The sequence below is a fragment of the Variovorax sp. GW823-FHT02B07 genome, from assembly GCF_058797695.1.
In genome coordinates this window covers 667,724-780,310 of sequence record NZ_JBXAJX010000002.1, presented here as the reverse complement: position 1 = coordinate 780,310, position 112,587 = coordinate 667,724, and the positions used below count along the sequence as shown (strand labels likewise).

Here is a 112,587-nt window from a genome sequence, read left to right as displayed (position 1 = left end):
CGTCGGAAAAGCCGTTGGCGCGGGTTCTGGAGGAATGGCTGCGCGACGGGACGGTCGCGACCGTGTTCGAGGCGCCCTCAGCCTAGACACAAGACCTGGGCGCAGGCGGCGGCAGGCCGTTTTCCCCCTGCGCCATCAACAACAACGAAGGAGACATTCATGCACAACCGCGGGCGTAAGCTTTTTCTTCCCATCTCACTTGCATCGCTGTTCATCGGGCCTTCGAGCTGGGCGCAGTCTTCTGTGACGCTCTTCGGCGTCATCGACATCTCGGTGAGCCACTACCAGACCAAGAGCGTGCTGTCCGCAGGCCTGCCTTGGTGGTCGCTGGCAGCGCCGGCATCCATCTCGCAAGCCGCCACGAAGCTCGCGTCGGGCGCGCACACCCCTTCTCTCCTGGGCATTCGCGGACAGGAGGATCTGGGCGGCGGGCTTGCTGCAGGCTTCTGGCTGGAATCCACACTCACACCGGACGACGGAGCCCAGGGGCTTGGCGTTTTCGACCGCCGCTCGACGGTCAGCCTGTCGGGGCCGTTCGGCGAAGTGCGCCTGGGCCGGGACTATGTGCCGACCTATTGGAATCTGACGGTCTTCGATCCCTTCGGCACGGTCGGGGTTGGCGCGAACCTATGGAATCCGATCGGCACGGGGCTCACCACCAGCCGCGGAAAGTCGCCCGCGAACCTGATGCCCTTTGACAACTACGTTCGCGCCTCCAACAGCGTCGGCTATTTCCTGCCGGGCCATCTTGGCGGGTTCTACGGCCAGGTCATGTACTCGCTGCATGAGAACCTGAAGCAGAGTGGCGTGAGCCACAGTCCGAGCAAGGGCGGGCGAAACGTCGGGGGGCGGTTCGGCTATCAACGTGGCCCGCTCAACCTGGCCATCGCCTACCAGGAAGACACCAAGGACGATCTCAGCGGATTCGACAAGGACCGTTTGAAGATCCTCAACGCTGGGGTCTCCTACGATTTCGATGTCGTCAAATTGTTCGGCCAGTTGTCGCAGATCAGGGATGAGCGCAGCAAGATGAACGTAGCCAATATCGGCGGCATTCCGCATCCCTTCAGGAACGAGAGCAATGGGAAGTACACCGGCGGCTTGGTCGGCATCACGGCCCCGGTCGGGCCTGGGCTGATCCGTGCGTCCTATTCGCGCGTGAACTATGCATCTCCTCATGCGGTGAATGCCTTGAATCCCGTTGCATGGGTGCAAGACAACGATGCCAGGATCGAGAAGTTCGCCGTCGGCTATGTGTACAACCTGTCAAAGCGCACCGCGCTCTATGCCACTGTTGCGCGAACCAAGATGAAGTGGAACGGGTCCGTGAATGCGGCGATGGCCATCAGTCCCGGAGGCGGGGTGAGGTTTGCGAACGGCATCGCCGGGATCAGCGCACCTTATGTCCCCTCGAGCACCACCGGCTACGACATGGGCATTCGGCACGCCTTCTGAGCGCACTGACTCGCGCTGCGGACCTTCCAGGTGGTCGGCCCTGAACTCCCGCGTGCTGCAGCGCTGCGCGCTTGCCGGGCAAAGGGAAGGCCCGCACAGGGGCCGTCTCTTCCGCCCCGGAAGGGCAACGCTCTTTGACTCACAAGGCGCATGCGGTGCAACGGCAAGGATCCAGGAAGAGCGATGCATCACTGTCTAGCGTGCTCGATTGCGCATCGCATACAACAGCACGAGCGTCGCGATGATTTCCAGCCCCGCGACCGCATAGAGGCCCGCGGCCACGCTTCCCGTCGACGTCTTCAGCCACCCCATCGTGAAGGGCGCAGCGAACCCCGCCAGGTTGCCGACCGAGTTGATGAAAGCGATGCCACCCGCCGCAGCGGTGCCCGTGAGAAAGGAAGCGGGGATCGACCAAAACACGGGAAAGGCGGCGAGGATGCCGATGGTCGCGAAGCTCAACGCGACCATGGCGAACACAGGTTGCTCGATCAACACGCCGGTGGCCACGAGCCCGACGCCGGCGATCAGCGTCGCATAGGCGCAGTGCCGCCGCCGCTCACCGGTGGCATCCGAATGCATGCCGTTGAGCACCATCGCGACCGTTCCCAGAATGAACGGAATGGCCGACAGCAGGCCGATGTTCAGCGTGCCCTTCACGCCCAGCTCCTTGACGATCGAGGGCGTCCAGAACGCAATGGTGGCGTTGCCGCTCACGATGCAGAAATAGGCGGCGGTGCACAGCCACAGCATGGGGTTGCGCAACGCCCGGCCGAAGCTCGATTGCTTGGGGACGTCGGCGTTCTCCTTCTGCAGTTCGGCGGCCAGCGCGTGCTTCTCGGCCTCGGTCAGCCAGCGTGCGGATTGGGGTCGGTCCGGCAGCCAGGCCAGCACCGCGAAGCCGGCAAGCACCGAAGGAATGCCTTCGAGCAAGAAGAGCCATTGCCAGTTTCGAAACGGCGCGACGCCTTCCATGCCGCTCATGATCAGTCCCGCGAGCGGCCCGCCGACGACGCCCGCGATGGCAAACGAGGTCATGAAGAGCCCGTTGATCTTGCCGCGGCGATGCGCCGGCACCCAGTACGTCAGGTACAGCATCACGCCCGGGAAAAAGCCGGCCTCGAATGCGCCGAGCAGGAAGCGCAGCACATAGAAGGACGTGGGCGTTTCCACGTAGATCATCGCCATCGACGTGAGGCCCCAGAGGATCGTGATGCGCGCGAGCGTCTTGCGCGCGCCGATCTTCTGCAGCAGCAGGTTGCTCGGCACCTCGAACAGGAAGTAGCCGATGAAGAAGATGCCGGCGCCCAGCCCGTAGACCGCCTCGCTGAATTGCAGGTCCTGCAGCATCTGCAGCTTGGCGAAGCCCACGTTGACGCGGTCGATCCACGCCAGCAGGAACAGGAACACCAGGAACGGCACCAACCGCCATGCGATCTTGCGGTGCATGCGGTCGTGGTCCGAGGGAACATGGGCGCCGGCCGAAGGCCGCGCGAGGGATGAGACAGAGGTAGCGTCCACAGCAGTTTCCTTTTTCTTCAATGACAGAACTCCAGGAATGCGTCGCCCTTCATGGTGTACGCATAATGTTTATAAATATATTTATAGACATTCCATCGCACATTGGTAGTTACCCTCCGTGGGATCTGTCTCCGCCGGTTTCATCGTTCGCGAATCGAGAAAGGACCTTTGCCGCCGGCACGGTTTCCGCGCGACTTCGTTCCTCCTAAGGTCAGCACCTGGCACCGCGCAGTGCGTGCCAAGCCAACCAAGCAACCGAACGAAATGGAGCAGTTTTCAATGTCGCAATGGATACGCAGGATCGGCGCCGCGGCGTCTCTATGGGGCGCAATGAGCGTCACCCTCGCCTTCGCAGCCCCCGTCGTTGGCAAGAGCCCGTGGGGCCCGAACGACGAACTCGGCCGACTCAACCTCATGACCGCGAGCACCAAGGCCCAGGTGCTTTCCCGCGCGGACGGTGCGCGTGTGTACGACCTGTCGGTCGAGTACTTCGTCGGCATGCCGAGCTGGCACGGCATCGGCGATCCGCGCTACCAGATCTGGATGACGCACACGCCGCACGGCACCGTGGTCGATGACCCGATGGGCGTCGGCCACACGCAGAACAAGCACGTGAGCTACACCGGCGCGGCCATCTCGATGTACACCCACATGGGCACGCACATCGATGCGCTCAACCATTTCGGCCTCGACGGCAAGATCTGGAACGGCTTCGAGGCGCGCGAACACCTGGGCGACCGCGGCTGGAAGAAGACCGGCGCCGAGACCATCCCGCCGATCGTGGCCCGCGGGGTCCTGATCGACGTTGCCGCCGCCAAGGGCGTCGAGATGCTGGCGCCCGGCTACCGCGTCACCCGGGCCGATCTGCAGGAGACGCTCGACAAGCAGCGCGTGAAGCTGGAGACAGGCGACGTGGTCCTGATCCGCACCGGCCGCATGAAGCTCTACGACAAAGCCGACGCCTACATGGATTCGCCGCCGGGCATGAGCGTGGATGCCGCGCGCTTTCTCGTGGAGTCGGGTGGCGCGATGGTCGTGGGTGCCGACAACCTGAGCTTTGAAACCTTCCCGCCCGACGCCGACGACAACTACGTGCCGGTGCACACCTACCTGCTCGCGCAGCAGGGCGCGCCGATCATCGAGCTGGTCAACCTGGAAGCGCTCGCCAAGGACCGCGTCTACGAGTTCGCGTTCATCGGTGCGTCGCTCAAGCTGCGTGGCGGCGACGCCGCACCAATGCGTCCCATCGCCATCCCGCTGCGGCGCTGAGACGCTCGCGCGTGCTGCGTTGGCCTCGTCGGCTGGTACGCTCGGCGCCATGGATCGCTACGCTGCCATGCAGTACTTTTGCCGCGTCGTCGAGCAGGGCAGCCTGGCCGCCGGCGCCCGCGCGCTGAACCTCTCGAACTCGGTCGTCACGAAGGCCATCCAGTCGCTGGAAGCCTGGACCGATTGCCGCCTGCTCGCGCGAACCACGCGCAGCATGCAGCTCACCGAAGCCGGCGAGCGCTTCTACAGCTTCTGCCAGCGGACACTGGCAGACACCGAGCGCACGCTGACCGATGTCCGTTCGGTGAGCCGCGGGTTGACCGGGCGGCTGGTGGTGGCGGCGCCGGTGTCGCTCACGCTGTCGCATCTGCACGTGCATCTGCATGCGTTCCAGGCGCAACACCCGGGCATCGAACTCGAGATGCGGCTGAACGACCGGCCGGTCGATCTGGTGCGTGAAGGCATCGACGTCGCGCTGCGCGGCCAGGCGCGGCTGGAAGACTCGAGCCTGGTGGCCATGCCGCTGATGGACCTGGCCCGCGTGGTGTGCGCCGCGCCCGCCTACTGGGAGCGCCACGGCCGGCCCGCGACACCCGCCGACCTGTCGGGCCACAACTGCCTGCAGTACCTGCTGGGCGATGACCGCGATGAATGGGTGTTCGACGGACCGGACGGACGCGCGCGTGTGCGGGTGAGCGGCACGTTCCGCGCCGACAACAGCCTGCTGCTGATCGACGCGATGCGCCGGGGCGTCGGGCTGGGCCTGGTGCCGTCGGTGATGGTGAAGGATGCACTGGCCGATGGCTCGTTGCAGACCGCGCTCGACGCCTACGTGGCGCCGCCTCGGCGCCTCTTTGCGGTCTACCCGACGCGCGACCACCTGATGCTGAAGGTGCACGCGCTGGTCACCTTCCTGAAGCAGCAGTTGCCGCCGCTCACCCCATCAGTTCCTTCGGCAGCGCCGCCATGAACGACGCGAAGTTGGTCGAGCCCTGGCCGGGGCTCATGTGCTCGACCATCAGTTCGGCCGCCGCCCTGGCATCGCGCCGCTGAATCGCGTCGAGCAGCTTGGAATGCTGCTCCCATGACGACTTGAGGCGACCGAACGCGGCAAAGGCGTGGCGCCTGTAGGCGCCGGTCTGCGAACGCATCCGCAGGATTTCCTGGCGCAGGTAGGGGTTCCGCGCCCCCTGGTAGAGCGCCTCGTGGAAGCGCCGGTTGTGCTCCTGCCAAGCCTTGACGTCTTCTTTCTTGACCGCGGCGGCGGCGCGCTCGTGCGACTTGGCGAGGTCGAGCCGCTCTTCGGGCGTCATGCGCTCGCAGGCCAGCCGCACGCACAGGCCCTCGAGCTCGGCCAGCAGCTCCCACATGGCCAGCAGCTGGGTCATGTCCATCTTCGCGACGACCATGCCGCCACGCGGCAGGCTTTCCACCAGGCCCTGGGCCTGCAGTTGCAGCAGCGCCTCGCGCACCGGCGTGCGCGAAACCTCGTAGGCCGTCATCAGCGCCTGTTCGTCCACCGTGTCTCCAGGCAGGAGCGTGCCGTCGCGGATGGACTCCTCGACCGCAAGGCGGATGCGTTCAGCGGTTTTCATGGGGCGAGCTCCCGTAAAACAACGATTGAATAAAACATTTTTGTGAGTTATAAATATATTTATAGACCTCATCCATCTTTTAATTTTACCTGCTCCAGAGAGAGCGCACGGTGCCAGGAGACCGCTTTGACCGACCCCACCCTCGAGCCATGGAAGACATGGGTCACGCTGAGCCTGCAGTTGCATGGCATCCATGCCGCACCCGGGCTTCAGGTCCGCGCGGCGCGCACGTTGGCACGGCTGGCGCCCATGGCGAGCCGTCTGGCCGCCGGCACCACACCGCCGTTCGATATCCGCCCCGTGGAGCTCGCGCATGAGTGATGCGGGCACGCCCTCCATCGCCGCGCTGCGCCGGTCGATTGCCACGGGCGCCAGCGCGGCCGATGAAGCGCTGGCCTTGCAGCGCGAGTCCTTCGAGCGTGGCGCTGCGGTCCATCGCTGCGTGGTCGAGCGCGCGACGGACAGCCGGCCGATCACGGATGCCCCGCTCTCCGGCATTGCAATGGCGCACAAGGATGTGTTCGGCACAGGGCTGCGCGCCGCAGGGCAAGGACGACCGGAAGGCGCTGCGGCCGATGCGGTGACCAGCCCTCCTTCCGCCCCGTTGCGACGCCTCTCCGAGCGTGGCGCGACCTACCTCGGCGCCCTTGTGATGGCGGAGTACGCTTGCGGCGCGACCGCGGAGAACCCGCACTTTCCCGCACCGCTGAATCCGCTGGACCCGGCGGCGGCGGTCGGCGGGTCATCCAGCGGCTCGGCCGTGGCGGTGGCTGCCGGCTTGTGCCGGGCCTCGCTGGGGACGGACACCGCGGGGTCGGTGCGCATTCCCGCATCCACCTGCGGCGTGGTCGGATTCAAGCCCGGCGCCGGCGTGATCGACGCGGGTGGCGTGTCGCAGCTCGCGCCGTCGCTGGACACCGTCGGCGTGGTAGCGCGCTCAGTGTCCGATGCGGCCCATGTGTTCGCGGCGCTGCTGCCCGACGAAGCGCCGATGGCGCAGCGTCTGCTCAGCCTGGAAGGCATCGAGGAAGACCTGTCGCGCCACCGCCGCTGGCGCGTGGCGTCGGCACTGGACCAGCCCGACCTGCGCGACGATGTTGCAAGCCGGCTCGGGGCCTTCGAATCTCGCGCCACCTCGCACGCGGTGGCATGGCGTCGCGCGTCCTTGCACGGGCTCGACGAACTGTCGTGTCTTGCCCAGATCGTGCTGCACGTCGAGGCCGCGGCCACGCATGCGCACAGCGTGCGCCACGCACTGGGCTCGCTGGCGCCGATCACGCAAGCAATCCTCCTGCCCGGCTGGGCCGTCCCGGCCGCCTGGTACCGACACGCCTGCGAAGCCCGCGCGGGCTGGCGAGACGCCTTCGTCACCAGGCACCTTGCGCAAGCCGACGTGCTGCTGTTGCCTTCGCTGCCGCGCGGCGTGCCCGACGCGCAAGCGGTGACCACCACCTCCGACCGCTTCGACCCGCGCGAACTGGTCGCGCTTCACCGCTACCACGCCTTCGTGAACTACCTGGGACTCCCGTCGTTGTCGTTCCCGATCGGCACCGACGCGCGCGGCCGGCCCGTTTGCATCCAGGCCATCGGTGCGCCGGGCACCGAGGCCGAGCTGCTGGCCTTCGGACACCAGTTCGCCGCGCCGACAGGCGCTCCTTCCGTTCCCGCGGCGCGCAACGTCCGTCGCGCCAGCGCCCTGCTTCATTGACTTCCCACGGAGAAACCATGCCCAAGATCAACGCCTCCCCTGCCCTCGCACGCTTTCGCGTGCTCGACCTGTCCCGCGTTCGCGCCGGCCCCACATGCGTGCGCATCCTTGCGGATTTCGGCGCCGACGTGATCCGCATCGAGCCCCCGGCGGGTGTCGACCCGAACGAGGCGATGTTCGCAGCCGACCGCTGGGGCGGCGACTTCCAGAATCTCAACCGCAACAAGCGATCGATGACGCTGAACCTCAAGAAGCCGGAAGGGCTCGAGGCGTTCATGCGGCTGGTGGAAACAGCCGACGTGGTGGTGGAAAACTGGCGCCCCGACGTCAAGGCGCGACTGGGCATCGACTACGAGGCGCTGCGCGCGGTCAATCCGCGGATCATCCTCGCGAGCATCTCGGGCTTCGGCCAGGACGGTCCCTATGCCTGGCGCCCGGGCTTCGACCAGATCATCCAGGGCATGGGCGGGTTGATGTCGGTCACGGGCTTCCCGGCACAGGGCCCCGTGCGCGCCGGCCTCGCGGTGGCCGATTCGGGCACCGGCGTCTATGCAGCAGCGGGCATCCTGATCGCGCTGCTGGAGCGCGAGCGTTCCGGGCAGGGGCAATGGGTGCACGGCTCGCTGCTGCACACGCAGGTGGCGCTGATGGACTTCCAGGCCGCGCGCTACCTCAACGACGGCGACGTGCCCGCCCAGGCAGGCAACGACCACCCGACGAGCAGCCCGATGGGCCTCTTCCAGGCCAGCGACGGCGTGTTCAATCTCGGCGCGTCCGGCGAAGGCAACTGGGTGCGGTTGTGCGAATGCCTGCAGGCTCCGCAGCTGAGAGCGGTGCCCGAATTCGCCACCGAGAAGCTGCGTGTCGAACACCGGCTGGCACTCAACGAGGCCCTGGCCGAGGTCTTCAAGAGCCAGACGGTTGCGCACTGGGTCGAACTGCTGAACCGCGCCGGCGTGCCCGCGGGCCCTGTCTATTCGATTCCGCAGGTCTTCGAGGACGCCCAGGTGAACCACCTGGGCATCGCGCAGGATGTGGAGGCGGGCAATGGCCGGCGCTACCGGCTGGTGTCGCAGCCCATCACGCTGGCGCGCACGCCAGCGCGCATCGCGCACGCCGCCCCGGCCTGGGGCGAGCACACCACCGAGATGCTGACCGAGATCGGCTACACGCCTTCCGACATCGAACAGCTGCAAGCGAAGGCCGCGGTATGAGCGAAGGACACATCCGGACCGAGACCGCAGCGGGGGTCGGAACCCTGGTGATCAGCCATGCGCGCAAACACAACGCGATGACGCTGGCCATGTGGCAGCAGCTCGCCGAAGCCGTACAGGCGCTGGCCGACGACCGCGCCGTGCGCGTGATTGTCGTCACCGGTGAAGGCGACGCCGCTTTCGTCTCGGGCGCCGACATCAGCGAGTTTGCGCAACAGCGCAGCGGCACCGACGCCGTGGCCGCCTACGACCACGCGGTGGCGACCGCCCAGCGCGTGCTGGCCGAATGCGCCAAGCCGACAGTGGCACGCATCCAGGGCATCTGCATGGGCGGCGGCATGGGCATCGCCCTCGCCTGCGACCTTCGCTTCGCCGCGTCGAACGCGCGCTTTCGCATGCCAGCCGCGCGCATCGGCCTGGGCTACGCGTTCGAGAGCATGCAGCGGCTGGTGAGATTGCTGGGCGCACCGGCCACCTTCGACCTGTTCTACACGGCGCGCAGCCTCCACGCCCCCGAGGCGATGCGCTTGGGCCTGGTCAACGACTGCATCGACACCGAAGTCTTCGACGCCGAAGTGGCGTCACGCGCGGCGCTGATCGCCCAGAACGCGCCGCTGGCCTTGCGGGCCGCAAAGGCCGCGATTCTCGCTACGCTGGAGCCCCCGACAGCGCAGGCCCGGGAAGCGATCGACGCGATGGTGCGCCAGTGCTTCGCCAGCCAGGACTACGCCGAGGGCCAGGCTGCATTTGCCGAGCGGCGCGCGCCGCATTTCGAAGGGAGCTGAACCGATGACCGCCACCCTGCAAGAGAACCCCTCATGAGCAATCCACGCGTCCCCTTTCAACTCTCGTCCGAGCGCCCGCCGTTGATGCCGCTGGACGGCGGCCACATCCTCGCGCACATCGTCGTGAACGTGGAGCACTGGCCTTTCGACCGCCCCATGCCGCGCACGCTGCTGACGCCGCCGCACGGCAAGGAGACGGTGCCCGACGTGCCGAACTTCAGCTGGGCCGAGTACGGCCTGCGCTGCGGGCTGCCACGCATGATCGAGGCGCTGCGCAGTCGCGGCTTGCGCGCATCCGCCAGCCTCAACGCCTCCGTGATCGATTCGCACCCGAGCGCCGCGCAGGCCATCCTGGGGGCCGGCTGGGAATTCATCGGCCACGGGGTGCAGCAGCAGTCGCTGGCGCAACTCGACGGGCACGCCCAGGCGGAAGCCATCGTGAAGTCGCTCGACCGCATCGCCGCCTTCACCGGCGTCCGTCCGCGCGGCTGGCTCTCGCCCGGGCTGCGCGAAGCGGCGGACACACCCGACATCCTCGCCGCCGCCAGCATCGACCATGTGTTCGACTGGTGCCTGGACGACTTGCCGTGCTGGATGCAAACCGAGCACCGTCCGCTGATGGCCCTGCCCTACATGCTGGAGGTCAACGATTCGGTGATCTATGCGGTCGAGAAGCACTCCTCGCCCGAAATGAAGCTGCGGCTCGAACGCACCCTGGAGGTCTTTGCGCGCGAAGTCGCCCGCCTGGGCCAGCCCCGGGTGCTGGCCATCGGGCTGCATCCGCACCTGATGGGCGTGCCCCACCGCTTCGGCGATTTCGAAGCCATGCTGGACCTGCTGCTCGCGCACCCGATGGTGCGGGTGGTGACGGGCTCATCCCTCCATGACTGGTACGCCGCGCAGGTCCCCGCGCCGGCGCCGCTCGTTGCCCGGTCCGGCGACGTCCCCTTTGTCCCGATGCCTCAATGAACGCCATCGACACCCTCATCGCCCACGTGCGCTCGCGCGATTTCGACTCCCTGCCACCCGAAGCGGTGGAAGCGGCGCGGATGTTCATCTACGACACCATCGGCGTCGGCATCTCCGGCTCGCGCCATCCGCGCATGCCGGCGCTCAAGCAGGCAGCGCAGTCCCTGGGCGACGGCGACGCTGTCACGGTCTGGGGCAGCGGCGAGAAGCTGCCCTTTCCGTCGGCCGTGATGCTCAACGCCTACCAGGTGTTCAACCAGGAGTTCGATGCGGTGCACGACGTCGCCGTGGTCCACGCCTTCGCCTGCATCGTGCCGGCTGCACTCGGCTATGCCCAACGCGAAGGCGGCGTCTCGGGCAAGGCGTTGATCACGGCCGTGACCCTGGGACTCGACGTGGCCATCTATGTCGCGCTGGCGCAGCGTGCGCCGATGCGCTTCTTCCGCCCTGCCATGTGCGGCGGCCTCGGTGCCACGGCCGCACTGTGCAAGCTCGCCGGCATGGACGCCGACACGATGCACAACGCACTCGGACTCATGTACAGCCACCTCTCCGGCACCATGCAGCCCCATGTCGAGGGCTCGCCCGCGGTCGGCCTGCAGGTGGGCCTGAACGCACGCGCAGCCGTCACCGCCTTCGAACTGGCGCGTGCCGGCTTCCCGGGACCGCGAGACATCCTGGAGGGCCCGTTCGGCTACTTCGCGCTCTATGACTTCGGCCAGTCGCGCTGGGCCGACGTGGCGAACGACGTCGGCCAGGTCTTCCAGATCGCGCGCATGAGCCACAAGCCCTACCCCACCGGCCGCGCGACCCATGCGGGCGTCGATGCGGTCGTCGATCTCATGGCCACGCACGGCTTCGGTGCGGACGACGTGGAAACCGTGCGCGTGCATGCCTCGGCGCTGATCGCGCGACTCGTGGGGCGGCCGGCGCAGCCTGGCATGGACTCGGCCAGCGCCAAGCTCAGCATGGGCTACGTGGTGGCAACGGCACTGCGCAAGGGTCGGGTGGGCATCGAGGCCTTCGACCCGCCCGCGTTGAACGACGCACGCACCTTCGAGCTGGCACGCCGGGTCGAGGTGCTGGACGACGGCAATCCCAACCCGAACGCCCTGGGCCCGCAAGTGGTCGAGGTGGTGCTCAAACGGGGCGACACGCTGCGGCTGGCCGTGCCGCACTTTCTCGGCAGCCCCGGCCGGCCGCTGCCCGCACCCGATCAGCAGGCCAAGTTCATGGCCTGCTGCGCCTCGATCAAGCCGCGGCTGCCGCCGTCACAGGCCGAAACACTGGATTCGGCACTGCGCCGGCTCGAAGAACTGCCTGACGTGCGCGAACTCATCCCACTGATGACGGCGCCCGCCTGACACCCCGGGGCCGCCCGGCCCCTTCGCTTCTTTCCGCTCCCTGCATCGGTCGTTCATTGCGCCCTCGTGGCCGCAAGGGATGCGCGCGCTCGCGCGGCCAATGCCCCACTCACCCTGCCATCGAGATACACCATGAACCGTTCTTCCGACAACTACCAGGACATCCGTGACGCCGTACGCGCGCTGTGCGCCGAGTTTCCCGACGAATACCACCGCAAGATCGACGAGCAACGCGCTTACCCCGAAGCCTTTGTCGATGCACTGACTGCCGCGGGCTGGCTGGCAGCACTGATCCCGCAGTCCTACGGCGGCTCCGGCCTCGGGCTCGCGGAAGCCTCGGTGATCATGGAGGAGATCAACCGCTGCGGCGGCAACTCCGGCGCCTGCCACGGCCAGATGTACAACATGGGCACGCTGCTGCGCCACGGCAGCGAGGCACAGAAGAGCCGCTACCTGCCGAGGATCGCCAGCGGCGAGCTGCGGCTTCAGTCGATGGGCGTGACCGAGCCCACCACCGGCACCGACACCACGAAGATCAAGACCACGGCCGTGCGCAAGGGCGACACCTATGTCGTCAACGGGCAGAAGGTATGGATCTCGCGCGTGCAGCACTCCGACCTGATGATCCTCTTGGCGCGCACCACGCCGCTGGCCGAAGTGAAGAAGAAATCCGAAGGCATGTCGATCTTTCTGGTCGACCTGCACCAGGCCATCGGCAACGGCCTGACCGTACAGCCGATCGCGAACATGGTGAACCACGAGACCAATGAGCTGTTCATCGAAAACCTGGAGATTCCGGCGGACCACCTGATCGGCGAGGAAGGCCAGGGCTTCCGCTACATCCTCGACGGGCTTAACGCAGAGCGCACGCTGATTGCCGCGGAATGCATCGGCGACGGCAAGTGGTTCATTGACCGCGTGACCGGGTACGTGAAAGACCGTGTCGTCTTCGGCCGCCCGATCGGTCAGAACCAGGGCGTGCAGTTCCCGATTGCCGAGAGCCACATCGAAGTGGAAGCCGCCGACCTCATGCGCTGGCGTGCCTGCGAGCTTTTCGACGCCCGGCAGCCTTGCGGCGCGGAAGCGAACATGGCGAAGTACCTGGCCGCCAAGGCCAGCTGGGAGGCCGCCAATGCGTGCCTGCAGTTCCATGGCGGTTTCGGCTTTGCCAACGAGTACGACGTCGAACGCAAATTCCGGGAGACCCGGCTCTACCAGGTGGCGCCGATCTCGACCAACCTGATCCTCGCGTATGTCGCGGAACATCTGCTCGGTCTGCCGCGCTCGTTCTGAAGAAGCCAGGCTGGGGCTGCAACACAAGTGGAAGCGGACACTCAGGTGGGCCACGTTGAGTGTCGGCAACCCGTCTGGAGCCGCCGTACGCGAAGGACTGCCATGCAACGAATGCCCACGTCGGACTTGCAGCCACCGACGTCAAGCTCGAGAGCCTGATTGCTACTGGGGGCACCGCGCCGTCAGTCCCACGTCCGATTCCCTCCTCGCTGAAATTGCCGCCGGTACGCAGAAGGCGTCGCCCCCACGATCTGCCCGAAACGGCGCGCGAACTGCGTCGGCTCTCCGAAACCGGTGCTTTCACCGATCTCCGCCGCAGAGGCGCCGGTAAAGACCAGCAGCGTCTTGGCGCGCTCGATCCGGCGTTCGGTCACCAGCTCCAGGAAGGTCTTGCCCGTTTCGCTCTTCAGCAGGTGGGCCAGATGCGTGGGCGACACATGGCTCGCATGCGCCGCGTCGCCCAACGTCAGCTCCTGCGCGAGGTTGCGGCTGATGTAGCGGATGCAGCGCAGCACCGCCGGCCGGTACGACTGCAGGGCCATCCCCTGCGCCTCGCAGTTGCGAAACTCCTCGCCGTAGCGCCGCCACACCATGCCGATCAGGTGAAGCAGATGGCTGCGAATCAGCAGGTGGCTGGCGGTGTCTTCGCCCGGCGGCCGCTGCGCTTCCTGCGCCATGTGTTCGCACAGCGCTTGGAGCTGGCGGGTCTCGGTTTCGTCGAAGCGGAAATCCAGGCAATGCTGGAACCGGAAAGGCGCGAGCTCGGGCGCGCGTGACAACGGCACCTCCGACAGCTCGAACACGTCGAGGTCAAGTGACGGCAGCAGGTAGTCCTTGCTGATGTTGATCACATGGAACACGCCGTCGGCCGCGTTCGGGATGTAGTGCACCAGAAACGGCAGCACGAAGCTCACCGTGCCGGCGCCGATGGCGCGCTGGTTGCCGCCGATGTAGTGCGTGGTCTCGCCCCGCGTGTTGACGTAGATCTGGAAGTACTCATGCCGGTGAGGCACCGGATTCGGCAGGCAGTTGCTCTGGTCGTGAATGCCGAAATAGGCGCGCTGTGCCCGCGCCGCCATCGTGTAGTTGCTGATGGCGGCACGCGCGGCACCGGCGCGGGGCGGCGGCACGAATTCGTCGGGGGAAGGCGTGGGTGGCATGAAGAGCTGATCTCAAGATCGCAAGGATTGCATATCTTTGCGCAAGCCTGCGCGTTGAGGTGAGAAGGCCTCGTTCCTAGACTCTAGCCACTCCTTTCCGAACCTTCCAGAGAGACAAACCCATGTCCCCCCACCCGACGGCCGAGCGCGCGACCGAAACCCGTACCGACGCCCTTCAAGTCCAGCCCATCTCCATCGACATCGTGGACAGCGACCAGCGTTTTCCCGTGCGCCGCGTCTACTGCGTGGGCCGCAACTACCTGGCCCACATCCGGGAGATGAAGGAAGGCGACGAGCGCGATCCGCCGTTCTTCTTCCAGAAGCCGTCCGACTCGGTGGTGACCGACGGGCGCGTGCCCTACCCCACGCTGACGGACGATTTCCAGTTCGAGTTCGAACTCGTCGTGGCCATCGGCACTCATGCGTCGAACGTGACGCCCGAGGACGCGCTGGACCACGTCTTTGGCTACGCTGCGGGCCTGGACATGACCCGGCGTGACCGCCAGCGCGAATGCAACAAGCGCGGCCTGCCGTGGGAACAGGGCAAGTCTTTCGATCACTCGGCGCCCTGCGGCCCGATCCATCCAGTGGCGAAGGTCGGGCACATCCGATCGGGAGCACTCAACCTCTCGGTGAACGGCGCGGTGCGGCAAGACTCGGTGCTCGAAAAGATGATCTGGAATGTCCACGAGATCGTCAGCGAGCTGTCCAAGCAATACCGCCTGCTGCCCGGCGACCTGATCTTCACCGGCACGCCGGAAGGGGTCGGCCCGGTGCAGCGCGGCGACAAGCTCACCGGCCGCATCGACGGGCTCGCGCCCCTGCAGGTCGAGATCGTCTGAGCCCGCAACAGCACACGGAGACACCATGAAACCACTCGAACGCATCTCGTACTCGTCCATCGCGGATCGCCCCGCACTGAAGTTGCCCGGCGGCAAACGACTGGCCGTCTGGGTGATCGTCAACGTCGAGGAATGGAACATCGACGAGACCATGCCCCGCACCGTGCTGACACCACCGGCCGGTGGTTCGCCGATGCCCGACATCCCGAACTGGGCCTGGCACGAGTACGGCAACCGCGTCGGCTTCTGGCGCATGCTCGAAGTGATCGATGCACTCGGCATCAACGCCACGCTCGCCATCAACGGTTCGGCCATCGGCGCCTACGAGCCCATCGCCAAGGCGGCGAAGGAACGCCAGTGGGAGTTCATCGGCCACGGCTTCGGGCAGCGCAACATGCAAAAGGTCCCCGACGAGGTCGAGGACATCGCCAAGACCACCGAGGCCATTCGCGCCTACACCGGCAAGCGCCCGCGCGGCTGGCTCGGCCCGGGGCTCACCGAGACCTGGCACACGCCCGACATCCTGGCCGAGCAGGGCTACGAGTACGTGTGCGACTGGGTGCTCGACGACCAGCCGGTGCGGCTGAAGACACGCGACGGCGGCACGATCGTGAACGTGCCCTACACGCAGGAATGCAACGACGTGGCAATGATGCTGATCCAGCACCACAAGGCCAGCGAGTACCGCGACCGCGCCATCGACCAGTTCGAACAGCTCTACGCAGACGCGAAAGACTCGGCCCGCGTCATGGCGCTGGTGGTGCACCCCTACATCATGGGCGCGCCGCACCGCCTGCGCTACTTCCGAGAAGCGCTGGTGCACATCCGGCAGCATGAGGACGTGGCCTTCCTGACCGGCGAGCAGATCCTCGACTGGTACGGCACGGCAAGCCCCGCTGCGTGAACCCTCGCCGGCACAGCGCCGGCGATCCCGTGCAACGAACGAACAACAAACAGATTTCTCGCTCGGCGAGAAGGAGACAACACGTGCATTCCTCTACCTCCGTCATTTCACCGGCGGTCGGTGGCGCGCGCCGCGAGGCGCCCATCACCGCGCTGGAGATCGGCATGTTCCTGGTGCTGCTCGCCTCGTACGCGCTCAACGCGATGGACCGACAGATCTTTCCACTCATCGCCGCGGACGTGCGCAAGGAGTTCGGCTTCAGCCTGGCAGACACCGGTTTGCTGTCCACCATCTTCACGCTGGGCATGGCCGTGGCCGGCGTCCCGACGGGCTACCTGCTGGCGCGGCTGTCGCGCAAGACGGTGCTGCAGATCGGCATTGCGATCTTCTCGCTGGGCACGCTGCTGGCGGCCTACTCGTACGGCTTCGCCGACATGATCGTCTACCGGGCCGTCACCGGCATCGGCGAAGCGATGCAACTGACGGTGGTGATCGCCATTGCCGCGAGCTACTTCGCGCGCTACCGGGCCACCGCCGTAGGCGCCATCAACTTCTCTTTCGGCATCGGCGCGATCCTGGGGCCGCTGCTCGGCGGCCACCTGATCGGCGTCGAGCGCGATTGGCGCCTGCCGCTCATCGTGTTCGGCGTCGCGGGCTTCGCGGCCATGGCGGTGATCGCGCTCACCGTGAGCAAGCGCATGACCGAGAACGTGGCGGCCACCGGCGGGCGCACCGACCAGCGCGGCGCCACCACCCTGTGGAACCGCAACACAGCCCTGCTGACCGGCATGAGCGTCATCGGTGGGCTCTGCATCTACGGCTACCTGGGCATGTACCCGACCTTCCTGCGCGAGCACCTGCACTACACGCCGTCGGACACCGGCCGCGTGATGAGCATCTTCGGTTTCGGTGTGTTCGCGTCGATCTTCGGCGGCTGGCTCGGCGACCGCTTCCATCCCAAGCTCGTGCTCTCGGCGAGCTTCATGGGCACCGGCCTGCTGGGCTTCCTGATGTTCTCGGGCCCCACCGACATGGTGGTGCAGTCGGCGCTGTCCTTCGCGTGGGGCTTCGTGGTGAGCGGCGTGCTGTACGTGAACCTGGCGGGGTATCACATCAAGGCGGTACATGCCTCGCTCACGAGCCGCGCCACGGGCGTGTTCGTCACCACGCTGTACGGCGCGGGTGCAGTCGCGGGCTTCGTCATCGGCGGCATCGCCTCGCGCTTCGGCTGGAGCACGGCCGGGCTGGTGCAGATCACGCTGCTGGCGGCTGTCGGCGTGCTGCTCACGCTGCTGCTGCACACCGACCGCATGTCGCTGCCGGCACGCAAGCCGTGATGCTGCTCGACTGGGCGCTGCTCGGCGCAGCCGCGGCCCTGGCCGGCGCACTCAATGCCGTGGCGGGCGGCGGCAGCTTCCTGACGCTGCCGGCACTGGCGATGGTCGGCGTGCCGCTGGTGTCGGCCAACGCCACCGGGACCGCCGCGTTGCTGCCGGGCTACCTAGCCGGTGCCTGGGCATTGCGCAAGGAGCTGTCGGGCCCGATGTCGCCTTCGCTCCTGCGGTTGGGCGTGCTGTCGGTGCTCGGCGGCGCGGGCGGTGCGGCGTTGCTGCTGTCGACGTCGAACCATGCCTTTGCCCGCATCGTGCCGTGGCTTCTGCTGGCCGCGACGCTGCTCTTCGCGATCGGGCCCGGCCTGGTGCGCCGAAGGCTCGCCGCCGCCGACAACAACCACAAGCCGCGAGGCCGTTGGATCGCCGACTTGGGCATCGCCGCGGTCGCCGTCTATGGCGGCTACTTCAACGGCGGCCTCGGCATCCTGCTGCTCGCCGTGCTTGGTGCACTGGGGCACACGGACATGGGCCGCATGAACGGCATCAAGAACTTCGTCTCCGCGATCCTGACGCTGATCGCCGTCGCCATCTACGCGGCCAGCGGCGCGATCGTCTGGACGCACGCGCTGTGGATGGCCCTCGGTGCCACGGTGGGTGGTTATGCCGGCGGCATGCTCGCACGGCGACTGAAGCCCGAGGTGGTGCGCGGCTTCGTCGTGCTGACGGGGCTGGCGATGACCGCGGCGTTTCTTCTCAAGGCGTACTGAGCGGGGCTTTCGCCTCCTCTTTCCATCACTTCAATCACTGGCAACTATTGGGTCTGGACATGCAAACAACCAAAAGAGACTTCACCCGTTTTGCAGGCGCCCTGATGGTCGCCGCCACCGGTGCGCCGGCGCTCGTCGGCTCGGCGTCGGTGTCGGCCCGCACAGCGCGTGCGCCCGCGTCGCCCGGCCTTCGACGCGGCAATTACCTGATCCGCAACGGCGCGGTCATCACGGTCGACCGCGCCAAGGGCGTGCTGCCGCGCGCCGACGTATGGGTCCGCAACGGCGTGATCGAGAAGATCGGGCGCGGCCTGAGCGCACCGGCTGGCACGGAGATCATCGATGCGACCGACATGATCGTCATGCCGGGCTTCGTCAACTCGCACTATCACATGTGGAGCGCCATCGGCCGCAGCTTCACTGCGCGCGACGGCGGCTTCTCGTACTACCCCGCCAAGAACGCGACCTCGACCCTGTACACGCCTGACGACTTCTACAACAGCGTGATGCTGGGCTGCGCCGAGCTGGCGAACGGCGGCACCACCACCGTGCACAACTGGTCGCACAACACGCGCTCCCCGGCCCATGCCGATGCCGAGCTGCGTGCGCACCAGCACGCGCTGCTGCGCGCCCGCTACGCCTACGGCCACGTCGACAAGATGCCCGCTGACGAACTCAACCGCTACGACGACCTGGCGCGTGTGCGGCGCGAGTGGTTCGGCGAGCGCTCGCCGTTCGACGGGCTGGTGCACCTGGGGCTGAACCTGCGCGGCCCGCAGCAGAGCACCGACGCCGTGTTCCACGAAGAGATGAAGTCCGCCAAGGCCAGCGGATTGCCCATTGCGATCCACGCACCGCAGGAGGCACCGAACAACGTCGATGCCGTCGACTACGAACGACGCGGCTACCTGGGCCCGGATTTCATGCTCGCCCACTACGTGCCCGCCAGCACGGCCGACCTGGCGGCCATGGCGCGCACGAAAACGCCGCTGTCCTTTGCCACGCACTCCGAGCTGCGGCTCAGCAGCACCGGCGATGCGCGCGCCGCGCTCTTCGCGATGCGCAACGCGGGCCTGACCATTTCGTTGTCGAGCGACGCGACCTCCATCGCGCCGCCCGACATGTTCGAGGCGATGCGCTTCACCTGGAACCTGGGCGTGCCATGGGCCGGCACGCCCAGCGCGCAGTCGAAGGCGGTCGGCGTGCCCGAGGCGATCGAGATGGCGACCCTCAACGGCGCCATCGCCATGGGGCTGGGCGACGTCACCGGCTCGATCACCGAAGGCAAGCGCGCCGACATCATCCTGGTGCGCACGCAGGACCTGAACATGGGCCCGGTCGGCAACGTCGAGACCGCCATCGTGCAAAGCGGCAGTGCTGCCAACGTCGACACCGTGATGGTCGACGGGCGGATCGTGAAGCGCAACGGGCGGTTGCTGGCCTACGACACGCGCGACATCATGCGGCGCGCGCGGCAATCGGCGGACCGGATTCGCGCTGCGGCGAGCGAAGCCCTGAAGGCCTGAAGCTCTTGCGGCCATTCGCACGCGGCGTACACGTCGGCGGTCGATCGGTTGGCGGGCCGACACCGGGAAAACCGAGTCAGAGGGTCACAAAGGCCTGCAGCAGACGGCGACGCGCCCGCCGCAGGAACTCAATGCCCGGCGCCGAGCCTCAGCACCTGCCCGGTCAGAAACTGCGCGCGCGGGCCGGCCACGTAGTCGAGCAGCGGCAGGCAGGCCTGCGGCACCAGGCCGTGCGTCAGCTCCAGCGCGTTGATACGCAACCCTTGCGCGCCCCATTCGGCGGCCGCGGAAGGATTTGCGCATCAGGAAACGCGCCTCCACTGGATGCATAAAGAAAAAGCCGCCGCTCAAGTGAGCAGCGGCTTGATGTGTGTTTCTGTTGGCGCCACTCCGATTCGCCGAGCGAGCGCCGGGCCATTAGCCTAGCCCCAGTGGCCGGTCCATTTCCTTGGGAAACGTCTTCGCGCTCTGGCGGCCGTGCTGACCTCTCGGCGAGGTCGAAGCGTCACGATTGAGGAGACCTCTAGGTGCATGGGCAGCAGAAATGACGAAGGGGTTAGCAACTACTACGCTGCTAACCCCTGTCAATTTTGGTCGGTGTGAAAGGATTCGAACCTTCGACCCCTTGCACCCCATGCAAGTGCGCTACCAGGCTGCGCCACACACCGAAGCTCTCGATTATAGCGGGCTAAATTCAGTGTCCGACAGTCAGAAGCTCACGAATTTCAAAGAGTTCGCGGCGAAGGTGCAACAACTGCGACAGATCGACGGTCTGCGCGGCCGCCGAGGGCCTCGGTTCCTCGTGCACGGCGGCGTCGAATTCCTCCTGGCCGATCTCGATGGCCTCGAGGCCTTCGAGCGGTACTTCGCCCGCCTTGCGACGGTCGCGCTCGCCCTGCGTGAGTTCCTGCAGCTTGTTGCGCGCACCGCTGATGGTGAAGCCCTGGTCGTAGAGCAGGTCGCGGATGCGGCGGATCATCAGCACTTCGTGGTGCTGGTAGTAGCGGCGGTTACCGCGCCGCTTCATCGGGCGCAGCTGCGTGAACTCCTGCTCCCAATAGCGCAGCACGTGCGGCTTCACGCCGCAGAGCTCGCCGACCTCACCGATGGTGAAGTAGCGTTTGACGGGAATCGGCGGGAGCGTTTTCTCCATTGAAATCAAGACTGTGCGCGGGAAACCTCATAGATTACTCTACGCGGCCGCACAGCACCAAGCACTATTCCGCGCCCAGGCTCCACTCGACTTCGGAAGTGCCGCCCTGCGGCTCGACGCTGCCCTGGATCTGCTCCTTGAGCTTGGCGCTGGCATGGAAGGTGGCCACGCGGCGCTCGCCGATCGGAATGGCTTCGCCGGTGCGCGGGTTGCGCCCGGGACGCGGCGCCTTCACGCGGATCTGGAAGTTGCCGAAGCCCGAGATCTTCACGTCCGTGCCTTCGATCAGGCTGCTGGCGACGAGCTCGAAGAACGCCTCGACCATGTCCTTCGATTCACGCTTGTTCAGGCCAATCTGCTCGAACAGCAGGTCGGCCAGGTGCGCCTTGGTGAGCGCCGGCGTTTCGAGGGCTTCGAGCGTGAATTCGGCGGCGTTCATCTTCATCCTCTCAAGCGGCCGCCCAGGGTGGCGCCCAGTTGTTCGACGATTGCACGGACAGCGGGTTCGACCTGCTCGTCCGTCAGCGTGGCGGCATCGCTCTGGAAGGTCAGGCGCACGGCCATGCTCTTCTCGCCCGGTGCCAGCGCACCCGGCGCCGCCACGGCGCCTTCGCGCAACGGCTGCGGACGGTAGATGTCGAACAGCGTCGCATCGCGCAGCAGGCCCGAGGCGGACGCGCCCGCGCGGATGGCCTGCATCAGCGCGTCGTGCGACACCGCTTCGGCCACGACCACCGCGATGTCACGTTCGACGGCCTGGTGCTTGGGCACCGGCTGCGCCACGGGCACGGGCCGCGCCGTGACGGCGTCGAGGTCGAGTTCGAACAGCACGGGCGCCTGGGTGAAGTCCCACTTCTGGCGCCAGCGCGGATGCAGTTCGCCGATGAAGCCGATGGCCTGGCCGTCGAGCAGCACGCGGGCCGAACGGCCGGGGTGCAGCGCGGGGTGCTCGGCCGCTTCGAAGGTCGGCACGCGCGGCGCGAGCAGCGCTTCGACATCACCCTTGACGTCGTAGAAATCGACACGCTGCGGCTTGCCGTCCCAGCGCGATGCCTCGGCATCGCCCCAGGCCAGGCCGGCCACGCGCATGGGCTGGTTCACGCCGCGCACGGTGCTGTCGGTGGTGACGACGCTGTCGTCGCGCAGGAACACGCGGCCCAGCTCGAACACGCGCACGCGCGGTGCCTTGCGGTCGAGGTTGAACTTGAGCACCTGCAGCAGCGAGCCGAGCAGCGACGAGCGCATCACGCTCATCTGGCTGGCGATGGGGTTCAACAGCTTGACCGGGTTGGTGTTGCCCGCCAGGTCCTGCTCCCAGTGCGCTTCGACAAAGCTGAAGTTGATGGTTTCCTGGTAACCCAGCGCTGCAACGCTGCGGCGCACCGCGAAGCGGCTGCGCTGCGCTTCGGGCCGCACGCGGGCGGTGATGGGCGCGAGCGGCGCGGTGGTCGGCAGGTTGTTGAAGCCGATCAGGCGCGCCACTTCTTCGATGAGGTCTTCCTCGATCAGCAGGTCGAAGCGGTGCGGCGGCGGCGTGACGGTCAGCGTGCCTTCGCCTTCGGTGATTTCGAAACCGAGGCGGTGGAGTGCGTCGGCGCATTGCGCCTGCGTCAGCGGCATGCCGATGACGCGCGCGGCACGGGCCACGCGCAGCGTGACGGGCGCGGCTTCGGGCAGGCGCAGCGTCTGGTCGTCCATCTTGCCGGCTTCGCCGCCGCAGATCTCGACGATCAGTTGCGTGATGCGCTCGATGATCTGCACCGTGCGGCTCGGGTCAACACCGCGCTCGTAGCGGTGGCCGGCGTCGGTCGAGAAGTTGAAGCGACGCGAACGACCCTGCACAGCCTCAGGCCACCAGAACGCGGCCTCGACGTAGATGTTGCGCGTGTCGTCGGTCACCGAGGTGGCGTCGCCGCCCATGATGCCGGCGAGCGACTCGACCTCGCGGTCGTCGGCGATCACGCCGACCTTCTCGTCGACGGTGATCGTCGTGCCGTTGAGCAGCTTGAGCTGTTCGCCCGCCTTGCCCCAACGCACCGTGAGGCCGCCGTGGATCTTGTCGAGGTCGAAGATGTGGCTGGGCTGGCCATACTCGAACATCACGTAGTTCGAGATGTCGACCAGCGGCGTCACGCTGCGCTGGCCGCAGCGCGCGAGGCGCTCGACCATCCACGCGGGCGTGGCGACCTTGGTGTTCACGCCGCGCACGATGCGGCCCGAGAAGCGGCCGCACAGGTCGGGCGCCTCGACCTTGACGGGCAGCACATCGGAGAACGACGTGGCCACGGCCGCGATGGCCGGCGTCTTCAGCGGTGCGCCGGTGAGTGCGGCGAGTTCGCGCGCCACGCCGTACACGCTGAGGCCGTGCGCCAGGTTCGGCGTGAGCTTGAGCGTGAGCAGCGCGTCGTCGAGCTTGAGCACGTCGCGCACGTCGGCGCCGATGGGCGCATCGGCGTCGAGTTCGAGCAGGCCGCCGTGGTCTTCGCTCAGCTTCAGTTCGCGCGCCGAGCACAACATGCCCTGGCTCTCGACGCCGCGCAGCTTGCCCAGCTTGATGAGGAAGGGCTTGCCGTCTTCACCCGGCGGCAGTTCGGCGCCGACGAGGGCGCACGGCACCTTGATGCCGACGCGCGCATTGGGCGCGCCGCACACGATGTTCAGCAAGGCGCCCTGCCCCACGTCGACCTGGCACACGCGCAGGCGATCGGCATTCGGGTGCTGCTCGGCTTCCTTGATTTCGCCGACCACGATGCGCGTGAAAGGCGGCGCCACCGGACGGCGCTCTTCGACCTCGAAGCCGCCCATGGTGAGCGTTTCGGCCAGTGCGGCGCTGTCGAGGGGCGGGTTGCAGAACTCGCGCAGCCAGGATTCCGGGAATTGCATCTCTTCGATCTCGATCTGGTTTTTCTATCTGTGGAAAGGACGTGCTTACTGGAACTGCGAGAGAAAACGCAGGTCGCCGTCGAAGAACAGGCGCAGGTCGTTCACGCCGTAGCGCAGCATGGTGAGCCGATCGGGGCCCATGCCGAAAGCGAAGCCGATGTAGCGCTCAGGGTCGAGGCCCATGTTGCGCACGACGTTCGGGTGCACCTGGCCGGAGCCGGCGACTTCGAGCCAGCGGCCGGCCAGCGGGCCGCTCGCGAACTGGATGTCGATCTCGGCGCTCGGCTCGGTGAACGGAAAGAAGCTCGGGCGGAAGCGCAGCACGAGGTCGTCGCGCTCGAAGAAGGTGCGACAGAAGTCGGTGAAGACGACCTTCAGGTCCTTGAAGCTGACGTTCTCGCCGAGCCACAGGCCTTCGCACTGGTGGAACATGGGCGAGTGGGTGGCATCGCTGTCGACACGGTAGGTGCGCCCGGGCGCGATCACGCGAATCTCGGGCGCCTTCACGGTGCCGGTGGTGTCGGCGGCAGCCGCGGCGAACTCGGCCGCGTACTTCTTGGTGTGCTGGTGGGCGTAGCGCACCTGCATCGGGCTGGTGTGCGGACGCAGGTTGTAGGGAATGCCGTCGTCGCCCTTGAGGTCGACGTAGAAGGTGTCCTGCATCGAACGCGCCGGGTGGTTCGGCGGGTTGTTGAGCGAGGTGAAGCTGTACCAGTCGCTCTCGATCTCGGGGCCGTCGGCCACGTCGAAACCCATGCTCGAGAAGATCTCCTCGATGCGCTCCAGCGTGCGGCTCACGGGGTGCAGTCCGCCGCCGGCGCGGCGGCGGCCGGGCAGGCTCACGTCGAGCGCTTCGGCGCGCAGCTGCAGCGAGAGTTCTTCATCGGCGAGTTGCTGGCGGCGATCGGTCAGTGCGGCCTCGATGGCCTGCTTGCCGACGTTGATCGCGGCGCCGCGGGACTTCTTCTCTTCGACACTCAGCGCGGCCATGCCCTTCATCAGCTCGGTGATGCGGCCCGACTTGCCAAGGAACTGGGCCTTGGCGTTTTCGAGCTCTGCGGGCGTTTTCGCTTCGGCGAAGGCGGCGCGTGCGGTGTCGACCAGGGAGTCCAACTCGTTCATAGCAACAAAAATCTTCGAGGGGAAATAAAAAAGAGCTGGAGCCTTTTCAAGCGCCAGCCCTTGAGCCGTGGGCGCAAGAAGCCGTCCGGAGACGGCGACCTGCTGTGCAAAATCAAGCAGCCAGCTTGGCCTTGACCTGCTCCACGATGCCGGCAAAAGCGGCCTTGTCGTGCACGGCGATGTCCGCAAGCATCTTGCGGTCGATCTCGATACCGGCCTTGCGGATGCCGTTGGCGAACTGGCTGTAGGTCAGGCCCAGTTCACGCGAGGCGGCGTTGATACGCGCGATCCACAGCTGACGGAACACGCGCTTCTTGGTACGGCGGTCACGGTAGGCGTATTGCCCAGCCTTCATCACCGCCTGTTTGGCGACGCGGAAGACATTACCGCGGCGACCGCGAAAACCCTTGGCGAGTGCGAGAACTTTTTTGTGGCGGGCGCGAGCCGTTACACCACGTTTGACGCGAGGCATGTGTTTACTCCTTGTTCGTCTGAATTAAATGCCACGGCCGGGCAGCATGGCGGCGACAGAAACCATGTTGGTTTCATGCACTGCAACTGCACCACGCAGGTGACGCTTGTTCTTGGTGGTCTTCTTCGTCAAGATGTGACGCTTGAAGGCTTGACCGCGCTTGACGGTGCCACCGGGACGAACGCGGAAACGTTTTTTCGCGCTGCTCTTGGTCTTCATTTTGGGCATGTAAATGCTCCTTTAGTTTGTGCTCGTGAGGCGCCGCGGATACTCCACGGACTTGTTGGCCCCGAGACACTTCTTTATCTCGCCCCCGCCTGCACTTCTTTCGAAATGCGGGCCAGGGCGAAATCCCTTCAAAACCCGTCTACTGCAAATGCCTCAGGCGGTTGCCGTGGGCGCTGCTGCCGGCGCAGCATCTGCTGCCGGCTTCGGCGCCGCGCCGCCAACCTTCTTGCGGCCCGGAGCGATCATCATGATCATCTGACGGCCTTCCAGCTTCGGGAACTGCTCGACCATGATCGTGTCGCCCAGTTCGTCGCGAATGCGCTGCAAGAGTGCCAGACCGAGCTCCTGGTGCGTGATCTCGCGGCCGCGGAAGCGCAGCGTGATCTTGCATTTGTCGCCCTCTTCAAGAAAGCGCCTGATGTTGCGCATCTTGATGTTGTAGTCGCCATCGTCGGTACCGGGCCGGAACTTGATTTCCTTGACCTCGATGACCTTCTGCTTCGACTTCGCCTCGGCTGCCTTCTTCTGCTCGTGGTACTTGAACTTTCCGTACTCGATCAGGCGGCACACGGGCGGATTGGCCGCAGCAACGACCTCCACCAGATCCACGTCAGCCTCACCCGCAAGGCGCAAGGCTTCGGAAAGGCTCATGACACCCAATGGCTCGTTTTCCGGGCCGACCAGGCGGACTTCCGGGGCCATGATTTCCCGGTTCAGGCGGTGTTGGCGTTCCTCGCGGTGGCGGCGGTCGCGAAATGCAGTAGCGATGGTCAGAATCCTTCAAAGTTTGCTACAAAATCTGTAGCGATCGCCGCTCAGTCTTCGCGGACAGGCGGCACGAGATGGCAGAGAAACATATGGGGTGTTTCAGAGACAAATCAACGCTTGTCAGCAACGTCCTGGACGAGCCGTTGCGTGAACGATTCGAGGGACATTGCACCGAGGTCTTGATTGCCCCGGGCGCGCACTGCGACGGCACCTGCTTCCTTTTCCTTGTCACCCACGACGAGGATGTAAGGGAGCTTTTGCAACGAATGCTTCCGTATTTTATACGTAATCTTTTCGTTGTGCAGATCCAGCTGAACTCTAAGCCCTTGATTTTGCAGCGTTTTCGCAACTTGCGCAGCGTAGTCGGCCTGTCCTTCGCTGATATTGAGCACCGCCACCTGCACCGGAGCGAGCCATGCGGGCATGGCGCCGGAGTGGTGTTCGATCAGCATGCCGATGAAGCGCTCGAGGCTGCCGACGATGGCGCGGTGCAGCATCACCGGGTGGGCGCGGCCACTCGATTCCGTGACGTACTCCCCGCCCAGGCGCTCGGCCGTGTTGAAGTCGACCTGCATCGTGCCGCACTGCCAGTGGCGGCCAATGGCGTCGCGCAGCGTGTACTCGATCTTCGGGCCGTAGAAGGCGCCGTCGCCGGGCGAGATGACGAAGTCCACGCCCGAGCGGCGCAGCGATTCCATCACCGCGTGCTCGGCCTTGTCCCACAGTTCGTCGGAGCCGACGCGATTCTCGGGCCGCGTCGCGACCTTGTAGAGAATGTCCGTGAAGCCGAAGTCGGCATAGACCTTCTGCAGCTGCGCCGTATAGGCGATGCATTCGTCGAGGATCTGGTCTTCCGTGCAGAAGATGTGGCCGTCGTCCTGCGTGAAGCCGCGCACGCGCATGATGCCGTGCAGCGCGCCGCTGGGTTCATTGCGGTGGCACTGGCCGAACTCGCCGTAGCGCAACGGCAGGTCGCGGTAGCTGCGCAGGTCGCTCTTGAAGATCAGCACGTGGCCCGGGCAGTTCATCGGTTTGAGCGCGTATTCGCGCTTCTCCGACTCCGTCGTGAACATGTTGTCGCGGTAGTTCTGCCAGTGGCCCGTCTTCTCCCACAGGCTCTTGTCCAGGATCTGCGGGCCCTTCACTTCCCAGTAGCCCGTGTCGCGGTAGATGCCACGCATGTACTGCTCGACCTGCTGCCAGACCGCCCAGCCCTTCGGGTGCCAGAACACCACGCCCGGCGCCACTTCGTCGATGTGGAACAGGTCGAGTTCCTTGCCCAGCTTGCGGTGGTCGCGCTTCTCGGCTTCCTCGATGCGCTGGATGTACTGGTCCAGCTGCTTCTTGTCGGCCCAGGCCGTGCCGTAAATGCGCTGCAGTTGCTCGTTCTTGGCGTCGCCACGCCAGTAGGCGCCGGCCAGCTTCGTGAGCTTGAAGACCTTCAGGAAGCGCGTGTTCGGCACGTGCGGGCCGCGGCACATGTCGACGTATTCCTGGTGGTAGTACAGGCCCATGGCCTGCTCGTCGGGCATGTCCTCGACCAGGCGCAGCTTGTAGTCCTCGCCGCGCGACTTGAAGACCTCGATGACTTCCGCGCGCGGCGTCATCTTCTTGATCACGTCGTAGTCCTGCGCGATCAGCTCGCGCATGCGCGCCTCGATGGCGGCCATGTCCTCGGGCGTGAACGGGCGCTCGAACGAGATGTCGTAGTAGAAGCCTTCGTCGATCACCGGCCCGATGACCATCTTGGCCGTCGGGTACAGCTGCTTCACCGCATGGCCGACCAGGTGGGCCGTCGAGTGGCGGATGATCTCCAGGCCCTCGTCGTCCTTGGGCGTGATGATCTGCAGCCTGGCGTCGCGGTCGATGACGTCGCTGGCATCGACGAGCTTGCCGTCGATCTTGCCGGCCACCGTCATCTTGGCGAGGCCGGGACCGATGGACTGGGCCACTTCGGCCACCGAAACCGGGCCGGGGAACTCGCGGCGCGAGTTGTCGGGGAGCGTGATCTGGATCATGTGAAAACCTCGGGGAGAAAAACAAAAAAGCGCGGTGGATGCCGCGCTTTGCTTGGTTGGTGCGCTGGAAAAACCAGCGAGCGCGGGGCTACCGGCCCTTTCCTTCGAAGAAGAAAAAGCCGCTGAATCCTTGCGGGGTAGTTCGCGGTGTCATAACCAAGGTGCCTTTCTCGCTCTTGTTGAGTGCAGAGTGGGCGATTCTAGCCGCTGCCCGCTTCAGCCGCGCGCCTCGAACAGGAGGCTGGAAACGCACTGCCCGACCAGCCCGTCGCGGTCGTGCAGTTGCCCGACGGCATAGCCCGTGCCCATCGGGCCCGCAAGCGTGAGGGCGTCGACCAGCATCCAGTCGCCGCGCGGCGCCCGCCGCAGGTTGATCGTCAGGTCGGCATTGACGAAACCCAGCCGCGCCGGATGCGCCCACTGCGAGATGCCCGCCACGAGATCGGCCGCCGAGGCCACCTGGGCCAGCGGCGATGCGGCCTCAGCGTCGACCAGCGGCCGGCCCAGGCGCAGCCACGCGGCAGCCGGGCCGGGCTCGAGGATCTGCCCGCGCGCCATGCGCACGTCCACGCCGGCAAAGAACGGGCTCATGCGGGACGCCACCGCGGGAATGGGCGCGCCCTCTTCCGGCGGCGCGAGCGTCGCGGAGGCGAAGGCGTCGGCGGCCGGCAGCGCGGGCGTCTGCCCGCTGCGCAGCAGCAAGGCGGTGCATCGCAGCACGGACTTGCCGTCCTGGACCATGTCGAACGCCACCGTGCGCGCCTTGGCGCCGTCGCGCAGCAGGGTGAATTCGAGCGTGATCGGCGCCCGGCTCGCAGGGCGCCAGAAATCGAAGCTCAACCGCGCCACCTCGCGGCCGCGGCTTGCCTCGTGCGCCTGGAGCGCGCGCACGAGCAAGGCGGCGGTCGCGCTGCCCTGCAGAGCATCGGCGGACCACGGGCCGATGGCCGCCTCGGTGGGCACGAAGCGTTCGCCGTCGCTGACGAACACCGGATCGCCAACGGGCGTCGCCATGAACTGCGTCTGCACGCTCACGACGCCGCGGCCGCCACGTTCTTGAGGCCCAGCACTTCGATCGGCTCGATCGAGGGCGGCGCGGCGAACAGCTCGGGCGCCTGCGCCATCAGAGCCTGGGCGATCGGGCCGGTCAGGTGAGCCTGGCGGCCGGCTTCGTCTTCGAACGCATCGAACACACCGAAGGTGCTGGGCGACAGCCGCAGCGCAAACCAGATCGGCGTGGTCTTTTCCTCGCGCGCCATGGCCAGGCCGGCCTCGAGGAATTGCTGGACGGCGGCTTCCTTGCCGGGCTTGGCTTCAAGGCGGGCGAACAGTGCGAACTTGATCATGGGACATCTCCCTGGGGTGGACAACAACGGCGCACGGAATTGCGCGGCGCTGGCATGGACTCTAGGCAAGCCCCGCCCTCTGGACCATTGGCTTTTTTGACATCTTTGATATCGTTATTGCCATGAAACTCGATGTCCTCGCTCTCGACGGCGTGTTCGACTCCGGCCTGGCCACGGTGCTCGATGTCTTCACCACCGCAAACGAACTCGCCGCCATGCTGCAACTTGACGTGGCGCCTTTCGACGTCACCATCGTCGGCGCCCGCAAACGCGTGCGCACCGCCCAGGGTTTCACCGTGCCGGTGACGTACACGCTGGCCGACACCGGCGCCGCCACCGACTGGCTGGTCGTCCCGGCGCTCGGCTGCAAGATGCCCGAGACGTTGGAGCCCGCCCTGCAACGCGCTGACGTCCGCGATGCCTGCGCGGCACTGCGCGCGCGCGCCGAAGACGGCGGCTGCATCGCCGCCGCGTGCATCGGCACCTTCGTGCTGGCGGAAGCCGGCGTGCTCGCGGGCCACAAGGCGACCACCACCTGGTGGCTGGCCACCCTCTTCCGGCAGCGCTACCCGGCGGTGCTGCTCGACGATTCGCGCATGCTGGTCAGCTCGGGGGCGCTCGTCACGGCGGGCGCGGCGCTGAGCCACGTCGACATGGCGCTGTGGCTGGTGCGCCAGGCCAGCCCCGAACTCGCGGCGCTGGTCGCGCGCTATCTGATCGTGGACTCGCGCCCCTCGCAGTCGGCCTACGTGATCTCCGACCACCTCTCGCACGCCGACCCGCTGGTGGAGCGCTTCGAACGCTGGGCGCGCGGCCGGCTGGCCGAGGGTTTCTCGCTCGACGAAGCGGCGCAGGCCGCGGGCACCAGCAAGCGCACGCTGGCCCGGCGCATGCAGCAGGTGCTGGGCAAGAGCCCGCTGTCGTACGTGCAGGACCTGCGCGTCGAACGCGCCGTGCACCTGCTCAAGACCAGCAACAAGAGCCTCGAGCAGATCGCGGGCATGGTCGGCTACGCAGACGGCGTCACCTTGCGCACGCTGCTGCGCCAGCGGCTGGGGCGCGGCGTGCGCGAGGTGCGGCTCGAAGCCTGAGCCCCCGCCCATCGAGCGCCCACGAAAAAGCCCGGCACGGGGCCGGGCTTTGGGGGCGACAGCGCAACGCGCCGTCACTCAGCGATCAGCGAAGGCAGCTCAGTGGAACTGTTCTTCTTCGGTCGAACCGGTCAGCGCCTTCACGCTGGACGAGCCGCCCTGGATCACGGTGGTCACGTCGTCGAAGTAGCCGGCGCCGACTTCCTGCTGGTGCGACACGAAGGTGTAGCCCTTGTCGCGTGCGGCGAACTCGGGTTCCTGCACCATGTTCACGTAGTGCTTCATGCCTTCGCCGTTGGCATACGCGTGGGCGAACTGGAAGGTGTTGAACCAGTTGATGTGAATGCCGGCCAGCGTGATGAACTGGTACTTGTAGCCCAGCGCCGAGAGGTCTTCCTGGAACGAGGCGATCTGCTTGTCGTCCAGGTTCTTCTTCCAGTTGAACGACGGCGAGCAGTTGTACGACAGCAGCTTGCCGGGGCAGGCGGCGTGCACGGCTTGCGCGAATTCACGGGCGAAGCCGATGTCCGGCACGCCGGTTTCGCACCACACCAGGTCGGCGTACGGGGCGTAGGCAACGCCGCGGCTGATGGCTTGCTCCAGGCCGTTCTTGACGCGGTAGAAGCCTTCTTGCGTGCGCTCGCCGGTCAGGAAAGGCTTGTCGTTGGCGTCGTGATCGGACGTGATCAGGTTTGCGGCTTCCGCATCGGTGCGGGCCAGGACGATGGTCGACACGCCCATGACGTCGGCGGCGAAACGCGCCGAGATCAGCTTCTCGCAGGCTTCCTGCGTCGGCACGAGCACCTTGCCGCCCATGTGGCCGCACTTCTTGACGGCAGCCAGCTGGTCTTCGAAGTGCACGCCGGCAGCGCCCGACGCGATCATGTTCTTCATCAGTTCGAAGGCGTTCAGCACGCCGCCGAAGCCGGCTTCAGCGTCCGCGACGATCGGCAGGAAGTAGTCGATGAATTCCTTGTCGCCCGGGTTGATGCCACGGCCCCACTGGATTTCGTCGGCGCGCTTGAAGGTGTTGTTGATGCGACGGACCATCGTCGGCACCGAGTCGTAGGCGTACAGCGACTGGTCGGGGTACATCGTTTCAGACGTGTTGCCGTCGGCGGCGACCTGCCAGCCCGACAGGTACACGGCTTCCAGGCCGGCCTTGGCCTGCTGCATCGCCTGGCCGGCGGAGATCGCGCCGAAGGCGTTCACGTAACCCTTCTTGGCACCGCCGTTGATCTTGGCCCAGAGCTTCTCGGCGCCGCGCTTGGCCAGCGTGTGCTCGATGGGGAGCGAACCGCGCAGGCGAACCACGTCGGCTGCGCTGTAGCCGCGCTTCACGCCCTTCCAGCGCGGGTTGGTGGCCCAGTCCTTTTCGAGGGCGGCAATTTGCTGTTCGCGGCTCAGTTGTTCGTTCAGGGTCTGGGGCATGGTCACTCCGTGAGGTTGATTGAAGGTTGGCGTTGCGGCCGTGGGGTTACTGTAATCCGATTGCAGACTCTTATGTCTTATAGAAGACATATTTTTAAACCAATAAAATCAACAACTTACGAAGATATTTCTCAATGAGAAATTATTTTTCTCATATCGAGAAAAAATATTGCGGCGCAGCAGTTCGAATTTTCGCGATGCGGAATCACTCTTTCGGTTGTGAAAACCACGCCTATCCCGCGGCGCCCGCCGCATGCGCGATCCAGTCGCCGCTGTCGATCACATGGCGGCCCGCGATGCGCGTCGGATGGATCTCGTAGACCAGGCAGTCGATCGATTGCCCGCCCACCGCCACACGCACGCGGCGCCGGATGTACTCGCCCGAATCGTCGTCGGCCACTTCCTCGAGCCGGTCGAGTTCGCGCTCGACCTGCGGCGCGATGCGATAGACCTCGCCCCTCACGCGGCCCGCGCCGCCAAGCACCACGCCCGGGTACGCGCCCAGGTCATACAGCGTGCCCGCGATGACGGCCTCGCCGACGAACACCGGCGCCGGCCGGTAGCGCGCGATGTCGTTGCGCCCGCCGCGCCGCAGCGTGCCGTAGACAAGAACGTGGGGCATCATCGAATCCATCCGATCAACAACCAGCGCCCAGTCTATTGAACCCCGCCGCATCCACCTCCGGCCGCCTCGTGGCCTACGGCTGCCTGGCCTTGAGCATGTCGCTCGTCGGCATCTACGTCGCCCTCTCCAAGCCGCTGGTGGCAGCCTTCCCGGTGCTGCTGCTGGCCTGGCTGCGCTTCGGCATCGCGGCGCTCGCCATGCCGCATTGGCTCCAACCCACGCCCGACGAGCCGCCCATGAGCGCACGCACGCGCGGGCTCGTGTTTCTCGAGTCCTTCCTCGGCAACTTCCTGTTCTCGATCTGCATGCTGTTCGGCGTGAGCCTCACCAGCGCGGTGTCGGCGGGCGTGATCATGGCGTCGATCCCCGCGGTGGTCGCGGTGGCCAGCTGGCTCTTCCTGCGCGAGCGCATCACGGTGCGCATCGGCTTGGCCATTGCCTGCGCGGCACTGGGCATCGGCCTGCTCGCGTTCACGCCGGCGCATGCACCAACCTCCACCAGCAGCACGGCCGGTGCGCCGTCGATGCCCTGGCTGGGCAACCTGCTCGTGTTCTGCGCGGTGCTCTGCGAGGCCGCCTATGCGGTGATCGGCAAGTCGCTCACCGGCAAGCTGGGGCCCAAGCGCATCGCGTCGCTCATCAACCTGTGGGGCTTCGTGCTGTCGATGCCCTTCGGCATCTGGTTCGCGCTGCAGTTCGACTTCACCGCCGTGCGCTTCGGCACCTGGGCGCTGCTGGTCGCCTACGCACTGGCCGCCAGCATCTGGACCGTGTGGCTGTGGATGACCGGACTTCGCCACGTACCAGCGGCACAAGCGGGTGTCTTCACCGTGCTGCTGCCCGTCAGCGCGGCCCTCGTGGGCGTGCTCGTGCTCGAGGAAAACCTCACTTCGCCGCAGCTGCTTGCGTTCGCGATCGCCCTCGTGGGCGTGGTGCTGGCGACGTGGCCGGGGCGACGAACGTGAACAACGTCCCTTCTCCCCTCTGAAAAAACAACAGCTCCCAATGAAAAAAGCGCTTTTTCCCTTGGAAACGCGTTTTTTCTCATTTAGCATCCGCATTGCCACTGGAGACGCAAGTTTTTCATTGGTGAACGTTCAACCAAAAAAGGAAATCAACCATGGCAACTGCAAAGAAGGCTCCGGCCAAGAAAGCTCCGGCAAAGAAGGCCGCTCCCGCAAAGAAGGCTGCGGCTCCTGCAAAGAAGGCCGCTCCGGCCAAGAAGGCAGCGGCGCCCGCCAAGAAGGCTGCGGCTCCTGCAAAGAAGGCTGCACCGGCGAAGAAGGCTGCTCCTGCAAAGAAGGCTGCTCCCGCCAAGAAGCGCACTCCCAACGCTGCGTTCATGAAGGCCCTGACCCCCAGCCCGGCTCTGGCCGCTGTGGTCGGTTCGACGCCTCTGCCGCGCACCGCTGTGGTGAGCAAGCTGTGGGACTACATCAAGAAGAACAACCTGCAAGACAAGGCCAACAAGCGCAACATCAACGCCGACGCCAAGCTGAAGGAAATCTTCGGCAAGGCCCAGGTTTCGATGTTCGAACTGGCTGCGCTGATTGGCAAGCACGTCAAGTAAGCGTTCGGGGGCCTCGTGCTCCTGAGTCAAAAAGCCCGCGTCATGCGGGCTTTTTTTTCGCCTGCAGCAAGCCGCCACCCGCTTCGAAGAAACGCGCAGGCGTGCAGCCGAAGTGCTTGCGGAAGGCCTCGATGAAGGCGCTCACCGAGCTGTAGCCCACCGTCAGCGCCACCGCCGTCACCGGCTCGCGCAGGCTCAGCAACTCCACGGCCTTCAGCAAACGCGCCTGCTGGCGCCATTGCGTGAAGCTCAGCCCGGTCTCGACAGCGAAGCGACGCGTGAGCGTGCGACGGGCCATGCCGATGCGATCCGCCCAGTCGTCGATGCCGTCGGCCAGCGCCGGATCGTCTGCCAGCGCACGCGCCATCGCCACCAACCGCGGGTCCTGCGGCATGGGCAGGTGCAGCGACTCGCGCCCACCGGCCGCCAGTTCGTCGACCAGCACGCCTACCAATCGCGCGCGGCGGGGCTCCTGCAGTGCGTCGGATGGGTCCAGCGACATCAGCCGCGTCACCAGCTCCCGCACCAGCGGCGTGGCGGCAAAGACATGCGGCCCCTCCGGCAAGGCCTGCGCAACCGACGCATCGATGTGCAGGTGCCATCCCGCCGTGGCACCAAAGCTCTGCGCGGCATGGGCGCAGCGCGGCGCGATCCAGCCAATCCATCCCGGCGGCTGCACCCAGCGCCCTGCGGGCGTCTCGATGACCTGCAGGCCCTCACGCAGCGCGAACAGCTGGCCAGTCTCGTGCGCGTGATAGCCCGTGACGCGCGGTGCTTCGTGCGCGTAGCGCCAGAGCGTCGCGGGCGACTCAACCGCCATGACTGGCCCGCGGGCGGTATCGATTGGCCCCGCGCCGCAAGCCGAGCAGCGCTCCGCCGCCTAGCATTGGACGCATCTCCACCAAGGAACAGCCATGAAAGCGCAAGACATCATTCCCGACGGACAGGACTTCACCTTCATCGACGGCCACACCGTGCGCAAGGGCTCGGTCGGCGCCTTCCTCGCCAATGCGCGCGTGCTCGAAGACCCGAACGCCACGGCCGACGAACGCCGCGTCGCCCGCGACGACCTCGCGGCGCTGATTCCCACGCTCGACGCGCTCGGCCTGTTCGACGTCTTCGAACTGCGCTCGCCCGCGCTGCGCGACGAGGTGGCCCGCCATCGCGTGACGCTCAGCCCTGCGCCTGCTGCTTCGCCGCGCGCGTGATCGACGCCAGCGTGCCGCGCGTGGTGATCACTTCGGGGTCGAGCGGGATCTCGATCAGCGTGCCCGTGTCGGCCGCCAGCGCACGCAGCAGCGCGGCCTCGAACTGCGCCGTCTCGGTGACGCGCTCGGCCGCGTAGCCGTAGGCGCGCGCCAGGGCGCAGAAGTCGGGGCTGCGCAGCGCGGTGCCGCTGGTGCGCTCGGGGTACTCGCGCTCCTGGTGCATGCGGATCGTGCCGAACATGCCGTTGTTGAGCAGCACGACGATGCTCTTGCCGCCGTGCTGCGAGGCCGTGGCCAGCTCCTGCCCGTTCATCAGGAAGTCGCCGTCGCCCGCGATGGTGAAGGCCACGCGCCCGGTGGCGATGCTCGCGGCAATGCCCGCCGGCACGCCGTAGCCCATCGCCCCGCTGGTGGGCGCCAGCTGCGTCTTGGCGCCCTTGGCGAGGCCGTGGTAGCGGAAGTAGCGATGCACCCAGCTCGCGAAGTTGCCGGCGCCGTTGGTGATGGCCGCATCCGCCGGCAGGTGCTCCTGCAGCAGCGCCACCACGGCGGCCATGTCGACCGCGCCGCGCGGCGTCTCGGCCGGCATGCCGGCGAGCGCCTGCGGCTGCAGCCAGGCTTCGTAGTCGGCGTGCAGCTGCTGCGTCCAGGCTTCCCACGGCAGCGAGGGCGGCGCGCTCAGCACCTCGAGGCTGCGCGCCGCGGCGCTCATGCCGGCGTTGATCGCCAGGTCGGCCTGGTAGACGCGGTTCAGCTCCTCGGCGCTCGCATGGATGTGCACCAGCGTCTGCTTCGCCTTCGGCGCTTCGAGCAGCGTGTAGCCGCCCGTCGTCATCTCGCCCAGGCGCGGGCCGATGGCCAGCACCAGGTCGGCATCCTTCACGTGCTGCGCGAGCTTCGGGTTGATGGCGATGCCCACGTCGCCCGCGTACTGCGGGTGGTGGTTGTCGAAGGTGTCCTGGAAGCGGAAGGCGTTCGCGACCGGCAGGCGCCAGTTCTCGGCGAAGCGCTGCAGCGCCTGCGCGGCCTGCGGCGTCCAGCCGCCGCCGCCGGCGATCAGCAGCGGGCGCTGCGACTTCAGCAGCAGCTCGCGCAGCGTGCGCAGCGCGCCCGGGTCGCTCCACGGCTGGACCGCCTCCACGCGCGCCAGCGGCCGCGCCGCCGTCTCGGTGCGCAGCATGTCCTCGGGCAGCACCAGCACGACCGGGCCCGGCCGGCCGTTCATCGCGGTGGCGAAGGCGCGTGCGATGTACTCGGGAATGCGGTCGGCGTCGTCGATGCGCTCCACGCGCTTGGCAAAGCCCTTGGTGCTCGGCCCGAAGAAGCTGGCGTAGTCCACCTCCTGGAAGGCCTCGCGATCGCGGAAGTCGCTGCCGACGTCGCCCACGAACAGCACCATCGGCGTCGAATCCTGGAACGCGTTGTGCACGCCGATCGAGGCGTTGGTCGCGCCCGGCCCGCGCGTCACGAAGCACACGCCCGGGCGCCCGGTGAGCTTGCCGTGCGCCTCGGCCATGAAGGCTGCGCCGCCCTCCTGCCGGTTCACCACGAAGCGTGCGCGGTCGCGGTAGGCATGGAAGCCGTCGAGCACCGCCAGGAAGCTCTCGCCCGGCACGCCGAAGGCGAGTTGCATGCCCTGTTCGACCAGGCACTCGACGATCAGGTGGCCCGCGGGTTGTGATGTACTCATGGAAAGTTCGAACCTCAGTTGCAAATGTCTCCGGCGATTATGTGTGCCTGCCTTCCACGCCTTGTCTTAATTCCCCAATTGGTTAAATTCGCGTCATGAAGGCCCCCAAGGACTCTTTGCCCGAAACGCTCGAGCCGCGCTCGCGCGACGCCGACCGCTCGCAACTGGCCATCCTCGCGTCGGCGCGCGACGAGTTCGCCGCACGCGGCCTGGCCGGTGCGCGCATGGACAGCATTGCCGAGCGCGCGGGCCTGAACAAGCGCCTCATCTACTACTACTTCGGCAGCAAGGACGACCTGTTCCTGGCCGTGCTGGAGCGCGTGTACGCCGACATCCGCGCCGCCGAGCAGCGCCTGCACCTGGACGAGATCGAGCCCGTCGAGGCGATCCGCCAGCTGGTGTCCTTCACCTGGCACTACTACCTGGAGCATCCCGAGTTCATCACGCTGCTCAACAGCGAGAACCTGCACGGCGCGGCGCACCTGAAGCGCTCCGAGCGCATCCAGGAGATGAACTCGCCGCTGGTGCAGCTGCTCGACACCGTGCTGGAGCGCGGCAAGAAGGACAACCTCTTTCGCGCCGGCGTCGACCCCGTGCAGCTGTACATCTCGATCGCCTCGCTGTGCTACTTCTACCTCTCGAACAACCACACGCTGTCGGCCATCTTCGGGCGTGACCTGCGTGCCCCCAAGGCGATGGCGCAACGCCTCTCGCACATGACCGACCTGGTCCTGGGCTACGTCCTGCACTGAGCCTTCGGCGCTCCAGGCGCCCTTTTCCACACCTCCGGGTTTTCACCAAGCAGCGTCGGTTGACGCTGCGGCGCAGCCGTTCCTACAATTCATTAATTCACTCAATGGTGAATTGATGACTCAAGAACTGCGGCCCGACCGCGCGGAGACAACCTTGAAGCAACTTGCACGCACCACCCTCCTGGCCTCGCTGACCTGCCTGGCCGCCCTGCTGCCAGGCCTGGCGACCGCGCAGAACGGCTACCCCACCAAGCCGATCCGCGTGATCGTTCCGTTCGCCGCCGGCAGCACGACGGACATCATTGCCCGCGCCATCGCCGACAAGATGGGCACCAGCATGGGCCAGGCGCTGATCATCGAGAACCGCGGCGGCGCCAGCGGCACCATCGGCCAGCAGGCGGTAGCCACCGCCGCGCCCGATGGCTACACGGTGATGATCCATTCGTCGTCGCACACGGTGAGCCCGTCGACCTTCGCCAAGCTGCCCTTCGACACGGTGCACGACTTCGCGGGCGTCACGCCGATCTCGTCGCTGCCCAACGCGCTCGTCATCTCGCCCAGCAAGAACATCAAGACCCTGCCGCAGCTGCTGGCCGCCGCGCGCGCCAAGCCCGGCAGCATGAACTTCGCTTCGGCCGGCCAGGGCAGCGCCACGCACCTGAACGCCGAGAAGTTCAAGATGGCCGCGAAGATCGATGCGACCAACATTCCCTTCAAGGGATCGGGCGAGGCCGTCACCGAAGTGCTGTCGGGCCGCGTCGACTACTACTTCTCGCCCATCGCACCCGTCATCGGCCAGATCAAGGAAGGCCAGCTGCTGGCGCTGGCCGTGGGCTCGCCCAAGCGCGCCGCCGCCCTGCCCGACGTGCCCACCACCACCGAGGCCGGCGTGCCCGGCTCCGAGTTCAACTTCTGGATCGGCATGATGGCGCCCGCCAAGACGCCGCGCGACATCGTCAACCGCCTGCACGACGAAGTGGTCAAGGCCCTGGCCACGCCCGAGGTGAAGGAGCGCTTCCTCAAGCTGGGCGCCGACGCCTGGACGCTCAAGCCCGAGCAGTTCGACGCCTACATCAAGGACGAGATCACCAGCAACGCGCAGCTCGTGAAGGCCGCCGGCCTCGCGGTCCAGCAGTAACAGCAGACACGCCGAGGTCTCGCGCCGCGTCGTGCACGCGGGGCAGCCCGGCCTGCCCCGGCGTTGCCACGCGCCACGCCGATCGAAGACCCTTCCTCTTTTTCCCCCGTATCTCCCCAAGGAACCCACGATGGCCATCCAACGTCTCGGAATCATCATGCACGGCGTCACCGGACGCATGGGCATGAACCAGCACCTGATCCGCTCCATCTGCGCCATCCGCGCCCAGGGCGGCGTGACGCTGTCGAACGGCGACAAGGTCATGCCCGACCCGATCCTCATCGGCCGCAACGCCGAGAAGATGGAAGCACTCGCCAAGGCCCACAACATCCCGCGCTGGGGCACCGACCTCGACAAGGCGCTCGCGAACAAGGACGACACCGTCTTCTTCGACGCCGGCACCACGCAGATGCGCCCCACGCTGCTGGCCAAGGCCATCCGCGCCGGCAAGCACGTGTACTGCGAGAAGCCGATCGCCACCAACCTCAACGAGGCCGTCGAGATCGCCCGCCTGGCCGACGAAGCCGGCAAGGCCACGGGCCTCAAGCACGGCGCGGTGCAGGACAAGCTCTTCCTGCCCGGCCTGCGCAAGCTCGACATGCTGCGCCGCGCGGGCTTCTTCGGCCGCATGCTCAGCGTTCGCCTGGAGTTCGGCTACTGGGTGTTCGAGGGCGACCTGCAGCCCATCCAGCGCCCGAGCTGGAACTACCGCAAGGAAGACGGCGGCGGCATGATCCTGGACATGATGTGCCACTGGCGCTACGTGCTGGACAACCTGTTCGGCGAGGTGAAGTCGGTGTCGTGCATCGGCGCCACCCACATCCCCACGCGCTGGGACGAAGCCGGCAAGCCCTACGAGGCCACCGCCGACGACGCGGCCTACGCCACCTGCGAACTCACGGGCCACAACGGCGAGCCGGTGATCGCGCAGCTCAACATGAGCTGGGCCACGCGCGTGCGCCGCGACGATCTCGTGACCTTCCACGTCGACGGCACCGACGGCTCGGCCGTGGCGGGCCTGTCGAGCTGCCGCGCCCAGTCGCGCGTGGCCACGCCGCGCCCCGTGTGGAACCCCGACGAGAAGCAGACCATGAACTTCTTCGACCAGTGGCAGGAGATTCCTGACTCGCAGGTCTACGACAACGGCTTCAAGATCCAGTGGGAACACTTCATCCGCCACGTGGTGGAAGACGCGCCCTACAAGTGGACGCTGCCCGAAGGCGCCAAGGGCGTGCAGCTGGTCGAGGCCGCGCTCGCCTCGTGGCAGGAGCGCCGCTGGATCGACGTGCCGCAGCTGAAGGTCTGAGGAAGAAGACAAAGCCATGGCCCTGTCGCTGACCCTTCCCACCGCGAGCGGCGCGCTCGCGCCCTACGCCCTGCGCGGCACCGCGCCGGTGAAGCCCGACGCGGGCGTCAAGTTCAACCGCATCGCCTACTCGGCCGCCCACGTCGTGGCCGACCCGCTCGCGGCCGTCGACCCGTGGCTGCAATGCGCGGTCGACTGGGACACCACCATCGCCTACCGCCGCCACTTGTTCTCGCTGGGCCTGGGCGTGGCCGAGGCGATGGACACCGCGCAGCGCGGCATGGGCCTCGATTGGCCCACCTCGCTCGAACTGATCCGCCGCTCGCTCGATGCCGCGAAGGACGTGCCCGGCGCACTCGTCGCCTCGGGCTGCGGCACCGACCACCTGAACATCGACGACGTGAAGAGCGTCGACGACGTGATCCGTGGCTACGAAGAACAGATGGCCGCCATCGAGGCGCTCGGCGGCAAGCTGATCGTGATGGCCAGCCGCGCACTGGCCCGCGTGGCCAGGAGCCCCGCCGACTACGAGCGCGTGTACGACCGCATCCTGAGCCAGGCGAAGCAGCCCGTGGTGCTGCACTGGCTGGGCGACATGTTCGACCCGGCACTCGCAGGCTACTGGGGCACGAAGGATGTCGATGCGGCGATGGACACCGCCGTGGGCATCATCGCGGCGCACCCGGACAAGGTCGACGGCATCAAGATCTCGCTGCTCGACAAGGACAAGGAAATCGCGATGCGCCGCCGCCTGCCCAAGGGCGTGCGCATGTACACAGGCGACGACTTCAACTACGCCGAGCTGATCGCCGGCGACGGCTTCGGCAGCGAGCCGACGCACGGCAAGAGCGATGCGCTGCTGGGCATCTTCGACGCCATCGCGCCCGCCGCGAGTGCCGCGCTGGGCGCACTGGCCCAGGGCAACAGCGAGAAGTTCCACGCGATCCTCGGCCCCACGGTGCCGCTGTCGCGCCACATCTTCGCGGCGCCCACGCGCTTCTACAAGACGGGCGTGGTGTTCATGGCCTGGCTCAACGGCCACCAGAAGCACTTCACGATGGTGGGCGGGCAGCAGAGCACGCGCTCGCTGCAGCACTTCGCTGAACTCTTCCGTCTCGCGGATGCAGCCAACCTGCTGGAGCAACCGGAGCTCGCGGTGCGGCGCATGAAGACGCTGCTGGCGCTGCACGGCGTGGAAGGCTGATGGCGACCATGCGCGATTTCTCGCAGAACCACGACTGGCTGTCGATCAACACGGCGACCATCCGCAAGCAGTCGGGCGCCGAGGTGCCGCTGGACCGCCTCATCGACCAGTGCGCCGAACGCGGCATCCGCGCTATCAGCCCATGGCGCGACCAGGTTGCGGCCGTCGGGCTCGACAAGGTGGCCAGGCAGTTGAAGGCACACGGCATCGGCCTCTCGGGCTACTGCCGCGGCGGCTTCTTTCCCGCGCCCGATGCGGCCGGCCTGAAGGCCGCGCTCGACGACAACCGCCGCGCCATCGACGAGGCAAAGACGCTCGATGCGCCCTGCCTCGTGCTGGTCGTCGGTGCCCTGCCCGGCGCGCTCGACGGCAAGGCGGCGTACAAGGACATCAGCCGCGCGCGCAATGAAGTGCGCGACGGCATCGCCGCCTCGCTCGAGTACGCGCGCGAGGTCGGCATGCCGCTGGCCATCGAGCCCCTGCACCCGATGCAGGCGGCCGACCGCGCGTGCATCAACACGCTCGAACACGCGCTCGACCTGTGCGACGAACTCGATGCGGGCAAGACCGGCATGCTCGGCGTGGCGCTCGACATCTACCACGTGTGGTGGGACCCGAAGCTGCAGCAACAGATCGCTCGTGCCGGCCGCGAACGGCTGCTGGCGTACCACGTCTGCGACTGGCTCACGCCGACGCGCGACCTGCTCTCCGATCGCGGGATGATGGGTGACGGGGTTGTCGAATTGAAGAAGATTCGCGGGTGGGTCGAGGACGCGGGGTTTGCGGGGTTCAGCGAGGTCGAGATCTTTTCAAACCTGGACTGGTGGCAACGGACTGGGGCGGAGACGCTCGACGTCTGCATCGAACGACACCGCAGCGCGGTCTGATCGATCCGGCCGAAGCGAAAGGCAGCCGCTTGTGCTGCAATCCGCCCCATGGCTGACCCCACCCTCGACGACCTGCGCCGCTACGCCGTCGCGCGCACCCTCTTCACGCCGACGACGCTGCCCGCCGCCATCCGCAAGCTCGGCTTCGTGCAGGCCGACCCGATCCGTGCGCCGGCGCGGGCGCAAGACCTCACGCTGCGCCATCGCGTGAAGGACTACCGCGCGGGCGATCTCGAAAGCCGCTACGCGCGGCTCGCGATCGAGGAAGACTGCCTCGTCAACTACGGCTTCCTGCCACGCGAACATCTGGCGCTGATGCATCCGCGCGAGGCCAGGAAAGCCTGGGACGCCGACACGCGCCGCAAGGCCGCCGACGTGCTGGCCTATGTGCGCGAGCACGGTCCGGTGCATCCGCGCCAGGTCGAGCAGCACTTCGCGCACGGCCGCATCCAGAACTACTGGGGCGGCTCCAGCAATGCGACCACGCACCTGCTCGACGGCATGCACTACCGCGGCCTGCTGCGCGTGGTGCGGCGCGACAGCGGCACACGGGTGTACGAGGCCGTGAGCCACCCGCCCGCCGACGACAGCCCCGCCGGGCGCGCGCAGCGTGCGGCGGCGCTCATCGAACTGGTGATGCGCAAGTACGCGCCGCTGCCGGCCACGAGCCTGACGTACCTCGTGCGCCTGCTCGGCTACGGCGCGCCGCACCTGGCCGCGCAGACCCAGGCGGCGCTGCGGCTGGCGCGCGAGGAGCTGGCCAGTTGCCGCATCGACGGCACGACGTGGTACTGGCCCGCCGACGAGAACCCCGCCTCGCGCCGCCATGCGCCCGACGATGCGGTGCGACTGCTCGCGCCCTTCGACCCGGTGGTGTGGGACCGCCGCCGCTTCGAGCTGCTGTGGGGCTGGACGTACAAGTTCGAGGCCTACACACCCGCGCCGAAGCGGCAGTTCGGCTACTACGCGCTGCCGATGCTGTGGCACGACCGCGTGATCGGCTGGGCCAACGTGAGTGCGCCCGAAGGCCGCCTGCAGCCGGCCTTCGGTTATGCCGACGCGAAGAAGCCGCACGGCGCGGCCTTCCGCACGGGCCTCGACGAAGAACTGCACCGCATGACGCAGTTCCTCGCAGGCCGCTGACGCGGCCTTTTATAATCGCCCGCCTCAGCCAGCCGCCCGCGCCCGCCGCGAGCCCGCCAGCCGTCTTCGAAGGAACGAAGACGCAGCAGCCCGAGCGACGACACATCCCGTCGTCGCCCCCGGCCACTGCCCCCACGACGCCGTAGACACACAACACCAGCCGGATGCGCTTTCCTTTTGGAATGCGCCACGGCACGCGCTCGTTCGTTTCCGTTTTTTTCGATCGCACCCGAGAAGCCATGGCGCGCCTGACCGCGCCGCAGCCACTCCCCCGCCCTAGACACGTCCGACGCAGGACACAGGAGAAGCTGCACATGACACTCAAGAATCGCCGCCCCGGAACGCCGCGCACGCGGCGGGGCTATGCCACGCTCGCGGTCACCGCCGTGGCGCTCGCCGCCAGCGCACACGCCCACGCGCAAGAAGCCGCTGCTGCCGAAACGCGGCAGGCCCTTCCCACCGTCACCGTCTCGGGCGATGCCGGCGAGACCGCCACCGGCCCCGTGACGGGCTTCGTCGCCAGGCGCGGCAGCACGGCCACCAAGACCGACACGCCGCTGATCGAGACGCCACAGGCCATCTCGGTCGTCACGCGCGACCAGATCGAAGCCCAGGGCGCGCTCACCCTGCGCGAGACCACCAACTACACGGCCGGCGTGGTGTCGAGCTACTTCGACAGCCGCGTGGATTCGTTCAAGGCCCGCGGCGGCGACGCCGTGCAGTACCTCGACGGCCTGCAACGCACCTACGGCACCTACAACGCCAGCCGGCCCGACCCGTACATGCTGGAGCGCGTGGAGCTGCTGCGCGGCCCGTCGTCGGTGCTCTACGGCCAGGGCGGCATCGGCGGCGTGCTCAACCTCGTGTCGAAGCGCCCGCAGGCCGAGACGCAGCGCGAAGTGCAGCTGCAACTGGGCAACAACGCGCGCAAGCAGATCGCCGCCGATTTCACCGGCTCGCTCGACCCCGAGAGCAAGTGGATGTACCGCCTCGTGGCCGTGAACCGCGACAGCGGCACGCAGGTCGACCACGTGTCGGACGACCGCATCGCGATCGCGCCCTCGCTCACCTGGCGTCCGAACGCCGACACCTCGCTCACGCTGCAGGCGTCCTACCAGAAGGACAAGAGCGGCTCGCTGATCGGCTTCTTCCCGTGGCAGGGCACGCTGCTGCCGTCGCTGTACGGCCGCATCCCGACCTCGACCTTCACCGGCGAGCCGGGCTTCGACCGCTTCGACACGCGCAGCACTTCGCTGGGCTACCTGTTCAGCCACCGCATCAACGACACCTGGACGGTGCGCCAGAACCTGCGCTCGACCGAGAGCAAGGTCTGGTACAACACCTCGTACACCAGCTTCACGGCCAACCGCCTCACGGGCCGTCCGGCGCGTCCGGTGTTCAACGCCGACCAACGCACCATCGAGCGCGACCTGAGCAGCGACATCAACGGCGGCAAGATGCTGCTGCTCGACAACCAGGCCGAGGCGCACTTCAGGACCGGCGAGGTCGAGCACACGCTGCTGCTGGGCGCCGACTTCCAGCGCAACACCACCTCCAAGCTCTCGGGCCGCGGCCGTGCGGGCGCGCTCGACGTGTACGCGCCGGTGTACGGCAACTACACGGCCCCCACCAGCTACACGCGCGCGCCCGAAGTGGTGCAGAAGCAGGCGGGCCTGTACGTGCAGGACCAGGTCAAGTACGGCCGCTGGATCGGCCTGCTGGGCCTGCGCCACGACAAGGCCACCACCGACACCGAAGGCCGCCCCGCCGCGGCGGCCGACGACAAGGCCACCACCAAGCGCGCCGGCCTGGTCTACCTGGCCGACGGCGGCTGGGCACCGTACCTGAGCTATGCCGAATCGTTCCTGCCGCTGGGCGGCGTCGACACGTCGAACAACCCCTTCAAGCCGCAGCGCGGCAAGCAGTGGGAAGCCGGCGTGAAGTGGGAACCCGCGGGCCAGCGCACCTCGTTCATGGCGGCCGTGTACGACCTGCGCGACACCAACCGCAAGACCACCGACCCGACCAACCCGCTCAACAGCGTGCAGCTCGGCGAAGTGCACGTGAAGGGCCTGGAGCTCGAGTACAAGGGCAGCATCGCGCGCGACTGGGACTGGATCGCCTCGTACGCCTACACCGACGCGCGCGTGTCCAGGAGCAACGGCTCCGACCTGGGCAAGCGCATCTCGGGCGTGCCCAAGCACACGGCCTCGGCCTGGGTGACCAAGCGCTTCTCGATCGGCGGCCTGCACGGCTTCTCGGCCGGCGGCGGCGTGCGCTACCTGGGCAAGTCGTTCGACGGCATGGACAGCAACCCCGCGCCCGCGGTCACGCTGTTCGACGCGATGTTCGCGTGGGACAACGGCCCGCTGCGCCTGGCGCTCAACGTGGCCAACCTGACCGACAAGGTGCAGATCACCACCTGCCTGGCGCGCGGCGACTGCTTCTACGGCCAGCGCCGTACCCTGACCGCGAGCGCGACGTACCGCTTCTGAAGCAAATCCCCGCGCGCTCGAAGGTCTGGCGCGCGGGCGACAACCGGCCCGGCGGTGTGCTTCTAGAATCGCGCCGTCGTCCGGTTCGCCGGACGGCAAGCGTTCTCAGGGCGGGGTGCAATTCCCCACCGGCGGTGATGGCAACGAAAGTTGCACAAGCCCGCGAGCGCCTCGGACCTGCCACAGGTTCGAGGGTCAGCAGATTTCGGTGCGATTCCGAAGCCGACGGTCACAGTCCGGATGAAAGAGAGCGCGAAATGCGGGCATGCCCGCGCGCCTTGCTTTGCTTTTTTTTGGCAGACCGGCGCGCGAGCGGGCCTGTGGTTTCGTGCGCCCTGATTCAGGAAACCTGCTTTCAAGAGGCACACCATGAGTCAGATCAACGACCTTCCCCTTTCTGCCGTCACCGCGTCGGGTTCGCCGCGCGGCCAGCGCATCGCATTCGTCGAGGCGCAATGGCATTCCGACATCGTCCACCAGGCACGCGACGCCTTTCTCGAAGAGATGGCGCGGCTCGGCGTGGCGCGCGAGCTCATCGACATCTTCGATGTGCCCGGCGCCTTCGAGATTCCGCTGCACGCCAAGCGCCTGGCCAACTCGGGCAAGTACGCGGCCATCATCGGCTGCGCGCTGGTGGTGGACGGCGGCATCTACCGCCACGAGTTCGTCGCCAACACCGTCGTCAGCACGCTGATGTCGCTGCAGCTGGAAACCGACGTGCCGATCTTCTCGGCCGTGCTCACGCCGCACCACTTCCACGAGCACGTGGAGCACCGCAAGTACTTCCACCGCCACTTCGCAATCAAGGGCACGGAAGTGGCCGAGGCCTGCTTCAAGACGCTCGAGGCGCTGGACAAGGTCGACGCGCTGCTGGCGGCCTGAGCGGGTTGGCAAGAGGCGCAAGCCTGCAGTAACCTGCGCGGATGGCCTCTCCATCCGCCCCGGCGGTCGCAGCAGCAGCCGCCGACCGCTACACCCTCTATGGGGCGCCCGGCTCGGGCGCCACGCCCATCCACGCCGCGCTGACGCTGATCGGCGCGCAGGTCGACACGGTCGACATCGCCCCCTGGGAGGGCGATTCCGAACGCGAGCGGCTGACCGGCGTCAACCCGATGCAGCAGGTGCCCGCGCTCGTGCTGCCTTCGGGCGAAGTCATGACCGAGAGCGCCGCCATCCTCATCTGGCTGGGCGACCGCTACCCCGAGGCCGGGCTCTGCCCCGCGCCCGGCGATCCGCGCCGCGCGCAGTACCTGCGCTGGATGGTCTACCTGCCGGCCTCGATCTATTCGATGTTCTGGGTGCGCGACGAGCCGTCGCGCCTCGCGGCCGATGCCGCCGCGCAGGCCGTGGTGCTCGAGCGCACGGCCGCGCGCATCGCGCACTGCTGGCACCTCATGGACACGCAGATCGACGAACCGTCGCCCTACCTGCTCGGCGACAAGCTCAGCATGCTCGACCTGTACGTGACCGTGGTGTCGCGCTGGACGCCGACCCGCCGGCGCTTCTACCGCGTGGCGCCGCGCATGGCGCGCGTGGTGCGGCGCGTGGACGCCGACCCGCGGCTGGCGGCGTTCTGGTCGGCGCGCTTTCCGTTCTCGATGGATGCGGACGAAGAGACAAGCTGAGGCCTGTTCTTCTCTTCTCATAATCGACGCCATGACCGCACGCACACCGACCACCGCCTACCCGATGACGATCTACCACAAGCCCAACTGCAGCACGTCGCGCAACGTGCTGGGCTTGATCCGCGAAAGCGGCGTGGAGCCCGAGATCGTCCTGTACCTGGAAACGCCGCCCTCGAAGAAGAAGCTGCGCGAGCTGGCGAAGGCCATGGGCCTGACGGCGCGCGACCTGCTGCGCACCAAGGAAGCGCCCTACGAAGAACTGAAGCTGGCGGACGAGAAACTGACGGACGACCAGCTGTTCGACGCGATCGTGGAGCACCCGATCCTGCTGCAACGCCCGATCGTGGTGTCGCCGCGCGGCACGCTCATGTGCCGACCCTGGGAACGCGTGCGCGAGATCCTGCCCGCTTAAGTCGGTGGATCTTCGGGCTGCTGCGCCAGCCCCCAAGCGACATGCTCGCGCACCAGTTCGCTCGGATGTTCGGCGCGCGTGGCCAGCGCTTCCTTCGCGCCGCCCTCGCCTGATCGCACCGCATTGCCCAGCGCCACCGCGATGTTGCGCAGCCAGCGCTCGTGGCCGATGCGGCGGATCGGGCTGCCTTCGGTGCGGCGCAGGAAGTCTTCCTCGCTCCACGCGAACAGCTCGGCCAGCGTACGGCCCGTGAGCCCCTCGCGCGCATCGAAGTCGGGCAGCGTGCTCTTCTTCGCGAACTTGTTCCAGGGGCAGATCAGCTGGCAGTCGTCGCAGCCGTAGATGCGGTTGGCCATGAGCGGGCGCAGTTCCAACGGAATGGCGCCGGCGTGCTCGATCGTCAGGTACGAGATGCAGCGGCGCGCATCGAGCCGCTGCGGCGCGACGATGGCGCGCGTCGGGCACACGTCGATGCAGGCGCTGCAGCTGCCGCAGTGCGCGCTGACGGGCTCGCTCGGCGGCAGCGCCATGTCGACGTAGATTTCGCCCAGGAAGAACATCGAGCCCGCGTCGCGGTCGAGCACCAGCGTGTGCTTGCCGCGCCAGCCCTGGCCGCTGCGCGAGGCCAGCTCGGCCTCGAGCACCGGCGCCGAATCGGTGAAGGCGCGGTGGCCGAAGGGGCCGACCTCTTCGGCGATCTTCTCGGCCAGTTTGGCCAGGCGGTTGCGCAGCACCTTGTGATAGTCGCGGCCCCGCGCGTACAGCGACACGATGGCCTCGCCGGGCCGGCGCAGCCGGTCGAACTCGATGGCCTGCCACTCGGCGTCGGTGTCGCGCGGCAGGTAGTCCATGCGCGCGGTGATCACGCTCACCGTGCCCGGCACCAGCTCCGCGGGCCGCGCGCGGCGCGTGCCGTGCGTTGCCATGTATTGCATTTCTCCATGGAACCCATGGGCCAGCCATTGCATCAGACCGTCTTCGGCGCTCGACAGATCGACGCCCGCGATTCCGATTTGGGAGAATCCGAGTTCCCGGGCCAAGGCCTGAATACGAGCAACGAGTGGATGGCTGACGATCACTTGCCGATTGTAGAAACGCGCACCCTGCGCTGGCAGGGCGAAGACGACACCGACGCGCTGGCGCGCGCGCTCGCCGCATCGCCCGCGTTGCGCGACGCTTTCATCGCGCTGCAGGGCGACCTGGGCGCCGGCAAGACCACCTTCGTGCGTCACCTGCTGCGCGCGCTCGGCATCACCGGGCGCATCAAGAGCCCCACCTACGCGGTGGTCGAGCCGCACGAGGCGCCCGACGGGCTGGCCATCTACCACTTCGATTTCTACCGTTTCGCCGACCCGCGCGAATGGGACGACGCGGGCTTCCGCGACATCTTCGCGGGCCCGGGCCTCAAGCTGGCCGAGTGGCCGGAGAACGCCGCGGGGCGCACCCCACCTGCCGACCTAGCTATTAAAATAGAAGCAATGACCGACGACACCCGCAGCGTGACCCTCCTGGCGAACACCCCTCGCGGCAGCGATCTGCTGGCGTGCCTGGCCGCATGAAGGCGACCGGCCTGAAACGGCGCGTGCTGCTGCAGGGCGGCAGCATCGCGCTGATGCTGGGCGTGCACCAGATCGCGCGCGGCGCCAGCATCCTCGCCGTGCGCGTGTGGCCCGCCGCCGACTACACCCGCGTGACCATCGAGTCCGACGCCCGCCTCAACTCGCAGCAGCTCGTGGTCGGCAGCCCGCCCCGGCTGGCCGTGGACATTGAGGGCATCGACCTGAACACCGAGCTGCGCGACCTGGTCGGCAAGATCAAGCCGGGCGACCCGTACATCAACGGCCTGCGCATCGGGCAGAACGCACCGAAGGTGGTGCGCATCGTGTTCGACCTGAAGCAGACCGTGCGCCCGCAGGTGTTCTCGCTGGCGCCCGTGGCCGCCTACAAGCACCGGCTGGTGCTCGACCTGTACCCCGAACAGGCCATCGACCCGATGGAAGCGCTGATCGCCGAGCGGCTGCGCGATGCGCCCAAGAACGGCAGCAGCACCACCACCGCCCCGAGCAACGGCCCCATCGTCGCCACCGCCCCGCCCGCTCCCGCCGCACCGTCGCCGGCCCCCGCGCCCGTGCGCCCCGCCATGCCGCCCGGCGACCCGCTGGGCGACCTGATGGCGCAGCAGGCCGCGCGCCCCGCGCCCTCCGGCCCCGCACCGGCCCTGCCGCCCGGCGGCATGCCGCTGCCGCCGGCACCGCCGCCCGTGGTGGCCGCGGCGCCCCCGGCCCGGCCCGTGACACCGCCCGGCCCGCCGCCGCGCGCCACGGCCAGCCGCACCGACCGGATCATCATCGTGGCGCTCGACCCCGGCCACGGCGGTGAAGACCCCGGCGCCATCGGCCCGAACGGCACGCGCGAGAAGGACATCGTGCTGCAGGTGGCGCACCGCCTGCGCGAGCGCATCAACGCGGCCAGCGTCAACGGCAGCCCGATGCGCGCCTTTCTCACGCGCGACGCCGACTTCTTCGTGCCGCTGGGCGTGCGCGTGCAGAAGGCGCGGCGTGTGCAGGCCGACCTGTTCGTGAGCATCCATGCCGACGCCTTCACCACGCCCGCCGCGCGCGGCGCCAGCGTGTTCGCGCTGAGCCAGAGCGGCGCCTCCAGCAGCGCTGCGCGCTGGCTGGCCAACAAGGAAAACGACGCCGACAAGGTCGGCGGCGTGAACGTGGGCAACCACGAGGCCCAGGTGCAGCGCGCACTGCTCGACATGAGCACCACCGCGCAGATCAACGACAGCCTGAAGCTCGGCGGCGCGATGCTCGGCGAGATCAAGGGCATCGGCGCGCGGCTGCACAAGGCGCAGGTCGAGCAGGCCGGCTTCGCGGTGCTGAAGGCGCCCGACATCCCGAGCGTGCTGGTCGAGACCGCCTTCATCAGCAACCCCGAGGAAGAAGCCAATCTGCGCCGCGCCGACTACCAGGAAAACCTGGCCGACGCGCTGATGCGCGGCATCCAGCGCTACTTCGCGCAGAACCCGCCGCTCGCGCGCAGCCGCCAGCTCTAGGCTAGAAGCTCGCCACGCGGGCACCCCACGCGGCCAGATAAAGGCCGACGCCGAAGATGCCGTGCGTGACCAAGCTCTGGAACCGCGCCATCGCCGGGCGCGGCGTGCGGCGCGCGGCAAAGCCCGCGCCCATCGCAGGCTGCATCACGCAGAACGGCAGGAGCACAGTGCCGATTCCGACGATCAACGCAGGCACCAGCGTCGGCTGGCGCGCCCACGCCAGCCCCCAGCCCGCGAGCAGCACGGCCGCGAACGCGATGCCGAGCAGGTAGTGCGCGGTCCAGCCGATGACGCCCTCGCCCGCCACGCGCGGCGACTTGCCGATGGGATCGTGAAAGAAGCGCCCACGCGTCAGGTGCACGAGCCAGCGACCCACGAGCGCGTAGTCCAGCGAGGGAATGCCGAACAGGCGCTGGCGCAGCACGGCCCACAAGTCCATCACCACCGTCGCGCCGGCGCCGATCCACAGCGTGCGCAGCGCCCATTCGACGGCCTCAGACATGGCCACGCTCCCGCCCCGGCGCGCGCGCCGCGATCATCCAGCAGGCTGCGACAAAGCGCACGTCGTCGCCCTGCACATAAGGCGCGAAGGCGGCATGCAGCGTCTCGACGACCTGCGCGCGCGTCGCGGCATCCACCTCTTGCAGGACCAGGCCGACCGGCCCGAGCCGCGTGAAGTAGTCGGCCAGCGCCGTCGCGGGGAACGCGCACTCGACCTCGAAGGGCTGGATGTCGACCTCGCCCCATCCGCTCGCCGCGAGGATGCCCGCGACCCGCGCGCGGTCGGCGAACGCGAACTGGCCCGGTGCGTTCGGCTGGCGCGGCGGCAGGCCGGGCAGCAGCGGCACGGCGGCACGTTCGGCCGTGGTCATGAACGGGTTGTCGGCCCCGCCGCGCCAGGCGATGCAGCGCAGGGCCGCGCCCTCCGTCGCGGCATGCCGCAGGTTCGCGAAAGCCCGCACCGGGTCGTCGAAGAACATCACGCCCAGGCGCGAGATCACCGTGTCGAACGCGGCCGGCTCGAAGGCGTGGCCCTGCACGTCGGCGCAGACGAAGCGGGCCGACGGGAGCACCTCGCGTGCAGCGCGGGCCTTCGCCGCCTCGATCATCGGTGCCGAGATGTCGACGCCGAGGCACTGGCCCGCCGGGCCGAGTTGCCGCGCCACGGCGAGCGTCGTGCGGCCGGTGCCGCAACCCACGTCGAGCACGCGGCGGGCGCCCACGGCGCGCACCGCGTCGCTCAGCCGCGCTTCGAGCGGCTGGAACATCGCGTCGAGCACGGCCTGCGTCCGGACCCAGGCGCTGCCGGCGTGGCCGTTCCACAAGGCGGCCTGTTCGGCATTGGCGGGAGATGTGTCGTCCATGATCGTTTTCCTTCAGGTGCCTTCAAGCGGCGAGAGCTAGACTGTGCCAATTCAAGTCGACTTGAAGTCAAGAGGGGGCCGGCACATGGACATTTCGGAAGTCGCGCAACGCGCCGGCGTTCCCGCCTCGACGCTGCGCTTCTATGAAGAAAAAGGGCTGATCGCCTCGACCGGCCGGCACGGCCTGCGCCGCGTGTTCGCACCCGAGGTGCTGGAGCGGCTGGCGCTCATCGCGCTGGGGCGCGCCGCCGGTTTCTCGCTGGAGGAAATCGGCCACATGTTCTCGCCCGAAGGCAAGCCGCGCATCGACCGGCAGCTGCTCGCGGACAAGGCGCAGGACCTCGACCGCACGATCCGCCAGCTCACGGCGATGCGCGACGGCCTGCGGCATGCGGCGGTCTGCCCCGCGCCCAGCCACATGGAGTGCCCCACCTTCCGCCGCATCCTTCGGGCCGCGTCGTCGGGTGCGCTGGAAGCCCCGAAGAAGAAGGCGCCGAAGCCGCGCACCCCCTAGCACCACCTGGCCACACCCGCTTTCAGGCGTTGCGTTCCGCAACACGCGCCCCTGCGCACAGGCAAGCGCGGCAGGCTCCTACACCGCGAAATGCATACTTTTGACCATGATGAGCCATCACTCTCGAAAGGTGGACCTCATGTTGAAGACACGTCTCTGGATCGCCGCTGCAGCTGCCACTTCGGTCATGACGCTGGCAGGTTGTGCGAGCGGTCCGAACCAGAACCTCGGCACCGGCATTGGCGCACTCGGCGGCGCGGCGGTGGGCCATGCGATCGGCGGCAACACGGGCAGCACGCTCGGCGGCGCGGCCATCGGCGGCATCATCGGCAACCAGGTGGGCCGCAACGTCGACGAGCGCAACTACTACAACCAGCAACGCTACCCGCGCGGCAGCGGCTACTACCCGGACAACGGGCCGCGCTACTGATTGATCATTCCAACCCTCAACGAAAAAACGCGCCCTCGGGCGCGTTTTTTCTTGGGGCGAGCCGGGAGCGGCTCAGGCCTGCGACGCCGCCGCCCGCGCCTTCTCGGCCTTCGAGGCGCGCCACGCGCCGAAGATCGCCAGCAGGCCGGGCACGAAGATCAGCGCCCAGATGATCTTGTCCAGGTGCTGGCGCACGAACGGCAGGTTGCCGAAGAAGTAGCCCGCGGTGGCGATGCCCAGCACCCAGATGAGCGCACCGCCCACGTTGTAGGCCGTGAACTTCGCGCGGTTCATCTCGGCCACGCCGGCCACGAAGGGCGCGAAGGTGCGAATGAAGGGCATGAAGCGCGCCAGCACGATGGTGATGCCGCCGTAGCGTTCGTAGAAGCTGTGGGCCTGGTCGAAGGCCTTGCGGTTGAAGAAGCGCGAGTTCTCCCACTGGAACACCTTGGGCCCGAAGTAGCGCCCGATCGAGTAGTTGCACTGGTCGCCCAGGATGGCCGCCGCGATCAGGATGCCGCAGGCCAGCGGAAAGCTCATGAGCCCCACGCCGCACAGCGCACCGACGATGAAGAGCAGCGAGTCGCCCGGCAGGAACGGCATGACCACCGCGCCGGTCTCGACGAACACGATCAGGAACAGCAGCGCGTAGACCCAGGGGCCGTAGGCGACCACGAAGGCCTCGAGGTGTTTGTCGACGTGAAGGATGAAGTCGACGAGAAAGCTGATGATTTCCATGGGCGCGGATTATCCTTGTTGGCATGTCGCACCTTTTCCGAATCACCCCATGATCCAGATCCGCGAAGCCCTCGATACCGACTGGCCCGCCCTCTGGGCCGTCCTCGAACCGACGTTCCGCCGCGGCGACACCTACACCTACCCGCCCGATGTCACGGAGGAACAGGCCCGTCACTCGTGGACGAAGGTGCCCACCCTGACCTTCGTGGCCTGCAACGACGAAGGCGCCGTGCTCGGCACCTATGTGATCCGCCCCAACCAGCCCGGCCAGGGCGCGCACGTGAGCAACTGCGGGTACGTGGTGTCCGAGGCGGCGCGCGGCCTGGGCGTGGCCTCGGCGCTGTGCGAACACTCGCAGCAGCAGGCCCTGCGCATGGGCTTCCTGGCGATGCAGTTCAACTTCGTCGTCTCCACCAACGAGCGCGCGGTGCGGCTGTGGCAGCACATGGGCTTCGCCATCGTCGGCACGCTGCCGGGCGCATTCAGGCATCCGCAGCACGGTTTCGTGGACGCCTTCGTCATGTACAAGCAGCTGCAGCCTTTCCCCGGCGCGGCATGAAGAAGATCGAGCCCCGGCTCCTGCAGGCCTTCGTGGCCGTGGCCCGCGAGGGCTCGGTGTCGCGCGGTGCGCAGCGTCTGTTCCTCACGCAGCCCGCCGTGAGCCTGCAGCTCAAGGAGCTGGGCGCGCTGGTCGAGCTGGAGCTGTTCCAGCGCACGCCCACCGGCCTGCTGCTCACGCGCGACGGAGCGGCGCTGCTCAACCACGCGGAGCATGCGCTCGAGAGCCTGAACGATTTCGCGGTGGCCGCCGAGCGGCTCAAGGGCGGCGTGCGTGGCTCGCTGCGCATCGGCACCATCCTCGACCCCGACTTCACGCGGCTCAGCCCCTTCCTCACCGAACTGGTGGCGCTGGCGCCCGAGCTCGAGACCGAGCTGCACCAGGGCACGAGCGGCGACGTGCTGGCCCAACTGCTGAACAAGGAGCTGGACATCGGCTTCTATCTCGGCGACCCCGAGGCCACCGACCTGCCGCAGGCCAGCGCCGCGTCACGGCGCCACGACGGCGAGCTGTTCCATTCGCAGGTGCTGGCGCGCTTCAACTACCAGGTGATCGGCCCGAGCGGCTGGGCGCCGCAGGTGCTGGGCCGCGACTGGCCCGAGCTGGCCTACCTGCCGTGGGTGCTGGCACCGGCGACCTCCTCGCATTCGCGGCTGCTGGCGCCGGTGCTGCAGGCCCACAAGCTGGTGCTGAAGAAGGCGGCGCAGGCCGACCAGGAGATGTCGATGCTGGCGCTGGTGCGCGCCGGCGTGGGCATTTCGCTGGCGCGCGACGCGCTGGCGCTGCAGGCCAGCCAGCGCGACGGCCTGGTCATTGCCGACCGCGTGAGCATCGGCTGCGACCTGCGCTTTGTCTGCCTGGCCGGCGCGCTCAAGCGGCCGGAGGTGGACTGCGCGTGGCAGGCCCTGTCGCGCGTCTGGCGACAGGCCTTCTGAACGGCTAGGCGCGCGCCCGGCCGTCGAGCACGGCCGCCGGCGCCGCCGCAGCCCCGCTCTTCTTCGCCACGCGCCAGCCCTTGGGCATGAGCGCCAACATCAGTGCGGCCAGCAGCGCCGCGCTGCCCAGCGTGTACAGCCCCGCGGCCGAGCCGCCGTGGTTCTGCTCCACGTAGGTCCGCAGGTTGGGCGCCACGAAGCCGCCCAGGTTGCCGATGGAATTGACCAGCGCGATGCCCGTGGCAATGCCCAGGCCCGACAGCCGCTCCGACAGGAAGGCATAGAAGATCGGCGTGCCCGACAGGTAGGTCGACGCGCCGATCGACAGCGCCGCGATCGCGAAGATCGGCGAGCCGTGCGCCGACAGGCACACGCACACGCCGAAGATCGTGTACAGCGTGGCCACGGTGACGCGGCGGCGGTCGTGGTGCCGGTCGGACCAGCGCGTGACGAAGTACACGACGAAGAGCGCCAGCAGCCACGGGATGCTGGTGACGAAGCCGACCAGCAGGCCGATCTTCTGGCCCAGGATCTGCCCCACCTGGGTCGGGAGATAGAAGATGAGGCCGTAGGCGGCGATCTGCACGATGAAGAAGTTCAGCGCGAAGAACATGACCCGCGGATTGCACAGCGTCTGCCACACGGTCTGCGGGCTGTCGGCCGACTTCTCCGCCGCTTCCTGGTCGAGCACGGCCTGCAGTGCGTTCTGCTGCGCGCTCGTGAGCCACGGCGCGTTGTGCGGCCGGTCGACGATGACGAAGAAGGCCACGATGCCCACCACCACGGCCATCAGGCCCTCGATGAGGAACATCCACTCCCAGCCCTTGAGGCCGCCGATGCCGTTCATGTCGAGCAGCGCACCGGAGATCGGCCCGCCGATGACGAGCGCGCCCGCAAAGCCGAACAGCAGGATGCCGTTGGCCTGCGCACGCACCTTCGCGGGGAACCAGTAGGTCAGGGTGAGCAGCACGCCGGGGTAGAAGCCCGCCTCCGCGATGCCGAGCAGGAAGCGCAGCACGTAGAAGGAGGTCTCGGTGGTGGCGAACATCATGGCCGAGGCCACGAGCCCCCAGGTGACCATGATCCGGCACAGCCAGATGCGCGGGCCGACGCGCGACAGGATCACGTTACTCGGCACTTCGAAGATCGCGTAGCTCACGAAGAAGATGCCGGCGCCGAGCGCGAAGGCGCTGTTGCTCAGGCCGGTGTCGATCTGCAGCGCCTGCTTGGCGAATCCGACGTTCACGCGGTCGAGGATCGACATGATGTACATGACGATCAGCATGGGCAGCAGGCGCCAGCGCGCCTTGTGGATGGCGCCTGTGACCAGCTCGCCGTAGGGACTCGTGGTTGTCATTGTTGTTGTCTCCTGAATAGTTAGGTCTGTCTGAAAGCCGTGGAGGCTAGCCCCTTGCGACCGCGCCGTGGACGGGGTTCGTCACCGAACCCAATCCATCGATCTCGACCGAGACCACGTCGCCGCGCTTCAGGAAGCGTGGCGGCTTCAGGCCCAGGCCGACGCCGGCGGGCGTACCGGTGAGGATCAGGTCGCCGGGTTCCAGCGTGATGGCGCGCGAGAGGTACGCGATGAGGAACGCGACCGAGAAGATCATTTCGCTGGTGTTGGACGACTGCACGGCCTCGCCGTTGACGAGGCAACGGATGCCCAGCGATTGCACGTCGGCCACTTCGTCGCGCGTGACGACGGTGGACGCGAGCGGGCAGAAGCCGTCGAGCGACTTGCCGCGCACCCATTGGGCCTCGCCCAGTTGCACGTCGCGCGCGCTCACGTCGTTGGCAGCCACGTAGCCGAACACATGCGAGAGCGCTTCGGCCTCGCTCACGCCCTGTGCACGCTTACCGATGACGACGCCGAGTTCGGCTTCCCAGTCGACCTTCTCGGTGAAGCCTTCGGGCCAGGTGATCGCATCGCCATCAGCGGCCAGCGTGTTGCTGAACTTCGCGAACACGACGGGCTTCTCGGGGATGGCCAGGCCGGTCTCGATGCAGTGGTCGCGGTAGTTGGCGCCGATGCAAATGATGTTTCTCGGTGCGAACGGCAGCGTGGGCTTAACGTCGGCGAGGGGGATCGGCTGGCCTGCATCGCGCCAGGGCAGGCCTTCGACGATGTCCTGCATGCGGGCCGCATCGACGGGCTGCAGTGCGCCGTCCTTGATGTAGCCCACGCGGGGGCCCTGCGGCGTTTGAACGCTCATCCACTTCATGTCTGACTCCTTCTTCTGATTTAAAAAATTCTGGGTGCGGGGGCGGGTTCATTCAGGGCGTGTGCACAGGCCACCGGGTACTTCCCTCCGCGAATGTCCCCCGGGGCTTCGCCCCTCCTCCTTGATTTCGCTGCGGGAAGCACCCAGTGTCCTGAGCACGGGACACATCGCTGGTGCGCGCCGATCAACAACCGCTCGGCTCGACGATCACGTCGATGGATGCCTTGCGCAGCGAAATCAAGGGGGAGGCCGCAGGCCGGAGGACATTCGCGGAGCAAGGCACCCGTCGGCGGGATCGCGCCCTGAACAGCAGCCGTCCTCAGTGATTCCGACGCGGAATCCCCGCCGTCTGTGCCACGCGCTGGTACTTCGTCGCCGGCTTCAGCACCATGCCTTCGGACAGCGTGTCCACCATCGCGCGCTGGATCTCCTGCCACGGCGTCTGGCTCGCGGGAATCGGGTAGCCGCCCTTCGCTTCGAGGTCACGGGCGCGCGCTTGCAACACCTCGTCGTCGACGAGCATGTTGACGGTGCGCTCCTTCAAATCCACGCGCACCTTGTCGCCGGTCTGCAGCAGTGCCAAGCCGGCGCCAGCTGCGGCTTCGGGCGAGGCGTTGAGGATCGACGGCGAGCCCGAGGTGCCCGACTGCCGGCCGTCGCCGATGCAGGGCAAGGCCGACACGCCGCTCTTGAGCAGGTGCGAGGGCGCGCGCATGTTGACCACTTCCGACGAGCCCGGGTGCCCGATGGGGCCGACGCCGCGCATGAACAGGATGCAGCTCGCGTCGATGTCCAGCGACGGGTCTTCGATGCGGGCTTCAAAATCTTCCGGGCCGTCGAACACGATGGCGCGGCCCACGAAGGCGTCGAGGTCGCCGGCCCGGCTCAGGTAGCGCGCGCGGAACTCGTCGGAGATGACGCTGGTCTTCATGATCGCGCTGTCGAACAGGTTGCCCGACATCACGAGGAAACCGGCGTTTTCGCGCAGCGGCTGGTCGAAGGGGCGGATCACGTCGGCGTCTTTCACCGGCGCGTCGGCGCAGTTGGCGGCCAGGGTGTGGCCGTTGACGGTGCGCGCGTCGGTGCGGATCAGGCCATGGCGGTGCAGCTCGGCGACCACGGCGGGCACACCGCCCGCGCGGTAGAACTCCTCGCCGAGGTACTTGCCGGCGGGCTGCATGTCGAGCAGCAGCGGCACGTCGAGGCCGACCTTTTCCCAGTCCTGGATGTTGAGCTCGACGCCCGCGTGCTTGGCGATGGCGATGAGGTGGATCGGCGCGTTGGTCGAGCCGCCGATGGCCGAGTTGACGACGATCGCGTTCTCGAAGGCGGAGCGCGTGAGGATGTCCGAGGGCTTGAGGTCTTCGCGCACCATGTCGACGATGCGCCGGCCCGTTTCGTAGGCCATCTGGCCGCGCTCGCGATACGGCGCGGGAATGGCCGCGCAGCCGGGCAGGCTCATGCCCAATGCTTCGGCCAGGGCGTTCATGGTCGAGGCGGTGCCCATCACGTTGCAGTGGCCGGCCGAGGGCACGGTGGAGCCCACAAGGTCGATGTAGCCGGGGAAGTCGATGCTGCCCTTGGCGAACAGCTCGCGCGCCTTGAACAGCGTGGTGCCAGTGCCGGTGCGCTGGCCTTCGTGCCAACCGTTGAGCATCGGGCCGCCCGACAGCACGATGGCGGGGATGTTGGCGGTGGCTGCGGCCATCAGCGCGGCGGGCGTGGTCTTGTCGCAGCCGGTGGTCAGCACCACGCCGTCGATGGGGTAGCCGGTGAGGATCTCGACGAGCCCCAGGTAGGCCAGGTTGCGGTCGAGCGCGGCCGTGGGGCGGCGGCCGTTCTCCTGGATCGGGTGCATCGGGAATTCCATCGCGATGCCGCCCATCTCGCGGATGCCTTCGCGCACGCGCAGCGACAGCTCGCGGTGATGGCGGTTGCAGGGCGTGAGGTCGGAGCCGCTTTGCGCGATGCCGATGATCGGCTTGCCCGATTGCAGTTCTTCGCGGGTGAGGCCGTAATTCAGGAACCAGGCCAGGTGCAGGACCGAGAGTTCGCTGTGTTCGGGGTTGTTGAACCAGGCGGCGGAGCGCAGGGGGCGGGGTGTCGTCATGGCGTCGGCTTTCAGGGTGGTCGGCGAACGCGCGCGGCGGCCCCCTGCGCGGCATGGCGGTGGGCCATGGCGGTGTTTTGGGTGTCTCCGGTGCGTTCTTGTTGTGCGAATACGTTGGCGAGAGGGAGCTTAGGTTTTCGCCTTCGCCAAAGCCAATGAGATCGGTTGAGGATCGGTATAAGCGCGCCAAATACACCGCCCGGACACCCCGATACCCTGCGAATCGCCCGGTCTGCGCCCCGCTTTTAGAATGTTTCCGGTGAGTGCCCTACCCTCCTCCCTCCCCCCCGCCGAACGCCGCCCGATCCGTGAACTCCCCGACGAGCTGATCAGCCAGATCGCCGCCGGTGAAATGGTCGAGCGCCCCGCCTCGGTGGTGCGCGAACTGCTCGACAACGCGCTGGACGCCGGCGCGCGCCAGATCACCGTGCGGCTGGCCTCGGGCGGCGTGCGGCTGATTTCGGTCGAAGACGACGGCCTGGGCATTCCGCGCGAGGAACTCACGGTGGCGCTGCGTCGCCACGCCACCAGCAAGATCGCGAGCCTGAGCGACCTCGAAACGGTCGGCACCATGGGCTTTCGCGGCGAGGCGCTGGCGGCCATCAACGCGATCGCCGAGCTCAGCATCCTCTCGCGCTTCACCGGCGCCGACAGCGCCTTCGTGCTCGATGGCGGCACCGGCGAGCTGCGGCCGGTGGCGCGTTCGGTGGGCACCACGGTCGAGGTGCGCGAGCTGTTCTTTGCCACGCCCGCGCGGCGCAAGTTCTTGAAGACCGACGCCACCGAGCTGGCCCACTGCATCGAGGCCGTGCGCCGCCATGCGCTGACGCGGCCGGAGGTGGGCTTTTCGGTCTGGCACGACGGCAAGTTGATCGAACAATGGCGCGCCGCCGCCACGCCCGAGCAGCGGCTGGCCGATGCGCTGAGCGACGACTTCGTGTCGCAGAGCGTCTCCGTGCTGCGCGAAGGCGGCCCGGTGCGCGTGGTCGGCCGTGCCGGCATTCCCGATGCGGCGCGCTCGCGCAACGACCAGCAGTTCTTCTACGTCAACGGCCGCTTCGTGCGCGACAAGGTGCTGTCGCACGCGGTGCGCAGCGCCTACGAAGACGTGCTGCACGGCCAGCGCCAGCCGGTGTACGTGCTGTACCTGGAGATCGACCCCGCGCGCGTCGACGTCAACGTGCACCCGACCAAGATCGAGGTGCGCTTTCGCGACGGGCGCGAGGTGCACCAGGCGGTGCGCCACGCCATCGAGGACGCCCTGGCCGCGCCGCGCGCCGGCGATGCCCTGGCACCGGCCGACGTGCCGCCGCAGCCCTTCTTCAAGCAGACCCCGCTGCCGCCGAGCGCCAGCTGGTCGCAGCCCGCGATCCCGTTCCAGGCGCGCGAGCGCGGTGCCGGCGACTTCGAGGCCATGTGGCCGCGGCGCTCCGAGGAACAGGGGCATGCGCCCGTCACGGCCCCGTCGCAGTGGCAGACCGAAGCGCCGGCGATGTCGTTCCGCGCGCCGGTCGGACTGCCCGACAGCGAGGCCCTGGCCCCCATGCCAGCGCCGGTCATGAACCAGGACGCCTGGCCGCTGGGCCGCGCACTGGCCCAGCTGCAGGGCATCTACATCCTGGCCGAGAACAGCCAGGGCCTCGTGATCGTCGACATGCACGCGGCGCACGAGCGCATCGTCTACGAGCGACTCAAGACCCAGCTCGACGGCGCGGCCATCACGAGCCAGCCGCTCTTGATCCCGGCCACCTTCGCCGCCACGCCGCAGGAAGTGGCCACGGCCGAGGCCTGCGCCGAGGTGCTGCCCACGCTGGGGCTGGAGATCACGCCCTTCTCGGCCCGCACGCTGGCGGTGCGCGCCGTGCCCGGCACGCTGGCCGACGGCGACCCGGTGGAGTTGGCGCGCAGCGTGCTCGCCGAACTGGGCCAGCACGACGCGAGCACCGTGGTGCAGCGCGCGCAGAACGAACTGCTGTCGACCATGGCCTGCCACGGCGCGGTGCGCGCCAACCGCAAGCTCACCATCGACGAGATGAACGCCCTGCTGCGCCAGATGGAAGCCACCGAGCGCTCCGACCAGTGCAACCACGGCCGACCGACCTGGCGCCAGCTGTCGATCCGCGAGCTCGATTCGCTGTTCATGCGCGGGCGCTGAGCCCGTCATCGGCGGCCACGCCGACATGCCGCAGCGTGACGGCGGCCAGCACCGCCAGGACCGCGATGCTGACGGCGCTGGTGGCTGCGGCGGCATTCAGTCCTGCGAGGAAGGCGGCTTGCGCTTGCTCCAGCACACCGGCGGGCAATTCATGCGCGACCGCTGTAGCGCCGGCCAGGCTGTCCGATACCGCGCGTTGAAGGTTCACGGCCATGCCATCGATCGGGTCGCCCATTCGCGTGCGATACACCGCCGTCGTCAGGCTGCCCAGCGTGGCGATCCCAACAGCCAGGCCCAGCTCCTGCACCGTTTCGGACAAGGCCGAGGCCGATCCCGCCTTCTCGGGCGGCGCAGCGCTCACCACCAAGTCGGTCCCCAGCGCGGCGATGGTGCCCAGGCCGAGGTACACGAGCGAGAACGCGGCTGTGACCAGTGCAATGCCATGCGGCGTGCGATCGAGCTGGCTCAGCACCACGTAGCCCACGACCGACAACCCCAGCGCCCCCGCCATCACATGGCCCGGCCGGATGCGCCGCGTGAGCAGCGGCGCGGTGATGCCGGCCACCAGCATCGCGAGCGCCGGCGGGCCCATCCACAGCCCGGCCTCCAGGGGTGACAGCCCCGCCACCAGCTGCAGGTACTGGGTCACCAGCAGCATCGTGCCGCCGACACCGACCAGCCCCACCAGCAACACCACGAGCGCGACGCTGAAGGCCCGGCTGGCGAACAGGCCGAGGTCGATCAGCGGATGGCGCAGCCGCCGCTGCCGCCGGACGAACCCCAGCGCGAACGCCAGCCCGCCGACGAGCGCCAGCACGGCACCGACGCCGATCCCGTCCTTCGCGACCTGCTTGATGCCGTAGACCACCGGCAGCAAGGCGAGCAGCGACAGCGCGACGCTGGGCAGATCGAGCCGCCCCTGCTGCGGCGCGCGGTACTCCGGCAGCAAGAACGGCGCCGCCACCAGCAGCAGCCCGACCACCGGCAGCGCGACGAGAAAGGCCGCGCCCCAGCCGTGGTGCGCCAGCAGCAGGCCGCCCACCACGGGCCCGGCCGCCATGCCGAGCGCGAACATGGTCGCCCACAGCCCGATGGCGAGCGCGCGCTGGTGCGGGTGCAGGAACATGTTGCTGATCAGCGCCAGCGTCGACGGCATCAGCGTCGCGCCCGCCACGCCGAGCACGGCGCGCGCGGCGATCAGTTGGTTGGCGCTGGTCGAAGAGGCCGCGATCACTGACGCCACACCGAACGCCGCCGCCCCCACCATGAGCAGCTTGCGCCGCCCGATGCGGTCGCCCAGCGTGCCCATCGTGACGAGAAAGCCGGCAATCATGAAACCGTAGGCATCGACGATCCACAGCGCCTGCGCGCTCGTGGGGCGCAGGTCCAGGGCCAGCGCGGGCAGTGCCAGGTGCAGCAGCGTGAGGTCGAGCCCGAGCAGCAGGGTCGGCAGCGCCAGCAGCGCGAGCCTCGTCCATTCGCGGGCGCCGGCGCGGCCGTCGCGCCTCGCGGCGGGTGGGCTGTCGGAAAGGGAAAGTGAATCACAAGGTGCGGTCAAAAGAGGCCTCCGGGTGCGCGTTCGGGTTGCGGAAGCCCCATCTTCAGGACAAGATCATCACATTACAATTTAAGCGTTTATCCTATTACTGGAGACAACAGCCTTGATCGAGCGCAGCCTCAGCCGCACCAAGAACGAGCTGTCGGAGTTCCTCACCCGGCACCGCCGCAAGCTCACGCCCGCCGATGTGGGCCTGCCCTCGCAGGGGCGGCGCCGCACGCCCGGCCTGCGGCGCGAAGAGGTCGCGGTGATGGCCGGCGTGGGGCTCACCTGGTACACCTGGTTCGAGCAGGGGCGCGAGATCCAGGTGTCGCAGAAATTCCTGCTCGGCGTGGCCCACGCCCTGAAGCTCGACGACGCCGAGTGCAGCCACCTGTTCCTGCTGGCCCACAAGCGCCCGCCGCCGCCCGAGGCCCATCAGCAGGCGTCGGTCACGCCCCACATCCAGCAGCTCATGGACGAGCTGCCCACCCGCCCCGCCTACGTGTTCAACCTGCGCTGGGACGTGGTGGCCTGGAACGCCGCGGCCGACGCGCTGTTCGGCTTCAGCGCGCGGGAGCGCGAGGCGCGCAACCTCCTTCGCATGGTGTTCGCCGACCCCGAACTGCGCCCGCGCCTGCCCGCCTGGCGCGACGATGCGCCCGGGCTGCTGGCGCAATTCCGATACGACTTCGCCATCGCACCCGACGATCCGGCCATGCTGGGCCTGGTCGCGGACCTGAAAGCGCTCTCGCCCGACTTCCGCCGCTGGTGGGACACCCCCGACAGCGCGTCCGCCCGGCGCGGCCTCGGATGCGTACAGACGGCCGACAGCGGACCGTTGGAGTTTCACCACGAAACCTTGGTGGTCGACACGCACCGGCACCTGCGGATGGTGGTGTATTTCGTGCAGCCGGCGCCGGGCTGAACACCGGGGCCTGTGCGGCAGATAAGCGCCATCAGCGCCCATTTCGAGGGTTTTCGAGGGTTTTGTGGCGTCATCCACGGTGCGGGCACGCACGTTGCATGGTCTCGTGCCAGGCGCCGGCGAGCGCTGCACAGGGGGAGCTGACACGCGATGCCGACGCGTTTCAGAAAGCAAGCAGATGAACTTTCGGCCGACTTTCGCTGTCCCTCCACCCCATGATCAAACGCTGGCCCCTCCTCGCGTCCATCTTTTCGCTCTGTGCCCTCCTGGCAGCCGGCTGTTCGACCCTCGACGAACGCCAGCGCGAATGGATCTTCCAGCCCAGCGACCGCAGCTGGGGCAATTCGGCCCAGATGACCGAAGGCATGCAGGATGTCTGGATCGACTTCCAGTCGTCCATCACCGGTGAACCGGCGCGCCTGCACGGCCTGTGGCTCGGCGGCGCCCCCGAAACCACCGAGACCCCCGTGCTGCTGTACCTGCATGGTGCGCGCTACAACGTGGCCGGCTCGGCACCGCGCATCCAGCGCATGCACGAGCTGGGCTTCTCGGTGCTGGCCATCGACTACCGCGGCTTCGGCAAGAGTTCCAAGGGCCTGCCCTCGGAAGCCTCGGCCCGCGAAGACGCCCGCGCCGCCTGGACCTGGCTGGCCGCGCGCCATCCGCGCCAACACCGTTACATCTTCGGCCACTCGCTGGGCGGCGCCATCGGCATCGACCTGGCGGCCACGGTGAACGACGAGAGCGGCACCATCGTCGAGAGCACCTTCACCTCCATCGCCGACGTGGCCAGCAGCTTCAAGTGGGGCTGGCTGCCCTTCGGCCCGTTCATCACGCAGCGCTTCGAGGCGATTCGCACCGTCAAGGACATCGGCGCGCCGCTGCTGGTGGTGCACGGCACCGCCGACAGCCTGATCAACCCGACGCTCGGGCGCAAGCTGTACGACGCGGCCACGGTGCCCAAGATGTTCGTGCTGGTCGAGGGCGGCTCGCACCACAACACCAACTCGGTGGGCGCGACGCAGTACCGCGCGGCGCTGTCGCAGCTGTTTCGCATGAAGCCCGAGGACAGCAGCACCGTGGCGGACAGCCGGCCGCAGCCGCGGCTGGTGTCGCCGCGGCCTGCACAGCCCTCATTGCCTTCCGCGGCGCTGTCGCCGCAAGAGGTGCGGGGCGAGGCGCACACGCCCGCCCCCGCTGCCATCTAGCCCGCCTTTTTCAGGCGGTTCCGTTCCCGCGTCAGGCCGAGGCCAGGTCGAACGGCAGCTGGCGCAAGGGCTTGCCCGTCAGCCGCGCGACGGCATTCGCAAACGCAGGCGCGAGCGGCGGCAGGCCCGGCTCCCCCATCCCCTTGGGCGCGTCGGCGCTGGGCACGATGTGCACGTCGAACTCGGGCACCTGCGTGATGCGCGCCACGCTGAAGTCGCCGAAGTTGCCCTGCTGCACGACGCCGTCCTTCAGCGTGATGGCGCTGCCTTGCAAGCAGGTCGACAGCCCCATCACCGCCGCGCCCTGCACCTGCGCTTCCACGCTGCGCGGGTTCACCGCCAGGTTGCAGTGCACGCCCGAGGTCACGCGGTGCAGCACCGGCTGGCCGTCCTTCACCGACGCTTCGACGACATAGGCCACCACCGACTCGAAGGACTCGTGCACGGCCACGCCCCAGGCGCGGCCTTCGGCCAGCTTCTTCTTGCCGTAGCCGCTCTTGTCGACCGCCAATTGCAGCGCGGCGCGGTGGCGCGGGTGCTTGTCGCCGAAGAGGTTCATGCGGTAGGCCACCGGGTCCTGCTTGGTCGTGCGGGCGATCTCGTCGATCAGCGTCTCCATCACGAAGGCGGTGTGCGTGGACCCCACGCTGCGCCACCACAGCACCGGCACGTTCACCTGCGGGTGATGCACCGTGAGGCGCATCGGCACGGGGTACGGATCGCGCATGCCCTCCACCGCGGTGGCGTCGATGCCGTCCTTCACCATGGAACCCGCGAACACCGTGCCCGCGGTGATCGACTGGCCGACGATCACGTGGTCCCACGCCAGGATCTTGCCGCGTTCGTCGAAACCGATGCGGGCGCGGTGCAGGTGCATGGGACGGTAGTAGCCGCCCTTGATGTCGTCCTCGCGGCTCCACAGCAGGCGCACGGGGGCGTCTTTCAGGCCGGCGGTGCGCGCGGCCTTGGCGATCTCGCAGGCCTCGACCACGAAGTCGCTCGAGCCCACGAAGCGCCGGCCGAAGCCGCCGCCCGCCATCTGCACGTTCACCTTCACCTGCGCGGGGTCGAGCTTCAGCGTGCGTGCCGCGGCCTGGCCGTCGAGGTCGGCGGACTGCGTGCCAACCCACAGCTCGGCGCGGCCGTCCGACAGCTTCACGGTGCAGTTCTCCGGCTCCATGGGCGCATGGGCCAGGTAGGGGAACACGAACTCGGCCTCGAGCTTGTGCGGCGCGCCGGCCAGCGGCGCCATGTCGGCGTCGAACTTGCGGTTGCCGGGGCGCCCGGCGAGTTCGCGGTACTGGGCCAGCTGCTTGTCGCTGTCGACCTTCTCCACCGCATCGGTGTTCCACTGCAGCTTGAGCGCGTCGCGACCCAGCTTGGCCGGCCAGTAGCCGTCGGCCACCACGGCCACGCCCTCGGCGCCACGGTCCAGCGGAATGCGCAGCACGGCCTTCACGCCCTTGACGGCGCGCGCGGCGCTGTCGTCCACCGAAGCCAGGCGGGCGCCGAACACGGGCGGATGCGCCACCACGGCCGTGAGCTGGCCGGGTTGCTTCACGTCGATGCCGAAGTCCTGTCGCCCGCTGCTCTTGGCGCGCGCGTCCAGGCGCGTGGTCGGGCGGCCGATGATCCGGAAGTCTTTCGGGCTCTTCAGCGTCACCGTCTCGGGCACCGGTAGCGCCATGGCCGCTTCGGCCAGCTCGCCGTAGCCCGCCTTGCGCCCGCCCGGGCCGATCACCGTGCCGGCCTGCGTGCGCAGCGTGGCCACGTCGACCTTCCAGCGCTGCGCCGCGGCCGACAGCAGCATGGCCCGCGCACGCGCGCCCAGTTCGCGGTACTGCGTGTAGCTGTTCTTGATCGAGTTGGAACCGCCGGTCAGGTGCATGCCGAACAGCGGGTCGGCGTAGGCGGCATCGTTGGTGCCGTTGCGGCTGCGCACCAGGGCCCAGTCGGCATCGAGCTCTTCGGCCAGGATCATCGGCAGGCCGGTCTGCACGCCCTGGCCGAACTCGAGGCGGTTGATGGTCACCGTGACCTCGCCGTTGGGCGCGATCTGCACGAAGGCCGAAGGCTGTTGCGTCGGCTTGAGCGCACCGCCGGCCTTGGCCGGGCCGTCGGCCTGCGCCATGGCCATGTGAGGGAAAGCGCCGAGCACGAGGCCGCCGGCGCCGGCCATCTTCAGGAAGCTGCGACGGGGCAGCGTGGCGGCCGCGTCGGCGTCATCGGTCGCAGGCTGGGCCATCAGGCGCTGCAGCGCGCGCGGCAGGTCGTTGTAGTCGATGTTTGGCAGCATGTCGTCGGCTCCTTAGGCGAGGGTCTTGGCCGCATCGGCCACGGCGGCGCGGATGCGGGCGTAGGTGCCGCAGCGGCAGATGTTGCCGGCCATGGCCGAGTCGATCTCGTCGGTGCTGGGTTGCTTGCCCTTGGGCAGCGACTGCAGGAAGGCGGTCGCGCTCATGATCTGGCCGCTCTGGCAGTAGCCGCACTGCGCGACGTCGTGCTTGACCCACGCGGCATACACGGCCGCGCCCACGCGGTCGTTGCCGCCGGTCACGGCTTCGATGGTGGTGATCTTCTTGCCCTCGGCCGCCGCGATGGGCGTGATGCACGAGCGGATGGCCTGGCCGTCCATGTGCACGGTGCAGGCGCCGCACAGCGCCGCGCCGCAGCCGAACTTGGTGCCGGTCATGCCCAGCGTGTCGCGCAGGGCCCAGAGGATGGGGGTGCCGGGGTCGGCGTCGACCGTGTGGTCACGGCCGTTGACGTGGAGCGCGCTCATGTTGGTTTTCTCCGTGGGTAGGTGGGATGGATCGGATTCACTTGGCGCCGTCGAGCACCCATTGCGCGAGCGCCTGCAGGTCCGCGTCGGGCACCTGGGCTTGCGCGGGCATGGGCATCGCGCCCCACTTGCCCGAGCTGCCGGCCTTCATGCTGGCGGCCAGCTGCGCGGCCGAGCCCTTGCCGTCGCCGTAGCGCGCGCCGATCTCTTTCCAGGAGGGGCCCACCACCTTCACGGCGGCTTGGTGGCAGGCCACGCACGCGTACTTCTGCGCCAGCGCGGTGCTGGCAAAGGCGGGCGCGGACCCGGCCATGCTCGCGCCGATGGCCAGTGCGGCCACGAGCGAGGCGGTGATGCGATGCGGATGTCGTTCGTCGTGGGTCATTTCTTTTTTCATCATCGTGGAGGGGAAAGCACGGTCCTCGCGCCGCGCGCGGCAGGACTTCACGGCGGCCAGTGTCCGACGAAGCGCCCGCCGCCACTTGCCCAATCCGCGCGCGTTCTTGCCTGAAACAACGAGACTGCGCCAAAAACGCCAAGCGCATGAGATGCGCCCGCTAGACTTTGCGCAAGCACCCGAAAGGATTCAGATGGAAGTGCTACAGCCGACGCAGCCAGACGATTCGGCCGTCCTCGGTGCCCTGGCCACGGCCGTCGGGCGCATTGCCCGAAACGACGGCGACCACGCCACCGCCATTCCCGAGCTCTCGCTGCACCGGCGCAGCGCCGCGACCGAGCCCGTGCATTGCATCTACGGCTTCGGCCTGGGCATCACCGTCGGCGGACAGAAGCGCGCGGCACTCGGCGACGAGATCTATGAATACGGCGCCGGCCAGTCGCTGCTGATCACGGCCGACCTGCCCGTGGTGGCGCACGTCACCCGCGCCAGCGCGGCGCAGCCCTTCCTGGGCCTCATGATCCGGCTCGATCCGCGCGCCATCGTGCAGGTCGCGACCGAGATGGCGCTGCCCCCGCCGTCCAGGGAGCCCCACAACCAGCGCGCCCTGTCGCTGGGCGCACTCGACCCGACGCTGCTGGGCACCGTCACGCGGCTCGTCGAACTGCTGGCCGAGCCCCAGCTCGTTTCGCAGCTCGCGCCGCTGCTGCAGAAGGAAATCGTCGTGCGCCTGCTCGCCGGTCGCCACGGCCCGCAGCTGCAGCGCCTCATGACCGTCGGCTCGCCCAGCCAGCAGGTGGCGCAGAGCCTGGCCTGGCTCAAGATGAATTTCAGGAAGCCCGTGCAGGCGGACGAGCTGGCCGCGTCCGCGCACATGAGCCCGTCGACCTACCGCCAGCACTTCCGCGCCGTGACCGGCATGAGCCCGATGCAGTACCTGAAGCAGCTGCGCCTGCAGGAAGCGCGGCAGCTGATGCTGAACCAGAACATCGATGCCGGCACCGCCGGCGTGCGCGTGGGCTACGAAAGCGCCTCGCAGTTCAGCCGCGAGTACGCGCGCCTGTTCGGTGCGCCGCCGCTGCGCGACATCCGGCGGATGCGCGACGCGACCGTCGTCGCCTGAGCGCTGCGTCGCAGGCAAGCCCCGGGCAGCCGCCCGGCGTCCCAGACAAGCCCCGTGCAGCGGCCCGGCGCGTGTCATTTGCTACCCTCGACGCATGCCCCCCGCTTCCCCTGTTCCCCCGCGCTACATCGCGCTCGCCGGCCCCACCGCGTCCGGCAAGACCGCCGTCGCCCTGGCCGTGGCCCGGCTGCAGCCGGTCGAGATCGTCAGCGTCGACTCGGCGCTGGTCTACCGCGGCATGGACATCGGCACCGCCAAGCCCACCGCCGCCGAGCAGGCCGCGGTACCGCACCACCTGATCGACATCCTCGACGCGCGCGACAGCTACAGCGCCGCCGCCTTCGTGGCCGACGCCACGCGCCTGATCGATGACATCCGCGCACGCGGCGCGCTGCCGCTGCTCGTGGGAGGCACCATGCTGTACTTCAAGGCGCTGTTCGACGGCATCGACGCCATGCCCGCCGCCGACCCCGCCGTGCGCGCGCGCCTGGACGCCGAAGCCGCCGCGCTCGGCTGGCCGGCGATGCACGCGCGGCTGGCGCAGGTCGACCCCGTCACCGCCGCGCGGCTCGCGCCGCAGGACAGCCAGCGCATCCAGCGCGCGCTCGAGGTGTGGGAAAGCAGCGGCCAGCCGCTGTCGAGCTTCCATGCGAGCGACACCAAGGCGGCCAAGGCCGTCGACGGCGGCGTGCTCGTGTCGCTCGAACCCGACGACCGCGCCTGGCTGCACGGGCGCATCGCCGAGCGCTTCGACGCGATGCTCGCGGCCGGCTTTCTCGACGAGGTGAAGGCGCTGCGCGCGCGCGGCGACCTGTCGCCCGACCTGCCCTCGATGCGCTGCGTCGGCTACCGCCAGGCCTGGGAGATGCTCGACGCCTGCGGCGACGCACCGCCCGACGCCAAGGCCCTGAACGAACTGCGCGAGCGCGGCATCGCCGCCACGCGCCAGCTCGCCAAGCGGCAGATCACCTGGCTGCGCAGCATGCCGCAACGCACCGTGATCGCCTGCGACGCGCCCGACGCGGTGCAGACCGCCGTGCAGCACATCGCACAGATCGCCCACATCGCATGCGGGGCGACGCCCGCATGACGCTGCACCTCTCCAACCTCGGCAAGCACTACGGCGACGCGCCGGTCTTCGAACACGTGAGCCTGCAGGTCGCGCCCGGCGAGTTCGTCGCCATCGTCGGCGAGTCGGGCGTGGGCAAGTCGACCCTGCTCAACTGCATGGCCGGCCTCGACACTTGGGACGAAGGCAGCGTGTCGCACGACGGCACCGACATCGGCGCGCTCGACGGCGAGGCCCGCGCGCTGTGGCGGCGCCAGCACGTGGGCTTCGTGTTCCAGGCCTTCCACGTGCTGCCGCACCTCGACGTGGCGCAGAACGTGTCGCTCCCGCTGATGCTGCTCGGCCGCCCGCGCGAAGACGCGCGCGTGGCCCACATGCTCGAAGCCGTCGGCCTGCCCGGCATGGGCGCGCGGCTGCCGCAGACGCTCTCAGGCGGCCAGTTGCAACGCGTGGCCATCGCCCGCGCGCTGGTGCACCGGCCCGCGCTGCTGCTCGCCGACGAGCCCACCGGCAACCTCGACCCGTCGACCGCCGCGAAGGTGATGGACCTGCTGATCGGCCAGACACGCGAGCACGGCGCCTCGCTGGTGCTGGTCACGCACTCGGAGAGCGCGGCGGCGCGCGCGGATCGGTTGCTGCACCTGACGGCGAGCGGTATCCGGGCCTGAGAAGAATCAGCCGATCAGCGACGCGTAGCGCGACAGGTCGACGTTCCCGCCGCTGATCACGATGCCCACGCGCTGGCCTTCGATCGCCTTCGCAGCGGCAATGGCGCCCGCGAACGCGAGGCACCCCGTCGGCTCCACCACCATCTTCATGCGCTCGGCGAAGAAGCGCATCGCCTCGACGAGCTGCTCGTCGGTGACAGTGAAGATGTCATCGACATCCCTTTTGATGATCCCGAAGGTGTACTCGCCCAGGTGCTGCGTCTGCGCACCGTCGGCGATGGTCTTGGGCGTTTCGATGTGCACGATCTTCCCGGCGCGCAGCGACTGCTGGCCGTCGTTGCCGGCTTCGGGCTCCACGCCGTAGACCTTGCAGGCGGGCGACAGCGCACGCGCCGACAGTGCCGAGCCCGACAGCAGCCCGCCGCCGCCGAGGCACACGAAGAGGTGATCGAGCGGGCCGGTCTCTTCGATGAGTTCCTTCACCGCCGTGCCCTGCCCCGTGAGCACATCGGGGTGGTCGTAGGGCGGAATCATCGTCATGCCGCGTTCCTGCGCGAGCCGCTTGGTCAGCGCCTCACGGTCTTCGGTGAAGCGGTCGTACATCACCACTTCGGCGCCGTAGCCCTTCGTGGCCGCGACCTTGGCGGCGGGCGCGTCCTTGGGCATGACGATCACGGCCGGCATCGACAGCAGACGCGCCGACAGCGCGATGGCCTGCGCATGGTTGCCCGACGAAAAGGCGATCACGCCGCCCTTGCGTTGTGCCGCGTCGAACTTCGACAACGCATTGAACGCACCGCGGAACTTGAACGCGCCCATGCGCTGGAAGTTCTCGCACTTAAAGAAGAACTGCGCGCCCCAGCGTTCGTTGGCGGTGGTCGATTGCAGCACCGGCGTGCGGTGGGCATGGCCTTCGAGCCGCGCGGCCGCGGCGATGACGTCGTCGTAGGTAGGGAGTTGCATGGGTCGAGCTTAGCGGCGGCGTGCCGTTCCTTGCAGCCCCGATGGGTAAAAACCCGGGGATGCGCCCCGTCGCCGAAGTCCGTACTCTGTATACAGAGTTCAGAAAAGGCCCCGTCATGCCCGCCCAGTTGCTCAGCATCGAAGTCGCCCCCGACCTCGTCGACCAGGTCTACCGCGCCCTGCTCGGCGCCATCAGCAGCGGCGCGCTCGCGCCGGGCGAGCGGCTCACGCAGGAGGACATCGCGGCGCGGCTCGCGGTGTCGCGCCAGCCGGTGCTGCAGGCGCTGCGGCTGCTCAAGAAGGACGGTTTCGTGCAGGACGCGCCCGGGCGCGGCGTGCTGGTGGCGCCGCTGGAGGCCGAGGCGATGCGCAAGGTCTACCAGGTGCGCGGCGCGCTCGACGTGCTGGCCGCGCGGCTGGCGGCGCAGCAGCGCTTTCGCATCGACCCCAAGCTCATCGAGCGCGGCCGGCGCGCGGCGCGCGGGCGCAATGTCGAAGCCATGATCGATGCCGACGTCGCTTTTCACCAGGCCATCTACGCCGCCTCGGACAACCCGCTGATCGGCCAGAGCGCCGACCCGCACTGGCGCCACCTGCGCCGCGCGATGGGCGCGGTGCTGCAGGCCGAGCCGCAGCGCGAGTCGCTGTGGGACGAGCACGAAGCCATTGCCGACGCCATTGCCGCCGGCGACGTCGAACGCGCCGCGCGCCTGAGCGACGAGCACGTCTCGCGCGCGAGCGACGCGCTGGCCGAGCGGCTCGCGCAGCAGCTGGCGCGCACGGCATCCGCATCTGGAACCCCCACCAAGAAAGGAGACAAGGCATGAAGCTGACCCCCGAGCAACGCGCGCAGTTCGAGCGCGACGGCTACCTGTTCTTCCCCGGCCACTTCTCGCCCGAAGAGACGAAGGTGCTGACCGAGGCGGTGCCCGACCTGTACAGCAAGCGCGCGGCCTTCAACGTGCGCGAGAAGGGCTCCGACGCCGTGCGCACGAACTTCGCGGCGCACCTCATCAGCGAGCCCTTCGCGCGGCTGGCGCGGCACCCGCGCATGGTCGAGCCGGTGATGGACCTGTTCGACGAAGCGGTCTACATGCACCAGTTCAAGATCAACGGCAAGATGGCCTTCGAGGGCGACGTGTGGCAGTGGCACCAGGACTACGGCACCTGGCTCAACGACGACCTGATGCCCACTGAGCGCGCGATGAACGTGGCCATCTTTCTGGACGAAGTGACCGAGCACAACGGCCCGCTGATGTTCATTCCGGGCAGCCACCGCAAGGGCGTGGTCGACGCGAAGCATGACCTCACGACCACCAGCTACCCGCTATGGACGGTCGACAACGACCTGATCCGCCAACTGGTCGATCGCGCGGGCGGCAAGCAGGGCGGCATCGTCTCGCCCAAGGGGCCGGCCGGTTCGATGATCCTGTTCCACAGCTGCCTCGTGCATGCCTCGGGCAGCAACCTCTCGCCCTTCAACCGCGTGGCGGTGTACCTGAGCCTGTGCGCGGTCAGCAACCACATCCGCCGCCACCAGCGGCCCGAATACATCGCGCACAGAAACTTTACGCCCATCGAGGTGCTGCCCGACGACTGCCTGCTGACGCCCTACCCCGTCGAGGTGCCGTGGAAAGACGGCCTGCCCGAGAGCGCGCTGCGCACCTCGCCCGAGCTGATCGAAACCGTGGAAGCCTGACCGCCATGAGCCTGCACACCCGCTTGCAACAACGCGCCGCCGAAGGCCGCCCCATCCGCATCGGCCTGATCGGCGCCGGCAAGTTCGGCGCCATGTACCTGGCGCAGATTCCGCGCACGCCCGGCGTGCAGCTGGTCGCCATTGCCGACCTCTCGCCCACCGCCGCGCGCGTCAACCTGGAGCGCGTGGGCTGGCAGGCCGAGCGCAGCAACGCCGGCTCGGTGCAGGAGGCGCTGAAGACCGGCGCCACCTGGATCACCGACGACTGGCAGGCCGTGACGCGCGAGCCGTCCATCGACATCGTGGTCGAGTGCACCGGCAACCCGGTCGCCGCGGTCGACCATTGCCTGGACGCCTTTGCGCACGGCAAGCACGTGGTCAACGTGACGGTCGAGGCCGACGCCTTCTGCGGCCCGCTGCTCGCGCACAAGGCGCAGCAGGCCGGCGTGGTGTATTCGCTGGCCTTCGGCGACCAGCCCGCGCTGATCTGCGACCTGGTCGACTGGGCCCGCACCTGCGGCTTTCCGGTGGTGGCGGCCGGGCGCGGCCACAAGTGGCTGCCGCACTTCACCGAATCGACGCCCGAGACCGTGTGGGGCAACTACGGCCTCACGCCCGAGCAGGCGAAACGCGGCGGGCTCAACCCGAAGATGTTCAACAGTTTTCTCGACGGCTCCAAGCCGTCGATCGAAAGCTCGGCCGTGGCCAACGCCACCGGCCTGGGCGTGCCCTCCGACGGCCTGCTCTACCCGCCCGCGAGCGTGGAAGACATTCCCTTCGTCACGCGTCCGAAGAGCGAAGGCGGCGTGCTGGAGCGCAAGGGCATGGTCGAGGTGATCTCGTCGCTCGAGGCCGACGGCCGCAAGATTCCGTACGACATCCGCATGGGCGTGTGGGTCACGGTCGAGGCCGAGACCGACTACATCAAGAACTGCTTCGAGGAATACAACGCCCACACCGACCCGAGCGGGCGCTACTTCACGCTGTACAAGCGCTGGCACCTGATCGGGCTCGAAGTGGGCATGTCGGTCGCCAGCGTGGCGCTGCGCGGCGAGCCCACCGGCGTGGCCACCGGCTGGAACGCCGACGTGGTCGCCACCGCCAAGCGCGACCTCGCGGCGGGCGAGATGCTCGACGGCGAAGGCGGCTACACCGTCTGGGGCAAGCTGCTGCCGGCCGAGCGCTCGCTGCGCCTGGGCGGCCTGCCGCTCGGGCTGGCGCACAACGTCAGGCTCGTGCGCCCCGTGAAGAAGGGCCAGAGCCTGAGCTGGGCCGACGTGGCGATGGACACCACCACCGCCGCCTACCGGCTGCGTCAGGAAATGGAAGCGCTGTTCACGCCCGCGGTGCGCGCCCGCGCGGCCTGAGCGCGGGGCCTGGCGCCCACGTTGCGCCAAAGAGCGAACAGATCAAGAATCTTCTGCTCGGCACCGGTCCGGTGTCGAAATGACCGGTTGCGGGCCGTCATTGTGGTGAGCAATCTTGCTCGGCAAGCTTTTCCTTCACGGAGAAACACCATGCAGTACATGTTGATGTTCTACCAACCCGCGGCCGAATTCGAACAACGCAACGACGCCTCGTCGCAGGCCTACCGCGCGAGTTGGGTCGCGTACGCCGACGCGGTGCGCCAGTCGGGCATTTCGCTCGGCGGGCACGGCCTGCTGCCGCCCATGACCGGCACCACGCTGCGCGTGCGCGGCGACAAGCGCCAGGTGCAGGACGGCCCCTTCGCCGACACCAAGGAACAGCTCGGCGGCTACTTCGTCGTCGACGTGCCCGACCTCGACGCCGCGCTCGAATGGGCCGCGCGTGCGCCCTGCGCCGCCAGCGGCGGTGTCGAAGTGCGGCCGGTCTTCACCGCCACCGCAGCGGCGGGCGCGAGCCAGACGTGACCACTCCGGCGGCACACCACGCCGCCGAACGCGCGGCACGCGAGTCGTACGGGCGGCTGCTCGCCATCCTGTCCGCCCGCACGCACGACATCGCGGCCTCCGAAGACGCCCTGGCCGACGCCTTCGCCCGCGCGCTCGAGCGCTGGCCCGCCGACGGCGTGCCGGTGCAGCCCGACGCCTGGCTGCTGAGCGTCGCGCGGCACCGCAAACTCGACGCCTGGCGCCACAGCCGCGTGCAGGACGACGCCACGCAGACCCTGCTGCTGCTCGCCGGCGAGATGGACGAGGCCGACCCCGATGCCACCACCGTGCCCGACGAGCGCCTGCGCCTGCTGTTCGTCTGCGCGCACCCCGCCATCGACGCCGCCGCGCGCGCGCCGCTGATGCTGCAGACCGTGCTCGGCCTCGATGCCGCGCGCATGGCCGGCGCCTTCCTCACCTCGCCTTCCGCGCTGGGCCAGCGGCTGGTGCGCGCCAAGGCCCGCATCCGCGCCGCCGGCATTCCTTTCGAGTACCCGCAGGCGCGCGACCTGCCGCACCGGCTGCGCGACGTGCTCGACGGCATCTACGCCGCCTACGGCACCGGCTGGGACGACGTCGACGGCGCCGACGCCCTGCCGCGCGGCCTGACGACCGAGGCCATCGACCTGGGCCGCATCCTGTGCCACCTGCTGCCTGCCGAGCCCGAGCCGCTGGGCCTGCTGGCGCTGATGCTGTTCTGCGAGGCGCGCACCGCGGCGCGCCGCACCGAGGCCGGCGCCTACGTGCCGCTCGACCAGCAGGACATCACGCGCTGGGACCACGCACTGCTGGCCGAGGCCGAGCACCACCTGCGCATCGCGTCGGCCATGCAGTCGCTCGGTCCCTACCAGCTCGAGGCCGCGATCCAGTCGGCCCACTGCGAGCGCCGCGCGGGCGCACCGGTGCCGCCCGAGGTGCTGGTGTCACTGTACGAAGGCCTGCTCGCGCTGCGGCCGAGCATCGGCGCGCAGGTGAGCCTGGCGTGTGCGCTGGCGAATGCGCGCGGGCCCGAGACCGGGCTGCGCGCGCTCGATGCGATTCCGTCGGACGAGGTGGCGAGCTACCAGCCGTTCTGGGCGGCACGCGCGCACCTGCTCGCGGCCGGCGGTGCGCGCGTGGCGGCGCGGCAGGCGTACGACCGGGCGATCGGGTTGAGCAGCAATGGCGCGGTGCGGGCGTACCTGCACGCGATGTCGGAACGGGCCTGAGGCGACCTGCGCCTACCGCGCATTGAAAGTGCGCGGAAACAACGCGGCCTGCGAACGGTCTCGCAATCGGTAGCCCATGGCGGGCCGGCCGAGGCTGCCCGCCACCATGCCCGCCTCTTCCATGAACCCACCATCCAGCATCCGCTTGCGGAAGGCACTCTTGTCGATGTCACGGCCCAGCACGACCTCATAGGCGTGCTGCAGCGACGGCAAGGTGAAAGGCTCTTCCAGAAGAAAGGCCGGCAGCGAGGTGTATTCCACCTTGCTGCGCAGACGCGCAACGGCCGCCTCGAGCAGTTCTCCGTGGTCGAACGCCAGACGTTTGCGCAAGGCCGCATCGACCTCGAACCACGCCACCTCGGCGGCGTTGGCGCCGCTGCGCAACTGCATGGCCTGCACCGGGATGAGTGCATAGAAGCAGTGCGTGGCCGACCAGCCGCGCGGATCGCGCTGCGCCCCACCCCAACTCCCAAGCTGCTCGAGATAGGGCGTGACCACGCCGGTCTTCTCGCGCAGCTTGCGCAATGCGCAGTCGAGCAACGAGGCATCTTCATCGGTGTTGATGAAGCCGCCTGGCAATGCCCATTTGCCAGGAAACGGCTCGTTGCTGTCGGCCGCCCGTTTCACCAACAAGACCTGCAGTGCGTCGTCGAGCACAGTGAACATCGCCACATCGACAGTGACCAACGGGCGGGGAAAGGTCAAGGCAGGGAACGTTGAAGCGGGCATGGTCACGATCAGCTTGACTCCGGATTTATTAGTTGTACTATACAACCCATCATTAGTTGCACAGAGCAACTCAATGAGATCGCAAAAAGAACAACAACGAGAGGAACCCAGAACAATGAACAAGCAGACCACGCCGCTTCCCACCGAGCCCCATCTCGCCCAACGCGAGCGCTGGCCGCAGGACGGAAAGCACATCCTGGCGCATCACGATGCCCAGTCCGTCATCGTCTATCAGGCCTACCGCCCCGCCATCGGCGAATACGCGGTCCGGCACGGCCGTCTCGACGGACCGAACTTCAGCCTTTCACGGATGAGCTGGATCAAACCGAACTTCCTCTGGATGATGTATCGCTCCGGCTGGGGCACCAAGGAAGGCCAGGAGGTCACGCTCGGACTGCGGCTGCGTCGTGCGTTCTTCGAACGGGTCGTGCGCGAGGCCGTCCCTTCGACCTTCGATGCCGAGCGCTATCCTGATCGCGGTGCGTGGCAGGAGGCGGTCAACCGTTCCGAGGTTCGCCTGCAATGGGACCCGGACCACGCACCGGCAGGCAACAAGCTGGAACGCCGCGCGATTCAGTTGGGCCTGCGGGGCCGAACGCTCGCTGCGTTTGCAAATGAAGAACTGCTCGAGGTGATCGACATGCGCGCCTTCGTGGACGCTCAACGCCCGATGGCGCAGAACGACAACCCCGGGCTGCAATTGCCGGTCGAGCATGTGCTCGGCTTCGAATCCTGAGGACCACAAGGAATGACGACGAACACACCCCACGCGCTGCGCAGCAACAAAGACCTGCTCGCGCACATCGCCCAAGGCCACAAGATCGACTGCCTGTTCTTCTGGGGCCACCAGGTTCCGAAGGACGGCAGCATCGGCAAGAGCTGCTTCAGCCAGTGGTACGAGGCGCCCTTCACTGTCGAAGGCGTCACCTACCGTACCGCCGAGCATTTCATGATGGCCGGCAAGGCGCGGCTCTTCGGTGACGCGGCCACCTGCGAAAAGATCATCGCCGCGCGCACGCCCGGCGAAGCAAAGAAGCTGGGGCGCCAGATCGGCAACTTCGATGAAGCGGCGTGGCTCGAAGCGCGCTTCGACCTCGTGACGCGCGGAAACGTTGCGAAGTTCTCGCAGAACGCGGCGCTCGGCGCGTACCTGCTCGGCACCGGCCGGCAGGTGCTGGTCGAGGCGAGCCCCGTCGATGCGATCTGGGGCATCGGCCTCGCTGCGACAGACGCGGCGGCGCAAGACCCGCGCACCTGGAAAGGCCTGAACCTGCTGGGCTATGCGCTGATGGCGGCCCGCGACGAACTGAGGGCGGCCCCATGAACGCGGCGCGCTACCAAGGGTGCCTGCTCGGGCTGGCCTGCGGCGATGCGGTGGGCACCACGCTGGAGTTCCGCACGCGCGGCACGTTCGAGCCCGTCACCGACATGCGCGGCGGCGGCCCTTTCGGCCTGATCCCCGGCGAATGGACCGACGACACCTCGATGGCGCTGTGCCTCGCGGCGAGCCTGATCCATTGCCAGGGCTTCGATGCCACCGACCAGATGAACCGCTACTGCAACTGGCGCAGCGTGGGCTACATGAGCAGCACGGGAAGCTGCTTCGACATCGGCTTCACGGTGTCGGGTGCCCTCACCCGCTACCTCGCATCGGGCGATCCGTTCGCGGGCGACCCCGATCCGCGCACGGCAGGCAACGGCGCGCTGATGCGGCTCGCGCCCGTGCCGATGTTCTACGCGCCGAGCGCCGAAGCCACCTGGCGGCAGGCCGGCGAAAGCACACGCACCACGCACGGCGCGCAGGAGGCCATCGAGTGCTCGCAGCTTTTCGCGTTGCAACTGCGCGCAGCGCTGCAAGGCGAAAGCAAGGCGGCGATCCTTGCCACCGTACCGTTGGCGCCCTTGAGCGAGAAGGTCGCGGCGCTGGCACGCGGCGACTACGCCTCGAAGCCGATCGAACGCATCAAGGGCTCCGGCTATTGCGTCGAATCGCTCGAAGCAGCGCTCTGGTGCTTCGCGCACACCGACTCGTTCGAGCAGGCGGTCCTCGCGGCCACCAACCTGGGTGACGATGCCGACACCACCGCGGCGATCTGCGGCCAGATCGCAGGCGCGTTCTACGGCGTGGACGGCATTCCCGCCGGCTGGCTGCGCCAGCTCGTGATGCGCGAAGAGATCACGCAGATGGCCAACGACCTGCTCGCGCTGGCGCAACGCTGAACGCGCCCGCGCTCAATCCGACGTCACGGCAGCGGCGGCCCCCACGCGCCGCCCTTCGAGCCGGCTGCCACCCTGCGTCAGCGTGACGCCATTCACCTCGCCACCCTCCCCACGCCGGAACACGAACTGCGCACCGATCGCCGTCACCGCGAAGCGATCCGGCCCGGTGGGCGTAAGCCCGTTGTAGCCCTTGCCCGATTCACGCGCCAGCAAACGCCCGTCGCGCACGGTGAAGCCCAGCACCTGCGCCTTGCCGACGCGGAACTCGCCCGCGTAGTCGGCCAGGCGCTTCGGATCGATGGGCACTTCGGTCGTCGGCACCGGGTAGCGGCTCTTGCCGATGGCGAGCATCACGGGCTGCAGCGGCGCGCGCTGGTTGCTGGCCAGCACGATGAGCGCCTCGCCGGTGTCGGGCGCCAGCAGCCAGAGCGTGCGGTAGCCCTCGGTGACGCCCGCGTGGTAGTAGGTGCGTCGGCCGGTCTCGGGGCCGCGCACCATCACGGCATAACCGATCTCGGCGCCCTCGTAGCGCGCGAGCGGCGTGAGCAGGCGCGCGGCGGCCGGGCCCAGCGGGCCGTGGGCGCCCGCGAGGATGGCGCGGCTGAAGGCCAGCATGTCGGCGGCGGTCGAGCGCAGCGCGCTGGCGGGCGCGTAGGCATGCATGTCGAAGCGGCGCTGGCGCTGGTCGCCCGCGAACGGCGGCGCCATGCGCGAGGCCTTGTCGCCGAGCGGGATCACGGTGTCGTTCATGCCCAGCGGCTCGGTGATGCGCGCGCGGACCAGCTCGCCCCACGAGGTGCCGTAGCGCAGCGCCAGCAGCTGTCCGAGCAGCGCCATGCCGAAGTTGCTGTAGCGCGCCTCGCACGGCGCCGCGGCGGCGGTGAGGTGGATGCGCGCGAGCGCGGCCCAGAACATCGGCAGGTCGAAGCTGCGGAACTGCTCGGCCAGCGCGGCGCCGCCGGTCACGCCGTCGGCCATCACGGGCAGGCAGCCGGTGTGGGTGACGAGCTGCCGCAGCGTGATCGCGGCCACGGCGGGCGGCACGCCCTCGGCATGGCCGGCGAGCAGCTTGCCCACGCTGTCGTCGAGCGCCACGTCGCCGCGCTCCACGGCCTGCGCCAGCAGCAGGCCGGTGAAGACCTTGGTGACCGAGCCGATCTCGAACATCGGCTGCTCCGCGCTGGCCGGCGCAATGGCACGCGCCACCAGCGGCTCGGGGTTGTGGGCGATGCCGTAGGCGGCCTTGTCGCCGCGCAGCACGCCGACCACCAGCGTGCCGCGCTCGGCGCCGAGCGCGGTGCGGGCCAGCACAGCAGGGTCGCTGGCGAGCGAGAGCGGTGCGGTGGGCGCGGCCGGCGGTGCGAGTTGCGCGCTCGCCGCGCCCGCCAGCCAGGGCACGAGAAGCCAGGGCGCCAGCCAGCGGCGGCACCAGGCGGAGGGCAGAAGCCGCATCGTCGGAATCCTCGGGCGTGAAGTCGTCATCGTCGAAAGAGCCGCCATCCTGCCACGGCGGCCACAATGACCCCATGCGTGCATTGCTTTCGACTTTCTCCTGGCAGGAACTGCGCCACCACCCCTGGCGCAACGCGGCGGCCGTGCTGGCCGTGATGCTGGGCGTGGCGCTGGCGTTTTCGGTGCAGCTCATCAACGCCTCGGCGCTCGACGAGTTCTCCAGCGCGGTGCGCTCGGTGAACGGCCAGCCCGACCTCGAGGTGCGCGCCGCGCAGGGCAGCTTCGACGAGACCGTGTTCGGCCGGCTCGCGCGCCGGCCCGAGGTGGCGCTGGCGAGCCCGGTGCTCGAGTTCCAGGCCCTGGCCCTGGGCCACGACGGACGCCAGGTGCCGCTGCGCGTGATCGGCGTCGATGCGCTCGCGCTGCCCACCATCGCGCCCGCGCTGATGCCGCAGTCGGCCGCGGGTGCCGACCGCTTCGCGCTGTTCGCGCCCGGCCATGTGTTCCTCAACGCAGCGGCACGCCAGGCATTGCAGTTGCCGCTGCAACCCGCGACCGGTGAGAGCCTGCAGCTGCGCAGCGGCGCCGCGTGGCAGCGCCTTTCGGTGTCGGGCCACGTGACGGCCGGCGGCGCGGCGCTGGCGGTGATGGACATCGCGGTCGCGCAGGAGCTGTTCGGCCCGCTCGGCCAGCTGAGCCGCATCGACCTGCGGCTCGCGCCGGGCACCGACCGCGCGGCCTTCGTGGCCGCGCTCGAGAAGTCGCCCGGCTGGCCCGCGGGCCTGAAGTTCGCCGAGCCGGGCGATGCGGCCGAGCGCGTGAGCAACCTGTCGCGCGCCTACCGCGTCAACCTCACGGTGCTGGCGCTGGTGGCGCTGTTCACGGGCGCGTTCCTGGTGTTCTCGGTGCTCGCGCTCAGCGTGGCCAAGCGCGCGCAGCAGTTCGCGCTGCTCGGCGTGCTGGGCCTCACGCCGCGCGGGCGGCTGCGGCTGGTGCTGGCCGAGTCGCTGGTGCTCGGGCTGATCGGCAGCGCGGCCGGCCTGGCGCTGGGCACCGCGCTCGCGGCCTTCGCGTTGCGTGTGCTGGGCGGCGACCTGGGTGGTGGCTACTTCGAAGGCGTGGCGCCCCGGCTGCACTGGAGCAGTGGCGCCGCGCTGCTGTACGGCGGGCTCGGCGTGGTGGCCGCGCTGGTGGGCGGCTGGTGGCCCGCGCGCGCCGCGCAGGCCTTGCCCGAGGCGCAGACGCTCAAGGGCCTGGGCGCGGCACCCGCGCAGGGCCGCCACCACTGGCTCGCGCTCGGGCTCATCGGCGCGGGCGCGGCGCTGGCCAACCTGCCGGCCATCGGCGGCATTCCGGTGGCGGCGTACCTGTCGGTGGCCTGCCTGCTGGTGGGCGGCATCACCGCCCTGCCCTGGCTGATCGCGCTGCTGTACGACCGCGTGGCGCCCGCGTTTGCGCGGCGCGTGCTGCCGATGCTTGCTGTCGAGCGCGCGCGGCGCATGCGCGGCACGGCGGCCGTGGCGGTGAGCGGCGTGGTCGCGAGCCTGAGCCTGGCGGTGGCGCTCACGGTGATGGTCGCGAGCTTTCGCGAGTCGGTCACGCACTGGCTCGACGTGGTGCTGCCGGCCGACCTGTACGTGCGCGCCACCTCGGGCGGGCGCGGCAGCGGCAACAGCGGCGGCACCAGCAGCACCGACACCGCGACCTTCGCGCCGGCCTTCGTGCAGGCGCTGGCGCAGCTGCCCGGCGTGGCGCGCACCGGCACGCTGCGCACGCAGTCGCTGCAGCTCGACCCCGCGCAGCCCGCCGTGACGCTGATCGCGCGCAGCCTCGAAGGCGGCGTGGTGCGCGGGCTGCCGCTGGTGGGCGAGGCGCTGCCGGTGCCGCCCGGGCAGACCGGCATCTACGTGAGCGAGCCGATGGTCGAGCTGTACGGCGCGAAGCCGGGCACCACGTTTTCGCCACTGGCCGATGCGATGCGCACGGCGACGCCGCAGGTGTTCTTCGTGGCCGGCGTGTGGCGCGACTACGCGCGGCAGTTCGGCGCCATCGCGATGGACGCGCGCGACTTCGAGCGCATCACCGGCGAGCACGACGTGAGCGACGTCGCGCTGTGGCTCGCGCCCGGCGCGTCCGAAGCAGAAGTGCAGGCGGCCGTGCGCGCACTCGCCTCGCGCACCTCACGCGATGGCGCGGTCGAACTCGCCTCGGTCGGCCAGATCCGCGCCACCTCGCTGCGCATCTTCGACCGCAGCTTTGCCGTCACCTACTGGCTGCAGGCCGTGGCCATCGCCATCGGCCTGTTCGGCATCGCGGCCAGCTTCAGCGCGCAGGTGCTGGCGCGGCGCAAGGAGTTCGGCCTGCTCGCGCACCTGGGCTTCACGCGGCGGCAGGTGCTGGCCGTGGTGGCCGGCGAAGGCGCGGCCTGGACCGCCATCGGCGCGGTGGCCGGGCTGCTGCTCGGGCTGGCCGTGTCGGTGGTGCTGGTGAAGGTGGTGAACCCGCAGAGCTTCCACTGGAGCATGGACCTGCTGGTGCCCTGGGTGCGGCTGCTGGCGCTGTGCGCGGCCGTGGTGGCGGCCGGCACGTTCACGGCGTGGATGGCCGGGCGCGCCGCGGCGGGGCGTGACGTGGTGCTGGCGGTGAAAGAGGACTGGTAGCGCCTCACTCCTGCGCGCGTGGCGCACCGGCGCGCATCGGGGCAACGACCTTCTCCTGCCATCGCCGCGAAAGACCACGCCGCGGCGAAGCGCCTTCCGCCCGCACGGTGTGACCCGACGCATGCGCGCAATAGTCCAGGGCTTGGCGAAGTGCCGTGTCCACCCGGCGCAAGGAGATGCAATGCCGGTCCGCCACGTCCTGGCGGGTCATCTCCTCGATCTGCAGTGCCACGAGCACCGAACGATGCCGGTGCGAAAGCCGCTGCATCGCCTGCTCCACGGCCTCCACGGCCGAACGCGCCTCGGCGATGGCATCGGGGCCGGGCGCGTGATCGGCCAGGAGATCGAGGGCCGTATCCCATTCGCCCACGTACTGCCAGGACCGGTCGCTGCGCAAGCGGTCCATGGCCAGGTTGCGCGCCGTTCGATAGACATAGGCCCCGGGACTGCGCACGGGCTCCGATGCCGTCATCTCGCCCAGGCGCAGCCAGGCGTCGTGCAGGCACTCGCTGGCCTGGTCGGAACAGCCGAGATCGCGGGCCAACCGGCGATGCAGGTACGTGTAGTTCGCCGTCAGGAACGCCCGCAGCACGACGCCGACGGGCTCGCCGTGACCCGCGTATGGCCCTTGAAAACAAGAACCGGGATCGAACTCAGCCGCGGACATCGTCTTACTTGCCGGCATGGCGCAACCTGGTCTTCTCAGTTTCTGTCAGCAACGACATCACCGACGCGTCGAACTGGTTGCCGTGCCCAAAGACCTGCACAGGGTTGGCAGGGTCGTACCGAGGCGCAGCGCCCGCTTGCGCGCCGGGGCGTGGCGGCGACGATGCACCCGCACCGCCCGACGGCAGGCTTTCATTGCCGAAGCCCAGCACCCGCACCGTGAAGACCGAGGGCAGGTTCTGCCGTGCCGCGGCACGCTCCTGTCGCATGGACTCCTGCGCCGCCATGGCCGCCGCCGACGCCGCCGCGCTGGCGGTGGTCAGTGCCCCGATGTTCACCGCGGCCACCACCGGCAGCCCGGTCGTTTCGCCCTTGACCTGGATGTTGTCGGCGTTGCGCACCTGCAGCGCGGCAATGTTGAGGTTGCTCGCGACCCGGATGCCGGCATCGCCCGCATCGATGGTGCCCCGGGGCGCGACCAGGTCCACGTCGCCTTCGCCCACGGTGCCGATGCCGGCGCCGCTCATGTCGCGCTTTTCCTGCACGGTGATGTTGCCGTCCGCATCCGACGTGACTTCCGGCGCCTGCGGGATGCGCACGGTCTTGGCGCCGCGGCCGGCGTCGATGTCGCCCTGGCTGGACCACAACACCTGGTCGCTGCCCAGCGGCTCGGCCTGCGAGACGAAGGACAGGATGCGCGAGCGGTTCACGATGATGTCTCGGTCGGTGAACACATTGACCTGCCCCGGCGAGGCCAGCGTCACCAGGCCGTATCCGTCCGGCACCACGGCGCCCAGCCCCGCCACCTGCAGGCCGCCGCCGGGGGTGAAGACGTTGATGTCGCCCCCCTGGTGGGTGCGCGCCGCCATCCGGGTCGCGGCGATGCTGCCCACGCCGGACCAGCTGCTGCGCCAGTTGTCCGGCAAATCTGCGGCGTAGCGCACGGGCTGGCCTTCGGCCGTCGCACCGCGGAACAGCGTGTCGATGGCCGCGGAGCCGCGGCGGTAGCCGCCGTTGATCGGGCCGTTCTGCCCATCGCCCCCGTTCTGGTCGCGCCCTCCTTCGCGCAGTTCATAGACAAAGACCTGGCGCAGGAACTGCTCGCGCACCAGCGGCGGCAGTTGCCGGTATTGCTCCCACGCCTGCTGCGGGCTCAGCTTGCCGTCCGCAGTGCCGGTGAGGCTGGCGACCTTGTCGGCACCGAGCATGCCTTCCACGAAGGACACCAGGCCCCGGCGCGCCAACTTGGCCAGGTCGCCGCGGTTTTCCACCCCGTCGCTCAGGTACAGCGGCGCCACGGTGCCGTCGGCCAGGGTGGTCTTCAGATAGTCCGGCATGGCGGCCACGTTGGCCGGGTTCAGGTAGGCCCGCTCGAAGGCGTCGTAGCTGGCGGCCTTGTTCATGCCGGCCATCAGGGTGATGCCGGCGCCCTCGGCGGGCAGGGCCTTGATGACGTTCGATTCTTCGCCGAGCGGCGTTGCCGACACGTAGTCCCAATAGCGATTGGCATTGGTGTACAGCGACAGGTTGTTGCCCTGGATGTCGCGCCCGGCCAGCAGCAGCAGGGATCCCGGCCCTTGCAGCGCGGTGCGGCTGCCCCTGTCGTAGTAGTAGGCCGCCGCGTCGCCGCTGTATCGCGCATAGCGGTGCGACAGGAGCCTGTTGGCGACAGCCAGGATGTCGTTGCCCGCCGCCAGCATGGTGGTGTCGGTGGGGCGCAGGTTGCGCGCGCTGAGCTCGAAGTTGCGGATGTCGGTGCCGGCCTGCACGTGCACCGATTCCGACGCGATCAGATTCAGGTCGCTGATGGAACCGGTCGCCGCGTACAAGCGGCTGGGCGTGAAGTCATGCACCTGCATCGGCAGCACATCGGGGTTGTCGAACAGCTCCATGCCATTGAGGCTGTTGGTCAGGAACGTGTTCGTCACCGAGAAGCCGCCATAGACCGACTTCAGCGGCGCGCCGAACGCCGATGCCCCGCCCAGCGTGATCGTGAAACCCATCCACGGCCGGAATATCGACGGCCACTTGTCCAGCGTGGTCTGGGTCATGACGATGGCACCCGTGTTCTGCAGGCTGCTGCCGCGCAGGAAGCGCAGGTCTTTCGCGGCCAGCAAAGACAGGTCGCTGCTGTTCGCCGGCGCCATCGCCAGCAGGCCCGCGACGTCGATGTTGCCGCTCAGGGCCGACACGCTGACCTTGGCCGGGTACAGGCCCACCATATCCGTCTGGAGCTTGGTGTCCGTCATGCCGCTCACCAGCCTGGTGGTGTTCTCCGTGTCGTTTCCTGCCACGAATTCCGACTGGTTGACCAGGCGCACGTTGCCGCCGGTGGACACCAGGCTGACGGCGCTGCGCTCTGTCTGACTGCTCATGAACATCGCATGGCTGGACGCGCCGCTGGTGTCCCGGTCGGCCTGGTCGACGTAGGCACGGCGTATCTGCATCGGGTCGATCACGGTCTGCAGGACCAGGTCGCCCAGCGTCTGCAGCTTGAGCGTGGCGTCCGACAGCGCCAGCACGGGCGCGATGTCGTAGGAATAGGCGGTGTTGGGCCAGCTGCTCGAGATGCCGGTCATGACATAGCCGGCGGCGCTCGTGCCTGCGTCGATCTCGCCGGCGCCGCGGCCCACGTAGTACTGGCCGGCCTTCAAGGCGCCGCCTGCGCTCACCTGCAGCTGCCCGCCATTGCGCGTCACGACGGAGGCCGCGGCATCGCCAGCGGAACGCCCGCCCGTCACGCGCATGGTGCTGGGCAAGGCCACCACCAGGTTCACCAGGTCGCCGCCCGCCGACAGCTTCACGTTGCCGCCGCCCAGCGCGCCCAGGCCCTGCTGGAAGCTGGCGTGGTTCACCCACCAGCTCGGTTGCTGGCCCCGGGCGGACATGACCGGCGCCCAGCTCTCGCCCATGTTGTACGCGTCGTAGTAGCCGGTGGGACTGCTGAGATCTCCGCCATAGCGGCCCTGGCGGAACAGCCATTCGGTCAGGATCTGGTCCGAACGCGCGCCCTGCGCGGTGGGCGCACGCACGCTGCCCTGGACCGCGACATCCACGTGGCCACCTGCGGTGCCGTACTGGGCATCGACGCTGGCGGTGTCGAAGCCGCCGCCCAAGGTGGGATCGGCCTCGGCCCGGCCTGCGGTGTACAGCGCGGACTCCTTGTGCGCCAGCACGAGGTCGCGCCCGGCGCGTACCGTCAGGTCGCCGCTGCCGGTGCGCACCAGCTTGCCGGCGCCCGACTCGGTGCCGGCCGTGCCCACGCGGATCGTGCCGGTGTCGGCTGCAAGCGCGCCCGATGGCCGCGTGGCCAGTGCATCGACCGACCCCAGGTCCGCGCCCGCCACCAGGCGCAGGTTCCACGAGGCCGCCTGCTGCAGCCGCGCCGCCCGGCCCGCGCCGTTGTCGCGGCCCGCCACGTCGAAGCCGTCGCTCAGATGGCCGTCGATGTTCAGGTTGCCGCCGGCGCGCAGCGTGAGCGTGCCTTCGCGGTGCGCCGCACCGAAGCTGTCGAACAGGTTCCAGTCGCGGCCCAGCGTCAGGTCGCCCGGGCTGGTGATCTCGATGCCCGCCGCCAAGGTGTAGGCGGCGGCGTTGCCACCCAGCCTCGCCAGGATGCCGGTGTGGCCTGCAAAGGCATTGGCCTCGGCGATCGCCTGCGGGGCCACGGATTCCACCGTGCCGTCCGTGCTGGCATGGCGGCGCACGCCTTCGAGCACCGCGGAGCGCGCGCCCTGCACGGCGGCGTTCAGCGCCGTGACGTTCAGGCCGTCGTTGCCTGCGGTGCGCTGCGCCCGCAGCCGCAGCTTGCCGCCTTCGCCGCCGCTCAGGTCCAGCGTGCCACCGGCCAGATGCAGTTGGCCGTCGACCGCTTCCAGGTCGATGCGGCTGCTGCCCAGGCCATCGACGGCGTCGGTGGCATGGGCCGCCAGCACCGCGCCAGGCTGCATCGTCAGCCCCGCCCCGCCGACCAGGCGGATGCTGCCGCCGTAGGCCGCGTTGGCCTCGACGCGCGCCGTGCCGTCGACAGCAATCACGCCGCGGTCGGTGATGACTTCGAAGTCGGCCACCCGCGTGGTGCCCGCGATCGTCAGGTCGCCCTGACGGACGCGGAACTGGCGCGAGCGGCTGAAGCCCGCATCGTTGAGCGTTCGCGCCAGCGCGCCGAAATCGTCCAGCCGATCGATGGCCAGCGCAAAGTTGCCACCGTTGCCGCCGGCACCGGCCTGCGCTTGCACAGTGCCACCGAAGTGGACCCGCCCGCCGGCCGATGCATCCACGGTCAGGCGGCCGGCGTCGCCACCGTGTGGATGGGCGGACAGGTCCAGCAGGCTGCCCGGGGCCAGGTCGATCAGGCCGCCTCGCGTCGCCAGGCTGATCTGGCCCGCGTCCACGTACTGGGCCGCGTCGAAGAAGACTTTTTCCAGGCCGCCCGCGTGCAGGCGGCCCTGCTCTGCAACCGTCAGGTTGCCCGTGCCGGCATCGACCGCAATGCTGCCGCCCAGCGCCAGCACCGGCAGCGCCACGGTCACGCCCTGGCCCGACAGGCTCAGGCGCGCGCCCAGGCTGGCGCGGCCCAGTGATGCCATCTCCTGCGCATCCAGCTGCGCGTCCTGCTGCAACACCAGTTGGCCTTGCGTTCGCAGGGCCTGGTCTGAGCCGGACACCCCTTGCAGCACCGGCGTGCGCAGCGTCAGCGCCGCTGTACCGGCGTCCAGGCTCCCGGTGCCTTCGCCGGCGATGCGCCGGCTGGCCGACAGCAGCACCTGGTCGAAGCCGGACATCGTCTTGTCGCCCACGCCCAGCACCAGCTCGCCGGCCGACAGCTCGAGGCGACCACTGCCTGTGCCCGCGCTGCCGAGCGACGCGCCCGTGTTCTGCAGCGTCAGGTGGGAGGCCTGCACCTGCACGGCATCGGCGCCATGGCCCCGCAAGGCTGCGGCGTCGAACACCACCTGCGCCAGGCCGCGCATGTCGAGCGAGCGATAGAAGTCCAGGCTGCCGTAGCTGTGCAGCGTCAATGACTGCGCGCGCGACAACTGCGCCAGGGCGTCGGTGTCCAGCACCAGGCCACCGCTGCCGCCGCCGATGCCGATGCGGCTCGCGGCCACCGACAAGGCCTTGCCCGACAGCTGCGCGCCAGCGGCCATCTCGGTGTTGTTGGTGGCGTCGAGCAGCAACGCCTCGCCGCCCTGCAGCAGCGCACCGGCACCGATGCGCACCTGGCCGCCGACGGTGGTGTCCACGTTCTCGCGCAGCGCCCGCACGGCCTGGCCGCTGCTCACGCGCACCAGCGCACCCCAGTCTTTGGAGGGTGTGACGATGTGGTCGTCGCTGGCGTCGTTCGGCGTGTTGTTGTCGCTCCACACGGCCGCCACCTGCGGCTTGAGCACCAGGTTCGCCTCGTCGCCCGACGCGGCGCCGTGCGCGCGCAGCACGCTGCCCGACTCGATCGACACCGCATTCGCCGCGGCCAGGATCACCTCCGGGCCGCTCAGCGCGGTGCCTGCCGTGTTGCGCAGCACCACCTCGCTGGCGGCCACGTCCACCTGCAGGCCGCGCACATTGCCTGTGCGCGTGCCGCCCACCAGCAGGCTGCCCGCGCCGAAGCGCGTCAGGCTGCCGGCGTCCACGACCAGGTAGCCATCGGCGCGCAGGTCGTTGCTGTCCTGCCCCGCGCCGACGATGGCGATCTTGGCGGCGGCGATGTCCACCAGGCTGCCGCGTCCGCCCGCATCGGGTTGCGCGCGCAGCTCGCCGTCCAGCGTCAGCGCGCGGTCGGCCTTGAACACCACCGCGCCGCCATCGCGGGCCAGGCGCGGGGTCACGACGTCCTGCCCTGTGAGGCGGTATTGCGTCAGCTTGAACGCATCCGACGAGAAGAAGGCGTTGCCCCGCGCTTCGTTGTATTCACTGACCTTGCGCACCAGGCTGGCGGGCAGCACGCGCCAGCCCGAGGCCGTGGCATCGCGCGCGCCGCTGATCGTGTTCTGTTCCCGCCCGGCCACGATCGTCGAGCCGTCGCGCAGGCTCACCACCTCGCCACGGGACGCGGCCCACGCCGGCAAGGCCTGGCCCGTGCTCTGCACCGCGAAGGCGCCGGGCAGCAGCGCATAGCGTGCCGGCAGGAGCGTGTACCAGCCAGCGCCCAGGCCTCCGCCGGCCAGCCAGACCCTCTGGCCCGCCGCACCGCCCGCCACGGGCGACAGGCCCTGGTAGCCCGGCAGCACGGCGTACATGCCGGGCAGCGTCAGCACGTCGTGCGAGCCGCCCGAGCCGGGCACGTGCTCCCACGCATGCAGGTCGCCCCCGCCCGCGATGTCCACCACCGCGCCCGCGGCCATGGCCACATCCGGCGCTTGCAGGAGCACGCGTTTTTCCGGCAGGGACGACAGGTAGCGGTTTTCGTCCAGGGCACTGGCATCGCCGGCATTCGCACGGTTGCGGCCCTGCGGGTTGGCAGGGTCCAGCCAGTATTCGGCGTTGCGCAGGCTGCCGTACAGCACGTCCAGGCCCGCACCGGACACCGAGGTCAGGCTGTTCGTGCCCAGCGTCAGGCGCTCGCCGGCATTCAGCGCGATCTGCCCGAAGGGCGCGCGCAGCACGCCGTCCTGCTCGATGACGGGCGCGTTCAGCGTCAGGCTGCCGCCGGCCGACAGAGGCGCCGCGGCGCTCCCGTTGCCGCGCACGGTGATGGAGTGGTCCGAGTTGATTCGCGCCGTGACGGCGGTGGCCGGGTAGACCTGCGCGGCCTTGATCTCCAGCGCGCCACCCACGTCCAGCGTGGCCCGCAGCTGGGGGTCGTCGTAGTCGGTGCCGCCTTCGCTGTAGGCGCCCGCCACGAAGCGCAGGTCGCCGGTGTCCAGCACCGTGCGTTCGAAGCCGCGCAGCTTGACGTCGACGGGCGACGCGGACTCGCCCTTCGCACCCCGGCCTGCGATGTCGATGGCCTGGGTGGCCGACAGGATCAGTTCGCCCGCATTGCGGGCCGGGGCGCCGACCGTGCCGGTCAATGGATTCAGTTGCAGATGGTGGGCATGCAAGCGCACCACGCCGCCCAGCCCGTCGCTCTGGATGACCGGGGCGGTGATGCCCAGGCGGCCGGCGACGCTCAGGTCGACGCCGCCGGCCAGCTGCACGCCCACCTGCGTGGAACGCAGGTCGACCGCCGAGAAGCCCGTGTCCTGCAGCGCCTTCGCCGACACGTGCAGGGTGCCATCCGAGGTGGCGATGTTGCCGATGTGGATCTTGTGGCTCAGTGCCGTTCCGGTGCCGCTCCAGAAGTACTTGTTGAGCAGTTCGACCACCCGCTTGTCGATGCTCGCGTCGTGCTCCCACGGCGCCCTGTCGGCGCCCGGTCCCGCGGCAAGCGCCGCGCCCGCGTCGAGGACGAGCCCCTTGCTGCTGGACACCGACGTCGGCAGCATGGTGTTGATCGCGGTGCGCATGGCGCTGCTCATCTTGACGTCGCCGGCGTACTCGTCGCGCACATCGAGGTTGCCGCTGGTGCCGATGATCCGCGCGTACTTTTCTCCGTTGAAGGTGTACGTGCCGGTGGGGCTCTTGTAGTAGAGGAAGGAGCCGATGTCCGGCGCCACCAGGTCCCCGGACGCACGCCCGGCCTCGCTGGTGTCCGTGATGGACAAGGACCCGCCCGCCGCCTGGGCATTGCCGCCGTGGGCGCGCAGCCTGGCATTCATGGCGCCGCCGGCGGCGGCCTCCATCACGACCGCGCCGCCATTGCTGCCCAGTTCCTGTTCCACGCGCCGCAGGGCACCGAGCGCGCCCGTGCCGCGGTCCCAATACGCCACCGTGCCCCGCGCGCCCGACACGTCGATCAGCGCACCGGCCTGCGCATCCAGCGTGCCGGCGCTCAGTGTGACCGTGCCGCCCGGCAGCACCTTGCCCTGGGGCAGGCGCATGGCCGGGTCGTGGAAGATCTGCGCCACGCCGGGCAGCAGCAGCTCGGCCCCGTCGGCCAGCGTCAAGGTTTTCTTGGCGCGGATGTTCAACGTCCCGGCCGGCGCCTGAAGGCGGCCCGCCACCACCACGGAAGCCTGCCCGGACCCGTCCGCGTCCAGCGAGATCGCGCCGCCGGGTTCGGTCCGGATGCTGGCGTTCGCGTCGATGCGGATGCCGCCGCCGGTCGCGCCGGTCGCCAGCGACAGGCCGCCGGGCGCGCGCGCGGCGCGGCGCTGTTCGCTCAACTCGTCCAGTGCCTTGGGGGCCAGCACATCGCCCAAGGCGCTGCCGCTGGGCAGCGTGCGCAGCGTCGATACCGCGGCGGGCATGTCCCAGCTCGTGGGCTGGATGTGCACCTGTGCGCCTTCCGCGACCACGACGTCCCCGCCGAGCGAACGGATGCCGATCGTGCCGAAGCCGCGCTCGGTGTACAGGGTCTGCGGCAGGTGCAGCGGCTTGGCTGCGCCCGATGCCTTCCCGCCCGTGGCGTCGGCCGCAGGCGCGGCGCCGCCCACCTGCACGTCGCCGATCGCCGTGAGCGTGAGCCGGGACGCATCGCCCCCCGCCCAGCCGCGCAGGTCCAGCGTCTCGAGCGCCGCGTTGTCGAACGCCGTCAGGCTGATCGCCCCGCCGTTGCCTGCCTTCACCTTGCCGGCCTTGCCGCCCGCCGTGACACCGGACAGCCAGCCGCCGCCGGACACGTCCAGCGCCGCGCCGGCGGCCACCTCCACGTTGCCGTACACCGTGCCCAGGCCCTCTTTCATCGGGGTCCCCAGTGCGATCGAGCCGCCGTGGATGGCGCGGCCCAGCGTGACGCCGCTGCCGGTGTCGTTGACCCACTGGCCCGCGACGCTCAGCAGGCTGTTCGCACCCAGGCGCAGCACGCTATCCGCCTTGCCGCCGGCGCTCAGGGCAATGGAACCGCCCGGGGCGATGAGCTTGCCCTGGATGTCGAAGTTGCCGGGGATGCCCTGGCCGTCATAGACCGCGGCCGTGAAGCGCGCCCCCGGCTGCAGAGTCACCACCGCGTTGTCTTCCAGCACGAAGCCGGTGTTGAGGTTCAGCTCGATGGCGCCCAGGCCTGAATGGCTCAGCCCCGCGGCGGACAGCCAGGTGGTGCGGCCCACGCCCGCGCCAGCGCCGGGGGCTTGCCCTTCCGGCTCGGTCAGGAAGGCGTCCTTGCCCAGCGGGCTGTCGATGCTGAAACCCGCCGGCAGCAACGCGGGCTTGTCGCTGATGACGACCTGGCCCAGGGTCCACATGCCCTCTTGCGCGCGGTTGGAACCCACCGTGAGGCGGCCGGCCCGAGGCAGCTCGGCCACTTCCTGCACCCGGTCGCCGGGCTGCACCGAGCCCCGGAACTCGCCCTCCAGGATGAAGGCGCTGCCGGCACGGATGTCGATCGAACCGGCATTGCGGCCTTCCTCGTAGCCAGGTTCCCAGCGCCGCCCCGACAGCATCGGATTGACGTAGGTCTGCGTGACGCCCCAGCGCGCATGCGCCTGCAGGTACTGGCCCGCGATGCCCGTGTAGGTCATGTCCGCCGGCGCGGACGACATCGTGTAGGTGCGCCCGTCCGCGCCGCGCAGCAGGGTTTCCGTGTTCCAGCCGTCGCTGTAGCGCACCGAGCCGCCCGACACATCCAGGATGGAACCGGGCCGCGTGATCACCGAGCCATTGGACTGGATGGTGATGTCGCCGCCTCGCGCCGCCAGCTCCGACAGGCCCACCAGGCCGTTGCCCACCCAGCCCGTCACGTCCGCCAGCGTGGTGCCGACCCAGACGCCCTTGAGCGCCTTGCCGGACTCGTCGGTGACCCATTCGACGCCCGCCATCAGCCCCTTGAAGGCACCCGACCTGCGTCGATCCACGATGACCTTCCGGCCGTACAGCCAGGTGTTCGCCTGCAGGTGGGAGTCGCGCAGTTCGTTGATGCGCAGTTCGGCCTCGACGAAGTTGCTGGCCATGTCCACCGGCATCTGCATCAGACCCGCGGTGCTGACGGTGGCGTGTTCACCGATGAGGATGCGGCTGCCGTCGCCCACCTGGGTGTTGCGCTGCAGGGCCGCCGGGTTGGCCTGGGCCTGGATGTCGATGTGGCCCGCAGCGGCGGTGACCTGGGCACGGGTCTGCACGTCGATGGTCTTGCCGTAGAGCTCGATGCGCCCGGGCTGGTAGCGGTTGGCCAGCGAGCCGCTTTCGATCCGCGTGGTGTCCTGCCAGTCGTTGACGACCTGGGTGATGCTGTCCGGCCCCAGGGTCAGCGTGCCGCCCGACCAGGCCGTCAGGCGCGGGACGTCGGCCGCCAGGTTGATGTCGATGTTGTGCACGCCCTGGCCCCAGGCGCGCAGGCGGATGGAGCCCGTGCGGTTGTTCAGCGCGGTGCTGGCCTGCAGGATGCCGCCCTGGTTGATCTCGCGCGACACCATGGTGATGTCGCCGTGATCGGCCTGGATGATGCCGGTGTTGTGCACGCTGTAGCCGACCTGGGCCGCGCGCTGCTCCATCAGCGGCAGGATGTCGGACACGATGCGCCCGATGAGGTAGGGCTGGAAGGCGGGCGCTGTCTGCGGATTGATCAGGAACTTGGCCGGAAAGAGCCAGGGCCGCACCGACGAGGTGACGGCATCGAAGCCGCGCACGGTGGGGCTGATTTCCTTGGCTTCCAGCCACACGTTCTCGCCGGCGCCCAGCAGCGTCTGGCCGCTCGGCGTGCGGATGCTGCCCGCATTGCTGACCTTGGGCGCGAACATCAGCACGTGGCCGCCCTGGCCCGTGATCTGCGCACCGGCCAGCACCTTGACGTCGCCCGGCGGCTTGCCCGGATCGAAGGCCGGGCCCATGTCGGCGAACTGCACGTTCGAATCGGCCGGCATCTGCTTGGAGTTCTCGCCGAAGGTGGGAATCCCGACGCCCACTTCGAGGCCGCTCCAGTAACCGGGGTCACCTGATTTCGCGCCCAGGCGCGTGTTGAGACCGGCCTTGAACTGTTCGTCGCTGAGCTTCAGGCTGGAGGCGACCAGGTTGCGCACGTTGACCTGGCTGCTGCCGGTGAACAGGATGCCGTTGCGATTGATGAGGTAGACGCTGCCCTCGGCCTCGATGCGGCCGGCGATCTGGCTGGGTCGCCCGCTGGGGTCGTTGATGCGGTTGAGCGCGATCCACTCGTTGGCGCCGGTCTTGGCGTGGGTGCCTGCACGCTGGTCGAACTTCACCGTCGTGTGCTTGCCGACATTGAAGGTCTCCCAGTTCAGGATGGCCTTGTCGGCGGTCTGCTCGATGGTGACCGTGGTCCTGCCGTTGGCTGCGGCCTGGACGGGGTCCCTGGCGTTGAGCCAGCCGGCGGTCAGCGAATTCGTGTCGACCTTCAGGCCGCCTTCGGTAAGACCGTCCGGCGCGGACTCGCCGCTGGCCAGCGCCTCGGCCCGCTTCTGCGTCTGCTGTGCCTGCTGCGCGGCGATCGCGCGCGCGGCCAGGTTCAGGTTGGTGATGGACGTCTGCAGCTGCTGGCTCGCCGCCGACGACGGCTGCGTCGGGTGGATCAGGCTGGACGCCGGCGCGCCGTTCGGCAGCTTGCCCGTGGCGATCGCGCCCGCCTGCGCCGCGCCCTTGTCGGCGAACCACGCCGGACTGAACGCCCGCTGGGCGTGCGCGCTGCCGAGGACCCCACCGGCAGCCAGCGCCACCGCGATGGCCCGCGCGAGGGGCGCCATCCTGAAAACCTGCTGCGCCGCGCGCGCCGGTCGATTCTTTTCATTGCACCCACTGATGGTCATTTCTCGTTCCCGCCGAAGTAAAGCCTGTGCCGAAGGGGCTGCGCGCTGCACGCAGGCCAGCCCCATTCAAGAAGCCCCTGCGATGGCGATCGAAAGCCAAGGCGACAGGAGCCGTCAGTTTCTTGACGGGACGGGAACGTCGAATTCCAGAAGAATATTTTTGGCCTCGTTGTGGGCGCGCGCGTGTCGCTGCGGCCTCGGTCCGGAAAGTCCTTGCAGATCAACGGCCGGGACGCACTGCACCTCGGCAAAGTCACGAAAGCTTCACAGTGGCTGCGCACGACCACCATGGGAAGCCGCGACATCGAGACAGGGTCACCAACCCAATCCCGGGGGATCCACCTCTAGTGTGGTGTCCCGCAAATAGCTGCGCAAAATGAAATCGATGCGTTTCGCGTCAGGGCAAGGCGCAAACCGCAGCGATACCCGTAGGTATCGCGAGGATTTGCAACGCCGCCCTGGCGTGAAAGGCGCGATTTCATGCGCAGCTATTTGTGGGACACCACACTAGCTCAGGACCAGCACGCCGGCAGGGAGCGACCGGGCGTTCAAGCCGAAGGAACGCTGCATCTGGAGCAAGGCCAGATCGAGACGGTCGAGCTTGAAGGTCGCGGTGACCGTTTTCCCCCGCAGCGCATCCACCATCAGGACCACACGCCCGGGGCGGTAGCGATTGATCTCGTCCAGCACCACCGACAAGGGCGCCTGCTTGAACACGAGCTCACCGCGCCGCCAGGCAGAAGCCACCTCGGGGTCTGCGGCGGCGATGCCGCTGATCGAGTGATCGCGGTAGACCGCTTGCTGGCGTGCCAGCAGCACACGGTCGCCGGCCGGGTGCTCGATGCGCACGCGCCCCGCCAGGCAAGTCACGCACACCCGCCCTTCCAGGCGGCTGATCTCGAAGCGCGCCGATTCGCCAATGCTGCGGCCGGCGCCGGCCACGACGCTGAAGGTGCGCGCACTGGGCAGCATCTCGATCGCCGCTTCGCCGTTCAGCAATTCCAGCCCCTCGGCCTGGTCGTCCGAGACCACCCGGCGGATGCTGGTGCGGGTGTTCAAGGTCACGCCGATCTGGTCGGACCACGCGATCGCACGCTGCTCGCCGGCGGCCGTGCGCCAGTCCGCACGCCATTCATCGGCCGCGGGCCACAACCCCAAGGGCGAATAGACCGCCACCCCCGCGACACCGGCCGCCGCGGCTGCGCCCGCCACGCCCAGGAAGGCCCGGCGGCTCGCCGCGGGCTTGCGCAGGGTCTCGCGGTGAAGGCTCGCCGCTTCGGCGTCGGTGCGCACCAGCCGGTTCAGCGCGGGTTGAAGCACGCGCCACTGCTGCCGGGCCTCGATGAACGCTGCCTGATGCAAGGGACTTGCGTCACGCCAGCGCCGGAACGCCTGGGCCTCCCACTGCGTGGCGGCGCCCGAATGCAGCTTGCGCACCCACGCGCGCGCGTCTTCGCGCAGCGTCTCGGGAAGCGTCGGTGGTGAAGGGTGCGTCGTCATGTCGGTTTCAGGGGCCCCGTACTTGATAGACGGTTGCCGACACCGCAATCCGCAAACTATTTCTTCGTGCCGTCATGAAGACCTGCCAGAGCGCGGCTCCAGCCGCGAGAACAGAAGATCCTGCGCGGCCTTCAGTTCGTACTCGACGGTCCGCACAGGAATGCCAAGCCGCGTGGCCACGTCGCGCTGGGACCAGCCCTCCAGTCGAACCAGCAGCAGGATTTCGCGGCGGCGCGGCGGCAGGCGCGACAGCAGGCCGTCCAGCGCCTCCAGCTGCGAACGGGCTTCGGCGACCTCGGCGGGACCGGGCGCCGGGTCCGGCAGCTCGTTCATCAACATGTCGATGTCGTCCGACAGCAAGACCTGGCTCTGTGCGCGCCGCACGTCGATCGCCAGGTTGACCGCCATGCGCAGCAGGTACGCCTGGGGCGTGGCAATGGGGCCCGCCATGGGCTGGCTGCGCTCCAGCTTCAGCCAGGTTTCGTGCAGGGCGTCTTCCGCCAGTTCGCGATTCCCCAGCCGCACGGCCAGGCGTTGCTTGAGCTGCTCGTAGCGTTGCACCAGGAAGCTGCGCAGCAGCGGGATGACGTTCTCCGTCATGCGTCAGTGCACCGTGGCACAGCGGGGCCCGGGCAACACGTCGTGCGGCAGGATGGCCAGCGTGAGCGGCAGCGCCAGGTCCACCGGCGGAGGATGGTCCATCTTCAGAGGAGCCAAGGCCGCGAGCATGGCGGCGTCCCGCCCGGGGTCTCCCGAAGACGACACCAGGCGGGCCTGGCTGAGGCGGCCCGACGCGGTCACCTGCAGTTGCAGGATCGCGCGGTAGTGGCCGGGGGCCGTACGCAGATCGGCGCACAGCGCGTCCCAGACGCGGGCCTGGACCAGGGCGTCGTACCCGCGTGGCGAACCGCCGGTCGACGCCACCCCGGGCGCCGCTGCGACGCGCTTCAATATGAAGGCGCCTGAAAGCTGCGTGTCCACGTCATCCGCGGTGAAACCCGTGCCGGCCAGCAAGGCCCGCAAGGCGGCATGCGGCGCATGGCGCCCGCGCACCGGGGCGGACGTTCGCCCCGCCACCCACTCGTCGATGAACATCACCGATCGCCCCGACACCGCGGCGTACTGCGCCAGGGCAGCCGCCAAGGGCTGCGCCGGCAGATCGAAATCCAGCATCTGCGATTCGGACGACGCGCGGGTGGCGGCATCTGCCGACTGCACGTCGGTGCCCGCGGCCACGGCCTTCGCTGTCGATCCCCAGGCGATGCAGACGCACACCACGGTGCACGTCAGGCCGGAGACGAAGGCTCGCACGAGCCTGTCGTCCCTGCCCCGGCCCAAGCCCCGTCCAACCACTCGCCCACGACCACCATGCGCTGAAGTCAACAAGGAAGAAGTGGATCGTGTCAGCAAGCTTGTGGGCAGTATTTCAACTCCTGCAAGCATCACATCGGCGAATGACGACCGCGTGACGACCGGCAGGGCCGGGCGCGCCGCGGCGGGGCGCGGGCAGCGCCCTCTTGCGTGACCGGTCCTGCTAGCGCCCCGGCGTCAGCTGGATCCGCTCCACCGTTTCCTTCTCGACCGCCCCGCGGCTGTAGACCAGCGGCACGTACTTGCCCTCGAGCCACAGCGGCGCCAGGTCGCGGTAGTTCGGGCTGTCGGGGTTGCCCGACTGGCCCGGCGTGTTGATGACGCGCGAGGCGTCCCAGTTGCCGACGTCGAGCACCATGCGAAACGACGCGCCCGAGGTCAGCTTGTAGTCGTTCGCGCGGTAGGTGGCCGCCATCGGCGTGAACGACGAGCCGGACATCGGCCAGTCGCCCACCTCGAGCTTCTTGCGCGTGGCCGCATCGACCACGCCGCCCAGCGGATGCCGGAACTCGGCGCGGTGCAACGCGCCCCACTTCCACGCCGCCGGGTCGGGCCCGAGCTTGGCGGACAGCTCCTGCATGGCGGCGGGCAAGGTCGTCAGCAGCAAGGCGTCGCGCTGCGCGTTGCTGACCCAGCCGGACGGGTTCTCCAGCAGCAGCACCATGCGCGTGTTGTCGCCGGGTGCGGCCAGCGCGGCGGCGGCATCGCCCGCCCCCGCCTTGAGCACGGCCTGGCGCAGGAACTTGCTGCTCCACACCTCGTACAGCGCGGCCGCCGCGCTGTCGCGGTCCATGGCGCCGTCCCAGCCCTGCAGCAGGCGCAGCGCCGCCGCGGTCTGGGCGTCGTCGCTGCGCTGGCCGGCCAAGAGCTTCAGCACGCGCTGCGCCGGGGTCGCGACGATGTCGTTCTGCATGCGCTCCGAGTCCTCGATGGTGAAGCGCGAACCCGCCGCCACCTTGGCCGCGAACAGTTCCTTGAGCCGGCGCGCGCGGGCCGCATCGCTCCACTCGTAGCCCACGCCCTTCTTCGCGGCGGGATGGTCGGGCGGGATGTTGTTCTCGTTGGCCGTGACGACGTAGCCGCGCGCGGGGTTGAACTCCGAGGGCAACTCGTCGCCGTTGCGAAAGCCCGACCATTCATAGCGGCCGTCGCCCGGCACGGGCATCAGGCCGTCCCAGTTCGGGCGGATCGGCGTGAGGCCGCCCGGAATCCAGCCGACGTTGCCGCTGCTGTCGGCATACACCTGGTTTTCGCCCGGCGCGCCCCAGCGGTTCATGGCCGCGCGGAACTGGTCCCAGTTGCGCGCGCGCATGTAGTCCATCGAACCGAAGTACGGCGCCATGCCGGGCTCCAGCCAGGCGGCGCGCAAGGCGAAGGCGCGACGCTTGCCGGGCTCCGCGACCAGCACGGGGCCGTGGCGCGTGAAGGTGTTGACCACCTCGCGCGGCGCGGCCTCGCCCTTCACCGCGATGCGCTCGGTGACGCGCGTCATCGGCTCCCAGCGGCCCTGGTAGCGGTATTCCTCGGGGTTGGCCGGGTTGAGCTCGTACACGTACAGGTCTTCCTGGTCCATGTAGAAGCGCGTGAGGCCGAAGGCGATGGTGCCGTTGTGGCCGATCGACAGGCCCGGCAGGAAGGGCTCGCCCGCGCCGATGGCGTCCATGCCGGGCGCGCTCAGGTGCGTCATGTAGCGCAGGCTCGGCGCGCCGTGCGCGCGGTGCGGGTCGTTCGCCAGAATCGGTCGGCCCGTGGACGTGAGCTTCGGCGCGATGACCCAGTTGTTGCTGCCGTAGGCGGCGGTGGGGTCGCCCTGCGCCGCGTCGTCCTGCTCGGCCTTCGCGGCGATCGCCTCGGCACTGCCCGGCAGCAGCGCGACCGGCGCGGAAGACGCGCCCGCGTTCATGCCCACGCGCGTGTTCTCCTTGGTGAAGCGCGGCGCATCGGTCGCCCGCAGGTAGGCCGCGCGCAACTCCGCCGCCGGAAGGCTGCAGGGATCGAAGCCCTCGGGCACCTTCGGCGTGACCGGCGGATCGAGCTCGCGGCGCAGCCAGTCGGCCTTGACGCCCGACGCGCCGGCGCAGAACGCGCGTGCGCGGTCGACCTCCGACGTGAAGTTGAGCGTGAGCCCGTGGTGCCGGATGCGCACCACGTCCTCGGGCGACCACGCGGCCGGCTGGTAGCCCAGCAGCGCGAACTCGGTGGGCAGCAGCGCGGGCTGCGCGCGCACCTGCGCCACGTAGGCATTGACGCCAGCCGTGAAGGCCTCGGCCACGCGCTTGGCGTCGGAGCCGTAGGCCAGCCATTCGCGGTACATGTCGCCGCGGTAGAGCACGGCGCGCGCGGCGCGGTCGCTCTCGACCCAGGCGGGGCCGAAGTCCTTCGCCATCTCGCCCAGGCCGCGCTTGCGCCACAGGTCCATCTGCCAGAGCCGGTCGCGCGCGGCGATGAAGCCCTGCGCCACGAAGGCGTCGTAGAGCGTGCCGGCGTACAGGTGCGGCACGCCCCAGCGGTCGACCAGCACTTCGGCGGGCTTCTCCAGACCAGGCACCGCGAAGGATGAGGCGGGTCGCGTGGGCGTGTTCACGCCCGGGGCATTGGACGCACACCCTGCGAGGGCGAGGACCGCCAGCGACACGGCGCCCAGGGAAAGCCGATGGTTCATTCTCTTCATGCAGTTCGTCTCCGGTCTTGTTGTGGATTGGCAGCGGGCAGTATCCCGATTTCTGTCACCCGAGGGGTTACAAGGCATGACTTGTAGACTGGCGCGCTATGCAGCCCACCACCCCTTCAACCTCCTCCTGCGACAGCTGGCTCGCCGGCGCGATCCGCCGCATCGAAGCCGACTACCAGCGCAGCGCCGACACGCACCTCATTCCGCTGCCGCTGCCCGCGCTGGCCGCGCACGGCATCGACCTGTACCTGAAGGACGAATCGACGCACCCCACCGGCAGCCTCAAGCACCGGCTCGCGCGCTCGCTGTTCCTGTACGCGCTGTGCAACGGCTGGGTGCGCGAAGGCACGACCATCGTCGAAGCGTCGAGCGGCTCCACCGCCGTGAGCGAGGCCTACTTCGCGCGGCTGCTGGGCCTGCCCTTCATCGCCGTGATGCCGCGCAGCACCTCGCCCGAGAAGGTCGCGCAGATCGCCTTCTACGGCGCGAGCTGCCACTTCGTGGACCACGCCGCGCAGGTGTACGACGAGGCCCGCGCGCTGGCCGAGCGCACCGGCGGCCACTACATGGACCAGTTCACGTACGCCGAACGCGCGACCGACTGGCGCGGCAACAACAACATCGCCGAGAGCATGTTCCAGCAAATGGCGCGCGAGCGGCACCCGGTGCCCGCGTGGATCGTGGTGGGTGCCGGCACCGGCGGCACCAGCGCCACCATCGGGCGCTACCTGCGCTTTCGCTGCCACGACACGCAGGTGTGCGTGGCCGACCCCGAGGGCTCGGTGTTCTCGGCCTACCATCGCAGCGGCGACGCCACGCTCACGGCGCCCGGCTCGCGCATCGAAGGCATCGGCCGCCCGCGCGTGGAGCCCAGCTTCGTGCGCACGCTGGTCGACCGCATGCTCGAAGTGCCCAACCTCGACTCGGTGGCCGCCATGCATGCGCTGTCGGCGCTGCTGGGGCGCAAGGTCGGCCCGTCGACCGGCACCAACTTCGTGGGCATGCTGGCCGTGGCGCACGAGATGCGCGCGGCCGGCCAGCAGGGCTCGATCCTTTCGCTGCTGTGCGACGCGGGCGAACGCTACCTGCCGAGCTACCACGACGCCGACTGGGTGCGCAACGCCTTCGGCGACATCGCGCCGGCGCAGCAACGCATCGACGCGCTGGTGGCGGGCTGATGGCCATGCGCCCGCCCCGTGGCCTCATCGCGCGGCGGCAGCTCCTGCTGCTGGCCGCGCTGGCCGCCGCGGGCGCGCCGCATGCCGCGTGGGCCCTGCCTGCGAAAGCACTGCAGTTTCCGCGCGACTTCGGCAGTCACCCCGGGCTGCGCACCGAGTGGTGGTACATCACCGGCCACGGCCAGACCGCCGCAGGGCGCGCGTTCGGTTTCCAGGTGACCTTCTTCCGCTCGCGCGTCGACGCCACGCAGGCCATGCGCTCGGCCTTCGCGGCCAAGCAGCTGGTGTTCGCGCACGCCGCCGTCACCGACCTCGAAGGCCGCGTGCTGCGGCACGACCAGCGCATCGCCCGCGCGGGCTTCGACGTGGCCTCGGCCAGCGAAACCGACACCGACGTGCGGCTGCGCGACTGGTCGCTCGTGCGCGACGCCGGCAGCGGCGCCTACACCGCGCGCATCCCCGCCGGCGAGTTCACGCTCGACCTGCGCTTCGCGCCGTCGCAACCCGTGCTGCTGCAGGGCCGCGAAGGCCTGTCGCGCAAAGGCCCCGAGCCCGAGCAGGCGAGCTACTACTACAGCGAGCCGCAGCTGCAGGCGCAGGGCCGCCTCACGCTGCAAGGCCAGGCCCCGTTCGAGATCGCTGGCACCGCCTGGCTCGACCACGAATGGAGCGAAGCGCTGATGCACCCCGAAGCCGTGGGCTGGGACTGGATCGGCATGAACCTCGACGACGGCAGCGCGCTCACCGCCTTCCACCTGCGCCGCCGCGACGGCAGCGCGCTGTGGTCGGGCGGCTCGTTCCGCCCGCGCGGTGGCGCGGCACGCATCTTCCAGCCCGGCGAGGTGCGCTTCGACGCGCTGCGCAGCTGGACCAGCCCGCGCACGCGCGCGAGCTACCCGACGCACTGGCGCATCGACACGCCCGCGGGCCGCTTCGAGGTGCAGGCCCTGCTCGACGACCAGGAACTGGACAGCCGCGGCTCCACGGGCGGCGTGTACTGGGAAGGCTTGAGCGAGCTGCGCGATGTGCAGCAGGGCCAGCGCGTGGGGCGCGGTTACCTCGAGATGACGGGCTACGCGGCGCCGCTGCGGCTGTGAGCCGAAGCCCGGCGCGACGGGCTACTTCACGCCCTGGCTCAGCGCCTGCGCCGTGTTGCGCGACAGCGCGCGGACGTGGTCGTCGATCGCCGAAGCGACCGGCGCGAACTCGGCAGTGCTCAACCGCTTGAGATCGCGCGGCTCCTGGAAATCCTTGAGCTGCCGCACCCGTTGTCGCTGCTGGGCAAGCGTCGGCTCGTAGGCTGCGAGGTTCAGCGGCGGGTCCATGACGAAGACCTTGGCTTCGATCGCGGGCACCGCGAAGTACCGCGTCGACCCCAGCATGCTGCGCGTGAAGAGGCCCGAGTTCTGCATGACGCTCTCGCCGCAGGGCCCACCGGTGCACTCCAGGCGCGCCTGCGTTCGCGTCGCCTCGACGAGGACCACCGCGGCAATCTGCTCGTCCTTCAGCTTGCGTGTCGCCCACGCCTGCGCAGGATTCGCGATCCAGCGATCGTGCTTGAAGACGGCCAGCGCGTTGACGGAGGTCGTGGCAAAGCTCGTGAGCCGCACCACCTGGAAGCCGGCTTTTTCGAGCTCCGACGTGAAGGCCTCGTAGACCTTGGCCGTGGGGTTCCAGGGGAACGGGTACGTGGTCGAGAAGTTGTTGAAGACGGTCGTGCCCACATGCATGTGTTCCGCGGATGCGGTGGGGATGCGGACCAGCAGGCCGACCTTCGCGCCCTTCGCGAGCTGGCCGCTGTTCGGCGGCAGCGGCGGTGGGGTCATGCACCCTGTCAGCGCGAGCGCCACGAAAAGTGCGAGCAGCCGTCTGCGCATGGGGGTCTCCTCCATCTTCTTGTCGGTGTGGGCCTGTGCGGCCGGGTGCGGATGATTGTGCCGAGCGCTGCATGCGGCGTCGCCACGGGAACCGGTGGTTTTGGACAGCGTCGGTTTGTCAATGCCGATGAGGGCCGCGGCTCACGCCGAGACCGTCACCCCATTGCGCGCCAGCACCGCCAGCAGCTTCGGAATGTCGGGCGCCGGCCCGACCGGAATCTCGCGGTCGATGGCGGTGAACATCTGCGCGGCCATCGCGTCCTGCCCCGTGATCTCGAGCATCTGCCCGCCGCCCTTGCCGTAGTGAAAGCCGTGCACCGTGCCGCGCGGCACGTGCACCAGCGTGCCGGGCTGGCACCGATGCGCCTGGCCGTCGCAGAGGAACTCGACCTCGCCGCCGAGCACGTAGAACGATTCGTCCCAGTCGTGGCTGTGCGGTGGCGGGCCCGTGCCTTCGTCGCCGCGCTGGAAGGTGACGCCGTAGCTTTGCGTCGAGGCATTCGACGCCAGCACCGTCACCTGCGTGCCGAGCACGTTCAAGGGCGTTTCGCGCCGCTCGGGCGGGAGGACAAAGTACGGAAGAAGGGCCATGGCCGGCTCCTCGAAGTGGGAGCCGGATTCTGCGCCCCGGCCACAGGGGGCACAAGCGGTGGCGCCGCAGGGAGGGTAACCTCCCCGCCGCCGCGCCACCTGCATCGCTACTTCGCGCGGCGGCGCTCGATGAAGGCGATGATTTCGCCCATGATGCCCTTGCGGAAGGCGAGCACGCAGATCACGAAGATCAGGCCCGTGACCATGGTGACCGACTCGCCCAGCGTGTTGAACCAGTCGACGGTCGTGATGCGCGCCAGGAAGTTGCCGAGTTCGCCGATCTTGTTCTCGAGCAGCACGACCACCGCCGAGCCCACGATGGGGCCCGACAGCGTGCCCAGGCCGCCCACCAGCGTCATCAGGATGACCTGGCCCGAGGCGGTCCAGTGCACGTCGGACAGCGTGGCAAAGCCCAGCACCAGCGTCTTGAGCGAGCCGGCCAGGCCCGACAGCGCGGCCGAGATCACGAAGGCCAGCAGCTTGAAACGGCTCACGTCGTAGCCCAGCGAGAGCGCGCGCGGTTCGTTTTCCTTGATGCCCTTGAGCACCTGACCGAACGGCGAGTGGATGGTGCGCACGATCAGCAGGAAGGCCGCGACCACGATCACCAGCGCCACGTAGTACATGGTGAGGTCGTTCGACAGGTCGACGACGCCGAAGAGCTTGCCGCGCGGCACGCCCTGCAGGCCGTCTTCGCCGCCCGTGAACTTGGCCTGCAGCGCGACGAAGAACATCATCTGCGCGAGCGCCAGCGTGATCATCGCGAAGTAGATGCCCTGGCGGCGGATGGCCAGCACGCCGAACAGCCAGCCCAGCAGCGCGCCGGTGAGCGTGCCCGCGATCAGGCCCAGCTCGGGCGTGAGGCCCCAGACCTTGATCGCATGGCCCGCCACGTACGCGGAGCCGCCCAGGAAGGCCGCGTGGCCGAAGGACAGCAGCCCGGTGTAGCCCAGCAGCAGGTTGAAGGCCGCGGCGAACAGCGCGAAGCACATGAGCTTCATCACGAACACCGGGTAGGCGCCGAAGAACGGCGCGAGCACCAGGGCGACCAGCAGCAGCGCGTAGACGACGGTGGAGATTTTTTTCATGTTCATGCCGCTCGCCTTATTTCTCTTTGCCGAACAGGCCGGCGGGGCGGATGAGCAGCACGATGACCATGATCACGAACACAACCGTCGAAGAAGCCTCGGGATAGAAAACCTTGGTGAGCCCCTCGATCACGCCCAGGCCCAGGCCCGTGAGGATGGCGCCCATGATGGAGCCCATGCCGCCGATCACGACCACCGCGAACACCACGATGATGAGGTTCTGCCCCATCAGCGGCGACACCTGCATCACCGGCGCGGCCAGCACGCCGGCGAAGGCGGCGAGCGCGCAGCCGAAGGCGTAGGTCAGCGTGATCATCAGCGGCACGTTGACGCCGAAGGCTTCCACCAGGCGCGGGTTCTCGGTGCCGGCGCGCAGGTAGGCGCCCAGGCGCGTCTTCTCGATCACGTACCAGGTCGCAAAGCAGATCACCAGCGACGCCACGACCACCCAGGCGCGGTAGTTGGGCAGCACCATGAAGCCCAGGTCGGTGGCGCTGGACAGCAGCTCGGGCGCATCGTAGGGCAGCCCCGACACGCCGTAGACCGAGCGGAACACGCCTTCGATCAGCAACGTGAGGCCCAGCGTGAGCAGCAGGCCGTAGAGGTGGTCGAGCTTGTAGATCCAGCGCAGCAGCAGCCGTTCGATGACCACGCCGAACAGGCCGATGAGGACCGGCGCGGCGATCAGCATCACCCAGTAGTTGACGCCCAGGTACTCCATCGCCATCCAGGTGAGGACGGCCCCGAGCATGAACAGCGCGCCGTGCGCGAAGTTGATGACGTTGAGCAAACCGAAGATCACCGCCAGCCCGAGGCTCAGGATGGCGTAGAACGAGCCGTTGACCAGCCCCAGAAGGAGCTGGCTCAACAAGGCGGGAAGGGAAATGTTCATAAGCGTTTCAACGAACCCGGGCGCCGCAGGGGCGCCCGCGGGAGGTCACTTCCAGAGGGCGCAGCGGCTTTCGGCCTTGGTCGTGAAGACTTCTTCGCCCTTCAACTTCTGGACCACCTTGTAGTAGTCCCACGGCTGCTTGGATTCGGCCGGCGACTTGACCTGCACCAGGTACATGTCGTGCACGAAGCGGCCGTCGGCGCGGATGCTGCCCTTGGCGTAGAAGTCGTCGATGGGCGTGGACTTCAGCGTGGCCATGACCTTGTCGGCATCGACCGTCTTGGCGGCCTGCACGGCCTTCAGGTAGGTCATGGTGGCCGAGTAGTCGGCGGCCTGGATGTCGGTAGGCATGCGCTTGGTCTTCTCGAAGAAGCGCTTGCCGAAGGCGCGCGTCTTGTCGTCCAGGTTCCAGTCCCAGCTGGTGGTGAGCAGCAGGCCTTCGGTGTTCTTCAGGCCCAGGCTGTGCACGTCGGTCACGAACACCAGCAGGCCCACCATCTTCATGCTCTTGGTGATGCCGAACTCTTTCGCGGCCTTGATGCTGTTGATGGTGTCGCCGCCGGCATTGGCCAGCGCCAGCACCTGCGCCTTGGAGTTCTGCGCCTGCAGCAGGAAGGACGAGAAGTCGGAGGTGTTGAGCGGCGCCTTCACCGAGCCCAGCACGGTGCCGCCCTTTTCCTTCACGACCTTGGTCGCGTCGGCTTCGAGCGCCTGGCCGAAGGCGTAGTCGGCGGTCAGGAAGTACCAGCTCTTGTCGCCACGGCCGATCACGGCCGCGCCGGTGCCCTTGGCGAGCGCGACGGTGTCGTAGGCGTAGTGCACGGTGTAGGGCGAGCACTGCTCGTTGGTGAGCGCCGAGCTGCCCGCGCCGTTCACGACGAAGACGCGCTTCTTCTCCTGCGCCACCTTGGCCATGGCCAGGGCCGTGCCGGAGCTGGTGCCGCCGAACAGCATGGTCAGGCCCTGCGTGTCGATCCACTCGCGCGCCTTGGAGGCGGCGATGTCGGCCTTGTTCTGGTGGTCGGCCGTGAGCAGCTCGATGGGCATGCCGTTGACCTTGCCGCCGAAGTCGTCGATGGCCATCTGGATCGCCAGCGCGCCGTTCTTGCCTTCGACGTCGGCGTACAGGCTCGACATGTCGGTGACGAAGCCGATCTTGACCTTGTCCTGTGCCTGGGCGGCACCGGCGGCCAGCGCAGCGGCTGCGAAAACGGCGGAGAGAGCGAATGTGGTGGTCTTCATGGATGTTGTTCCTGTGGGGTGTTCGGTGGTGTCACTTCCAGAGCGTGCACTTGGACTCGGCCTTGGTGGTGAACACCGTGTCGCCGGGCAGCTTCTTCACGAGCTTGTAGTAGTCCCACGGCGTCTTCGATTCGGCGGGCGACTTGACCTGCATCAGGTACATGTCGTGCACGTAGCGGCCGTCGGGGCGGATCTGGCCGGTGCCGAAGAAGTCGTTGAGCTTCATCTTCTTGAGCTCGGCCATGACCTTGTCGGCATCGTCGGTCTTGGCGGCGTCCACGGCCTTGAGGTAGGTCATGGTGGCCGAGTAGTCGGCGGCCTGGATCTCGGTGGGCATGCGCTTGGTCTTGTCGAAGAAGCGCTTGGCGAACTTGCGGGTCTCGTCGTTCAGGTCCCAGTACCAGCTGGTGGTGAACTGCAGGCCCTCGGTGTTCTTCAGGCCCAGGCTGTGCACGTCGCTCAAAAAGATCAGCAGGCCGGCCAGCTTCATCGACTTGCCGATGCCGAATTCCTTGGCGGCCTTGATGCTGTTGACGGTGTCGCCGCCCGCATTGGCCAGGCCCAGGATCTGGGCCTTGGAGTTCTGCGCCTGCAGCAGGAACGACGAGAAGTCGGACGCATTGAGCGGGTGGCGCACCGCGCCGACGATCGTGCCGCCCTTGGCCTTCACGACGGTGGAGGTGTCGGCTTCGAGCGCGTGGCCGAAGGCGTAGTCGGCCGTCAGGAAGAACCAGGTCTTGCCGCCGCCGTCGACCACCGCGGCACCGGTGCCCTTGGCGAGCGCGACGGTGTCGTAGGCGTAGTGCACGGTGTAGGGCGAGCACTGTTCGTTGGTGAGCGCCGACGAGGCCGCGCCGTTGTTGAAGTACACGCGCTTCTTCTCGGCCGCGACCTTGGCCAGCGCCAGGCCCACGCCCGAGTTGGTGCCGCCGAAGACCATGCTCAGGCCTTGGGTGTCGATCCACTCGCGCGCCTTCGAGGCGGCGATGTCGGGCTTGTTCTGGTGGTCGACGGTGAGCAGCTCGACCGGCTTGCCCGCCGCCTTGCCGCCGAAGTCGTCGATGGCCATCTGGATCGCCAGCGCGCCGTTCTTGCCTTCGAGGTCGGCGTACAGGCTGGACATGTCGGTGATGAAGCCGATCTTGACCTTGTCCTGGCCTTGCGCCTGGGCGGACGCTGCGAGCGCCAATGCGCTGAAAGCCAGGGCGAAAGCGGTGAGCCGATTTTTCATGGATGTCTCCAGCAGTAGCAAGAAGGGGTGAAAGAACTCAGACGCCGAGCAGCTCGGTCAGCACGGGCATCTTGGCTTCGAGCTCGGCGGCGCCGAACTTTTCGACGATGCGGCCGTGCTCCATCACGTAGAAACGGTCGGCCAGCGGCGCGGCGAAGCGGAAGTTCTGCTCGACCATGACGATGGTGTAGCCCTTGGCGCGCAGCGTGGTGATCATGCGGGCCAGCGCCTGCACGATCACGGGCGCCAGGCCTTCGGAGATTTCGTCGAGCAGCAGCAGCTTGGCGCCGGTGCGCAGGATGCGCGCCACGGCCAGCATCTGCTGCTCGCCACCCGACAGGCGCGTGCCCTGGCTGTGGCGGCGCTCGGCCAGGTTGGGGAACATGGCGTAGATCTCGTCGACCGACATGCCCTGCCCTGCGCCCTTGAGTTCGGGCGGCAGCATCAGGTTTTCTTCGCACGAGAGGCTGGCGAAGATGCCGCGCTCTTCGGGGCAGTAGCCGATGCCCAGGTGGGCGATGCGGTGCGTCGCCATCGAGACGGTCTCGACGCCGTTGACCTTGATGCTGCCCTTGCGGGCGCCAGTGAGCCCCATCACGGCGCGCATCGTCGTCGTGCGGCCCGCGCCATTGCGGCCCAGCAGCGTGACGACTTCGCCCGGCTGCACGACCATGTCGACGCCGTGCAGCACGTGCGATTCGCCGTACCAGGCCTGCAGACCCTTGATTTCGAGTGCAGCGGTCATCAGTGAGCCCCCTGCATTTCGCCGTCGGTGGTGCCCATGTAGGCTTCCATCACCTGCGGGTTCTTCGAGACTTCGGCGTACGGGCCTTCGGCCAGCACGGCGCCGCGCTGCAGCACCGTGATGGTGTCGGCGATGGTCGAGACCACGCTCATATTGTGTTCGACCATCAGGATGGTGCGTCCGGCCGACACGCGCTTGATGAGCTCGGCCACGCGGTGCACGTCTTCGTGGCCCATGCCCTGCGTGGGTTCGTCCAGCAGCATCAGCTCGGGCTCCATGGCCAGCGTGGTGGCGATCTCGAGCGCGCGCTTGCGGCCGTAGGGCAGGTTCACGGTCTGTTCGTCGGCCAGTTCTTCGAGGCCCACCTCGGCGAGCAGCTCGCGGGCGCGCGCATCGAGCGGCTTGAGCGACTTCTCGCTCTTCCAGAAGTGGTACGAAGTGCCCAGCTTGCGCTGCAGGCCCAGGCGCACGTTCTCGAGCAGCGTGAGGTGCGGGAACACGGCGGAGATCTGGAACGAACGGATCACGCCGCGCCGCGCGATCTGCGCCGGGCGTTCGCCCGTGATGTCGTGGCCGTTGAACAGGATCGTGCCGGCCGTGGGCTCGAGGAATTTGGTGAGCAGGTTGAAGCAGGTCGTCTTGCCGGCACCGTTGGGGCCGATGAGCGCGTGGATCGAACCGCGCTTCACCGAGAGGTCGACCTTGCTGACCGCGGTGAATCCCTTGAATTCCTTGGTGAGCTGGCGTGTTTCAAGAATGACGTCGCTCATCTCGCGGCGTCGTCCGTGTGCGGAAAAAAGAAATCGGTCATGCGGTCCATCTCAATGCGCCACCATCGAGCGCGGACCGATTGTTGGTGGCTGCTATGCAATTGCATACT

99 protein-coding genes, 1 tRNA gene and 1 riboswitch (1 of these 101 running past the window's edge) are annotated in these 112,587 nt (G+C 68.5%); of the genes, 53 read left to right on the top strand and 47 right to left on the bottom strand.

The window, feature by feature from the left end; translation table 11 throughout:
• Together AC1RGU_RS14790 and AC1RGU_RS14785 are read left to right on the top strand one after the other, a co-directional pair.
• Window positions 1-86 carry the 3' end of an AMP-binding protein gene (locus AC1RGU_RS14790; protein ID WP_492696681.1) on the top strand. It extends 1,528 nt beyond the left edge of the window, so 86 of the gene's 1,614 nt are visible here — the last part of the coding sequence; the start codon falls outside the window, past its left edge; the stop codon is at window positions 84-86.
• A 73-nt stretch (window positions 87-159) separates the two neighbouring features.
• Window positions 160-1,455 (top strand): porin, encoded by a 1,296-nt coding sequence (locus AC1RGU_RS14785; RefSeq protein ID WP_492696680.1) that lies wholly within the window; start codon window positions 160-162, stop codon window positions 1,453-1,455.
• Window positions 1,456-1,650: 195 nt separating this feature from the next.
• Here AC1RGU_RS14785 and AC1RGU_RS14780 read toward each other — a convergent pair whose 3' ends face one another.
• Entirely contained in the window at window positions 1,651-2,901 is a 1,251-nt protein-coding gene (locus AC1RGU_RS14780) for an MFS transporter (RefSeq protein WP_095745969.1), read from the bottom strand.
• Window positions 2,902-3,303: 402 nt separating this feature from the next.
• Here AC1RGU_RS14780 and AC1RGU_RS14775 point away from each other — a divergent pair, with 402 nt between their 5' ends.
• Together AC1RGU_RS14775 and AC1RGU_RS14770 are read left to right on the top strand one after the other, a co-directional pair.
• On the top strand, window positions 3,304-4,242 hold the full coding sequence (locus AC1RGU_RS14775; protein WP_223301353.1) for a cyclase family protein: 939 nt from the start codon (window positions 3,304-3,306) through the stop codon (window positions 4,240-4,242).
• A gap of 49 nt (window positions 4,243-4,291) precedes the next feature.
• A complete protein-coding gene (locus tag AC1RGU_RS14770) occupies window positions 4,292-5,212 on the top strand; it encodes a LysR family transcriptional regulator (protein WP_492696679.1) in 921 nt (306 codons plus the stop codon).
• Here the strand turns inward: AC1RGU_RS14770 and AC1RGU_RS14765 are convergent.
• Entirely contained in the window at window positions 5,178-5,837 is a 660-nt protein-coding gene (locus tag AC1RGU_RS14765; protein WP_062469590.1) for a GntR family transcriptional regulator, read from the bottom strand. The two genes, AC1RGU_RS14770 and AC1RGU_RS14765, sit on opposite strands and share 35 nt — an antisense overlap.
• Before the next feature lie 126 nt (window positions 5,838-5,963).
• On the opposite strand from AC1RGU_RS14765, the gene AC1RGU_RS14760 reads away from it, so the two are divergent.
• From AC1RGU_RS14760 to AC1RGU_RS14730, 7 genes are all read left to right on the top strand, one after another.
• A complete protein-coding gene (locus AC1RGU_RS14760) occupies window positions 5,964-6,158 on the top strand; it encodes a hypothetical protein (RefSeq protein ID WP_492696678.1) in 195 nt (64 codons plus the stop codon).
• Window positions 6,151-7,545, top strand: coding sequence for an amidase (locus tag AC1RGU_RS14755; RefSeq protein WP_492696677.1), 1,395 nt, complete (start codon window positions 6,151-6,153; stop codon window positions 7,543-7,545). The genes AC1RGU_RS14760 and AC1RGU_RS14755 overlap by 8 nt, the downstream gene beginning before the upstream one ends.
• Before the next feature lie 17 nt (window positions 7,546-7,562).
• Window positions 7,563-8,759 carry a CaiB/BaiF CoA transferase family protein gene (locus tag AC1RGU_RS14750; protein WP_095745974.1) on the top strand — a complete coding sequence of 399 codons (1,197 nt, stop codon included), beginning with the start codon at window positions 7,563-7,565 and terminating at the stop codon, window positions 8,757-8,759.
• The gene (locus tag AC1RGU_RS14745) at window positions 8,756-9,544 is read left to right on the top strand and encodes an enoyl-CoA hydratase (protein WP_492696676.1); all 789 of its coding nucleotides are present in this window, start codon (window positions 8,756-8,758) and stop codon (window positions 9,542-9,544) included. Before AC1RGU_RS14750 ends, AC1RGU_RS14745 begins: the two co-directional genes overlap by 4 nt.
• A 33-nt stretch (window positions 9,545-9,577) precedes the next feature.
• Window positions 9,578-10,513: a polysaccharide deacetylase family protein gene (locus AC1RGU_RS14740; protein WP_492696675.1), complete on the top strand. Its 936-nt coding sequence runs from the start codon at window positions 9,578-9,580 to the stop codon at window positions 10,511-10,513.
• Window positions 10,510-11,877, top strand: a complete 1,368-nt coding sequence (locus tag AC1RGU_RS14735; RefSeq protein WP_492696674.1) for an MmgE/PrpD family protein — start codon at window positions 10,510-10,512, stop codon at window positions 11,875-11,877. Before AC1RGU_RS14740 ends, AC1RGU_RS14735 begins: the two co-directional genes overlap by 4 nt.
• Before the next feature lie 132 nt (window positions 11,878-12,009).
• Complete coding sequence (locus AC1RGU_RS14730; RefSeq protein WP_070061255.1) at window positions 12,010-13,170, top strand: acyl-CoA dehydrogenase family protein; 1,161 nt, start codon at window positions 12,010-12,012, stop codon at window positions 13,168-13,170.
• Window positions 13,171-13,352: 182 nt separating this feature from the next.
• On the opposite strand, the gene AC1RGU_RS14725 is transcribed toward AC1RGU_RS14730, so the two are convergent.
• Window positions 13,353-14,330 carry a helix-turn-helix domain-containing protein gene (locus AC1RGU_RS14725; protein ID WP_492696673.1) on the bottom strand — a complete coding sequence of 326 codons (978 nt, stop codon included), beginning with the start codon at window positions 14,328-14,330 and terminating at the stop codon, window positions 13,353-13,355.
• 122 nt (window positions 14,331-14,452) lie between these two features.
• Between AC1RGU_RS14725 and AC1RGU_RS14720 the strand changes: the two genes are divergently transcribed.
• The 5 genes from AC1RGU_RS14720 to AC1RGU_RS14700 all read left to right on the top strand — a co-directional run bounded on the left by AC1RGU_RS14720 (window position 14,453) and on the right by AC1RGU_RS14700 (window position 19,703).
• Window positions 14,453-15,172 carry a fumarylacetoacetate hydrolase family protein gene (locus tag AC1RGU_RS14720; protein WP_492696672.1) on the top strand — a complete coding sequence of 240 codons (720 nt, stop codon included), beginning with the start codon at window positions 14,453-14,455 and terminating at the stop codon, window positions 15,170-15,172.
• A gap of 25 nt (window positions 15,173-15,197) precedes the next feature.
• On the top strand, window positions 15,198-16,076 hold the full coding sequence (locus AC1RGU_RS14715; RefSeq protein ID WP_492696671.1) for a polysaccharide deacetylase family protein: 879 nt from the start codon (window positions 15,198-15,200) through the stop codon (window positions 16,074-16,076).
• 83 nt (window positions 16,077-16,159) lie between these two features.
• Window positions 16,160-17,413: an MFS transporter gene (locus AC1RGU_RS14710; protein ID WP_492696670.1), complete on the top strand. Its 1,254-nt coding sequence runs from the start codon at window positions 16,160-16,162 to the stop codon at window positions 17,411-17,413.
• Between the two features lie 2 nt (window positions 17,414-17,415).
• Window positions 17,416-18,177 (top strand): sulfite exporter TauE/SafE family protein, encoded by a 762-nt coding sequence (locus tag AC1RGU_RS14705; protein WP_492697091.1) that lies wholly within the window; start codon window positions 17,416-17,418, stop codon window positions 18,175-18,177.
• A 59-nt stretch (window positions 18,178-18,236) separates the two neighbouring features.
• Window positions 18,237-19,703, top strand: a complete 1,467-nt coding sequence (locus tag AC1RGU_RS14700) for an amidohydrolase family protein (protein ID WP_492696669.1) — start codon at window positions 18,237-18,239, stop codon at window positions 19,701-19,703.
• 128 nt (window positions 19,704-19,831) lie between these two features.
• On the opposite strand, the gene AC1RGU_RS14695 is transcribed toward AC1RGU_RS14700, so the two are convergent.
• The 12 genes from AC1RGU_RS14695 to AC1RGU_RS14640 all read right to left on the bottom strand — a co-directional run bounded on the left by AC1RGU_RS14695 (window position 19,832) and on the right by AC1RGU_RS14640 (window position 29,693).
• Window positions 19,832-19,963, bottom strand: coding sequence for a hypothetical protein (locus tag AC1RGU_RS14695; RefSeq protein WP_492696668.1), 132 nt, complete (start codon window positions 19,961-19,963; stop codon window positions 19,832-19,834).
• Between the two features lie 331 nt (window positions 19,964-20,294).
• Window positions 20,295-20,371: transfer RNA gene (locus AC1RGU_RS14690), tRNA-Pro, on the bottom strand.
• Between the two features lie 26 nt (window positions 20,372-20,397).
• Complete coding sequence (locus AC1RGU_RS14685; protein WP_354345139.1) at window positions 20,398-20,856, bottom strand: MerR family transcriptional regulator; 459 nt, start codon at window positions 20,854-20,856, stop codon at window positions 20,398-20,400.
• A gap of 64 nt (window positions 20,857-20,920) precedes the next feature.
• Entirely contained in the window at window positions 20,921-21,295 is a 375-nt protein-coding gene (locus AC1RGU_RS14680; protein ID WP_095747662.1) for an integration host factor subunit alpha, read from the bottom strand.
• A gap of 2 nt (window positions 21,296-21,297) precedes the next feature.
• Window positions 21,298-23,739: a phenylalanine--tRNA ligase subunit beta gene (gene pheT / locus AC1RGU_RS14675; protein WP_492696667.1), complete on the bottom strand. Its 2,442-nt coding sequence runs from the start codon at window positions 23,737-23,739 to the stop codon at window positions 21,298-21,300.
• Between the two features lie 45 nt (window positions 23,740-23,784).
• The gene (pheS, locus tag AC1RGU_RS14670) at window positions 23,785-24,861 is read right to left on the bottom strand and encodes a phenylalanine--tRNA ligase subunit alpha (RefSeq protein WP_492696666.1); all 1,077 of its coding nucleotides are present in this window, start codon (window positions 24,859-24,861) and stop codon (window positions 23,785-23,787) included.
• A gap of 112 nt (window positions 24,862-24,973) precedes the next feature.
• Complete coding sequence (gene rplT, locus AC1RGU_RS14665; RefSeq protein WP_007832499.1) at window positions 24,974-25,333, bottom strand: 50S ribosomal protein L20; 360 nt, start codon at window positions 25,331-25,333, stop codon at window positions 24,974-24,976.
• A 24-nt stretch (window positions 25,334-25,357) separates the two neighbouring features.
• The gene (gene rpmI, locus AC1RGU_RS14660; protein ID WP_007832497.1) at window positions 25,358-25,561 is read right to left on the bottom strand and encodes a 50S ribosomal protein L35; all 204 of its coding nucleotides are present in this window, start codon (window positions 25,559-25,561) and stop codon (window positions 25,358-25,360) included.
• Window positions 25,562-25,714: 153 nt separating this feature from the next.
• Entirely contained in the window at window positions 25,715-26,338 is a 624-nt protein-coding gene (infC, locus tag AC1RGU_RS14655) for a translation initiation factor IF-3 (protein ID WP_082818065.1), read from the bottom strand.
• A gap of 101 nt (window positions 26,339-26,439) precedes the next feature.
• Entirely contained in the window at window positions 26,440-28,347 is a 1,908-nt protein-coding gene (gene thrS / locus AC1RGU_RS14650) for a threonine--tRNA ligase (protein WP_062473452.1), read from the bottom strand.
• A gap of 216 nt (window positions 28,348-28,563) precedes the next feature.
• Entirely contained in the window at window positions 28,564-29,361 is a 798-nt protein-coding gene (locus tag AC1RGU_RS14645) for a thioesterase family protein (RefSeq protein WP_492696665.1), read from the bottom strand.
• 17 nt (window positions 29,362-29,378) lie between these two features.
• Window positions 29,379-29,693 carry a putative quinol monooxygenase gene (locus tag AC1RGU_RS14640; protein WP_489058677.1) on the bottom strand — a complete coding sequence of 105 codons (315 nt, stop codon included), beginning with the start codon at window positions 29,691-29,693 and terminating at the stop codon, window positions 29,379-29,381.
• A 122-nt stretch (window positions 29,694-29,815) separates the two neighbouring features.
• Here AC1RGU_RS14640 and AC1RGU_RS14635 point away from each other — a divergent pair, with 122 nt between their 5' ends.
• Window positions 29,816-30,784 carry a GlxA family transcriptional regulator gene (locus AC1RGU_RS14635; RefSeq protein ID WP_492696664.1) on the top strand — a complete coding sequence of 323 codons (969 nt, stop codon included), beginning with the start codon at window positions 29,816-29,818 and terminating at the stop codon, window positions 30,782-30,784.
• Window positions 30,785-30,883: 99 nt separating this feature from the next.
• Here AC1RGU_RS14635 and aceA read toward each other — a convergent pair whose 3' ends face one another.
• Both aceA and AC1RGU_RS14625 read right to left on the bottom strand, forming a co-directional pair.
• A complete protein-coding gene (gene aceA, locus AC1RGU_RS14630; RefSeq protein WP_056579731.1) occupies window positions 30,884-32,215 on the bottom strand; it encodes an isocitrate lyase in 1,332 nt (443 codons plus the stop codon).
• Window positions 32,216-32,447: 232 nt separating this feature from the next.
• A complete protein-coding gene (locus AC1RGU_RS14625) occupies window positions 32,448-32,840 on the bottom strand; it encodes a gamma-glutamylcyclotransferase family protein (protein WP_492696663.1) in 393 nt (130 codons plus the stop codon).
• Window positions 32,841-32,875: 35 nt separating this feature from the next.
• Here AC1RGU_RS14625 and AC1RGU_RS14620 point away from each other — a divergent pair, with 35 nt between their 5' ends.
• Both AC1RGU_RS14620 and AC1RGU_RS14615 read left to right on the top strand, forming a co-directional pair.
• Window positions 32,876-33,805, top strand: a complete 930-nt coding sequence (locus AC1RGU_RS14620) for a DMT family transporter (RefSeq protein ID WP_492696662.1) — start codon at window positions 32,876-32,878, stop codon at window positions 33,803-33,805.
• A gap of 155 nt (window positions 33,806-33,960) precedes the next feature.
• A complete protein-coding gene (locus AC1RGU_RS14615) occupies window positions 33,961-34,410 on the top strand; it encodes an SWIB/MDM2 domain-containing protein (RefSeq protein WP_153283126.1) in 450 nt (149 codons plus the stop codon).
• A 40-nt stretch (window positions 34,411-34,450) separates the two neighbouring features.
• Here the strand turns inward: AC1RGU_RS14615 and AC1RGU_RS14610 are convergent, their stop codons facing one another.
• Window positions 34,451-35,230: a helix-turn-helix domain-containing protein gene (locus tag AC1RGU_RS14610; protein WP_369646473.1), complete on the bottom strand. Its 780-nt coding sequence runs from the start codon at window positions 35,228-35,230 to the stop codon at window positions 34,451-34,453.
• Between the two features lie 94 nt (window positions 35,231-35,324).
• Between AC1RGU_RS14610 and AC1RGU_RS14605 the strand changes: the two genes are divergently transcribed.
• Window positions 35,325-35,618, top strand: coding sequence for a hypothetical protein (locus AC1RGU_RS14605; RefSeq protein WP_492696661.1), 294 nt, complete (start codon window positions 35,325-35,327; stop codon window positions 35,616-35,618).
• On the opposite strand, the gene AC1RGU_RS14600 is transcribed toward AC1RGU_RS14605, so the two are convergent.
• Window positions 35,584-37,308 (bottom strand): thiamine pyrophosphate-binding protein, encoded by a 1,725-nt coding sequence (locus tag AC1RGU_RS14600; RefSeq protein ID WP_492696660.1) that lies wholly within the window; start codon window positions 37,306-37,308, stop codon window positions 35,584-35,586. The two genes, AC1RGU_RS14605 and AC1RGU_RS14600, sit on opposite strands and share 35 nt — an antisense overlap.
• 95 nt (window positions 37,309-37,403) lie before the next feature.
• Between AC1RGU_RS14600 and AC1RGU_RS14595 the strand changes: the two genes are divergently transcribed.
• From AC1RGU_RS14595 to arsC, 10 genes are all read left to right on the top strand, one after another.
• Window positions 37,404-38,060: a TetR/AcrR family transcriptional regulator gene (locus AC1RGU_RS14595; RefSeq protein ID WP_070061270.1), complete on the top strand. Its 657-nt coding sequence runs from the start codon at window positions 37,404-37,406 to the stop codon at window positions 38,058-38,060.
• Window positions 38,061-38,214: 154 nt separating this feature from the next.
• Complete coding sequence (locus AC1RGU_RS14590; RefSeq protein WP_095946945.1) at window positions 38,215-39,198, top strand: tripartite tricarboxylate transporter substrate binding protein; 984 nt, start codon at window positions 38,215-38,217, stop codon at window positions 39,196-39,198.
• A 130-nt stretch (window positions 39,199-39,328) separates the two neighbouring features.
• On the top strand, window positions 39,329-40,504 hold the full coding sequence (locus AC1RGU_RS14585) for a Gfo/Idh/MocA family protein (protein ID WP_492696659.1): 1,176 nt from the start codon (window positions 39,329-39,331) through the stop codon (window positions 40,502-40,504).
• A 16-nt stretch (window positions 40,505-40,520) separates the two neighbouring features.
• The gene (locus tag AC1RGU_RS14580; protein WP_159271168.1) at window positions 40,521-41,708 is read left to right on the top strand and encodes a dihydrodipicolinate synthase family protein; all 1,188 of its coding nucleotides are present in this window, start codon (window positions 40,521-40,523) and stop codon (window positions 41,706-41,708) included.
• Between the two features lie 8 nt (window positions 41,709-41,716).
• Window positions 41,717-42,595, top strand: coding sequence for a sugar phosphate isomerase/epimerase family protein (locus AC1RGU_RS14575; RefSeq protein WP_492697090.1), 879 nt, complete (start codon window positions 41,717-41,719; stop codon window positions 42,593-42,595).
• 48 nt (window positions 42,596-42,643) lie between these two features.
• Complete coding sequence (locus AC1RGU_RS14570; protein ID WP_492696658.1) at window positions 42,644-43,738, top strand: DNA glycosylase AlkZ-like family protein; 1,095 nt, start codon at window positions 42,644-42,646, stop codon at window positions 43,736-43,738.
• Window positions 43,739-44,052: 314 nt separating this feature from the next.
• Window positions 44,053-46,233, top strand: coding sequence for a TonB-dependent siderophore receptor (locus AC1RGU_RS14565; RefSeq protein ID WP_492696657.1), 2,181 nt, complete (start codon window positions 44,053-44,055; stop codon window positions 46,231-46,233).
• A 97-nt stretch (window positions 46,234-46,330) separates the two neighbouring features.
• Window positions 46,331-46,489: riboswitch (FMN riboswitch) on the top strand.
• Window positions 46,490-46,602: 113 nt separating this feature from the next.
• Window positions 46,603-47,115 carry a 6,7-dimethyl-8-ribityllumazine synthase gene (locus AC1RGU_RS14560; protein ID WP_070061276.1) on the top strand — a complete coding sequence of 171 codons (513 nt, stop codon included), beginning with the start codon at window positions 46,603-46,605 and terminating at the stop codon, window positions 47,113-47,115.
• Window positions 47,116-47,156: 41 nt separating this feature from the next.
• A complete protein-coding gene (locus tag AC1RGU_RS14555) occupies window positions 47,157-47,858 on the top strand; it encodes a glutathione S-transferase family protein (protein WP_492696656.1) in 702 nt (233 codons plus the stop codon).
• A gap of 31 nt (window positions 47,859-47,889) precedes the next feature.
• A complete protein-coding gene (arsC, locus tag AC1RGU_RS14550) occupies window positions 47,890-48,270 on the top strand; it encodes an arsenate reductase (glutaredoxin) (protein ID WP_062473487.1) in 381 nt (126 codons plus the stop codon).
• Here arsC and queG read toward each other — a convergent pair.
• Window positions 48,267-49,349: a tRNA epoxyqueuosine(34) reductase QueG gene (queG, locus tag AC1RGU_RS14545; protein WP_492696655.1), complete on the bottom strand. Its 1,083-nt coding sequence runs from the start codon at window positions 49,347-49,349 to the stop codon at window positions 48,267-48,269. The two genes, arsC and queG, sit on opposite strands and share 4 nt — an antisense overlap.
• Between queG and tsaE the strand changes: the two genes are divergently transcribed.
• Both tsaE and AC1RGU_RS14535 read left to right on the top strand, forming a co-directional pair.
• Window positions 49,335-49,829 (top strand): tRNA (adenosine(37)-N6)-threonylcarbamoyltransferase complex ATPase subunit type 1 TsaE, encoded by a 495-nt coding sequence (gene tsaE / locus AC1RGU_RS14540; protein ID WP_056579690.1) that lies wholly within the window; start codon window positions 49,335-49,337, stop codon window positions 49,827-49,829. The genes queG and tsaE overlap by 15 nt on opposite strands.
• Window positions 49,826-51,331 (top strand): N-acetylmuramoyl-L-alanine amidase, encoded by a 1,506-nt coding sequence (locus AC1RGU_RS14535; protein ID WP_492696654.1) that lies wholly within the window; start codon window positions 49,826-49,828, stop codon window positions 51,329-51,331. The genes tsaE and AC1RGU_RS14535 overlap by 4 nt, the downstream gene beginning before the upstream one ends.
• Before the next feature lies 1 nt (window position 51,332).
• Here AC1RGU_RS14535 and AC1RGU_RS14530 read toward each other — a convergent pair whose 3' ends face one another.
• Window positions 51,333-51,833 carry a DUF2938 domain-containing protein gene (locus AC1RGU_RS14530; protein WP_492696653.1) on the bottom strand — a complete coding sequence of 167 codons (501 nt, stop codon included), beginning with the start codon at window positions 51,831-51,833 and terminating at the stop codon, window positions 51,333-51,335.
• Window positions 51,826-52,695, bottom strand: coding sequence for a class I SAM-dependent methyltransferase (locus tag AC1RGU_RS14525; protein WP_492696652.1), 870 nt, complete (start codon window positions 52,693-52,695; stop codon window positions 51,826-51,828). Before AC1RGU_RS14525 ends, AC1RGU_RS14530 begins: the two co-directional genes overlap by 8 nt.
• Before the next feature lie 85 nt (window positions 52,696-52,780).
• Here AC1RGU_RS14525 and AC1RGU_RS14520 point away from each other — a divergent pair, with 85 nt between their 5' ends.
• The gene (locus AC1RGU_RS14520) at window positions 52,781-53,209 is read left to right on the top strand and encodes a helix-turn-helix domain-containing protein (RefSeq protein ID WP_139699904.1); all 429 of its coding nucleotides are present in this window, start codon (window positions 52,781-52,783) and stop codon (window positions 53,207-53,209) included.
• A gap of 139 nt (window positions 53,210-53,348) precedes the next feature.
• Entirely contained in the window at window positions 53,349-53,639 is a 291-nt protein-coding gene (locus tag AC1RGU_RS14515; protein WP_223301444.1) for a YMGG-like glycine zipper-containing protein, read from the top strand.
• A 72-nt stretch (window positions 53,640-53,711) separates the two neighbouring features.
• Here the strand turns inward: AC1RGU_RS14515 and AC1RGU_RS14510 are convergent, their stop codons facing one another.
• Window positions 53,712-54,377: a DedA family protein gene (locus AC1RGU_RS14510; RefSeq protein ID WP_062478522.1), complete on the bottom strand. Its 666-nt coding sequence runs from the start codon at window positions 54,375-54,377 to the stop codon at window positions 53,712-53,714.
• Window positions 54,378-54,426: 49 nt separating this feature from the next.
• On the opposite strand from AC1RGU_RS14510, the gene AC1RGU_RS14505 reads away from it, so the two are divergent.
• Window positions 54,427-54,936, top strand: coding sequence for a GNAT family N-acetyltransferase (locus AC1RGU_RS14505; RefSeq protein ID WP_492696651.1), 510 nt, complete (start codon window positions 54,427-54,429; stop codon window positions 54,934-54,936).
• Complete coding sequence (locus AC1RGU_RS14500; protein ID WP_062478516.1) at window positions 54,933-55,871, top strand: LysR family transcriptional regulator; 939 nt, start codon at window positions 54,933-54,935, stop codon at window positions 55,869-55,871. Before AC1RGU_RS14505 ends, AC1RGU_RS14500 begins: the two co-directional genes overlap by 4 nt.
• 4 nt (window positions 55,872-55,875) lie before the next feature.
• Here the strand turns inward: AC1RGU_RS14500 and AC1RGU_RS14495 are convergent, their stop codons facing one another.
• The 3 genes from AC1RGU_RS14495 to AC1RGU_RS14485 all read right to left on the bottom strand — a co-directional run bounded on the left by AC1RGU_RS14495 (window position 55,876) and on the right by AC1RGU_RS14485 (window position 60,206).
• The gene (locus tag AC1RGU_RS14495) at window positions 55,876-57,228 is read right to left on the bottom strand and encodes an MFS transporter (protein WP_082818212.1); all 1,353 of its coding nucleotides are present in this window, start codon (window positions 57,226-57,228) and stop codon (window positions 55,876-55,878) included.
• A gap of 46 nt (window positions 57,229-57,274) precedes the next feature.
• Window positions 57,275-58,096, bottom strand: coding sequence for a fumarylacetoacetate hydrolase family protein (locus tag AC1RGU_RS14490; RefSeq protein ID WP_492696650.1), 822 nt, complete (start codon window positions 58,094-58,096; stop codon window positions 57,275-57,277).
• A 319-nt stretch (window positions 58,097-58,415) separates the two neighbouring features.
• A complete protein-coding gene (locus tag AC1RGU_RS14485) occupies window positions 58,416-60,206 on the bottom strand; it encodes an IlvD/Edd family dehydratase (RefSeq protein ID WP_492696649.1) in 1,791 nt (596 codons plus the stop codon).
• 259 nt (window positions 60,207-60,465) lie between these two features.
• Here AC1RGU_RS14485 and mutL point away from each other — a divergent pair, with 259 nt between their 5' ends.
• The gene (mutL, locus tag AC1RGU_RS14480; protein WP_492696648.1) at window positions 60,466-62,361 is read left to right on the top strand and encodes a DNA mismatch repair endonuclease MutL; all 1,896 of its coding nucleotides are present in this window, start codon (window positions 60,466-60,468) and stop codon (window positions 62,359-62,361) included.
• On the opposite strand, the gene AC1RGU_RS14475 is transcribed toward mutL, so the two are convergent.
• Window positions 62,345-63,919 carry an MFS transporter gene (locus AC1RGU_RS14475; protein ID WP_492696647.1) on the bottom strand — a complete coding sequence of 525 codons (1,575 nt, stop codon included), beginning with the start codon at window positions 63,917-63,919 and terminating at the stop codon, window positions 62,345-62,347. The two genes, mutL and AC1RGU_RS14475, sit on opposite strands and share 17 nt — an antisense overlap.
• A gap of 103 nt (window positions 63,920-64,022) precedes the next feature.
• Between AC1RGU_RS14475 and AC1RGU_RS14470 the strand changes: the two genes are divergently transcribed.
• Both AC1RGU_RS14470 and AC1RGU_RS14465 read left to right on the top strand, forming a co-directional pair.
• Window positions 64,023-64,826, top strand: a complete 804-nt coding sequence (locus AC1RGU_RS14470) for a helix-turn-helix transcriptional regulator (protein WP_492696646.1) — start codon at window positions 64,023-64,025, stop codon at window positions 64,824-64,826.
• A 215-nt stretch (window positions 64,827-65,041) separates the two neighbouring features.
• On the top strand, window positions 65,042-66,034 hold the full coding sequence (locus AC1RGU_RS14465) for an alpha/beta hydrolase (RefSeq protein WP_175497121.1): 993 nt from the start codon (window positions 65,042-65,044) through the stop codon (window positions 66,032-66,034).
• A gap of 31 nt (window positions 66,035-66,065) precedes the next feature.
• Here the strand turns inward: AC1RGU_RS14465 and AC1RGU_RS14460 are convergent, their stop codons facing one another.
• Genes AC1RGU_RS14460 through AC1RGU_RS14450 form a run of 3 tightly spaced genes read right to left on the bottom strand, consistent with a single transcriptional unit; the run spans window position 66,066 to window position 69,201 of the window.
• Window positions 66,066-68,330, bottom strand: coding sequence for a xanthine dehydrogenase family protein molybdopterin-binding subunit (locus AC1RGU_RS14460; protein ID WP_492696645.1), 2,265 nt, complete (start codon window positions 68,328-68,330; stop codon window positions 66,066-66,068).
• Window positions 68,331-68,342: 12 nt separating this feature from the next.
• Complete coding sequence (locus AC1RGU_RS14455) at window positions 68,343-68,816, bottom strand: (2Fe-2S)-binding protein (protein WP_492696644.1); 474 nt, start codon at window positions 68,814-68,816, stop codon at window positions 68,343-68,345.
• A gap of 37 nt (window positions 68,817-68,853) precedes the next feature.
• Window positions 68,854-69,201 carry a c-type cytochrome gene (locus AC1RGU_RS14450; RefSeq protein WP_240531158.1) on the bottom strand — a complete coding sequence of 116 codons (348 nt, stop codon included), beginning with the start codon at window positions 69,199-69,201 and terminating at the stop codon, window positions 68,854-68,856.
• Between the two features lie 205 nt (window positions 69,202-69,406).
• On the opposite strand from AC1RGU_RS14450, the gene AC1RGU_RS14445 reads away from it, so the two are divergent.
• The 3 genes from AC1RGU_RS14445 to AC1RGU_RS14435 all read left to right on the top strand — a co-directional run bounded on the left by AC1RGU_RS14445 (window position 69,407) and on the right by AC1RGU_RS14435 (window position 72,073).
• Entirely contained in the window at window positions 69,407-70,336 is a 930-nt protein-coding gene (locus AC1RGU_RS14445) for an AraC family transcriptional regulator (RefSeq protein WP_492696643.1), read from the top strand.
• 94 nt (window positions 70,337-70,430) lie between these two features.
• Window positions 70,431-71,426, top strand: coding sequence for a tRNA (adenosine(37)-N6)-dimethylallyltransferase MiaA (miaA, locus tag AC1RGU_RS14440; protein ID WP_492696642.1), 996 nt, complete (start codon window positions 70,431-70,433; stop codon window positions 71,424-71,426).
• Window positions 71,423-72,073, top strand: coding sequence for an ABC transporter ATP-binding protein (locus tag AC1RGU_RS14435; RefSeq protein ID WP_095746026.1), 651 nt, complete (start codon window positions 71,423-71,425; stop codon window positions 72,071-72,073). Before miaA ends, AC1RGU_RS14435 begins: the two co-directional genes overlap by 4 nt.
• Window positions 72,074-72,079: 6 nt before the next feature.
• Here the strand turns inward: AC1RGU_RS14435 and AC1RGU_RS14430 are convergent, their stop codons facing one another.
• Window positions 72,080-73,036, bottom strand: coding sequence for a threo-3-hydroxy-L-aspartate ammonia-lyase (locus tag AC1RGU_RS14430; protein WP_487848416.1), 957 nt, complete (start codon window positions 73,034-73,036; stop codon window positions 72,080-72,082).
• 116 nt (window positions 73,037-73,152) lie between these two features.
• Between AC1RGU_RS14430 and AC1RGU_RS14425 the strand changes: the two genes are divergently transcribed.
• The 5 genes from AC1RGU_RS14425 to AC1RGU_RS14405 all read left to right on the top strand — a co-directional run bounded on the left by AC1RGU_RS14425 (window position 73,153) and on the right by AC1RGU_RS14405 (window position 77,856).
• Window positions 73,153-73,863, top strand: coding sequence for a GntR family transcriptional regulator (locus AC1RGU_RS14425; RefSeq protein ID WP_062478482.1), 711 nt, complete (start codon window positions 73,153-73,155; stop codon window positions 73,861-73,863).
• Window positions 73,860-74,735 (top strand): phytanoyl-CoA dioxygenase family protein, encoded by an 876-nt coding sequence (locus AC1RGU_RS14420; RefSeq protein ID WP_492696641.1) that lies wholly within the window; start codon window positions 73,860-73,862, stop codon window positions 74,733-74,735. The genes AC1RGU_RS14425 and AC1RGU_RS14420 overlap by 4 nt, the downstream gene beginning before the upstream one ends.
• Window positions 74,736-74,740: 5 nt before the next feature.
• The gene (locus AC1RGU_RS14415; protein WP_492696640.1) at window positions 74,741-76,102 is read left to right on the top strand and encodes an NAD(P)H-dependent oxidoreductase; all 1,362 of its coding nucleotides are present in this window, start codon (window positions 74,741-74,743) and stop codon (window positions 76,100-76,102) included.
• A 150-nt stretch (window positions 76,103-76,252) separates the two neighbouring features.
• A complete protein-coding gene (locus AC1RGU_RS14410) occupies window positions 76,253-76,627 on the top strand; it encodes a YciI family protein (protein ID WP_062478473.1) in 375 nt (124 codons plus the stop codon).
• Window positions 76,624-77,856 carry an RNA polymerase sigma factor gene (locus AC1RGU_RS14405; protein ID WP_492696639.1) on the top strand — a complete coding sequence of 411 codons (1,233 nt, stop codon included), beginning with the start codon at window positions 76,624-76,626 and terminating at the stop codon, window positions 77,854-77,856. The genes AC1RGU_RS14410 and AC1RGU_RS14405 overlap by 4 nt, the downstream gene beginning before the upstream one ends.
• 12 nt (window positions 77,857-77,868) lie before the next feature.
• On the opposite strand, the gene AC1RGU_RS14400 is transcribed toward AC1RGU_RS14405, so the two are convergent.
• Window positions 77,869-78,585: an NUDIX hydrolase gene (locus tag AC1RGU_RS14400; protein ID WP_492697088.1), complete on the bottom strand. Its 717-nt coding sequence runs from the start codon at window positions 78,583-78,585 to the stop codon at window positions 77,869-77,871.
• 115 nt (window positions 78,586-78,700) lie between these two features.
• Between AC1RGU_RS14400 and AC1RGU_RS14395 the strand changes: the two genes are divergently transcribed.
• The 3 genes from AC1RGU_RS14395 to AC1RGU_RS14385 are packed head-to-tail and all read left to right on the top strand — an operon-like array spanning window position 78,701 to window position 80,805.
• Window positions 78,701-79,321 carry a DUF4291 domain-containing protein gene (locus tag AC1RGU_RS14395; RefSeq protein ID WP_492696638.1) on the top strand — a complete coding sequence of 207 codons (621 nt, stop codon included), beginning with the start codon at window positions 78,701-78,703 and terminating at the stop codon, window positions 79,319-79,321.
• A gap of 12 nt (window positions 79,322-79,333) precedes the next feature.
• Window positions 79,334-79,909 (top strand): riboflavin biosynthesis intermediates N-glycosidase, encoded by a 576-nt coding sequence (gene ybiA, locus AC1RGU_RS14390; protein WP_492696637.1) that lies wholly within the window; start codon window positions 79,334-79,336, stop codon window positions 79,907-79,909.
• Window positions 79,906-80,805 (top strand): ADP-ribosylglycohydrolase family protein, encoded by a 900-nt coding sequence (locus tag AC1RGU_RS14385; protein ID WP_492696636.1) that lies wholly within the window; start codon window positions 79,906-79,908, stop codon window positions 80,803-80,805. Before ybiA ends, AC1RGU_RS14385 begins: the two co-directional genes overlap by 4 nt.
• Window positions 80,806-80,817: 12 nt before the next feature.
• Here AC1RGU_RS14385 and AC1RGU_RS14380 read toward each other — a convergent pair whose 3' ends face one another.
• Window positions 80,818-82,257: a serine hydrolase domain-containing protein gene (locus AC1RGU_RS14380; protein WP_492696635.1), complete on the bottom strand. Its 1,440-nt coding sequence runs from the start codon at window positions 82,255-82,257 to the stop codon at window positions 80,818-80,820.
• A 74-nt stretch (window positions 82,258-82,331) separates the two neighbouring features.
• Between AC1RGU_RS14380 and AC1RGU_RS14375 the strand changes: the two genes are divergently transcribed.
• Window positions 82,332-84,917, top strand: a complete 2,586-nt coding sequence (locus tag AC1RGU_RS14375; protein ID WP_492696634.1) for an FtsX-like permease family protein — start codon at window positions 82,332-82,334, stop codon at window positions 84,915-84,917.
• Window positions 84,918-84,921: 4 nt separating this feature from the next.
• On the opposite strand, the gene AC1RGU_RS14370 is transcribed toward AC1RGU_RS14375, so the two are convergent.
• The 6 genes from AC1RGU_RS14370 to AC1RGU_RS14345 form a co-directional block, all read right to left on the bottom strand.
• A complete protein-coding gene (locus tag AC1RGU_RS14370; protein WP_492696633.1) occupies window positions 84,922-85,602 on the bottom strand; it encodes an RNA polymerase sigma factor in 681 nt (226 codons plus the stop codon).
• Window positions 85,589-97,258: a filamentous hemagglutinin family protein gene (locus tag AC1RGU_RS14365; RefSeq protein ID WP_492696632.1), complete on the bottom strand. Its 11,670-nt coding sequence runs from the start codon at window positions 97,256-97,258 to the stop codon at window positions 85,589-85,591. The genes AC1RGU_RS14370 and AC1RGU_RS14365 overlap by 14 nt, the downstream gene beginning before the upstream one ends.
• A gap of 570 nt (window positions 97,259-97,828) precedes the next feature.
• On the bottom strand, window positions 97,829-98,821 hold the full coding sequence (locus AC1RGU_RS14360) for a FecR family protein (RefSeq protein ID WP_492696631.1): 993 nt from the start codon (window positions 98,819-98,821) through the stop codon (window positions 97,829-97,831).
• Window positions 98,822-98,893: 72 nt separating this feature from the next.
• Window positions 98,894-99,421, bottom strand: coding sequence for an RNA polymerase sigma factor (locus tag AC1RGU_RS14355; protein ID WP_492696630.1), 528 nt, complete (start codon window positions 99,419-99,421; stop codon window positions 98,894-98,896).
• 3 nt (window positions 99,422-99,424) lie between these two features.
• Entirely contained in the window at window positions 99,425-100,132 is a 708-nt protein-coding gene (locus tag AC1RGU_RS14350; protein WP_492696629.1) for an STN domain-containing protein, read from the bottom strand.
• Between the two features lie 223 nt (window positions 100,133-100,355).
• The gene (locus tag AC1RGU_RS14345; RefSeq protein ID WP_492696628.1) at window positions 100,356-102,863 is read right to left on the bottom strand and encodes a penicillin acylase family protein; all 2,508 of its coding nucleotides are present in this window, start codon (window positions 102,861-102,863) and stop codon (window positions 100,356-100,358) included.
• A gap of 98 nt (window positions 102,864-102,961) precedes the next feature.
• Here AC1RGU_RS14345 and AC1RGU_RS14340 point away from each other — a divergent pair, with 98 nt between their 5' ends.
• Window positions 102,962-104,041 carry a PLP-dependent cysteine synthase family protein gene (locus tag AC1RGU_RS14340; protein WP_070063094.1) on the top strand — a complete coding sequence of 360 codons (1,080 nt, stop codon included), beginning with the start codon at window positions 102,962-102,964 and terminating at the stop codon, window positions 104,039-104,041.
• Window positions 104,042-104,046: 5 nt separating this feature from the next.
• Window positions 104,047-105,138, top strand: a complete 1,092-nt coding sequence (locus AC1RGU_RS14335; RefSeq protein WP_492696627.1) for a lipocalin-like domain-containing protein — start codon at window positions 104,047-104,049, stop codon at window positions 105,136-105,138.
• Window positions 105,139-105,159: 21 nt separating this feature from the next.
• Here AC1RGU_RS14335 and AC1RGU_RS14330 read toward each other — a convergent pair whose 3' ends face one another.
• From AC1RGU_RS14330 to AC1RGU_RS14295, 8 genes are all read right to left on the bottom strand, one after another.
• Window positions 105,160-105,918, bottom strand: a complete 759-nt coding sequence (locus AC1RGU_RS14330) for a hypothetical protein (protein WP_492696626.1) — start codon at window positions 105,916-105,918, stop codon at window positions 105,160-105,162.
• Between the two features lie 141 nt (window positions 105,919-106,059).
• The gene (locus tag AC1RGU_RS14325) at window positions 106,060-106,509 is read right to left on the bottom strand and encodes a cupin domain-containing protein (RefSeq protein ID WP_095746041.1); all 450 of its coding nucleotides are present in this window, start codon (window positions 106,507-106,509) and stop codon (window positions 106,060-106,062) included.
• 107 nt (window positions 106,510-106,616) lie between these two features.
• Window positions 106,617-107,603, bottom strand: coding sequence for a branched-chain amino acid ABC transporter permease (locus AC1RGU_RS14320; protein ID WP_172438368.1), 987 nt, complete (start codon window positions 107,601-107,603; stop codon window positions 106,617-106,619).
• A gap of 10 nt (window positions 107,604-107,613) precedes the next feature.
• On the bottom strand, window positions 107,614-108,489 hold the full coding sequence (locus AC1RGU_RS14315; protein ID WP_062474069.1) for a branched-chain amino acid ABC transporter permease: 876 nt from the start codon (window positions 108,487-108,489) through the stop codon (window positions 107,614-107,616).
• A 45-nt stretch (window positions 108,490-108,534) separates the two neighbouring features.
• Complete coding sequence (locus AC1RGU_RS14310) at window positions 108,535-109,731, bottom strand: ABC transporter substrate-binding protein (RefSeq protein WP_062474071.1); 1,197 nt, start codon at window positions 109,729-109,731, stop codon at window positions 108,535-108,537.
• A 31-nt stretch (window positions 109,732-109,762) separates the two neighbouring features.
• Entirely contained in the window at window positions 109,763-110,962 is a 1,200-nt protein-coding gene (locus AC1RGU_RS14305) for an ABC transporter substrate-binding protein (RefSeq protein WP_307693421.1), read from the bottom strand.
• A gap of 37 nt (window positions 110,963-110,999) precedes the next feature.
• On the bottom strand, window positions 111,000-111,707 hold the full coding sequence (locus AC1RGU_RS14300; RefSeq protein WP_062474075.1) for an ABC transporter ATP-binding protein: 708 nt from the start codon (window positions 111,705-111,707) through the stop codon (window positions 111,000-111,002).
• Complete coding sequence (locus AC1RGU_RS14295; protein WP_062474077.1) at window positions 111,707-112,477, bottom strand: ABC transporter ATP-binding protein; 771 nt, start codon at window positions 112,475-112,477, stop codon at window positions 111,707-111,709. Before AC1RGU_RS14295 ends, AC1RGU_RS14300 begins: the two co-directional genes overlap by 1 nt.
• Window positions 112,478-112,587 lie beyond the last annotated feature (110 nt).

What these genes read in the sequence shown, in the direction of transcription:
- AC1RGU_RS14300 (WP_062474075.1), bottom strand. Translation starts at nt 111,707, where the DNA reads ATGACCGCTGCACTCGAAATCAAGGGTCTGCAGGCCTGGTACGGCGAA.
- AC1RGU_RS14770 (WP_492696679.1), top strand. Translation starts at nt 4,292, where the DNA reads ATGGATCGCTACGCTGCCATGCAGTACTTTTGCCGCGTCGTCGAGCAG.
- AC1RGU_RS14320 (WP_172438368.1), bottom strand. Translation starts at nt 107,603, where the DNA reads ATGAACATGAAAAAAATCTCCACCGTCGTCTACGCGCTGCTGCTGGTC.
- AC1RGU_RS14375 (WP_492696634.1), top strand. Translation starts at nt 82,332, where the DNA reads ATGCGTGCATTGCTTTCGACTTTCTCCTGGCAGGAACTGCGCCACCAC.
- AC1RGU_RS14645 (WP_492696665.1), bottom strand. Translation starts at nt 29,361, where the DNA reads ATGGCGACGCCCGTTGGCGATCCGGTGTTCGTCAGCGACGGCGAACGC.
- AC1RGU_RS14310 (WP_062474071.1), bottom strand. Translation starts at nt 109,731, where the DNA reads ATGAAGACCACCACATTCGCTCTCTCCGCCGTTTTCGCAGCCGCTGCG.
- AC1RGU_RS14565 (WP_492696657.1), top strand. Translation starts at nt 44,053, where the DNA reads ATGACACTCAAGAATCGCCGCCCCGGAACGCCGCGCACGCGGCGGGGC.
- pheS (WP_492696666.1), bottom strand. Translation starts at nt 24,861, where the DNA reads ATGAACGAGTTGGACTCCCTGGTCGACACCGCACGCGCCGCCTTCGCC.
- AC1RGU_RS14560 (WP_070061276.1), top strand. Translation starts at nt 46,603, where the DNA reads ATGAGTCAGATCAACGACCTTCCCCTTTCTGCCGTCACCGCGTCGGGT.
- arsC (WP_062473487.1), top strand. Translation starts at nt 47,890, where the DNA reads ATGACCGCACGCACACCGACCACCGCCTACCCGATGACGATCTACCAC.
- AC1RGU_RS14640 (WP_489058677.1), bottom strand. Translation starts at nt 29,693, where the DNA reads ATGATCAAGTTCGCACTGTTCGCCCGCCTTGAAGCCAAGCCCGGCAAG.
- AC1RGU_RS14495 (WP_082818212.1), bottom strand. Translation starts at nt 57,228, where the DNA reads ATGACAACCACGAGTCCCTACGGCGAGCTGGTCACAGGCGCCATCCAC.
- AC1RGU_RS14340 (WP_070063094.1), top strand. Translation starts at nt 102,962, where the DNA reads ATGCAGCCCACCACCCCTTCAACCTCCTCCTGCGACAGCTGGCTCGCC.
- AC1RGU_RS14400 (WP_492697088.1), bottom strand. Translation starts at nt 78,585, where the DNA reads ATGCCCGCTTCAACGTTCCCTGCCTTGACCTTTCCCCGCCCGTTGGTC.
- AC1RGU_RS14570 (WP_492696658.1), top strand. Translation starts at nt 42,644, where the DNA reads ATGGCTGACCCCACCCTCGACGACCTGCGCCGCTACGCCGTCGCGCGC.
- AC1RGU_RS14295 (WP_062474077.1), bottom strand. Translation starts at nt 112,477, where the DNA reads ATGAGCGACGTCATTCTTGAAACACGCCAGCTCACCAAGGAATTCAAG.
- AC1RGU_RS14635 (WP_492696664.1), top strand. Translation starts at nt 29,816, where the DNA reads ATGAAACTCGATGTCCTCGCTCTCGACGGCGTGTTCGACTCCGGCCTG.
- AC1RGU_RS14610 (WP_369646473.1), bottom strand. Translation starts at nt 35,230, where the DNA reads ATGGCGGTTGAGTCGCCCGCGACGCTCTGGCGCTACGCGCACGAAGCA.
- AC1RGU_RS14415 (WP_492696640.1), top strand. Translation starts at nt 74,741, where the DNA reads ATGAGCCTGCACACCCGCTTGCAACAACGCGCCGCCGAAGGCCGCCCC.
- AC1RGU_RS14500 (WP_062478516.1), top strand. Translation starts at nt 54,933, where the DNA reads ATGAAGAAGATCGAGCCCCGGCTCCTGCAGGCCTTCGTGGCCGTGGCC.
- pheT (WP_492696667.1), bottom strand. Translation starts at nt 23,739, where the DNA reads ATGCAATTCCCGGAATCCTGGCTGCGCGAGTTCTGCAACCCGCCCCTC.
- AC1RGU_RS14515 (WP_223301444.1), top strand. Translation starts at nt 53,349, where the DNA reads ATGTTGAAGACACGTCTCTGGATCGCCGCTGCAGCTGCCACTTCGGTC.
- AC1RGU_RS14385 (WP_492696636.1), top strand. Translation starts at nt 79,906, where the DNA reads ATGAACGCGGCGCGCTACCAAGGGTGCCTGCTCGGGCTGGCCTGCGGC.
- AC1RGU_RS14485 (WP_492696649.1), bottom strand. Translation starts at nt 60,206, where the DNA reads ATGACGACACCCCGCCCCCTGCGCTCCGCCGCCTGGTTCAACAACCCC.
- AC1RGU_RS14505 (WP_492696651.1), top strand. Translation starts at nt 54,427, where the DNA reads ATGATCCAGATCCGCGAAGCCCTCGATACCGACTGGCCCGCCCTCTGG.
- AC1RGU_RS14575 (WP_492697090.1), top strand. Translation starts at nt 41,717, where the DNA reads ATGCGCGATTTCTCGCAGAACCACGACTGGCTGTCGATCAACACGGCG.
- tsaE (WP_056579690.1), top strand. Translation starts at nt 49,335, where the DNA reads ATGGCTGACGATCACTTGCCGATTGTAGAAACGCGCACCCTGCGCTGG.
- AC1RGU_RS14720 (WP_492696672.1), top strand. Translation starts at nt 14,453, where the DNA reads ATGTCCCCCCACCCGACGGCCGAGCGCGCGACCGAAACCCGTACCGAC.
- AC1RGU_RS14715 (WP_492696671.1), top strand. Translation starts at nt 15,198, where the DNA reads ATGAAACCACTCGAACGCATCTCGTACTCGTCCATCGCGGATCGCCCC.
- AC1RGU_RS14745 (WP_492696676.1), top strand. Translation starts at nt 8,756, where the DNA reads ATGAGCGAAGGACACATCCGGACCGAGACCGCAGCGGGGGTCGGAACC.
- AC1RGU_RS14685 (WP_354345139.1), bottom strand. Translation starts at nt 20,856, where the DNA reads ATGGAGAAAACGCTCCCGCCGATTCCCGTCAAACGCTACTTCACCATC.
- AC1RGU_RS14595 (WP_070061270.1), top strand. Translation starts at nt 37,404, where the DNA reads ATGAAGGCCCCCAAGGACTCTTTGCCCGAAACGCTCGAGCCGCGCTCG.
- AC1RGU_RS14585 (WP_492696659.1), top strand. Translation starts at nt 39,329, where the DNA reads ATGGCCATCCAACGTCTCGGAATCATCATGCACGGCGTCACCGGACGC.
- AC1RGU_RS14735 (WP_492696674.1), top strand. Translation starts at nt 10,510, where the DNA reads ATGAACGCCATCGACACCCTCATCGCCCACGTGCGCTCGCGCGATTTC.
- AC1RGU_RS14510 (WP_062478522.1), bottom strand. Translation starts at nt 54,377, where the DNA reads ATGGAAATCATCAGCTTTCTCGTCGACTTCATCCTTCACGTCGACAAA.
- AC1RGU_RS14445 (WP_492696643.1), top strand. Translation starts at nt 69,407, where the DNA reads ATGGAAGTGCTACAGCCGACGCAGCCAGACGATTCGGCCGTCCTCGGT.
- AC1RGU_RS14355 (WP_492696630.1), bottom strand. Translation starts at nt 99,421, where the DNA reads ATGACGGAGAACGTCATCCCGCTGCTGCGCAGCTTCCTGGTGCAACGC.
- AC1RGU_RS14730 (WP_070061255.1), top strand. Translation starts at nt 12,010, where the DNA reads ATGAACCGTTCTTCCGACAACTACCAGGACATCCGTGACGCCGTACGC.
- thrS (WP_062473452.1), bottom strand. Translation starts at nt 28,347, where the DNA reads ATGATCCAGATCACGCTCCCCGACAACTCGCGCCGCGAGTTCCCCGGC.
- AC1RGU_RS14780 (WP_095745969.1), bottom strand. Translation starts at nt 2,901, where the DNA reads ATGCACCGCAAGATCGCATGGCGGTTGGTGCCGTTCCTGGTGTTCCTG.
- AC1RGU_RS14345 (WP_492696628.1), bottom strand. Translation starts at nt 102,863, where the DNA reads ATGAAGAGAATGAACCATCGGCTTTCCCTGGGCGCCGTGTCGCTGGCG.
- AC1RGU_RS14330 (WP_492696626.1), bottom strand. Translation starts at nt 105,918, where the DNA reads ATGCGCAGACGGCTGCTCGCACTTTTCGTGGCGCTCGCGCTGACAGGG.
- AC1RGU_RS14305 (WP_307693421.1), bottom strand. Translation starts at nt 110,962, where the DNA reads ATGAAAAATCGGCTCACCGCTTTCGCCCTGGCTTTCAGCGCATTGGCG.
- AC1RGU_RS14360 (WP_492696631.1), bottom strand. Translation starts at nt 98,821, where the DNA reads ATGACGACGCACCCTTCACCACCGACGCTTCCCGAGACGCTGCGCGAA.
- rplT (WP_007832499.1), bottom strand. Translation starts at nt 25,333, where the DNA reads ATGCCTCGCGTCAAACGTGGTGTAACGGCTCGCGCCCGCCACAAAAAA.
- AC1RGU_RS14625 (WP_492696663.1), bottom strand. Translation starts at nt 32,840, where the DNA reads ATGATGCCCCACGTTCTTGTCTACGGCACGCTGCGGCGCGGCGGGCGC.
- AC1RGU_RS14680 (WP_095747662.1), bottom strand. Translation starts at nt 21,295, where the DNA reads ATGAACGCCGCCGAATTCACGCTCGAAGCCCTCGAAACGCCGGCGCTC.
- AC1RGU_RS14750 (WP_095745974.1), top strand. Translation starts at nt 7,563, where the DNA reads ATGCCCAAGATCAACGCCTCCCCTGCCCTCGCACGCTTTCGCGTGCTC.
- AC1RGU_RS14430 (WP_487848416.1), bottom strand. Translation starts at nt 73,036, where the DNA reads ATGCAACTCCCTACCTACGACGACGTCATCGCCGCGGCCGCGCGGCTC.
- AC1RGU_RS14335 (WP_492696627.1), top strand. Translation starts at nt 104,047, where the DNA reads ATGCGCCCGCCCCGTGGCCTCATCGCGCGGCGGCAGCTCCTGCTGCTG.
- AC1RGU_RS14410 (WP_062478473.1), top strand. Translation starts at nt 76,253, where the DNA reads ATGCAGTACATGTTGATGTTCTACCAACCCGCGGCCGAATTCGAACAA.
- AC1RGU_RS14450 (WP_240531158.1), bottom strand. Translation starts at nt 69,201, where the DNA reads ATGACCCACGACGAACGACATCCGCATCGCATCACCGCCTCGCTCGTG.
- AC1RGU_RS14725 (WP_492696673.1), bottom strand. Translation starts at nt 14,330, where the DNA reads ATGCCACCCACGCCTTCCCCCGACGAATTCGTGCCGCCGCCCCGCGCC.
- AC1RGU_RS14370 (WP_492696633.1), bottom strand. Translation starts at nt 85,602, where the DNA reads ATGCCGGCAAGTAAGACGATGTCCGCGGCTGAGTTCGATCCCGGTTCT.
- AC1RGU_RS14435 (WP_095746026.1), top strand. Translation starts at nt 71,423, where the DNA reads ATGACGCTGCACCTCTCCAACCTCGGCAAGCACTACGGCGACGCGCCG.
- AC1RGU_RS14315 (WP_062474069.1), bottom strand. Translation starts at nt 108,489, where the DNA reads ATGAACATTTCCCTTCCCGCCTTGTTGAGCCAGCTCCTTCTGGGGCTG.
- AC1RGU_RS14600 (WP_492696660.1), bottom strand. Translation starts at nt 37,308, where the DNA reads ATGAGTACATCACAACCCGCGGGCCACCTGATCGTCGAGTGCCTGGTC.
- ybiA (WP_492696637.1), top strand. Translation starts at nt 79,334, where the DNA reads ATGACGACGAACACACCCCACGCGCTGCGCAGCAACAAAGACCTGCTC.
- AC1RGU_RS14460 (WP_492696645.1), bottom strand. Translation starts at nt 68,330, where the DNA reads ATGCTGCCAAACATCGACTACAACGACCTGCCGCGCGCGCTGCAGCGC.
- AC1RGU_RS14420 (WP_492696641.1), top strand. Translation starts at nt 73,860, where the DNA reads ATGAAGCTGACCCCCGAGCAACGCGCGCAGTTCGAGCGCGACGGCTAC.
- AC1RGU_RS14605 (WP_492696661.1), top strand. Translation starts at nt 35,325, where the DNA reads ATGAAAGCGCAAGACATCATTCCCGACGGACAGGACTTCACCTTCATC.
- AC1RGU_RS14530 (WP_492696653.1), bottom strand. Translation starts at nt 51,833, where the DNA reads ATGTCTGAGGCCGTCGAATGGGCGCTGCGCACGCTGTGGATCGGCGCC.
- AC1RGU_RS14700 (WP_492696669.1), top strand. Translation starts at nt 18,237, where the DNA reads ATGCAAACAACCAAAAGAGACTTCACCCGTTTTGCAGGCGCCCTGATG.
- rpmI (WP_007832497.1), bottom strand. Translation starts at nt 25,561, where the DNA reads ATGCCCAAAATGAAGACCAAGAGCAGCGCGAAAAAACGTTTCCGCGTT.
- AC1RGU_RS14535 (WP_492696654.1), top strand. Translation starts at nt 49,826, where the DNA reads ATGAAGGCGACCGGCCTGAAACGGCGCGTGCTGCTGCAGGGCGGCAGC.
- AC1RGU_RS14765 (WP_062469590.1), bottom strand. Translation starts at nt 5,837, where the DNA reads ATGAAAACCGCTGAACGCATCCGCCTTGCGGTCGAGGAGTCCATCCGC.
- AC1RGU_RS14580 (WP_159271168.1), top strand. Translation starts at nt 40,521, where the DNA reads ATGGCCCTGTCGCTGACCCTTCCCACCGCGAGCGGCGCGCTCGCGCCC.
- AC1RGU_RS14525 (WP_492696652.1), bottom strand. Translation starts at nt 52,695, where the DNA reads ATGGACGACACATCTCCCGCCAATGCCGAACAGGCCGCCTTGTGGAAC.
- AC1RGU_RS14490 (WP_492696650.1), bottom strand. Translation starts at nt 58,096, where the DNA reads ATGAAGTGGATGAGCGTTCAAACGCCGCAGGGCCCCCGCGTGGGCTAC.
- AC1RGU_RS14455 (WP_492696644.1), bottom strand. Translation starts at nt 68,816, where the DNA reads ATGAGCGCGCTCCACGTCAACGGCCGTGACCACACGGTCGACGCCGAC.
- miaA (WP_492696642.1), top strand. Translation starts at nt 70,431, where the DNA reads ATGCCCCCCGCTTCCCCTGTTCCCCCGCGCTACATCGCGCTCGCCGGC.
- AC1RGU_RS14365 (WP_492696632.1), bottom strand. Translation starts at nt 97,258, where the DNA reads ATGGCGCCCCTCGCGCGGGCCATCGCGGTGGCGCTGGCTGCCGGTGGG.
- AC1RGU_RS14520 (WP_139699904.1), top strand. Translation starts at nt 52,781, where the DNA reads ATGGACATTTCGGAAGTCGCGCAACGCGCCGGCGTTCCCGCCTCGACG.
- AC1RGU_RS14395 (WP_492696638.1), top strand. Translation starts at nt 78,701, where the DNA reads ATGAACAAGCAGACCACGCCGCTTCCCACCGAGCCCCATCTCGCCCAA.
- aceA (WP_056579731.1), bottom strand. Translation starts at nt 32,215, where the DNA reads ATGCCCCAGACCCTGAACGAACAACTGAGCCGCGAACAGCAAATTGCC.
- AC1RGU_RS14555 (WP_492696656.1), top strand. Translation starts at nt 47,157, where the DNA reads ATGGCCTCTCCATCCGCCCCGGCGGTCGCAGCAGCAGCCGCCGACCGC.
- AC1RGU_RS14775 (WP_223301353.1), top strand. Translation starts at nt 3,304, where the DNA reads ATGAGCGTCACCCTCGCCTTCGCAGCCCCCGTCGTTGGCAAGAGCCCG.
- AC1RGU_RS14740 (WP_492696675.1), top strand. Translation starts at nt 9,578, where the DNA reads ATGAGCAATCCACGCGTCCCCTTTCAACTCTCGTCCGAGCGCCCGCCG.
- AC1RGU_RS14465 (WP_175497121.1), top strand. Translation starts at nt 65,042, where the DNA reads ATGATCAAACGCTGGCCCCTCCTCGCGTCCATCTTTTCGCTCTGTGCC.
- AC1RGU_RS14755 (WP_492696677.1), top strand. Translation starts at nt 6,151, where the DNA reads ATGAGTGATGCGGGCACGCCCTCCATCGCCGCGCTGCGCCGGTCGATT.
- AC1RGU_RS14785 (WP_492696680.1), top strand. Translation starts at nt 160, where the DNA reads ATGCACAACCGCGGGCGTAAGCTTTTTCTTCCCATCTCACTTGCATCG.
- AC1RGU_RS14380 (WP_492696635.1), bottom strand. Translation starts at nt 82,257, where the DNA reads ATGCGGCTTCTGCCCTCCGCCTGGTGCCGCCGCTGGCTGGCGCCCTGG.
- AC1RGU_RS14325 (WP_095746041.1), bottom strand. Translation starts at nt 106,509, where the DNA reads ATGGCCCTTCTTCCGTACTTTGTCCTCCCGCCCGAGCGGCGCGAAACG.
- AC1RGU_RS14425 (WP_062478482.1), top strand. Translation starts at nt 73,153, where the DNA reads ATGCCCGCCCAGTTGCTCAGCATCGAAGTCGCCCCCGACCTCGTCGAC.
- AC1RGU_RS14615 (WP_153283126.1), top strand. Translation starts at nt 33,961, where the DNA reads ATGGCAACTGCAAAGAAGGCTCCGGCCAAGAAAGCTCCGGCAAAGAAG.